113 protein-coding genes (2 of these 113 only partly in view) are annotated in these 113841 nt (G+C 62.0%); 62 read left to right on the top strand and 51 right to left on the bottom strand.

Features of this window, described 5'->3' with window-relative positions:
* Positions 1-190, bottom strand: partial view of a hypothetical protein gene (locus C7T36_RS28700; protein ID WP_033234545.1) — the beginning only. Its footprint begins 329 nt before the window's first position; only the first 190 of its 519 coding nucleotides appear in the window; the start codon lies at positions 188-190; its stop codon lies beyond the left edge, outside the window.
* Between the two features lie 137 nt (positions 191-327).
* Between C7T36_RS28700 and C7T36_RS28705 the strand changes: the two genes are divergently transcribed.
* Positions 328-1734, top strand: a complete 1407-nt coding sequence (locus C7T36_RS28705; protein ID WP_045069334.1) for a cell wall metabolism sensor histidine kinase WalK — start codon at positions 328-330, stop codon at positions 1732-1734.
* A 56-nt stretch (positions 1735-1790) separates the two neighbouring features.
* On the opposite strand, the gene C7T36_RS28710 is transcribed toward C7T36_RS28705, so the two are convergent.
* Entirely contained in the window at positions 1791-2471 is a 681-nt protein-coding gene (locus tag C7T36_RS28710; protein ID WP_045069336.1) for a response regulator transcription factor, read from the bottom strand.
* A gap of 104 nt (positions 2472-2575) precedes the next feature.
* On the opposite strand from C7T36_RS28710, the gene C7T36_RS28715 reads away from it, so the two are divergent.
* Positions 2576-3283, top strand: coding sequence for a metal-dependent transcriptional regulator (locus C7T36_RS28715; protein ID WP_045069338.1), 708 nt, complete (start codon positions 2576-2578; stop codon positions 3281-3283).
* Positions 3284-3335: 52 nt separating this feature from the next.
* Here the strand turns inward: C7T36_RS28715 and C7T36_RS29955 are convergent, their stop codons facing one another.
* Together C7T36_RS29955 and C7T36_RS28720 are read right to left on the bottom strand one after the other, a co-directional pair.
* Positions 3336-3518, bottom strand: coding sequence for a hypothetical protein (locus C7T36_RS29955; protein ID WP_045069339.1), 183 nt, complete (start codon positions 3516-3518; stop codon positions 3336-3338).
* Positions 3519-3824: 306 nt separating this feature from the next.
* Positions 3825-4502, bottom strand: a complete 678-nt coding sequence (locus tag C7T36_RS28720; protein WP_033234542.1) for a Tellurium resistance — start codon at positions 4500-4502, stop codon at positions 3825-3827.
* Positions 4503-4929: 427 nt separating this feature from the next.
* Here C7T36_RS28720 and C7T36_RS28730 point away from each other — a divergent pair, with 427 nt between their 5' ends.
* The 7 genes from C7T36_RS28730 to C7T36_RS28760 all read left to right on the top strand — a co-directional run bounded on the left by C7T36_RS28730 (position 4930) and on the right by C7T36_RS28760 (position 14384).
* Positions 4930-7236 carry a bifunctional diguanylate cyclase/phosphodiesterase gene (locus C7T36_RS28730; RefSeq protein ID WP_239654782.1) on the top strand — a complete coding sequence of 769 codons (2307 nt, stop codon included), beginning with the start codon at positions 4930-4932 and terminating at the stop codon, positions 7234-7236.
* On the top strand, positions 7229-9592 hold the full coding sequence (locus C7T36_RS28735) for a bifunctional diguanylate cyclase/phosphodiesterase (RefSeq protein WP_052683596.1): 2364 nt from the start codon (positions 7229-7231) through the stop codon (positions 9590-9592). Before C7T36_RS28730 ends, C7T36_RS28735 begins: the two co-directional genes overlap by 8 nt.
* Positions 9593-9720: 128 nt before the next feature.
* On the top strand, positions 9721-10512 hold the full coding sequence (locus C7T36_RS28740) for an SDR family NAD(P)-dependent oxidoreductase (protein WP_045069865.1): 792 nt from the start codon (positions 9721-9723) through the stop codon (positions 10510-10512).
* 3 nt (positions 10513-10515) lie between these two features.
* Entirely contained in the window at positions 10516-11421 is a 906-nt protein-coding gene (locus tag C7T36_RS28745; protein ID WP_045069344.1) for a TIGR03619 family F420-dependent LLM class oxidoreductase, read from the top strand.
* A 52-nt stretch (positions 11422-11473) separates the two neighbouring features.
* Positions 11474-12160: a nitroreductase gene (locus tag C7T36_RS28750; RefSeq protein ID WP_045069346.1), complete on the top strand. Its 687-nt coding sequence runs from the start codon at positions 11474-11476 to the stop codon at positions 12158-12160.
* Between the two features lie 57 nt (positions 12161-12217).
* Entirely contained in the window at positions 12218-13351 is a 1134-nt protein-coding gene (locus tag C7T36_RS28755; protein WP_045069348.1) for a class I SAM-dependent methyltransferase, read from the top strand.
* A 175-nt stretch (positions 13352-13526) separates the two neighbouring features.
* A complete protein-coding gene (locus C7T36_RS28760) occupies positions 13527-14384 on the top strand; it encodes a Bax inhibitor-1/YccA family protein (protein WP_172937472.1) in 858 nt (285 codons plus the stop codon).
* A 51-nt stretch (positions 14385-14435) separates the two neighbouring features.
* Here the strand turns inward: C7T36_RS28760 and C7T36_RS30350 are convergent, their stop codons facing one another.
* Positions 14436-14663, bottom strand: coding sequence for a PLD nuclease N-terminal domain-containing protein (locus C7T36_RS30350; RefSeq protein WP_204368998.1), 228 nt, complete (start codon positions 14661-14663; stop codon positions 14436-14438).
* Positions 14664-14778: 115 nt separating this feature from the next.
* Between C7T36_RS30350 and C7T36_RS28770 the strand changes: the two genes are divergently transcribed.
* Positions 14779-15621 (top strand): SDR family oxidoreductase, encoded by an 843-nt coding sequence (locus C7T36_RS28770; RefSeq protein ID WP_033234535.1) that lies wholly within the window; start codon positions 14779-14781, stop codon positions 15619-15621.
* A gap of 89 nt (positions 15622-15710) precedes the next feature.
* Complete coding sequence (locus tag C7T36_RS28775) at positions 15711-16454, top strand: enoyl-CoA hydratase/isomerase family protein (RefSeq protein WP_033234534.1); 744 nt, start codon at positions 15711-15713, stop codon at positions 16452-16454.
* 51 nt (positions 16455-16505) lie between these two features.
* On the opposite strand, the gene C7T36_RS28780 is transcribed toward C7T36_RS28775, so the two are convergent.
* A complete protein-coding gene (locus C7T36_RS28780; protein ID WP_033234533.1) occupies positions 16506-17723 on the bottom strand; it encodes an acetyl-CoA C-acetyltransferase in 1218 nt (405 codons plus the stop codon).
* 123 nt (positions 17724-17846) lie between these two features.
* A complete protein-coding gene (locus C7T36_RS28785) occupies positions 17847-18815 on the bottom strand; it encodes an SGNH/GDSL hydrolase family protein (RefSeq protein WP_045069350.1) in 969 nt (322 codons plus the stop codon).
* Positions 18816-18886: 71 nt separating this feature from the next.
* Here C7T36_RS28785 and C7T36_RS28790 point away from each other — a divergent pair, with 71 nt between their 5' ends.
* From C7T36_RS28790 to C7T36_RS28800, 3 genes are read left to right on the top strand one after another with little or no spacing between them, the layout of a single operon-like run.
* The gene (locus C7T36_RS28790) at positions 18887-20272 is read left to right on the top strand and encodes a cystathionine beta-synthase (RefSeq protein WP_033234532.1); all 1386 of its coding nucleotides are present in this window, start codon (positions 18887-18889) and stop codon (positions 20270-20272) included.
* A 40-nt stretch (positions 20273-20312) separates the two neighbouring features.
* Positions 20313-20867, top strand: coding sequence for a hypothetical protein (locus C7T36_RS28795; protein ID WP_106939834.1), 555 nt, complete (start codon positions 20313-20315; stop codon positions 20865-20867).
* Positions 20868-20911: 44 nt separating this feature from the next.
* The gene (locus tag C7T36_RS28800) at positions 20912-22084 is read left to right on the top strand and encodes a cystathionine gamma-synthase (RefSeq protein WP_045069354.1); all 1173 of its coding nucleotides are present in this window, start codon (positions 20912-20914) and stop codon (positions 22082-22084) included.
* 53 nt (positions 22085-22137) lie between these two features.
* On the opposite strand, the gene C7T36_RS28805 is transcribed toward C7T36_RS28800, so the two are convergent.
* Both C7T36_RS28805 and C7T36_RS28810 read right to left on the bottom strand, forming a co-directional pair.
* Positions 22138-22935, bottom strand: coding sequence for an FAD:protein FMN transferase (locus C7T36_RS28805; RefSeq protein WP_045069355.1), 798 nt, complete (start codon positions 22933-22935; stop codon positions 22138-22140).
* Positions 22932-23231, bottom strand: coding sequence for a hypothetical protein (locus C7T36_RS28810; protein WP_239654783.1), 300 nt, complete (start codon positions 23229-23231; stop codon positions 22932-22934). Before C7T36_RS28810 ends, C7T36_RS28805 begins: the two co-directional genes overlap by 4 nt.
* 144 nt (positions 23232-23375) lie before the next feature.
* Between C7T36_RS28810 and C7T36_RS28815 the strand changes: the two genes are divergently transcribed.
* Positions 23376-24443 (top strand): bifunctional lysozyme/C40 family peptidase, encoded by a 1068-nt coding sequence (locus C7T36_RS28815; RefSeq protein WP_052683597.1) that lies wholly within the window; start codon positions 23376-23378, stop codon positions 24441-24443.
* Between the two features lie 61 nt (positions 24444-24504).
* On the opposite strand, the gene greA is transcribed toward C7T36_RS28815, so the two are convergent.
* On the bottom strand, positions 24505-24999 hold the full coding sequence (gene greA, locus C7T36_RS28820) for a transcription elongation factor GreA (protein WP_033234619.1): 495 nt from the start codon (positions 24997-24999) through the stop codon (positions 24505-24507).
* Between the two features lie 287 nt (positions 25000-25286).
* On the bottom strand, positions 25287-25712 hold the full coding sequence (locus C7T36_RS28825; RefSeq protein WP_033234528.1) for a DUF4307 domain-containing protein: 426 nt from the start codon (positions 25710-25712) through the stop codon (positions 25287-25289).
* Between the two features lie 184 nt (positions 25713-25896).
* On the opposite strand from C7T36_RS28825, the gene mca reads away from it, so the two are divergent.
* Genes mca through C7T36_RS28840 form a run of 3 tightly spaced genes read left to right on the top strand, consistent with a single transcriptional unit; the run spans position 25897 to position 29115 of the window.
* Positions 25897-26769, top strand: a complete 873-nt coding sequence (gene mca, locus C7T36_RS28830; RefSeq protein WP_033234618.1) for a mycothiol conjugate amidase Mca — start codon at positions 25897-25899, stop codon at positions 26767-26769.
* A 2-nt stretch (positions 26770-26771) separates the two neighbouring features.
* Positions 26772-27086 (top strand): hypothetical protein, encoded by a 315-nt coding sequence (locus C7T36_RS28835; RefSeq protein ID WP_033234527.1) that lies wholly within the window; start codon positions 26772-26774, stop codon positions 27084-27086.
* Positions 27087-27105: 19 nt separating this feature from the next.
* Positions 27106-29115: a thioredoxin domain-containing protein gene (locus C7T36_RS28840; protein ID WP_033234526.1), complete on the top strand. Its 2010-nt coding sequence runs from the start codon at positions 27106-27108 to the stop codon at positions 29113-29115.
* A gap of 29 nt (positions 29116-29144) precedes the next feature.
* On the opposite strand, the gene C7T36_RS28845 is transcribed toward C7T36_RS28840, so the two are convergent.
* Positions 29145-30653, bottom strand: a complete 1509-nt coding sequence (locus C7T36_RS28845; RefSeq protein ID WP_033234525.1) for an aldehyde dehydrogenase family protein — start codon at positions 30651-30653, stop codon at positions 29145-29147.
* Positions 30654-30780: 127 nt separating this feature from the next.
* Between C7T36_RS28845 and C7T36_RS28850 the strand changes: the two genes are divergently transcribed.
* The gene (locus tag C7T36_RS28850) at positions 30781-31923 is read left to right on the top strand and encodes an acyl-CoA dehydrogenase family protein (RefSeq protein ID WP_033234524.1); all 1143 of its coding nucleotides are present in this window, start codon (positions 30781-30783) and stop codon (positions 31921-31923) included.
* A 9-nt stretch (positions 31924-31932) separates the two neighbouring features.
* A complete protein-coding gene (locus C7T36_RS28855; protein ID WP_033234523.1) occupies positions 31933-32625 on the top strand; it encodes a GntR family transcriptional regulator in 693 nt (230 codons plus the stop codon).
* Between the two features lie 16 nt (positions 32626-32641).
* On the opposite strand, the gene C7T36_RS28860 is transcribed toward C7T36_RS28855, so the two are convergent.
* On the bottom strand, positions 32642-33262 hold the full coding sequence (locus C7T36_RS28860) for a TetR/AcrR family transcriptional regulator (RefSeq protein ID WP_052683598.1): 621 nt from the start codon (positions 33260-33262) through the stop codon (positions 32642-32644).
* A gap of 147 nt (positions 33263-33409) precedes the next feature.
* Here C7T36_RS28860 and C7T36_RS28865 point away from each other — a divergent pair, with 147 nt between their 5' ends.
* A complete protein-coding gene (locus tag C7T36_RS28865) occupies positions 33410-34192 on the top strand; it encodes an oxygenase MpaB family protein (protein ID WP_045069871.1) in 783 nt (260 codons plus the stop codon).
* A gap of 16 nt (positions 34193-34208) precedes the next feature.
* On the opposite strand, the gene C7T36_RS28870 is transcribed toward C7T36_RS28865, so the two are convergent.
* The 10 genes from C7T36_RS28870 to C7T36_RS28915 are packed head-to-tail and all read right to left on the bottom strand — an operon-like array spanning position 34209 to position 44060.
* A complete protein-coding gene (locus C7T36_RS28870; RefSeq protein WP_045069357.1) occupies positions 34209-35114 on the bottom strand; it encodes an oxygenase MpaB family protein in 906 nt (301 codons plus the stop codon).
* A gap of 8 nt (positions 35115-35122) precedes the next feature.
* Positions 35123-35680, bottom strand: coding sequence for a hypothetical protein (locus C7T36_RS28875; protein WP_045069359.1), 558 nt, complete (start codon positions 35678-35680; stop codon positions 35123-35125).
* A complete protein-coding gene (locus C7T36_RS28880) occupies positions 35667-36887 on the bottom strand; it encodes an MlaD family protein (RefSeq protein ID WP_045069360.1) in 1221 nt (406 codons plus the stop codon). Before C7T36_RS28880 ends, C7T36_RS28875 begins: the two co-directional genes overlap by 14 nt.
* Positions 36884-37951, bottom strand: a complete 1068-nt coding sequence (locus C7T36_RS28885; RefSeq protein ID WP_045069363.1) for an MCE family protein — start codon at positions 37949-37951, stop codon at positions 36884-36886. Before C7T36_RS28885 ends, C7T36_RS28880 begins: the two co-directional genes overlap by 4 nt.
* Positions 37951-39048 carry an MCE family protein gene (locus tag C7T36_RS28890; RefSeq protein WP_045069365.1) on the bottom strand — a complete coding sequence of 366 codons (1098 nt, stop codon included), beginning with the start codon at positions 39046-39048 and terminating at the stop codon, positions 37951-37953. Before C7T36_RS28890 ends, C7T36_RS28885 begins: the two co-directional genes overlap by 1 nt.
* Positions 39045-40100 (bottom strand): MCE family protein, encoded by a 1056-nt coding sequence (locus C7T36_RS28895; protein ID WP_045069874.1) that lies wholly within the window; start codon positions 40098-40100, stop codon positions 39045-39047. The genes C7T36_RS28890 and C7T36_RS28895 overlap by 4 nt, the downstream gene beginning before the upstream one ends.
* A complete protein-coding gene (locus tag C7T36_RS28900) occupies positions 40100-41143 on the bottom strand; it encodes an MCE family protein (RefSeq protein WP_045069367.1) in 1044 nt (347 codons plus the stop codon). Before C7T36_RS28900 ends, C7T36_RS28895 begins: the two co-directional genes overlap by 1 nt.
* Positions 41140-42390, bottom strand: coding sequence for an MCE family protein (locus C7T36_RS28905; RefSeq protein ID WP_045069370.1), 1251 nt, complete (start codon positions 42388-42390; stop codon positions 41140-41142). The genes C7T36_RS28900 and C7T36_RS28905 overlap by 4 nt, the downstream gene beginning before the upstream one ends.
* Before the next feature lie 3 nt (positions 42391-42393).
* On the bottom strand, positions 42394-43251 hold the full coding sequence (locus tag C7T36_RS28910) for an ABC transporter permease (protein ID WP_033234515.1): 858 nt from the start codon (positions 43249-43251) through the stop codon (positions 42394-42396).
* Positions 43251-44060 (bottom strand): ABC transporter permease, encoded by an 810-nt coding sequence (locus C7T36_RS28915; protein ID WP_033234514.1) that lies wholly within the window; start codon positions 44058-44060, stop codon positions 43251-43253. The genes C7T36_RS28910 and C7T36_RS28915 overlap by 1 nt, the downstream gene beginning before the upstream one ends.
* A 292-nt stretch (positions 44061-44352) precedes the next feature.
* On the opposite strand from C7T36_RS28915, the gene C7T36_RS28920 reads away from it, so the two are divergent.
* Positions 44353-45594: a TetR/AcrR family transcriptional regulator gene (locus C7T36_RS28920; protein ID WP_045069372.1), complete on the top strand. Its 1242-nt coding sequence runs from the start codon at positions 44353-44355 to the stop codon at positions 45592-45594.
* Between the two features lie 4 nt (positions 45595-45598).
* On the opposite strand, the gene C7T36_RS28925 is transcribed toward C7T36_RS28920, so the two are convergent.
* Positions 45599-46267 (bottom strand): hemolysin III family protein, encoded by a 669-nt coding sequence (locus C7T36_RS28925; protein ID WP_033234512.1) that lies wholly within the window; start codon positions 46265-46267, stop codon positions 45599-45601.
* Between the two features lie 163 nt (positions 46268-46430).
* On the opposite strand from C7T36_RS28925, the gene C7T36_RS28930 reads away from it, so the two are divergent.
* Positions 46431-47198 carry an isoprenyl transferase gene (locus C7T36_RS28930; protein WP_033234511.1) on the top strand — a complete coding sequence of 256 codons (768 nt, stop codon included), beginning with the start codon at positions 46431-46433 and terminating at the stop codon, positions 47196-47198.
* Between the two features lie 6 nt (positions 47199-47204).
* Here the strand turns inward: C7T36_RS28930 and coaA are convergent, their stop codons facing one another.
* A complete protein-coding gene (gene coaA, locus C7T36_RS28935) occupies positions 47205-48137 on the bottom strand; it encodes a type I pantothenate kinase (protein ID WP_033234510.1) in 933 nt (310 codons plus the stop codon).
* Between the two features lie 172 nt (positions 48138-48309).
* Here coaA and C7T36_RS28940 point away from each other — a divergent pair, with 172 nt between their 5' ends.
* The 4 genes from C7T36_RS28940 to C7T36_RS28955 all read left to right on the top strand — a co-directional run bounded on the left by C7T36_RS28940 (position 48310) and on the right by C7T36_RS28955 (position 53660).
* Entirely contained in the window at positions 48310-49581 is a 1272-nt protein-coding gene (locus C7T36_RS28940; protein WP_045069373.1) for a hypothetical protein, read from the top strand.
* The gene (gene glyA, locus C7T36_RS28945) at positions 49578-50885 is read left to right on the top strand and encodes a serine hydroxymethyltransferase (protein WP_045069374.1); all 1308 of its coding nucleotides are present in this window, start codon (positions 49578-49580) and stop codon (positions 50883-50885) included. Before C7T36_RS28940 ends, glyA begins: the two co-directional genes overlap by 4 nt.
* 75 nt (positions 50886-50960) lie before the next feature.
* Positions 50961-51977: a patatin-like phospholipase family protein gene (locus C7T36_RS28950; RefSeq protein WP_045069377.1), complete on the top strand. Its 1017-nt coding sequence runs from the start codon at positions 50961-50963 to the stop codon at positions 51975-51977.
* 303 nt (positions 51978-52280) lie between these two features.
* The gene (locus C7T36_RS28955) at positions 52281-53660 is read left to right on the top strand and encodes a PhoH family protein (protein ID WP_033234507.1); all 1380 of its coding nucleotides are present in this window, start codon (positions 52281-52283) and stop codon (positions 53658-53660) included.
* Between the two features lie 44 nt (positions 53661-53704).
* On the opposite strand, the gene C7T36_RS28960 is transcribed toward C7T36_RS28955, so the two are convergent.
* The 3 genes from C7T36_RS28960 to C7T36_RS28970 all read right to left on the bottom strand — a co-directional run bounded on the left by C7T36_RS28960 (position 53705) and on the right by C7T36_RS28970 (position 56299).
* Complete coding sequence (locus tag C7T36_RS28960) at positions 53705-54109, bottom strand: carboxymuconolactone decarboxylase family protein (RefSeq protein ID WP_033234506.1); 405 nt, start codon at positions 54107-54109, stop codon at positions 53705-53707.
* A 30-nt stretch (positions 54110-54139) separates the two neighbouring features.
* The gene (locus C7T36_RS28965; protein WP_045069380.1) at positions 54140-54568 is read right to left on the bottom strand and encodes a limonene-1,2-epoxide hydrolase family protein; all 429 of its coding nucleotides are present in this window, start codon (positions 54566-54568) and stop codon (positions 54140-54142) included.
* Positions 54569-54739: 171 nt separating this feature from the next.
* The gene (locus tag C7T36_RS28970) at positions 54740-56299 is read right to left on the bottom strand and encodes a putative Ig domain-containing protein (RefSeq protein ID WP_052683599.1); all 1560 of its coding nucleotides are present in this window, start codon (positions 56297-56299) and stop codon (positions 54740-54742) included.
* A gap of 279 nt (positions 56300-56578) precedes the next feature.
* On the opposite strand from C7T36_RS28970, the gene C7T36_RS28975 reads away from it, so the two are divergent.
* The gene (locus C7T36_RS28975) at positions 56579-57280 is read left to right on the top strand and encodes an NADPH-dependent F420 reductase (RefSeq protein WP_258190641.1); all 702 of its coding nucleotides are present in this window, start codon (positions 56579-56581) and stop codon (positions 57278-57280) included.
* A 59-nt stretch (positions 57281-57339) separates the two neighbouring features.
* Here the strand turns inward: C7T36_RS28975 and C7T36_RS28980 are convergent, their stop codons facing one another.
* Together C7T36_RS28980 and glpX are read right to left on the bottom strand one after the other, a co-directional pair.
* Positions 57340-58743, bottom strand: a complete 1404-nt coding sequence (locus C7T36_RS28980) for a class II fumarate hydratase (RefSeq protein WP_045069389.1) — start codon at positions 58741-58743, stop codon at positions 57340-57342.
* Positions 58744-58824: 81 nt separating this feature from the next.
* A complete protein-coding gene (gene glpX, locus C7T36_RS28985) occupies positions 58825-59859 on the bottom strand; it encodes a class II fructose-bisphosphatase (protein ID WP_033234502.1) in 1035 nt (344 codons plus the stop codon).
* 180 nt (positions 59860-60039) lie between these two features.
* Between glpX and C7T36_RS28990 the strand changes: the two genes are divergently transcribed.
* Positions 60040-60609, top strand: coding sequence for a DUF4245 domain-containing protein (locus C7T36_RS28990; RefSeq protein ID WP_045069392.1), 570 nt, complete (start codon positions 60040-60042; stop codon positions 60607-60609).
* A 58-nt stretch (positions 60610-60667) separates the two neighbouring features.
* Here C7T36_RS28990 and C7T36_RS28995 read toward each other — a convergent pair whose 3' ends face one another.
* The 3 genes from C7T36_RS28995 to C7T36_RS29005 are packed head-to-tail and all read right to left on the bottom strand — an operon-like array spanning position 60668 to position 62738.
* Positions 60668-60898, bottom strand: a complete 231-nt coding sequence (locus C7T36_RS28995) for an exodeoxyribonuclease VII small subunit (protein WP_033234500.1) — start codon at positions 60896-60898, stop codon at positions 60668-60670.
* Positions 60895-62166 (bottom strand): exodeoxyribonuclease VII large subunit, encoded by a 1272-nt coding sequence (xseA, locus tag C7T36_RS29000; protein ID WP_045069395.1) that lies wholly within the window; start codon positions 62164-62166, stop codon positions 60895-60897. The genes C7T36_RS28995 and xseA overlap by 4 nt, the downstream gene beginning before the upstream one ends.
* Positions 62163-62738, bottom strand: a complete 576-nt coding sequence (locus C7T36_RS29005; protein ID WP_033234498.1) for a lipid droplet-associated protein — start codon at positions 62736-62738, stop codon at positions 62163-62165. Before C7T36_RS29005 ends, xseA begins: the two co-directional genes overlap by 4 nt.
* Positions 62739-62847: 109 nt before the next feature.
* On the opposite strand from C7T36_RS29005, the gene C7T36_RS29010 reads away from it, so the two are divergent.
* The gene (locus C7T36_RS29010) at positions 62848-63858 is read left to right on the top strand and encodes a 4-hydroxy-3-methylbut-2-enyl diphosphate reductase (RefSeq protein WP_033234497.1); all 1011 of its coding nucleotides are present in this window, start codon (positions 62848-62850) and stop codon (positions 63856-63858) included.
* A 66-nt stretch (positions 63859-63924) separates the two neighbouring features.
* On the opposite strand, the gene C7T36_RS29015 is transcribed toward C7T36_RS29010, so the two are convergent.
* Positions 63925-64935, bottom strand: coding sequence for a DUF6542 domain-containing protein (locus tag C7T36_RS29015; protein ID WP_045069398.1), 1011 nt, complete (start codon positions 64933-64935; stop codon positions 63925-63927).
* Positions 64936-65029: 94 nt separating this feature from the next.
* Here C7T36_RS29015 and C7T36_RS29020 point away from each other — a divergent pair, with 94 nt between their 5' ends.
* Together C7T36_RS29020 and C7T36_RS29025 are read left to right on the top strand one after the other, a co-directional pair.
* On the top strand, positions 65030-66205 hold the full coding sequence (locus C7T36_RS29020) for an exonuclease SbcCD subunit D (RefSeq protein ID WP_045069401.1): 1176 nt from the start codon (positions 65030-65032) through the stop codon (positions 66203-66205).
* Positions 66202-69180, top strand: a complete 2979-nt coding sequence (locus C7T36_RS29025) for an AAA family ATPase (RefSeq protein ID WP_045069403.1) — start codon at positions 66202-66204, stop codon at positions 69178-69180. The genes C7T36_RS29020 and C7T36_RS29025 overlap by 4 nt, the downstream gene beginning before the upstream one ends.
* Here the strand turns inward: C7T36_RS29025 and C7T36_RS29030 are convergent, their stop codons facing one another.
* Positions 69181-70377 (bottom strand): AI-2E family transporter, encoded by a 1197-nt coding sequence (locus C7T36_RS29030; protein WP_045069406.1) that lies wholly within the window; start codon positions 70375-70377, stop codon positions 69181-69183. It abuts the gene before it with no gap.
* A 156-nt stretch (positions 70378-70533) separates the two neighbouring features.
* Here C7T36_RS29030 and C7T36_RS29035 point away from each other — a divergent pair, with 156 nt between their 5' ends.
* Positions 70534-70938, top strand: coding sequence for a hypothetical protein (locus tag C7T36_RS29035; protein ID WP_045069408.1), 405 nt, complete (start codon positions 70534-70536; stop codon positions 70936-70938).
* Between the two features lie 7 nt (positions 70939-70945).
* Here C7T36_RS29035 and C7T36_RS29040 read toward each other — a convergent pair whose 3' ends face one another.
* The 3 genes from C7T36_RS29040 to C7T36_RS29050 form a co-directional block, all read right to left on the bottom strand.
* Positions 70946-71140: a YbdD/YjiX family protein gene (locus C7T36_RS29040; RefSeq protein ID WP_045069418.1), complete on the bottom strand. Its 195-nt coding sequence runs from the start codon at positions 71138-71140 to the stop codon at positions 70946-70948.
* A 2-nt stretch (positions 71141-71142) separates the two neighbouring features.
* A complete protein-coding gene (locus C7T36_RS29045; RefSeq protein ID WP_033234490.1) occupies positions 71143-73425 on the bottom strand; it encodes a carbon starvation CstA family protein in 2283 nt (760 codons plus the stop codon).
* A gap of 102 nt (positions 73426-73527) precedes the next feature.
* Positions 73528-75105, bottom strand: coding sequence for an FMN-binding glutamate synthase family protein (locus C7T36_RS29050; RefSeq protein WP_045069882.1), 1578 nt, complete (start codon positions 75103-75105; stop codon positions 73528-73530).
* Positions 75106-75197: 92 nt separating this feature from the next.
* Here C7T36_RS29050 and C7T36_RS29055 point away from each other — a divergent pair, with 92 nt between their 5' ends.
* Both C7T36_RS29055 and ychF read left to right on the top strand, forming a co-directional pair.
* The gene (locus tag C7T36_RS29055) at positions 75198-75641 is read left to right on the top strand and encodes a CD225/dispanin family protein (protein WP_033234489.1); all 444 of its coding nucleotides are present in this window, start codon (positions 75198-75200) and stop codon (positions 75639-75641) included.
* Between the two features lie 70 nt (positions 75642-75711).
* Positions 75712-76791, top strand: coding sequence for a redox-regulated ATPase YchF (ychF, locus tag C7T36_RS29060; protein ID WP_033234488.1), 1080 nt, complete (start codon positions 75712-75714; stop codon positions 76789-76791).
* 85 nt (positions 76792-76876) lie between these two features.
* On the opposite strand, the gene C7T36_RS29065 is transcribed toward ychF, so the two are convergent.
* Complete coding sequence (locus tag C7T36_RS29065; RefSeq protein WP_045069423.1) at positions 76877-77848, bottom strand: pseudouridine synthase; 972 nt, start codon at positions 77846-77848, stop codon at positions 76877-76879.
* A 517-nt stretch (positions 77849-78365) separates the two neighbouring features.
* Here C7T36_RS29065 and C7T36_RS29070 point away from each other — a divergent pair.
* On the top strand, positions 78366-79292 hold the full coding sequence (locus tag C7T36_RS29070; protein WP_045069425.1) for a glycoside hydrolase family 43 protein: 927 nt from the start codon (positions 78366-78368) through the stop codon (positions 79290-79292).
* Positions 79293-79318: 26 nt separating this feature from the next.
* Here C7T36_RS29070 and C7T36_RS29075 read toward each other — a convergent pair whose 3' ends face one another.
* Positions 79319-80161, bottom strand: coding sequence for a PE-PPE domain-containing protein (locus C7T36_RS29075; protein ID WP_045069885.1), 843 nt, complete (start codon positions 80159-80161; stop codon positions 79319-79321).
* 109 nt (positions 80162-80270) lie between these two features.
* On the opposite strand from C7T36_RS29075, the gene C7T36_RS29080 reads away from it, so the two are divergent.
* The 7 genes from C7T36_RS29080 to C7T36_RS29110 all read left to right on the top strand — a co-directional run bounded on the left by C7T36_RS29080 (position 80271) and on the right by C7T36_RS29110 (position 84930).
* Complete coding sequence (locus C7T36_RS29080) at positions 80271-81236, top strand: L-lactate dehydrogenase (protein ID WP_045069427.1); 966 nt, start codon at positions 80271-80273, stop codon at positions 81234-81236.
* Between the two features lie 40 nt (positions 81237-81276).
* Positions 81277-81660 (top strand): phage holin family protein, encoded by a 384-nt coding sequence (locus tag C7T36_RS29085; protein ID WP_033234484.1) that lies wholly within the window; start codon positions 81277-81279, stop codon positions 81658-81660.
* A 20-nt stretch (positions 81661-81680) separates the two neighbouring features.
* Positions 81681-82025 (top strand): VOC family protein, encoded by a 345-nt coding sequence (locus C7T36_RS29090; RefSeq protein ID WP_258190642.1) that lies wholly within the window; start codon positions 81681-81683, stop codon positions 82023-82025.
* A 79-nt stretch (positions 82026-82104) separates the two neighbouring features.
* Positions 82105-82581, top strand: coding sequence for an SRPBCC family protein (locus C7T36_RS29095; RefSeq protein WP_045069432.1), 477 nt, complete (start codon positions 82105-82107; stop codon positions 82579-82581).
* A 32-nt stretch (positions 82582-82613) separates the two neighbouring features.
* Positions 82614-83951 carry a WS/DGAT domain-containing protein gene (locus tag C7T36_RS29100; RefSeq protein ID WP_045069887.1) on the top strand — a complete coding sequence of 446 codons (1338 nt, stop codon included), beginning with the start codon at positions 82614-82616 and terminating at the stop codon, positions 83949-83951.
* Positions 83952-83963: 12 nt separating this feature from the next.
* Positions 83964-84527, top strand: a complete 564-nt coding sequence (locus C7T36_RS29105; RefSeq protein WP_033234481.1) for a mismatch-specific DNA-glycosylase — start codon at positions 83964-83966, stop codon at positions 84525-84527.
* Between the two features lie 52 nt (positions 84528-84579).
* Entirely contained in the window at positions 84580-84930 is a 351-nt protein-coding gene (locus C7T36_RS29110) for a hypothetical protein (RefSeq protein ID WP_033234480.1), read from the top strand.
* A gap of 61 nt (positions 84931-84991) precedes the next feature.
* Here the strand turns inward: C7T36_RS29110 and C7T36_RS29115 are convergent, their stop codons facing one another.
* Positions 84992-86689 carry a fumarate hydratase gene (locus C7T36_RS29115; RefSeq protein WP_045069433.1) on the bottom strand — a complete coding sequence of 566 codons (1698 nt, stop codon included), beginning with the start codon at positions 86687-86689 and terminating at the stop codon, positions 84992-84994.
* Between the two features lie 172 nt (positions 86690-86861).
* On the opposite strand from C7T36_RS29115, the gene C7T36_RS29120 reads away from it, so the two are divergent.
* The 6 genes from C7T36_RS29120 (at position 86862) to C7T36_RS29145 (ending at position 92730) form a co-directional block, all read left to right on the top strand.
* Positions 86862-87884, top strand: a complete 1023-nt coding sequence (locus C7T36_RS29120) for an alpha/beta hydrolase family protein (protein ID WP_045069435.1) — start codon at positions 86862-86864, stop codon at positions 87882-87884.
* Positions 87885-87894: 10 nt separating this feature from the next.
* On the top strand, positions 87895-88902 hold the full coding sequence (locus tag C7T36_RS29125; RefSeq protein ID WP_045069438.1) for an alpha/beta hydrolase family protein: 1008 nt from the start codon (positions 87895-87897) through the stop codon (positions 88900-88902).
* 70 nt (positions 88903-88972) lie between these two features.
* The gene (locus C7T36_RS29130) at positions 88973-89446 is read left to right on the top strand and encodes a VOC family protein (protein ID WP_033234476.1); all 474 of its coding nucleotides are present in this window, start codon (positions 88973-88975) and stop codon (positions 89444-89446) included.
* A gap of 106 nt (positions 89447-89552) precedes the next feature.
* A complete protein-coding gene (locus tag C7T36_RS29135; RefSeq protein WP_033234475.1) occupies positions 89553-90317 on the top strand; it encodes a CPBP family intramembrane glutamic endopeptidase in 765 nt (254 codons plus the stop codon).
* A 51-nt stretch (positions 90318-90368) separates the two neighbouring features.
* Complete coding sequence (locus tag C7T36_RS29140) at positions 90369-91769, top strand: amidohydrolase family protein (RefSeq protein ID WP_045069441.1); 1401 nt, start codon at positions 90369-90371, stop codon at positions 91767-91769.
* 1 nt (position 91770) lies between these two features.
* Entirely contained in the window at positions 91771-92730 is a 960-nt protein-coding gene (locus tag C7T36_RS29145; RefSeq protein ID WP_033234473.1) for an antibiotic biosynthesis monooxygenase, read from the top strand.
* Here C7T36_RS29145 and C7T36_RS29150 read toward each other — a convergent pair.
* Positions 92718-92945: a PLDc N-terminal domain-containing protein gene (locus C7T36_RS29150; protein ID WP_033234609.1), complete on the bottom strand. Its 228-nt coding sequence runs from the start codon at positions 92943-92945 to the stop codon at positions 92718-92720. The genes C7T36_RS29145 and C7T36_RS29150 overlap by 13 nt on opposite strands.
* Before the next feature lie 841 nt (positions 92946-93786).
* Here C7T36_RS29150 and C7T36_RS29155 point away from each other — a divergent pair.
* A complete protein-coding gene (locus C7T36_RS29155) occupies positions 93787-94551 on the top strand; it encodes a DUF1906 domain-containing protein (RefSeq protein WP_033234472.1) in 765 nt (254 codons plus the stop codon).
* On the opposite strand, the gene C7T36_RS29160 is transcribed toward C7T36_RS29155, so the two are convergent.
* Both C7T36_RS29160 and C7T36_RS29165 read right to left on the bottom strand, forming a co-directional pair.
* Complete coding sequence (locus C7T36_RS29160) at positions 94538-95038, bottom strand: nuclear transport factor 2 family protein (RefSeq protein ID WP_033234471.1); 501 nt, start codon at positions 95036-95038, stop codon at positions 94538-94540. The two genes, C7T36_RS29155 and C7T36_RS29160, sit on opposite strands and share 14 nt — an antisense overlap.
* Positions 95039-95284: 246 nt before the next feature.
* Positions 95285-96748 (bottom strand): MFS transporter, encoded by a 1464-nt coding sequence (locus C7T36_RS29165; RefSeq protein ID WP_045069443.1) that lies wholly within the window; start codon positions 96746-96748, stop codon positions 95285-95287.
* Positions 96749-96823: 75 nt separating this feature from the next.
* Here C7T36_RS29165 and C7T36_RS29170 point away from each other — a divergent pair, with 75 nt between their 5' ends.
* A complete protein-coding gene (locus C7T36_RS29170; RefSeq protein ID WP_045069445.1) occupies positions 96824-97315 on the top strand; it encodes a MarR family winged helix-turn-helix transcriptional regulator in 492 nt (163 codons plus the stop codon).
* Here the strand turns inward: C7T36_RS29170 and C7T36_RS29175 are convergent.
* The 3 genes from C7T36_RS29175 to C7T36_RS29185 all read right to left on the bottom strand — a co-directional run bounded on the left by C7T36_RS29175 (position 97306) and on the right by C7T36_RS29185 (position 99008).
* Positions 97306-97605: a hypothetical protein gene (locus tag C7T36_RS29175; RefSeq protein WP_045069448.1), complete on the bottom strand. Its 300-nt coding sequence runs from the start codon at positions 97603-97605 to the stop codon at positions 97306-97308. The genes C7T36_RS29170 and C7T36_RS29175 overlap by 10 nt on opposite strands.
* Positions 97606-97684: 79 nt before the next feature.
* Positions 97685-98446 (bottom strand): hypothetical protein, encoded by a 762-nt coding sequence (locus tag C7T36_RS29180; protein ID WP_045069450.1) that lies wholly within the window; start codon positions 98444-98446, stop codon positions 97685-97687.
* A gap of 262 nt (positions 98447-98708) precedes the next feature.
* Positions 98709-99008: a 4a-hydroxytetrahydrobiopterin dehydratase gene (locus C7T36_RS29185; protein ID WP_045069454.1), complete on the bottom strand. Its 300-nt coding sequence runs from the start codon at positions 99006-99008 to the stop codon at positions 98709-98711.
* 16 nt (positions 99009-99024) lie between these two features.
* Here C7T36_RS29185 and C7T36_RS29190 point away from each other — a divergent pair, with 16 nt between their 5' ends.
* On the top strand, positions 99025-99468 hold the full coding sequence (locus C7T36_RS29190) for a (deoxy)nucleoside triphosphate pyrophosphohydrolase (protein ID WP_045069456.1): 444 nt from the start codon (positions 99025-99027) through the stop codon (positions 99466-99468).
* Here the strand turns inward: C7T36_RS29190 and C7T36_RS30355 are convergent.
* A complete protein-coding gene (locus tag C7T36_RS30355) occupies positions 99446-99622 on the bottom strand; it encodes a hypothetical protein (RefSeq protein WP_092807195.1) in 177 nt (58 codons plus the stop codon). The genes C7T36_RS29190 and C7T36_RS30355 overlap by 23 nt on opposite strands.
* 336 nt (positions 99623-99958) lie before the next feature.
* On the opposite strand from C7T36_RS30355, the gene typA reads away from it, so the two are divergent.
* The 5 genes from typA to C7T36_RS29220 all read left to right on the top strand — a co-directional run bounded on the left by typA (position 99959) and on the right by C7T36_RS29220 (position 105968).
* Complete coding sequence (typA, locus tag C7T36_RS29200) at positions 99959-101866, top strand: translational GTPase TypA (RefSeq protein ID WP_045069461.1); 1908 nt, start codon at positions 99959-99961, stop codon at positions 101864-101866.
* Positions 101867-102020: 154 nt separating this feature from the next.
* Positions 102021-103808 carry an ABC transporter family substrate-binding protein gene (locus tag C7T36_RS29205; RefSeq protein WP_033234465.1) on the top strand — a complete coding sequence of 596 codons (1788 nt, stop codon included), beginning with the start codon at positions 102021-102023 and terminating at the stop codon, positions 103806-103808.
* Positions 103805-104686, top strand: a complete 882-nt coding sequence (gene mshB, locus C7T36_RS29210) for an N-acetyl-1-D-myo-inositol-2-amino-2-deoxy-alpha-D-glucopyranoside deacetylase (RefSeq protein ID WP_033234464.1) — start codon at positions 103805-103807, stop codon at positions 104684-104686. The genes C7T36_RS29205 and mshB overlap by 4 nt, the downstream gene beginning before the upstream one ends.
* Complete coding sequence (locus tag C7T36_RS29215) at positions 104683-105108, top strand: hypothetical protein (RefSeq protein ID WP_033234463.1); 426 nt, start codon at positions 104683-104685, stop codon at positions 105106-105108. Before mshB ends, C7T36_RS29215 begins: the two co-directional genes overlap by 4 nt.
* 14 nt (positions 105109-105122) lie before the next feature.
* Positions 105123-105968 carry a uroporphyrinogen-III synthase gene (locus tag C7T36_RS29220; RefSeq protein WP_033234462.1) on the top strand — a complete coding sequence of 282 codons (846 nt, stop codon included), beginning with the start codon at positions 105123-105125 and terminating at the stop codon, positions 105966-105968.
* Here the strand turns inward: C7T36_RS29220 and C7T36_RS29225 are convergent.
* Positions 105928-107475, bottom strand: a complete 1548-nt coding sequence (locus tag C7T36_RS29225) for a PH domain-containing protein (protein ID WP_045069462.1) — start codon at positions 107473-107475, stop codon at positions 105928-105930. The two genes, C7T36_RS29220 and C7T36_RS29225, sit on opposite strands and share 41 nt — an antisense overlap.
* Positions 107472-107975, bottom strand: a complete 504-nt coding sequence (locus C7T36_RS29230) for a PH domain-containing protein (protein ID WP_033234460.1) — start codon at positions 107973-107975, stop codon at positions 107472-107474. Before C7T36_RS29230 ends, C7T36_RS29225 begins: the two co-directional genes overlap by 4 nt.
* Positions 107976-108056: 81 nt before the next feature.
* On the opposite strand from C7T36_RS29230, the gene C7T36_RS29235 reads away from it, so the two are divergent.
* The 5 genes from C7T36_RS29235 to dapC all read left to right on the top strand — a co-directional run bounded on the left by C7T36_RS29235 (position 108057) and on the right by dapC (position 113149).
* Complete coding sequence (locus C7T36_RS29235; RefSeq protein WP_033234459.1) at positions 108057-108245, top strand: hypothetical protein; 189 nt, start codon at positions 108057-108059, stop codon at positions 108243-108245.
* A 95-nt stretch (positions 108246-108340) separates the two neighbouring features.
* On the top strand, positions 108341-110893 hold the full coding sequence (locus C7T36_RS29240; protein ID WP_045069893.1) for a bifunctional FO biosynthesis protein CofGH: 2553 nt from the start codon (positions 108341-108343) through the stop codon (positions 110891-110893).
* Entirely contained in the window at positions 110893-111651 is a 759-nt protein-coding gene (locus tag C7T36_RS29245) for a hypothetical protein (RefSeq protein ID WP_033234457.1), read from the top strand. Before C7T36_RS29240 ends, C7T36_RS29245 begins: the two co-directional genes overlap by 1 nt.
* A 59-nt stretch (positions 111652-111710) precedes the next feature.
* A complete protein-coding gene (gene fdxA / locus C7T36_RS29250; protein ID WP_033234456.1) occupies positions 111711-112034 on the top strand; it encodes a ferredoxin in 324 nt (107 codons plus the stop codon).
* A 5-nt stretch (positions 112035-112039) separates the two neighbouring features.
* Entirely contained in the window at positions 112040-113149 is a 1110-nt protein-coding gene (gene dapC, locus C7T36_RS29255) for a succinyldiaminopimelate transaminase (protein ID WP_045069464.1), read from the top strand.
* Here the strand turns inward: dapC and C7T36_RS29260 are convergent.
* Positions 113146-113841 carry the 3' portion of a thiamine pyrophosphate-binding protein gene (locus tag C7T36_RS29260; protein ID WP_045069467.1) on the bottom strand. Its footprint extends 957 nt past the window's final position, so only the last 696 of its 1653 coding nucleotides appear in the window; the start codon falls outside the window, past its right edge; it ends in the stop codon at positions 113146-113148. The two genes, dapC and C7T36_RS29260, sit on opposite strands and share 4 nt — an antisense overlap.

Consider the following 113841-nt stretch of genomic DNA (forward strand, 5'->3'; position numbering starts at 1 on the left):
TGACGAAAGCCTTGGTGGTGTTGAGGCCGGTGATCGAGGTCGTGATGGTGCCTGCGCCGGCGTTGGCATGCACGGATGCGCCGCCGGTAATCGCTGCGGAGCCGATTGCCGGGTTGACGACGAGGGCGAGTGCCGACAGGCCGGCAATGGTGCCGGCGACGGCCAGGCGGTGCCCGGTACGAGTAGCCATGAATGGTGTCCCTTCGGTTCGTGTGGTGACGACAGCATCTACGGCAAGTCGCACAGAATGCATCCTGGACCAGCAATACTTAGGGGACGCTGAGTTGCGCTACGGATCGAGCGCATGGCGCGTCTACTGTCTTACTCGTGCACTCATCACTCACTGCGTGGACCGGCCGAATTCGTCGGCGGCTCAGGCCTGTGCGTACCCGTCTGACGGTGCTGGCGACGTTGTTGGTAGCTCTCACGTTGACTGTTGCGGCAGGCGCAGTGCTCTACGCCCTGTACCAGTCGTCGCGCCAGTCAGCCGACGTGGCAACGACAGCCCGCGCGAGGCAGATCGCGGCGGTCGTCGAATCGAAGGGGCTTGCCGGCCTCGACGAGTCGTTGCTGACCGATAGTCGGTACGTCGACATCATTCAGGTGGTGGACGACGCGGGGCACGTGGTGTTCAGCGGGGAGCGTTATCCGGCTGGTCCGCTCGGCTCGGGGCTGCGGCCTGGCGAGGAACGACGCGAAAGCGGTTTGCAGACAACCCCGGACGGTCCCGCGTATCGCGGGGCACTTGTCGGTGCACTCGCCCCAGGTGGTGAAGTGGTCACGGTGGAAGTCGGGGCGGCCGAGAGTCGCCTCGACTCGCTTTTTCGCTTTGTTGCTGTGCTGGCCGCTGTAGTGATCCCGATCATCGTGATCGGGACGGCTGTCTTGACCCATTACTTTGTCGCCCGGACCCTGAAACCGGTTGACGACATTCGTAGACAGGTTGACGACATTACCGGTGGAGACCTCGATCAGCGGGTGCCTGTACCGGATACCGGCGACGAGATCGCCACTCTGGCAACCACAATGAATGCAATGCTCGAACGCATCGGCACTGCCCGGGCCGAGCAGATGCGCTTCGTGAACGACGCGTCGCACGAGCTCAACAGTCCGTTGACCACATTGGTGGGTCTGCTTGATCTGTCCCGGACAACGAAGCAGCCCATCGACCCGGAGACCGTGGCGACAGTCATGATGCCTGAGGCACTTCGGCTGCAAGGGATGGTTTCCGACCTGTTGTTCCTCGCACGCGCCGACGAACGCGGTGTGCCGCTGCGGCTGGCCGACGTTGACATCGACGAGGTGGTCAGCGCCGAGGTTGCACGGCTCGAAGCGCTTGGTCGGCATACGATTACCGCGAAGATCAGCGCGGTGCGGGTGCAAGGTGACGGCGAGAAACTGGCTCGTGCCTTGCGTAACATCGCGGACAATGCATCCCATCACACTCATGACCGTCTGGACTTCGCGATAACCGTCGACGCCGATCGGCGTCATGTGAGTGTGACCGTGTCCGACAATGGGCCAGGGATTGCCGATGCCGATAAATCGCGAGTACTGCAACGCTTTGTCCGTCTCGACACTGTTCGCGAACGTAGCAGTGGGGGTTCAGGTCTCGGTTTGGCGATTGTCGACGAAATCGTGCGGGCCCACCACGGAAACGTCACTGTTGCAGATGCTTCCGACGGCGGCGCCACAGTCGGATTCACGCTCCCGGTGCCACCGTGGAGCGAATAGCCTCCACGATCGGTGCCGTGGAGCGAATAGCCTCCACGATCGGTACCGTGGAGCGACTAGCCTCCGCCGTCGGCTGCCAACCGGTAGCCGACTCCACGAATCGTTTCGATCGACTTGCACCCGAACGGGGTGTCGATCCGTCGCCGGAGGTAGCTGACGTACACCTCCACGACGTTCTCGTCGCCTCGGTAGTTGATATCCCACACGGACTGGAGGATTTCGGTTTTGGTCACTACTTCGCCCTTGTGGCGCATCAAGAACTCGAGCATTCCGAATTCCCTTGGTGCCAAGGTCAATTCGGTATCTCCTCGTTTGGCAACGTGAGACGTGGGATCGACGCTCAGCGAACCCGCAGTCAGCACCACCGGCCGCTCCGGTGCGCCGCGGCGCACCAGAGCTCGCAAGCGCGCGATCAACACGACAAACGAGAAAGGCTTTGTCAGATAGTCGTCAGCGCCGAAATCGAAGGCATCGGCCTGGTCGTACTCTCCGTCCTTGGCGGTCAGCATCAATACTGGTGTCCACACACCGTCGCGGCGCAGCTGGCGCACCACCTCGTACCCGTTGAGTGCAGGCATCATGATGTCGAGTATCACGACGTCGAAATGCTCTGTAGTCGCCTTCTCCAGCCCAGCGCGGCCGTCATGTTCCACGTCCACGACCCAGCCTTCGGTCACCAGCATCCGGCGCACAGTTTCCGCGACATTACGGTCGTCGTCCACCACAAGAATTCGCACGGCTCTACTATCCCTGCTCCGGTCCGGCACCACCAAAGTCCGGTATCGGAACCATCACTGTGTTCGAGCAAGCACGACTTCTGTTTGGAAAGGCATCTGGCCGCGTGAAGGAAATCGTCAACACCACTGAGATGTATCTGCGCACCATCTACGACCTCAACGAGGATTGTGTCCCGGTGCGGCAATCTCGCTTGATCGAACGAATGCACCAAGCCGCTGCGACGGTATTTCACACTGTGACACGGATGAAACGAGCCGGTCTGGTCTCGATTGCCGACGATAACCTCATCGAACTTACCGATCCGGGAAGCATCCGTGCGATCGAGGTGACCCGCAAACATCGACTTGCTGAGCGACTGCTCACCGACGTCGTCAACATGCCAACGACACTTGTGCATGGGGAAGCCAGCCGCCTGCAACACGTCATGAGCGAGGAGGCCGAGCGGCGCATTGTCGACCTCCTCGGTGGTCCGACCACTTCGCCGTGGGGAAACCCTATCCCGGGGCTGGAGCACTTCGGAATTACAGTTGAATCAACGGGTGCAGCAACAAAACTGGCCGACATTCCGGAATCGACACTGCCTGTGGCCGGCGTCGTCAGGTCCATTTCCGAACATGCGCAGTCCGATCCCGAACTCATCAGGTTCCTGGTCAACGCCGGCGTCATTCCCGGTGCCCGCGTGACGATCAGGCCGAATGGAAAGTCCTACGCTGTCAGAGGTCTTGATGAGATCGAACTCCCGAAGAAGCTGGCCCACATCATTGATGTCGACTGCACGTCCACTTCTTCGAATATATCGGCATTCAACTGACAGGTCAGAATTATTGCGGTACTTGACTATTCGTTTACGGCAGGGATGAAGGTCATTTCGGGGAATGGAATCCGTGGATGAATCCGCAGGCGATCCAGAAGGTTGCGGCAGCGGCGACGGTGACCCCGATCGACGCGGCGAGGTGAGAACTCGAGATCCACACCATGATCCCGAGGATGACGGCAACGATGACGATCAGCGCTGTGTCGGTTCGCTTCACCCACATTCGGATCACCAGTTCAGTCTTGAGAAGCTAGAGGAGAACTTCCTCTCTGGTACCCATGCCGGTGAGCCGCGAAACCGCGTGTGAAATGGCGAAATTGCGGCGCATTACGTGGCGATGGAGCTAGGTGATGCCCCGATCTCGAGGGAATCGGGGCACCACCGCCGACCAGGCTAAGCACATAGCACGGCCGACCCACTATCGGTGTCGAGTTGACCCCTCATGTCTGACCCCACAGAAATCGAGCCTAGCCAATTCCACAGTCAAATATGGACAAATTGCGCAATAGTGGCAGACCCTGATTGGTCTCGTCGCTGCCTATTTACGGCCCGCAGACCACTGCATGCCCCAACTGTAGGCGCGGTCGAGGTCGGACTGACTGCCGTTGATGTACTGCACTTCCCGGGTAACACTCACGCCTTGTCCAGAACTCTGGATGAAGGCGATTGCGCAGATGCGAGCCTGATTGCTCGCAGAGTCCAGTCGAACTTCCACTTGGGGTCCAGTGGTCGGCTCCAGGGTGACAACGCCGTCGACGGCAGCCCAGTTGGGTGCGCCGTCGTAGATCATCGCGAAGATCAGAATCCGTCGGAAGACGCTCGGGTCGGCGAGATTGACGTGCATGTTCTCGCCGCCGGTGTTCGAACCGCTGCGATCGTCGCCGTCCAACATGATGAACGGCGCGGTATTCAATGCTCCGAAGCTGTTGCCCAGTGCCTGGACAACCCCTTTGGAACCGTCTGCGAGTTCGTAGAGACAGCCGAGGTCGAGATCGACGGCACCAGATCCTGCGCCGGCGAGTTTGGCCAGGAAACCCGTTTTCTTCGGCGCGGCACCTTGTGACCAGTTGAGATTCACACGCATGTTTCCCTGGCGTTCGCCGGCCTTGGCGAGATTGACCGTCGGTGCGGCTTTGGTCAGTGTGATCTTGCTCAGATTGACCGAGCCTGTGGAGGGTGTGGATTCCGAGGGGCGCCGGGTGTAGTCGATTGCCATCGTAGTTGTCCTTCTCTGAACCCGAAGAGTTCGATCGTGGAACCTGGTGCGCGATCAGTTGCGAATTTTGTCCGTTGTGATGGTCGATCAGATCCCATTGTTCCTGATGTCCGATTTTGGTGACGGTGTGGACATCAACCGAGCCTCCTCGACCGGTGCGGAACCTAGCCGGTGTCCGGCCGATGTCACGGCCGGTGTCCGGCCGATGTCACGGTCGGTGTCCGGCCGACGTCACGGTCGATTCACATGATGTTGCCATGACGGCGCTCGTGGTTTGCTGACTTTGGGGCAATCGTGTGGTTTCCTACCGTAGTGCCACTTGGACGTCCGTATCGATGGGTTAATTCTTGTTACGGCATAATTGCCCGATTGGTGCAAGGCTGCATGTAGGTCGGTCCGCACAGAGTCCGACGGGCGAGGGGGCTCGATGGGTTTCGAACCACGTTCGGCACTGCTCGCCGAGCAGCGCGCACTGACAGCGGCGCAGCGGCGTGACCTCAGGAACCGGCAGATCACCGTCAGCTTCACGATGTTGCCCTGGGCAGCAGCGGTACACCTTCTGGTTGTACTCGGATTGTCGATGTACGTCATTCCCGAGGACGGCGGCCTTTTGCTCAGGGCCTGGCCGATTGCTGCAGGAGTAGTCGGCCTTGTCGGCGCGTATGTAGGGGTTGCCGTCAGACGAGGGGCGATCGTGCAGTCCGAGCACCTTGCCTATATTTTCCTGGCATTCGAGTTTGCCGCCGCGGGCGTCCTCTACTCAGCGCTCGCGATTGTGTTGTACCCGATCCTCGACGACGCCGGCGACCTGGTGATGACGGGCACGATGGCGGCGATTATCGGTGCGGGTGCGCTGACTACGGCGGTGCTGCGTTCTCTAGGTGTCATCTGGATTCTGTCGAGTACGGTGATTCTCGGCATCGCGTTCTGGCAGCAGCCAGGCCCGGAGTTCGGACGGCTTCTGATCAGTCTCCTGGTATACGGAACCGCGCTGATCGCCGGCACGATCGTGGTATCGGGGCATATCGAAGGGCGCTACAAAGCGGAACTCAGCGCCGCGGCAGAGCGGACTGTTGCGCAAATGCTGCTCGACGATTTCGAAGGCAATGCCGCGGATTTTGTGTGGGAGACCGATAGCAAAGGTCGGTTCTTGCGGATTCCCAGCAGGCTCGCGTTCGACGCCGGGATCGATCCGGCTGCGGTGCGAGGTGTGTCATGGCAGCAACTCTTTGCCGAGCTGGGGTCATATGAGCTACCTGGTGGACGTGATGCGTTGTTGGAACTGGAGAAGGCTCGCAGCGCAAAGGACGCGTTTGTCGACGTCATGCTTCCGGTGCGGGTACGCGACGCCATACGGTGGTGGAAACTGTCCGGTCGGCCTACCCCCGGACTGGCACCTGACGATTTTGTCTGGCGAGGCGTCGGCTCGGACGTCACCGATGTGAAGATTCAGAGCGACGAAATCGTTCGCATGGGTCTGATCGACGCGCTGACCGGGATGCCCAACCGACACAATTTCTGGTTGGAACTCGAACGCAGCGTGCGTAACTCGGAGCAAGGGAAACCTCGGATCGCGCTTGCGATGCTCGACCTCGACAACTTCAAATCGGTGAACGACACGCTGGGACATTCGATAGGCGACGAAGTGTTGAAAGAGGTGGGAGCACGCCTGGTGGAGGTAGGCGGAGCAGCACACCTGTGTGCGCGTCTCGGCGGTGACGAGTTCGCAATCTTGTTCCGAACGGTTGACGATCACGACAGCGTGCACACGGATCTGCTGAGTTACGTCGATATTCTCCGAGAACCGGTTTTGGTGTCCGGTAACCGGTTGGATATCGGATGCAGCATAGGGTTCCACGTTCCGGCCGATCGGGGACAAACCGCTGATGCGCTACTGGTGGCCGCGGACCTTGCGCTCTACGCAGCCAAAGAATCGGGGCGAGGAACAATCCTCCAGTATCAGCATTCGATGCAACTGACCGCGACCAGACGCGCACATCTGTTGGAAGACATCGGAAATGGCGTATCGCCCGACGATATCGAGCTCCGCTTTCTGCCGCAGCTCGACGTGGCTTCGCGCTCGATAGTCGCGGTCGAGGTCAAAGCGACGTGGAACAACGCGAGGCTGGGAATGGTGCCGGCAACCGAATTCATGGTTGTTGTCGACGACGCCGGACTGTCGTCGACCGTCGGCTCGATGCTGTTCGAGAAGGCATGCAGCGCTGCGTCGAAAATGCCGGGTGATATCCGGTTGGCAATCAGCGTCTCTGGGCGCGAACTCGAATCGGATGGGCTTGTCGACCATGTTGCGGACGCGCTCGACAGATGGGGTGTTCTTGCTCGTCGAATCGAGTTGCAGCTCACCGAATCATCGGCGATCTCGGATCGAGCGAAGGCTGGGATGCGTGGAGTGGCTGGGCTTGGTGTTTCGTTGACCGTCGACGAGTTCGGAACCGGATTCTCTTCCCTTGCATCGCTGTCGGATCTCCCTTTTACTCGAGTCCGCGTCGATCGGTCGTTCTCGGGAACCGTTCCGGGGCAGTGGCCGATTCTTGCCGCCGTTGTGACTTTGGTCGAGTCGTTGGGTTTGGAGGCGGTGATGCTGGGGGTCGACAGCGAGGTGCAACTCGCGGGTGCGGCCGACATGAAAGTGCGGACGGTGCAGGGTCGTGTCGCGGGTGAGGCGATGACGCTCGAGAATCTGATGCGGATCTTGTCGGTGCACCATGAGTGAGAAGCGAGGGTTGAGGCAGCGGGCATTCCACACGGTGTTTCATCTCATCGACCCGTCGTGGACGGGCGACCCCGCGTCGTACTACGAAGATCGAAGACTTCTCATCCGCCGATTGCACTACTCTGCGCGCGTCGCGCCCATGGCATTCCTCGTCGCGGCATTCTCACTGAGCTTGGTCGTCGCTTTTATGCCTGTCGAAACCGGTTGGTTCCGGTGGACTTGGATGGCTTTGGTACTTGGATCCAATATCTCGCTCGCCGTGTTCTGGTTCACGAGACTCAAAAAACGCGAGGCCGAGCGGGAGATCACGGATCTTGTCGTCGTGGCGATTCAGGTAGTCACATGGGCGGCGTTGCTGGCTTGGGCCGCTTTTGTTCTCTTTCCAATTCTCGGAGCGGCCCAAGAGCTGACGCTGACGGCAATTTTGTTGGGAGGCGTGGTAGTTGGGATCATTCCGGTAGTGATGTTCCGGGGTTTGACGACTGTGTGGATCGTGATTGTCGGCGGTGGTCTGGCGTGGGGATTCTGGACTGAACCAGGTTCGGAGCGTTGGGTACTACTAGGATTGCTCGGTCTCTATCTCGTGTCGCTCCAATGCGGAACATTGGTGTTGGCAAACGTTTTCGAGCGTCGCCTCCGCGCAGAACTCAACGCGGAGGATCAGCGCGATCTTGTCGAACTGCTACTCAACGATCTCGAAGACGGTGCGCAGGACTGGCTGTGGGAAACCGACGACAAGGGTATCGCGGTGGCTGTGTCCCATCGTTTTGCGGAGAGTCTGGGATTGCCGGCCGCCGAGATCAGTGGACGGGCTATGAGCGAGATTCTGAAGGGCGTCGGGGCCGACAGAACAGCGACCGGACGCATTGCGCTCGACACACTTGTCGAGCGCCTCGACAACGGTGACGCATTCCGTGACATCGAATTGGACGTGTGGATCGGCGGTCGACCTCGACGGTGGTCGATGTCCGGGCATCGTAGGAGTGACAGCCTTTCCGACGGCGGTTGGCGCGGCGTCGGCTCCGACATCACGCGCGTTCATCAGCAGCGGGAGTACATTCGCGAACTTGCCGAGGTGGATTCGCTCACCGGACTTCAGAATCGGTACACGTTCACGGCGCGGTTGTCGAAGATGATCGCCGACGGAGACGATGTCTGGCTGGCCATGCTCGACCTCGACAATTTCAAGTCGATCAACGACCGCTGGGGGCACCGCGTCGGCGATAACGTGCTGGTCGATGTGGCGGCGCGGCTGAACGCCGTGCTGCGCCTGACGGAAATCTGTGCTCGACTCGGTGGGGACGAATTTGCCGTGGCTTTCAGCGGGATCGACGACGAGCAGGAAGTCAAGGAGCGGTTCCAGTCGATCGTCGATGCGATCGATGTTCCATTCGACCTCGCCGGCAACTCGATTCGGGTTCGGGGAAGTCTTGGATACGGTTCACTTCCGAATGATGCGGCAAACCTCGACGATTTGGTCGTTGTCGCGGACCTCGCGCTTTATCACGCGAAGGTGAGTGGTCGGAATCAGATTCGACGGTTCGACTCGACTCTGCGTGAGCGCGCTACCGGTAGGGCCAGGGCACTCCTGGATCTTCGAATGGCGGTGCAGAACAGCGAGTTCGAACTTGCCTACCAACCGCAGGTGTCGGCAGCTACTGGAGCCGTCGTGGGATTCGAGGCGTTATTGAGGTGGAACCACCCCGTCTCGGGTGTGGTTTCACCGGCTGACTTCATCTCGGTCGCGGAGGAAACAGGGCTTATCGTTCCTATCGGGGCAGAGGTCTTGCGCACCGCATCCGCGCTGGCGACGACGTGGCCCGACCACGTGCGTATTGCAGTGAATGTTTCTCAGGTGCAGTTGCGTTCCGTGGGGTACGTCGAATCCGTTCGCGAAGTTCTTCGCGAAACAGGCTTGGCTGCGGAGCGACTGGAGATCGAGGTGACCGAGTCGCTGGTCATCGACGACTCGGATCGAGAAGTCCTGCTACGGATCGCGGAGTTGGGTGTTGCCATTGCCATGGACGATTTCGGCACCGGGTACTCCTCGGTCGCGAGCCTGTCCTTGCTGCCGGTGGACAGATTGAAGATCGACCGAGCTTTTGTGAGCCAACTGGACGCGGATCCAACGGAGTCGAGAACCGCGGTATTTCGCGCCATTGTCGACATTGCCGAGTCGATGGGCTTGGAAACGGTTGCCGAGGGCGTCGAAACCGATCGTCAGCGAGCCGTGGTGACCGAGTGTGGCTGCCGCGTCGTTCAGGGCTATCTGGAAGGTCGCCCGATGCCGGCGGCAGACGTCGACGCGTTCATCGAGTCTCGCCGGAATTACAGATTGCCTTCTGCCGCTGAGTGAGAACGCGCGCCGCGTTTGGTTTCTCTTTGTGTGATGGTGCATTGCGGAGCGGCCTCATCTCGAGTTGCCGAGCGAGAACAGTGACGGAGTGATGTGTGGTGAGCGATTCGGCGTTTGTCCCGGGGCCGATGTTGGTGGGCAAGAAGGCGGTGGTGACGGGTGGCGCGCACGCCATCGGAGCCGCAATCGCACGGGCCTATGCGAGTCATGGCGCCCAGGTGCTTGTTGTCGACGTCGACACCGAGCCTGTCGCGGACATCGAATTCGATTCCACAGCAGGTGGTTCGGTTGCAAGTTTGTCCTACGACGTCCGCAAGGCCGAAATTCCGCAGGAGCTGATCGACTTCGCACCGGACATTCTGGTGAACAACGTCGGCCACTTTCTGGCACCGCCGCAAACCTTTTCAGCCACGACGCCGGCGTTCTGGTCGGACATGGGCAATATCAACTTCGACCAGGTTCTGCGCCTGACACATGCGCTGCTTCCCGGCATGATCGAACGCGGCGCAGGCGGATCGATCCTGAATCTGACCACGGTGGAAGCGCATCGGGCAATCCCGGGACACACCGTGTACTCGGCGTACAAGGCCGCGCTGACGCAGTTCACCAGAAGCCTCGGCGTCGAGATCGGTAGAACAGGCGTGCGCGTCAACGCAATTGCGCCCGATCTCATCGAGTCCGTGCAGGTGCCGTACCGGTCGATCGTGGCCGCCGACGACTGGGCCAAGTGGCCGCAGTGGGCACCGTTGGGTGGTCCGGGGCAACCAGTGGATATCGCCGGGCCGGCACTGTTTCTTGCATCAGACCTGGCAAGGTACATCACCGGCACCGTCATCCATGTCGACGGTGGCTCCCACGCCGCGGGCGGTTGGTTCCCCACCGAAGAGGGTGGTTGGACCAACCGCCCCCGAAAGGCTTGACCCATGACAACTTTGAGTCTCAACGTTCCGAACTTCGGCACTACGTTGGCAGCGGATTCCTACGGGAAACTGGTTCAGGTCTGTCAAAGCGCGGAGTCAGCCGGGTTCGATCGAGTCCTGGTCACCGATCACGTCGTGATGGGTTCGGACAACTCCGCATACACATGGTCGGCGTTTCCCACCGAGCCGGACGCGAATTGGCTCGAACCCTTGAGCGTGCTGGCTTTTGTTGCCGGACAGACCACAACGATTCGACTGGGCACTGGCATCGTGATCGCGGCGTTGCGCGGGGGAGCCGTGCTGGCCAAGACCGCGGCGACCATCGACCTTCTCTCGCGGGGACGCTTGGATCTCGGAGTCGGAACCGGTTGGCAGGAACGTGAATACGATGCTGCGGGAATCGATTTCGGCAAGCGCGGCCCGCTTCTCGACGACGCATTGGCGATCTGCCGGGCACTGTGGACTTCGGCACCGGCAAGCATCGACACACCCCGCCTGAAGTTCGACGACGTGTACTGCGCGCCTCGGCCGGCCACTGGAATCCCGATCTGGGTGTCCGGTTCGTTGTCGAAGGCCGTCGTGCGACGTGTCGCAACCTGGGGTGACGGGTGGATTCCGATCATGGGCGCAACCAACGACGACCTTCGAGAGGGCGGAGCGCTCATCCGTAAGGCGATGGCTGATCTCGGACGGGATGCGTCGACCCTGGACATTCGTGGACGTTTGACGATTGCCAGGGCGTCGGACGGATCGATCGATCTACGTGCAACGATGCTCGGGGCCGAAGAACTTGTCGACGCCGGCGCGACCGATGTATTGGTGGCTCTCGGAGCTCTCGATCCGAACCCGGACGAGGCAATGGCTGTCTTCGGGGAACTGGCGTCGGCCTTCAAAACCGCAACCGGTTAGGGTCTAACGAACGCTAGAAAGACACGCTGGTCAAGACCGAGGAGACGCATACATGACCGAGAACACCGCCACCCTGTCGAGCCTCGAATCGCTCCTCGACTCCCGAATCAGTTGCCGGGCCTATGAGGATCGTCAGGTTCCTCGTGATGTCATCAACGAGATCCTGCGGCTCGCGCAGAAGACACCGTCGTGGTGCAACACCCAACCGTGGCAGGTGGCAATCACCGAAGGCGAGGGCACCGAAAAGTTTCGGGCCGGTCTAGGCGCTTATGTCATGGCCAATCCGCAGGAATCCGATTTCGAGTTCCCGCGCGAGTATCAAGGTGTCTACAAGTCGCGCCGGTTCGATTGCGCGATGGCACTGTACTCGAGCGTCGGAATCGAACACGGTGACCGCGCCGGGTCCGGAGCTCAGACCATGAAGAACTTCGAGCTCTTCGGCGCTCCGCACGTCGCAATCATCACCACGGACGAGGCTTTGGGGACCTACGGGGCCGTCGACTGTGGGCTTTACGTCAACAGCTTTCTCCTCGCTGCTCAAAGCCTTGGCGTCGCGACGATCCCGCAGGCAGCGCTTGCCGGTTGCTCCAAGTTCATCCACGAGCACTTCGGCATCGACGACACCCGCAAGGTCGTGTGCGCGATCTCCTTCGGATACGCGGACACGGAACACCCCGTGAACGGGTTCCGCACATCCCGCGAGGACGTCGACAACGTCGTGCAGTGGATGTCGAACTGATCACCTGCTCGGAGCGGGATTGAGTGTTGGGCAGGCGGACCTGAGAGACTGGTCCGCATGTCCGACACCCCCGAAATGTTCGATCGACTCCGCCGCTTTCCCGACATCGAGGCACCCAATCTATTTGCTGTCGATGCGGCTGATCGGCTGATCCTCGACGAGGCAGCTGACGCACTTGCGGCGGCGCCGTCGGGATCGGTAGTTGTTGTCGGCGATCACTACGGAGCGTTGACGGCCGGAGCGGTTCTCGAGCACGGCCGGTCCGAGGTGCGTGTCTACCAGGACCCGCTCACCGGCGAACTGGCGTTGGCGAACAATGCCCGCGAACTCGGATTCACCGAGCGCTATACGTCGCACGGACTCTGCGAAGAGTTGCTGCGCGGCGCTCGCGTTGTCCTCATGCAGTTGCCGCGCAGCCTCGCCGAGCTGGGGGAGATCAGCCAGCTGATCGCGCTCCATGCCGATCCGGAGGTACGCGTCTTCGCAGGCGGGCGCGACAAGCACATCACCCCGGCCATGAACAAGGTTCTCGCAGAGTCCTTTTCGGCGGTAAGCGCGTCGCGAGGCCGGCAGAAGTCCCGGGTTCTGCGGGCTGCTGAGCCGAAGGCCGACGTCGCCGTCACGTTCCCGATGACCGAGTGGCTCGACGAATTCGGTCTCGACGTGGTTGCACACGGAGCGGTGTTTGCCGGTGCGAGCCTCGACATCGGAACCCGGTTGTTGCTCGAAAATCTAGGCAAGATCGACATCACGCCCCGCGACGTCGTAGACCTGGGCTGTGGCAGTGGCATTCTGGCGACAGCGATCGCGCTGAAGTTCGCAGACGCGCAGGTCGTTGCCACGGACCAGTCGTCGGCGGCGGTGGCGTCGGCGATCGCCACGGCGTCGGCCAACGGCGTCGGAGATCGAGTTCGCGGCCTGCGGGACGACGCCATGAGCACTCTGCCCGACGCCAGTGTCGACCTGGTCCTCCTGAACCCGCCGTTCCACGTCGGTGCCGCCGTTCATACCGGTGGTGCACTCAAGCTGTTCGAGGCAGCAGGTCGGGTACTGCGTCCGGGCGGGCAGCTATGGACCGTGCACAACGCCCACCTGGGATACCGGGAACCGTTGAAAGCAGCAGTCGGTGAGAGTCAAGCGATGGCGAAGAACGCGAAGTTCATCGTCATGCGATCGATCAAAGCGTCCTAGTATCGGGAACTGTTGACCCACCGGAAACCTGCCGGGAACTACGGCGAACGCTCCGACGTTGTAAATTACGAGTGCTTTACTTTTAGTGAGTACACGGACCGGTCGGAAACTCGGATCCGTTCGGCGAACCCGCGACGCACCCGTCGCAGGTCACCACGATGAAGGGATGATCACGGTGCGCACCACCAGCAACCCGGTGTTCCGCAATCTGCCCAAGCAAGAGGGCAACGGATACGCCTCGTTCGGATCTGCGACGGCGGGCGCCTCGCAGGTCACCCAGCAGTTCGGCCAGCCGCAGTACGCTCCGGCCGAGCCGTACCAGACCGGCCCCACCTCGCGGGCTATGACAATCGACGATGTTGTCACCAAGACGGGCATGACGCTCGGTGTGCTTGCGTTGACCGCGCTGGTCTCGTACTTCCTCGTGAACAACGACCCGAGTCTCGCATCGCCGTTTGTGATCGTCGGCGGTCTGGTCGGACTTGTCCTGGTTCTCGTTGCGACTTTCGGTCGCAAGATGGACAACCCGGCCATCGTGCTGGCTTATGCCGCGTTCGAGGGCCTCTTCCTGGGGGCTCTGTCATTCATGTTCACTGCCCCGATCGAAGCGGCTGGCGGTGTGTCGGCCTCGGTGCTGATCTCACAGGCAGTTCTCGGCACGTTCGGCGTGTTCTTCGGCATGCTTGTGGTCTACAAGACCGGCGCCATTCGTGTGACGCCGCGACTGACCCGCATGATCATCGGTGCCTTGATCGGCGTCGTGGTTCTGGCTCTGGGTAACCTCGTCGCCAGCTTCTTTATCGACGGCGGACTCGGCCTGCGTGACGGTGGACCAATCGCCATTATCTTCAGCCTGGTCTGCATCGGTCTCGCAGCCTTCAGCTTCCTGCTCGACTTCGATGCCGCTGATCAGCTGATCCGCGCTCAGGCTCCGGAGAAGGCAGCGTGGGGCGTCGCCCTCGGCCTCACCGTCACCTTGGTCTGGCTGTACGTCGAGATCCTGCGCCTGCTGAGCTACTTCAGTCGCGACTGACAACTCGCAGTAACAAGAATGGCCTCCGCGATGCGGGGGCCATTTCTTTTGTCATAGTGCGTTCTGTCGACGCCTGCTCGCGAAGAACCACGCCGCAGGCCCGACGATCGGCAGGATGACGGAGAGGGCAGACCATCCGATTTTTGCGACCGGATCGGCATCGGACCTCACGATGGACACCACCGCAGTCACCGTGAGAACGATCCACAACAGCATGAACACAGACCAAGCGATGTCGAAACCGATCGGCACCGTCGGATTGTGAGTCTCTTCATTCACGTCGTGCTCCTCCATTCCCGCTCCCGTCCCCCGTAGACGAGTCCAGGGAGGCACTGGCATTAACCGTATAGACAGGGTCTCCCTCCTTCGGACAAACCGAGTTTGACTGTGTGTCATGTCTGAAAAGAAGGTGTGGTTCATTACCGGCGCTGGTCGAGGAATGGGTGTCGACATCGCCCAAGCCGCGCTCGCCGCCGGACATTCGGTCGTCGCGACGGGACGAAACGCGGACCGGGTCGAGAAGGCTATCGGTGCACATGAGGAGCTACTCGCCGTTGCTCTCGATATCACCTCAACCGAAGCGGCGCAGGCGGCAGCTGCGACTGCAGTCGAACGATTCGGTCGAATCGACGTGTTGGTCAACAACGCCGGAAACTTCTACGCCGGTTACTTCGAGAACATCAGTCCTGAACAGTTCCGGGCGCAGATGGAAACCAATTTTTTCGGCCCGCTCAACGTGACTCGTGCTGTCCTCCCCGTCATGCGGCGCCAGCGCAGAGGTCAGGTCATCACCATCACGTCCACTGCCGGTCTGATCGGTCAGGAGTTCTGTGCCGCCTACGCCGCATCGAAGTTCGCTCTGGAAGGGTGGATGGAGTCTCTGCGCTTCGATCTCGAGCCGTACGGCATCAGCACGATGGCTGTGGAGCCCGGGTTCTTCCGGACGGAACTGTTGGTCGAAGGCTCGTCCACGATCTGGCCGGAGCTCGAGATCGAGGACTACGCGGAACGTACTGCTCAGACGATCGAGGCGTGGAAGATCATGAACGGACAGCAGGGAGGCGACCCCAAGAAGCTCGCCCGAGCTCTCGTTACTCTTTCCGACTCGGAGACATTGCCGCTGCGATTCGTCGCCGGCACTGACGCAATAAGCGGAGTCGAGCAGAATCTCGTCGTCATTTCGGGCCAGATCGATGCGAACCGTGGCCTTTCGGAATCTCTGTCCTACGACTCCTGACAACTTCTTTTGTCGGTGCGACCGGGTTACGGTGCTTGGGATACCTAGCAGTTGCTTGGTTCCTCTACCTGAAGGGCGTGCGTATATCCATGTCGACACCTGTACTCGTCTCGGACAACGGATCTGTACGGACAGTGACGTTCAACAAACCGGAGCGACTCAACGCTTTTGATGCCGCAGGCTTCCGGGCTCTGACCAAAGCGCTCGACGACGCGGCCGCAGATTCAAGAGTCGCGGTGGTGGTGATCGAGGGTGCGGGCAAGGCATTTTCGAGCGGAGTGGACCTGCGCGCGCTCTCCGCACCTGGGGCGGACACCGCTGATTTCGGACACGCATTTGCTCCTTTGATCGTGGCGCTGGTGGAGTTCCCGAAGCCGCTCGTCGCTGCCGTGCACGGCGCCGCTGTCGGCATCGGTCTGACGATGCTGCTCTTCTGCGACGTCGTCTACGTTGCCGACGACGCTCGGTTGCGTGCTCCGTTCACATCACTCGGAACAGTGCCCGAAGCGGCAAGTAGTTGGATGCTGCCCAAGGTGATCGGCGCGCAACGCGCGTCCGAACTTCTGTTGACGGCTAGGTGGCTCAGTGGAGTAGAAGCAGCCGAGATCGGCATTGCGGTCGCGGCAGTTCCGGCTGATCAGCTACATCCCCGAGCGATGGAGGCTGCGTCGCAGATCGCCGGCAATGTCGGGCCCGCAGTCCTGGCCGCGAAAAAGCTACTGCGCCAAGGATGGTCAGAGGAAGCCCGAGCGGCGGTCCAACGCGAAGACGATGCCGCGCGCGAGCTGATCCGCGAGTTGGGAAGTTTTGCTCAGAAATTCACGACTACCTGAAAACGGCCGCCCGGCAGAAGCCGGGCGGCCGTTTTCGACGTGCTCAGTAGATCAGCTGAGGCGCTCGATCACCATTGCCATGCCCTGTCCGCCGCCGACACACATGGTCTCGACGCCGAAGGTCTTGTCCTGCTCGCGCAGGTTGTTGATCAGGGTGTTGGTGATACGTGCACCGGTCATACCGAAGGGGTGGCCGAGTGCGAGTGCACCGCCGGAGATGTTGAGCTTGTCCTCGTCGATGCCGAGCTCACGAGCAGATCCGATGACCTGGACCGCAAATGCCTCGTTGATCTCGAACAGGTCGATGTCGGAAATCGACTTGCCCGCGAACTTCAGAGCGTTCTTGACGGCCTGGATCGGGCCGAGGCCCATGATCTCGGGGGACAGACCCGAGACGCCGGTGGAGACGATGCGGGCGAGGGGCGTCAGGCCCAGCGCCTTGGCCTTGGTGTCGGACATGATCACCAGAGCGGCAGCGCCGTCGTTGAGCGGGCAGGCGTTGCCTGCGGTGACGGTGCCGTCGGGACGGAAGACGGGCTTGAGGCCGCTGATGCCTTCGTAGGTGGTGCCGGCGCGCGGGCCGTCATCCTTGGAGACGACGGTGCCGTCGGCGAGGGTGACCGGGGTGATCTCACGCTCGAAGAAGCCACGGTTGATGGCTTCCTCTGCGCGGTTCTGGCTGCGAACAGCGAAGCGGTCCTGATCTTCGCGGCTGATGCCGGTAGCGGAGGCAACGTTCTCTGCCGTCTGGCCCATGCCCAGGTAGACGTCGGGGAGCAGGCCCTCTTCGCGAGGATCGGTCCAGGCGACTCCACCTTCGGCGAGCTTGGCGCTACGCGCCTGCGCTGCGTCGAAGAGCGGGTTCTTGGTGTTCGGCAGGCCGTCTGCGTTGCCCGTGACAAAGCTGGAGACGGACTCGACGCCGGCGGAGATGAAGACGTCACCCTCGCCTGCGCGGATGGCGTGCAGTGCCATACGGGTGGTCTGCAGCGACGAGGAGCAGTAACGGTTGACCGTCACGCCGGGGAGGAAGTCGTAGCCCAGCTGAACTGCGACGACGCGGGCGATGTTGAAGCCCGACTGTCCGGCAGGCTGACCGCAACCCATGATGAGGTCGTCGATCTCGGTGGGGTCGAGCTCGGGGATCTTCGCCAGCGCGGCTGCAACCATCTGGGTGGCGAGGTCATCGGGGCGGATGTCCTTGAGTGAACCCTTCATTGCGCGGCCGATGGGCGACCGTACTGCTGAGACGATTACTGCCTCGGGCATGAAAACTCCTTTTGTGTACTGCGTGGTCGGCGCAGACGACTGCGCGACGAGCAGGGCAAGATGAATGCAGCTTCGACTGCCAATTTACGTTGCCGACCCGAAAACAGGGGCACGGAGTCTCACTCAGTCGTCGCCAAGCTCCTGTACTGCGGGTTTCGGGTGGCCGATCCACCCAACGCGGTGCAGAGCAGTGGATACGCGGGCAGCCATCGTCTGTGCCTGTGCGGCGTCCGAGATCTGGGGGAGATCGGGGAGTGGTCCGCCAGTCCATTCGCCTAACGCCGCAGCGAGCACCGGCACGATCTGGCGGGCCGCGAGCTCGTAGCCGGCCGCCGACGGGTGGAACCGATCAGCCGAGAACATCGTGTCAGGCGAAGCGAGGAATTCTTTTGCGAGCAGATCGGCCAGCGGAACAGGATGCCCACCCGCAGCTCTTGTCGCCGACGCCTGCGCTGCCGCCAAACGATGTCCCCACTCGCGTACGACGGTTCGCAGCGGTTGTGGGATCGCGGTGACCACCCCCAGATCGGGACACGTGCCGACCACGACGACGGCGCCGCTCTCACGCAAGCGCCGTACTGCGTCACCGAGACGCCTGGCCGATGCTCGAATAGCGTTCTTGGCAGTCACGTCGTTTGCGCCGATCAGGATCACCGCCGCGTCCGGCGCCGCCCCGGCAATGAACATGGCGTCGACCTGGCCACTCAAACCGCGCGACGTGGCGCCGCCGATAGCCTTGGTACTCAGGCGGATTCGCTTCCCGGTCTCCTCCGAGAGGAGTTTTGCGATCCGCACCCCCGGTACCTCGTCCGCCGTCACGGCGCCAACACCAGCGGCTGACGAATCGCCGAAAATCATCAGATGGAGGTCGAACGGAACGCCGCGCCACCACCGCTCCGGTGCGTCGATGCCCGGCGAATACACACCGTCCGCTTCGGGTGGTTTGGAGACATTGCGTCCGATCAAGCCGCGTGCGGCACCGGCCTGCGACATCAGGTACTGGTACGCCAACCACGTCGCCGTGCCGGCGCTCGACCCGGCCACCACTGTGGCCACCGACGCTTTCACTCCGGTCCGACTCACAGTGGTCAATCTAGCCGGATCGCCGCACCTTCGCCCGACGTCTACGCGCAGCGATTCGCCGGATCTGGGAACATGGAGCGATGCGCATCGCGGAACACGTCGTAGACCTCATCGGCAACACCCCACTCGTCAAACTCACGTCCGTCACGGGCGAGAACTACGGCACTGTGGCAGCCAAGGTCGAATACCTCAACCCGGGCGGTAGCTCCAAGGACCGTATCGCCGTCAAGATGATCGACGCGGCGGAGGCCTCCGGAGAATTGAAGCCGGGCGGCACCATCGTCGAACCGACGTCAGGCAACACCGGAATCGGTTTGGCGCTCGTCGCTCAGAAACGCGGATACAAGTGCGTGTTCGTCTGCCCCGACAAGGTCAGCGAAGACAAGCGAAACGTTCTGCGTGCTTACGGAGCCGAGGTAGTCGTCTGCCCCACAGCCGTCGCACCCGAGCACCCCAACAGTTACTACAGCGTCTCCGATCGGCTCACCCGTGAGATCCCGGGTGCCTGGAAGCCCAACCAGTACTCCAACCCGGGCGGACCGGCAAGCCACTACGAGACCACCGGCCCCGAGATCTGGGCAGACACCGACGGCAAGATCACGCACTTCGTCGCCGGCGTCGGCACCGGTGGAACCATCACCGGCACCGGCCGCTACCTCAAGGAGGTGTCGGGCGGCAAGGTCAAGGTTGTCGGCGTCGACCCCGAAGGTTCCGTCTACTCCGGCGGCACGGGTCGTCCGTACCTGGTCGAAGGTGTCGGCGAAGATTTCTGGCCCACGGCTTACGATCCGTCCATTCCGGACGAGATCATCGCCGTGTCGGATGCGGACTCCTTCGAGATGACGCGTCGTCTGGCCCGTGAAGAAGGCCTGCTGGTCGGTGGATCGTGCGGCATGGCTGTCGTCGCGGCACTCGAGGTCGCCAAGCGCGAAGGCCCCGACGCACTTGTTGTCGTACTCCTTCCCGACGGTGGCCGCGGCTACCTGTCCAAGATCTTCAACGATCAGTGGATGGCGTCGTACGGTTTCCTGCGGACTCCGCTCGACGGCAAGGCAAACGTCCCCACCGTGGGCGACGTGCTGCGCGGAAAGTCGGGCGAACTGCCCGATCTCGTGCACACGCACCCGTCGGAAACCTTGCGTGACGCCATCGAGATCCTGCGTGAATACGGTGTGTCACAGATGCCGGTGGTTGGTGCCGAACCGCCCGTCATGGCAGGTGAGGTGGCCGGCAGTGTCACCGAACGTGATCTGCTCAGCGCAGTCTTCGAAGGCCGTGCGCAACTTGCCGATTCGGTCGAAAAGCACATGAGTGCGCCGTTCCCGCTCATCGGATCGGGCGAGCCGGTCTCGGCCGCGACCAAGGCACTCGGCGATACTGACGCCCTCATGGTCGTAGACGACGGTAAGCCCGTCGGTGTCATCACCCGCCACGACCTTTTGGGATTCCTCAGCGCCGGATCCTGAGACATCCGAGTTTGTCCCCCGGAAGGTAGGGTCAGCGCCCATGGGGGACAAACTCGTCGGATATATCGGTGTTCTTGCGGCAGTACTGGTGACAACGGCCTGTAGTTCGACGGTTGCCGGCACTCCGCAAGCAGCATCGGGGGCAAAGGTAGCGGTGTCGACTAGCGCCCCGTCTGGGAAGTCGACTACCGCCGAAACGGCGCCGACGACGGTTAGGCCGACGGCATCGCTCGCTCCGGCCTTCTCAGGCTCGGTGAAATGCTCGACCCTCATGCCGGCAGTCCGTGACATCGTCGAACCGTACGGCGCCCCCAACGACATGCCGAACGGGTGCATCTGGATGGACGGCGGCAGGTCCATCGCCATCACGTCCTTTACGATGACCAACTCGCAGAGTACGCGCGAGACGATGGCAAAAAGTGGATACGACCTGCAGGACCCGCGACTGAGAAGTTTGGGTGCGGTTGCCAAAGGTGGTCTGACGATCACTGTTCTCTCTCCCGAACACATGACCATGGTGATGTACAGCCCCGACCTCGCCGAGACCGCCGCGTTGGATGCGGCAATCAGAGTCGTGGAGTTGGTCGAGAACTGACACAGCCGCCCTGCATCGGCGAGGTGGCTACTAGTCTGGTGGGCATGAGCGAGCAACGCAGCAAGGCCGACAACATCAGCTGGCAGGGTTTCTCCACGAAAGCGGTACACGCGGGCTACGAGCCCGATCCGCTGACCGGTGCCGTCAACGTTCCGATCTACGCGAGTTCCACCTTCGCGCAAGACGGTGTGGGTGGGATGCGCAGTGGATTCGAGTACGCGCGCACGGGCAATCCCACTCGTCGACCGCTCGAAGCGAACCTGGCGGCACTCGAATCAGGTAGCTACGGTCGGGCTTTCAGCTCGGGCATGGCTGCCACTGACTGCCTCCTCCGATCCGTTCTGCGCCCGGGTGACCACCTCGTCATCCCAGACGACGCTTACGGCGGAACCTTCCGACTCATCGACAAGGTCTTCACGCAGTGGGGCATCGAGTACACCCCGGCTCCGGTCTCGGACGTCGACGCGGTACGCGCAGCGATGCGACCCAACACCAAGCTGGTGTGGGTGGAAACACCCACGAACCCACTGCTCAACATCGGTGACATCGAACTCCTGGCCGAGGTTGCGCACGAGGGCAATGCAAAGATCGTGGTGGACAACACCTTTGCCTCGCCCTACTTGCAGCAGCCCCTGCAGTTGGGCGCCGACATCGCTCTGCATTCCACTACCAAGTACATCGGTGGACACTCCGATGTGGTCGGTGGCGCACTGGTCTGCGACGACGAAGAGCTCGACCACGCTTTCGCGTTCCTGCAGAACGGTTCCGGCGGCGTTCCCGGTCCGTTCGACGCCTTCCTCACGCTGCGCGGCATCAAGACATTGGCATTGCGGATGGAGCGTCACAGCGACAACGCCGAAAAGGTTGTCGAACTGCTCGACGGGCACCCCGCCGTCGCGAGCGTCATCTACCCGGGTCTCGCCTCGCATCCGTCGCACAAGGTTGCGGCCAAGCAGATGCGGCGATTCGGCGGCATGATCTCCGTGCGGCTCAAGGGTGGCAAGGCTGCTGCTCTCGACTTGTGCTCACGTACCGAAATCTTCACGCTCGCAGAATCTCTCGGCGGCGTCGAATCGCTCATCGAGTTCCCGGGCGCTATGACCCACGCGTCGACGGCCGGTTCGGCGCTCGAAGTTCCCGACGACCTGGTCCGTCTGTCGGTTGGTATCGAAGATGCCTCCGACCTGGTCGGCGATATCGAGCAGGCGCTGGCGTAACTCTGTGCTGTGCGCCTTTGTCAACCGCGGGCGGTTGACAAAGGCGCACAGTGTCAGTCGTCCGGCCACCCCGCCAGGGTGGTGACCCGGAACTCCTGGTCGACCAGGCGGGCCGGGCGATCCAGCTTGTGCAGCCAATCGATGGCGGAGCCGCTCATTCCTACGGCTACCCGGCTCAGTGCTGCTGCCTCCGCACAGGATTCGGCTATCACCGATACCGTGCGCCACATCGATGTTGCCGTCGATTCCCGGGCAAGCGGCTTGACGGTGCTGGCCGTCGCGATGCCGCACCCCGAAGGAACGGCAACCTGACACGTGGGGTCACCCGGGAGATCTTGAACCTGAATCTGCCAGCCGCCTTCCGGCGACGGTCCGGCCACGGCTATGTCTCCGCCCAAGGCAACGAGAACCCCGCAGCCGAGAAGTTGGGCTGTGGTTGCGGCGCAATGGTCAGCCGAACTGGCGCGCGCAGTGGCGGATAGATCGAGGACAACGTCGGCCGGGCTGAACACCCGGTTGCTCTCGACGCGGATCTTCCACCAGGAGTGTGGATCTCGCGAGCCCCCCGTTGGGGTGAGTTTGCCGTCGGTGAGGCGCGCGATCGCGAGTGCGTCCGTGAGGAAATGCGCAAACATCGGCGTTATGGGGGCGCCGTCGACCTCGAGAGCCGGGCCGGATCCGAATGTGCGGATCTCGGAGTCTGCGCGATCGCGATTGGTGGCCGCGTCGGCAGCGCTCAGATAACCCCGCACGAGACTGGCTGCGGAGGCGAGGGCACCGGGATCGGTGACGACTACGCGTGCCTGGACGCCCCAGGTGAGCCATTCGGTTGCGGCGCGTGGTGCGTTCACGAACCGTTCGAGACGGCGTCCGGAACTCCGAACCCGCTGGCTACGACCAGCCGTGATGCGGCCGCATGCTTCGAGGTGGTGTCGGTGGAGATGGCCGTCGTGGTGGAACTGTCGGTGGGGTTGGAAACGAGGGATAAGCCACCACTTGCGATGGCGCCCGCAACAGCCGTCGCAGCAAGCGCGAGGTGAACGGGTCGGTATGCCGAGGTGCGAGCCCGAGTGGGCCGTGTCCGATCGTCGCTCATGTCCACAGCCTGCCCGCCGAACCTGAGAAAAGCCTTGGGGTATGTGGTCATTTGGGTAACGTCTGACGTGATAAATGAGACATTGGTTACAGGTTGGTGTGCCACCGGAGATATCGAATGCATGTTCGAAACCCTAGGCGGTGCCACCGACAGGTTCGGCCGGCTCGTGGATCGATCAGTTACCGGAGGTTTTTGATGGCAGTGAGTGTCCTGGCGATCACTGTGTCGATCGGTACTGCACTGGGGGTGATAGGAGCAACACTGGGGACGCCCGCAGAGGCGAATGCAGCTCCCGCCGCGGAAATCTCACTCGCGGCCTGGGGCGGGCCGGTGCGAGCACAAGAGAATCCGGAAGGGCTTGTGCCCTCGGTGCCGTCCAATTTCCCCGGTGCTGCTCTGGCACCGGTTGGCGCGGTCGCGGTATTCGCGCCGTGGGTCAAGAAAGCGGGCGCAATCTGCTCGGAGATCACGCCGGCTGTGGTGGCGTCGCTGTATTCGACTCGTAGCGGCTTTCAATACGGCCCCGGCGCAGAAGTGTCGGACGAGGGTGGGCGCGGACCTGGCCGATTCACCACAGCAGCGTGGACGGCGTACGGCAAGGACGGCGACGGCGACGGCAAGATGGACATCTTCGGTGTCGCAGACCCCGTGATGACGTCCGGCTACCGACTGTGTGAACTGGTGAAGCAGGCCCAGTCGTGGCAGCAATCAGGGGAGGTCCAGGGCGATACCGTCGAACTGGCGCTGGCAGCCTACGACGTCGGGCCCGAGGCAGTGCGGGCAGCGCACGGCGTTCCGCAGGATCAGACTGCGGCACCCTTCGTCGCGCAGGTCACGTCCTTGCAGGATTCCTTTGCCCTGATGCTTGCGCCGTTCAATTACAACAATCTTGCGGCCGCGGTAGGCGGTGTAGTCCAAGCCGGACTGAAATTCCTCGGACTGCCGTACGTGTGGGGCGGAGGAAACATCAACGGTCCGTCGATGGGCGGGTTCGACTGCTCGGGACTGACGTCGTACGCCATCCACGCCGCAACCGGGATCACTTTGCCACGCACGTCGGAAACCCAATGGGGTGTTGGCGTCGAGATTCCCCTCGATCAAGCGCAACCAGGTGATCTGCTGTTCGGAAACTGGCAGGCAGGCGGCCCCGGACACGTCGCGATCTACGTCGGAAACGGGCAGATGCTGCACGCGCCGACCTTCGGTGACGTAGTGAAAGTCGGTCCGATCTTCGCCGGTATGAAGGCGCGACGAGTGATCTAGGCAAGAAAAAACGTCGCCCGGACGAGTATGTCCGGGCGACGTTTGTTTCGTGTGTAACCGATCAGCTGTGGTACGGCTCCGCGCTAACGAGGGTGACCTTCATGGTGCCGCCGTTAGGCAGGTTGTACTCGCGAGTCTCGCCTTCCTTGGCCTCGAGAAGTGCGCTACCCAGCGGAGAGTTGGGGGAGTACACCTCGAGCTTGGCGTCACGCGCGCCCTCTTCGCGGGTTGCGATCAGGAAGGTCTCGGTGTCGCTCTCGTCGCCGTCGTAGTACACCTTCACTACCGAACCCGGGAGTGCAACACCGGACTGAGTGGGTGCTTCGCCGACCTTTGCGCTGTTGAGCAGATCCTGAAGCTGGCGGATACGAGCTTCCTGCTGCCCCTGATCTTCGCGTGCAGCGTGGTAGCCGCCGTTCTCCTTCAGATCGCCCTCTTCGCGACGCTCGTTGATCTCGGCGGCGATGATGGGGCGGTACGCGATGAGCTGGTCGAGTTCCTTCTTGAGCCTGTCATGTGATTCCTGCGTAAGCCAGGTCACCTGGGTCTCGGTCATCTCGATCACTCCCTAGTAGTCGGAGCCGGGGGCTCCCTCGACAGATCACTGCGACAGCAATGAACTCACCGCAACAGCACTGAACTCACTGCAACAGCAATAAACAACGGCTCGAACGCGCCTGGGCTAGGCGTGATCTTGCCGTCAGCGCTGCGCTCGACGCCAACCTGGCCGTCAATGCAGCAATACACGGTTCCACCCGGAACCGTGTACCAAGCAATTCTATCACGCAGGACTACCCGCCCTGTCGGAACTCAAACGTCGGGCAGGGCGGGTAGTAGGCGCAGTCAGTTTTTGGTCAGATACTCCGGGACGTCGAGGCTGCATCCGAAGACGTCGGCCATGCCTGGTGGGAGGGACGTTTTGATCTCGGTGTTGAACTCCAAGGTCTGGTACGTCGTAGCCGGAACGTAAACCTCGCGTCGACCGGTTTCGGATCCGCCCTTGGAGCGGGCGCGAACGATGCACACAGCTTCCTGGCTCGGATCGTCACGCGTGACGGTGAACCGGATCTTCATGGTCGAGTCGTCGGCGATGTCGTACGAGATCGTCTCGGTCGTGATCTCTTTCACCGAGAATTTGGTGTATCCGACGTAGGCGATACCGGTGCCCACAACGATGACGAGGGCGGTCAGAGCCCACACGATCCACTTCTTGGAACCGCCCGTGCGAGTCGCGCTCGGGTACCGATCTTGGGGAAGCGTATTACTCATCACTCTGCTCTCGAAGACTCGAGTTCGTGTTCTACGCAACCGCGGACTGGGGTCATGGCTGCATCAGGAACTCTCGGGTGGAACTATAGAGGACGCGCCCACTGGCGCTGCCGGTAGGTTTGACGGCAAGAGTTCGGAGCAGACGCCGGTAACGGCTACAGGTGAAGTTGAGGTGAACGAACACGTGAGCGGATTCCGGCTCATGGCCGTCCATGCCCATCCCGACGACGAGTCGAGCAAGGGTGCGGCCACCACCGCCCGTTATGCAGCCGAAGGCCATGAAGTGATGGTCCTGACGCTCACCGGGGGTGAACGTGGCGACATTCTCAACCCGGCCATGGATGTCCCCGGCGTCCGCGACCGCATCAGCGAGGTGCGCCAGGAAGAAATGGCGGAAGCTGCGCGGATTCTGGGCGTCAAGCACCGCTGGCTGGGCTTCGTCGACTCGGGCCTGCCCGAGGGTGATCCGTTGCCGCCGCTTCCGGAGGGCTGCTTTGCGCTGGTGCCGCTCGAGGAATCGACGCGCGCACTCGTCAAGGTGTTCCGCGAATTCCGTCCGCACGTCATCACGACGTACGACGAGAACGGTGGATACCCGCACCCCGACCACATTCGGTGCCACGAGGTGTCGATGGCTGCGTACGAAGCGGCTGCCGACCCGGAGTATCATCCCGAGGACGGCGAACCGTGGGAGATCAAGAAGGTCTATTACTCGCACGGCTTCATCCGTAAGCGTCTCGAACTCTTCCAGGAGGAGTACGAGCGCCGCGGCGAGCCGTTCCCCATGGCGGATTGGCTCAAGAAGTGGAAGACCGAGCGCGGTGACATGATGGTCCGGGTCACCACCCAGATCGCCTGCGGCGATTACTTCCCCCAGCGCGACGACGCTTTGCGTGCGCATGCGACGCAGATCGACCCCAATGGTTCGTTCTTTGCGGTGCCGCTCGATATTCAGCAGAAGATCTGGCCCACAGAAGAATTCGAACTCGCGAAGACGCGGGTTTCTACGTCCATCCCGGAAACCGACCTGTTCGCAGGTCTTGAAGAGGACGTCTGAAAGTGAATGCACTATCCGCCGAGTTGGTAATCGGCACAACACAATTGCTTGCACAGAGCCCGAGTAACCCCTCGGGCCCTGAGTTCGGCAAGTCGTCGCCGGTCGGACTGGTTGTCGTCTTGGCATTGTTCATCGGTGTGATCCTGTTGGTCGTGTCGATGAACCGTCAGCTCAAGAAGTTGCCGGAAACTTTCGAACCCGAACACCCGGAAGCCGATCAGCAGTTGGATGAAGGAACGGATCGTGGTGCGATCGCCACGCCGGAAACGGATGCCGGCGACGCATCAGCCGAGAAGACTCCCAAGCACGATTCCTGACGCGAGCGAGGTAGGGCACATGGACCCACGGATGAAGAACAATCTGGGTGGGTCCACCAGTCCCTACCTTCGTCAGCACGCCGACAATCCGGTCCACTGGCAGCAGTGGGGGCCGGAGGCCATGGAGTGGGCACACGAACGTAACGTGCCGATTCTGTTGTCGATCGGATACTCGGCGTGCCACTGGTGCCACGTGATGGCCCACGAATCGTTCGAGAACGGCGACATTGCGGCGGTCATGAACGACAACTTCGTCTGTGTGAAGGTGGACCGCGAAGAGCGGCCTGACATCGACGCCGTCTACATGAATGCCACGGTCGCGATGACCGGTCAGGGTGGCTGGCCGATGACGTGTTTCCTGACTCCTGACGGTTCGCCGTTCTACTGCGGCACGTACTACCCGCCGGCGCCGCGTGGTGGAATGCCTTCGTTCATACAGCTTCTCGAAGCGATTGCCGAGACATTTGCCAACCGTCGCGGCGAGGTCGACGATGCTGCGTCGTCGATCGTGACGGAGTTGGCGCGCGCGTCGGGTGGAATCCCGTACAGCGGTGCGCCGATCGATGCCGCGCTCCTCGACGCAGCGGGCCAAGCAGTATTGGCGGATGAGGACCTGCCCCGCGGCGGTTTCGGCGGCGCCCCGAAGTTTCCGCCGTCCGCGTTGCTCGAAGGACTGCTGCGGCAGTTCGAGCGGACCGGTTCGAACAATATTCTCGGTGGACTGCAGCGCACTGGTGAAGCCATGGCGCGCGGTGGCATCTACGACCAGTTGGGCGGCGGTTTCTCCCGTTACTCCGTCGACGCGGAGTGGGTGGTTCCGCATTTCGAGAAGATGCTCTACGACAATGCGTTGCTGCTCCGGTTCTACGCGCACTGGGCACGTCGGACGGGTTCCGAGTTGGCAGCCCGCATCACTGAGGAAACCGCAGGATTTATTCTCGGCGATCTGCGAACCGAAAACGGCTGCTTCGCTTCGGCTCTGGACGCGGACACCAACGGCGTCGAAGGATCGACCTATGTGTGGACGCCCAGCCAGCTGATCGATGCGCTCGGCGAGGACGACGGACGGTGGGCGGCAGAGTTGTTCCGCGTCACCGACGACGGAACCTTCGAAGATGGTGCATCGGTGTTGCAGTTGCTCAGCGATCCCGACGATTGGTCGCGCTGGCAGAAGGTTTCCGACGCACTGCGCGCAGTGCGAAAAGACCGTCCGCAGCCGGGCCGAGACGACAAAGTCGTGACCGCATGGAACGGGCTCAGCATCACCGCCTTGACGGAAGCCGGGCTTGCACTGAATCGACCCGAATGGATTGACGCTGCACGGGTGTGCGCGCACACCCTTCTCGGCCTGCATCTCGTTGACGGCAGATTGCGCCGCGCATCTCTCGGTGGCGTTGTCGGTGAGCCCGCCGGGGTCCTCGAGGACTACGCGGCCCTGGCCACCGGACTCCTCGCGCTGTACCAGGCAACCGGGGAATCGGAGTGGCTCGACACCGCCCGGCAGTTGCTCGACCTCACTCTCGATCATTTTGCCGACCCAGCCGAGCCCGGAAGTTGGTTCGACACAGCAGATTTTGCCGAAAGCTTGGTGACCCGACCCCGCGATCCGATGGACGGCGCAACACCGTCGGGAGCGTCAACTGTCACGGAGGCGCTGTTGACGGCGGCTGCGCTCACCGAACCCGAGCGTGCCTCCCTCTATGCCCAAGCCGTATCCGACTCACTTGCACGCGCAACGTTGCCGCTCGAGCGTGCTCCGCGCTCGGCCGGGCATTGGCTCGCGGTGGCGGAAGCATCGCTGCGCGGGCCGATCCAGGTAGCTGTTGTGGGTGACGGTGATCTGCTGGACGCGGCCCGTCGCCTCGCCCCCGGCGGCGCCGTGATCGTCGCAGGTGAGCCGGATTCCTCACCGCTGCTGGCAGATCGGCCTCTGGTCGACGGCGCTCAAGCGGCCTACGTCTGCCGAGGCTTCGTCTGTGACCGCCCGGTCACAGACGAAGCAGGCTTGGCGCTTGCGCTGGCGCACTGAGCGGGTCGCTCGCTGGCGCAGTAACCTGGTCAGGACTTGGCGTGCCGCTTTGCCAACATCCAGCGCGAGATCTTCATGTCGCGCGCCTTCCGCTCGATGGTCAGTAGATCCAGTGGTGCGCTGAACTTCTGAACTGCCATCGATTTGACGCTGCTGAACTCGCGCAGTCCGTCTGCCCCGTGGATGCGGCCGAATCCGGAATCACCGACACCGCCGAACGGGAGGGCGGCGATTCCGGCAAATCCGAGAACCGAATTGACGGTGACCACACCACATTCGAGTTTCTCGGCAATTGCCCGCCCCTTCGATGTGCTCTTCGTGAACACCGACGCGCCCAATCCGTACTTCGACGCGTTGGCGCGCTCGATGCCTTCGTTCATGTCGGCAACCTTGTTCACCACGACGCTCGGTCCGAACGTTTCCTCGGTGACCGCGGTGGAATCTTCCGGTACGTCGGTCAGGACGATCGGGTCGATGAACGGGCCGCGGAAGGACTCGAGGCCGCCGAGAACAGCTTTGGCTCCTCGGCCGAGCGCGTCTTCGATCTGACCTCGCACGATCGCCGTCTGCTTGCCCAGCGTCATGGGGCCGTAGGTCGAACCGGCGTGGGCATCGCGCAGCGCCGCAGTGAGTTTCGACAGGAAGGCGTCGTAGACCGGGGCGGCGACGTAGATGCGCTCGACACCGGCGCAGGTTTGTCCGGCGTTGCCGACCGCACCGAATGCCGCGAAGGCTACGGCGGCATCAAGGTTGGCGTCGGAATCCACCAGCATGGCGTCCTTGCCGCCGCACTCGGCAACCAGGGGAGTCAGGGTATCGGCGCAGGCAGCCATGACGCGTTTTGCGGTGGCCGTCGAGCCGGTGAACGCAATCTTGTTCACCCCGGACGAACACAGCAGTGCGCCGGTCTTGCCGTCGCCGGTAATCGTTTGGAGGACAGGATGTCCGGGTGCTGCGAGGTTCCACAGGCGGGCCAGTTCGACACCGACGCCTGGTGAGAGTTCGCTTGGCTTGAAGACGACGGCGTTGCCGGCGGCCAGTGCGTACCCGATCGACCCCATCGGTGTGTACAGCGGATAGTTCCACGGACCGATTACACCGACGACGCCCATCGGCCGATAGCCGACGGAGGCAGATTGGTTGGCGCTGATCAAGCCTGCACCGACGCGTCTGCGGCGCAACACCTTCTGTGCGTTGCGGGCGGCCCAGTCGAGATGTTCGACTGCCAACATCACTTCGAGTAGCGCGTCGTCGCTCGGCTTTCCGGTTTCCGTGGAGATGATCGACGCCATCGAATCCGCGTGGGAGGCAATGGCAGCCCGGAAGTCACCTAGGACTTTCTTTCGCCCTGCAAAACCGAGTTGATCCCACCACGCCGCTGCGGTGTGTGCTGCGGCCACGGCCTTGTCGACCGCCTGCTGATCGGCGACGGGGTACTGCGCGATCACGGTGTCATCGCGAGGGTCGAGGCTCGCGAAGGTGGGATCGCCTGACGTCGGATCTGTGGACGTGCTGTGTCGGCCGAGCTGTTCGGTCATATTTCTCAGATCCTCCAGGAGTCGACGCATCACATATATGTGATGTGATTTACTGTGCTGGTAGTCACAGTATGCGTCGGACGGAGCTCCGGCAAGCCTCCAGCCATTTCTCACCCGGGAGTTTTCGATGCACATGGATTTCACGCAGGAGCAGTCTGATTTTGCCAAGTCGGTGGCCGCGTTCTGCAAGAAGGAAAGCGGTACGCGCGAGCAGCGAGACCTGCTGACCGATCACGGAGCGCACAACCACAATCAGGCGTACTACGAGAAAATGGCGGAACTGGGATGGCTTGGACTGACCGTGCCGGAGGAGTACGGCGGATCGGCCGGCAGCACGGTTGACCTGTGCATCTTCCTCGAGGAAGCGGCCAAGGGGATGGCGCCGATCGGCGGACTCGGCCCGACGGTCATCACGGGGGCGGCATACGAGAAGTTCGGCAGTCCGGCGCAGAAGGAAGCGGTACTCGGCGGCATCGTCCGAGGGGCGTCGCAGTCGATCTCGATGTCGGAACCCGAGGCGGGCTCGGACGTCGGTAACTTGAGTTGCCGTGCCGAGAAGGTCGACGGTGGATGGCTGATCAACGGACAGAAGACGTGGTGCTCCAATGCGCACTTCGCCGAGAACATCCTGCTCGTCGCGCGTACGTCGAGAGGTGAGGGCAAGCACGAGGGCCTGACGATGTTCCACGTTCCGGCAGATATTTCCGGCCTGAAGATCAGCGGAATCGACACGATGGGCGGCAAGGAGGTCAACGACCTCTACTTCACCGACGTCCTGCTGCCTGACGACGCTGTGGTCGGCGAGGTCGGCAACGGCTGGCGTCAACTCATGGCGGGGCTCAATATCGAACGGCTCATCCTGGCGGCGATGATGCTCGGAACGGCGCAGCGGGCTTTCGATGACACCCTCGAATTCATCACCACCCGTAAGCAATTCGGGCGTCCTGTCGGTTCGTTCCAGGCGCTTCGGCACCGCGTCGCGGATCTGGCTACGGAGATCGAATGCGGCCGACTGCTGGTCTACAGCGTCGCCAGGATGGTCGACGCCAATCCGACGAAGATGTTCCCGCGCGAGGCGTCGATGGCAAAACTGAAGCTCACCGAAACCGCCAAGAAGGTTGCGCTCGAGGGCATGCAGATGATGGGCGGGTACGGTTACGCCACGGAATTCGACATGGAGCATCATGTGCGAAAGACTCTGGTGTCTTCCATTTATGGTGGTACCAACGAGATTCAGCGAGACATCATCGGCAAAACGTACGGACTGTGAGGATCGGTTGTGGCAACGTCTGCACGCACTCGGAGGGTGACGTCTGAGCTGAGGAGACGGCCACAGCTGTCCGAGGATGTGGCGAACCATGTTCGCAACCTCATCATGTCCGGGGAGGTTCGTCCGGGCGAGTTCGTTCGCCTCGACGAAACCGCAGCCGACCTCGGGGTCAGCGTCACGCCAGTTCGGGAGGCTCTGGTCGCGTTGCGCGGCGAGGGGATGGTCGAGTTGGTTCCCCACCGTGGCTATCTGGTATCGCCGCTCAGTCGCCAGGACATCGAAGACATCTTCTGGTTGCAGGGGCAGATTGCGGTCAAATTGGCGTTGCGGGCCGCTGACAAGATCACCGCTGACCAGCTTGCAGAGTTGGTCGAGCTCAATGCCGATCTACGGGCAGCGGTCGACGCGTCGGATGCGGCTGCGATCGAGCAGTGCGAATTCCAATTTCACCGCCTGATCAATCTTGCTGCGGGCGGGGCAAAATTGGCGTGGTTCCTGTTCGGTGCAATCCGCTACACCCCGGCGCGGCTGTACGCGACCGACGCGGGCTGGGGTGAGCTTGCGGTGTCGAGCCACGACAAGTTGATCGAGGCGTTCGAGAAACGAGACCTCGAGCAAGTGGACGCGCAGATGCGAGTTCAGTTCTCCGACGGTGCCGCTCGTCTGCTCGCCCACCTCGACAACATCGGCCTCTGGGACTGAGCTTCGAGTAGGGCCCTCAGGACGGCGGCATTGCCGGAGCGAGCAGGATCGCCGCACATTCGGCAACCAGTTCGTCTTCCGTGACGTCGATGTATCCGTCGAGCCATGCGCTCAGCGTTTGAGCGAGGCCGCCGACCAGGAAGGTTGCCGTCAGCGTCAGCTGGCCGCTGTCGCCGAGTCGGTAGAAGCTCTTGGCGTTGGCGGCGAGGAGACCGATGAATATCGTGGTCGACGCCCGGCGTTTCTCGACGAGGAGCGGGCTTGTGAGCGCGCTCGAGAAGAGTAGTCGCCCGCGCCTTGGGTCGCGGGCAACGGTGCGGACGATGTTGGCTATGGCCGCCACTGCCTTGTCTCGTTCGGCGTCGGCCGCGTCCACTGCTGCCTGGGTGGAGACGGCGATATCCGTGATGACCGTGTCGTACACCGCGGAGATCAGAGCGTCGCGGTCGGTGAAGCTCTCGTAGAAGTACCGGGCAGCTACACCAGCCTGTTTGCACACCCCACGCACTGTCAGTTCGGGTTCGGCTGATCCCATCAGTTCGAGCCCGGCTTCGATCAGCGTCTCGCGGCGCGCAGCGACGCGGAGGGCGCCGTCGACGCCACCGTACAAACGCGGTTGGTCATTCATGTAGACCATCTTGGCATCTCGAAGCTATTGACATCGTGAGGTTTCAGCGCTTCACTCATCTGAGAACACGCGTTCGCAGATATCCGACTCGAAGGGGTTAATGCCGTGACGGTGAGTAGAGATTCGATCGACATCGATGCTGAGGTCGAGAAGGCGATGTCCGGGTTGGGACTGTTGGCCGCCGGCGCAAACGTAATCATGCAACTTGCGCGCCCCGCGGTGGGTTACGGCGTGTACGAGAGCAAGGTCGAGACCGGCAGGTTGGACCGTCATCCGGTCAAGCGCACTCGCACAACGCTGACCTACCTGGCGGTGGCAAGCCTCGCCACCGAGGACGAGAAGAAGCAGTACCGGCGCGCAGTCAACGGAGCACACAAGTATGTCCGTTCGGACGAGAACAGTGCCGTCGAGTACAACGCGTTCGATCCCGAACTCCAGTTGTGGGTTGCTGCCTGCCTGTACCGCGGCTTCGAGGACGTCTACAAGGCACTGTACGGAGACCTCGACCCCGCAACCCAGGACGCCTTCTATCAGCGTAGTTCAAGTTTCGGCACCACCCTCCAGATGCGCCGCGACATGTGGCCGGTGGATCGAGACGCATTCGAGGTCTACTGGAACGAGAACCTGAACAAGGTCAGCATCGACGACACGATCCGTGAGCACCTGTACGGGATCGCGTCGGCTACTTTCACCCCGAAGTTGTTGCATCCCTTGGTCGGACCGCTCAATCGCTTTCTCGCGACGGGATTCCTGCCGCAATCCTTCCGGGACGAAATGCGCCTCCCGTGGTCCGAACGGAGGCAGCGCGGATTCGACCGATCGATGCGCGTCGCGGCGGCAGTCAATCGAGTTACCCCGAAGGTCATTCGCATGTTCCCGTACAACTTCTACCTGTGGGATGTGCGTCGCCGGATAGCCAAGGGGATTCCGTTGGTCTGACGGGACAGTCCACAGTTCAGACGAGGTTCTTGCTTCGCTTGATCCGGCGACGGAGGTCGCGCATCTGAATGGTGTTGCCTGCCTGCCGGATCGATCGAGGTATGAATCTGTTGACGAAGGACACGAAGATGAAGAGATGTTCGAAGCGTCGACGGTCGTCCTCGGTCCACTCGAGTCCGAGTTGGTCACGGTAGATCGGGGGAAGAAACCCGATTGTCAGAAATCGCAGCAGGTTTCGAAACACCAGGCGCAGTGGCCAGGCAATCATGCGTAAGTCGATCAGATCGTTCAGATACCGGCTGGTGCGTTCGTCGATGATCACACGTTCACAGCCGAGGTTCCAGTACCGTTCGAAATCCGCGCGCGTGGCCGGCCACATCTCTTCGGTAACCTGCAGAGTGGTTCCCAGAGTAGAGGCGGATTGGTAGAACGACTCCGCCTGTTCTTCGGACATCACACCGTGCAGCAACTGGTGACTGTCTTCGAATCCGATGAACAGGCAAGCCGCGACCCATAATTGGAGTTCACGGTTGAAGGCGTTGTACTTGACCGGGCTGTTTGCATCTGACCGTACGTGCCGGTGCACCGAGTTGACTGCTTCGCGGTACGCCAGACGCTCTTCCTCGTTACCCAGAATCGCGACAGTCAGATATTGCGTGGTGGTCCGCGCGCGTTTCCACGGATGTGCCGTCAGAGCACCTGACTCGACCTTGCTTTCCATGACGCCGTACGCCACTTCCGGCCAGCCGAGTTGCAGGACGACGTTGGCGGCGGCGCCGGCAAACGACCAGAAGTCGAGAGCATCGGTGATGTGAGCAGGTTTCCTGGCCCACCGCCGGCGCAGGCCGGTGATGGTGATTCGCGTCTGATCGGTTCGAAGTGACGACTCGGTCTGTTCGGAATCCAGGTAATGAGTGGGCATCGACCCTCCTATTTCGTCTCTACATTGCTGACGAGCCACTGGTCGTTCGATCGGACCATCGAGATGACCATCCGATACTTCTGCGCATTCCCTTGCGGCGCAGCAACATTTTTGGCTTCCTGATCGACGAACACCAGAACTGTTGCCGATGAACTGTCCATGGACTCGATACCTACGTGTGCCGCCGTAGCGGTTGCCTGCCCCTGCCCGCCGGCGACGACATCGCGCAGCGAATCGACCATGGTTCGGTAAGTGCCGGCAAACTCGTCGGTCGACATGGAGGCAATCGAGTCCTTGTTCGCGTCCAGATCCTGGTAATCGAAGGAAGACATGATGACCGAGTATTCGCGGGCAGTGTCGAGAGCTTCCTGGCGCAGAGTGTTGTCCTGGCTTTCCGAATACATCTGAAATCCCCACGCCGCCACTGCTGCGACCAGTGCCAGCGCCAATACGGCAGTCAGGGCGGTGCGCGGCGTCTTCAGGCGTCGCAGCAACGACGGACGGTCCGGCTGGTCACCCGATTCCTGCTCGGTCGTTTCCATCAGTGTGCTTTCAGCGGGTGCCATTTCCCAGTCCTTCCAACATCGATCTCCAATAGTTCAGTGCGTCTACGCCGGTCGGAATGAGAATGGGATCATCGACAACCGGCGGGCCGATCGGCGTGCCGGGGATGGTGGCATTCTGCAACCCGAGATCGTTCGGTCGCGGAGCATTTCGCGCTCCGCGTTGGACCAGATCATCGGCCGGTGGGCAGTACATCGCGAGGTTCGGGCTGGTGGGGGAGAGATCACCGACTTCGCGCCTGGGAGTGTCGTAGTTGCATACCGGTCCTTGTGTGGCGACCAGCGCAAAATCGGCGCGATCACCCTTCACGATCGAAGCCAGATCCGCGAGGCCTCGAGGGATCGTGACCAATCCCGTTTCCAGGGCATCCGTGCGGTCGGAGATGATCGGAGCAACTGTCACGAGATTGGCCAAGACGGCTCCAAAAGTGTTGTGGTACTGGTCGAACAACTGTTGTGCACTGCTCAACGCTGCCGGTGAATGATCGGTGAGGTAGATCAGTACCGGCGCGTTGGAATCGAGTTGCTCGGTGAAGTTCTTGGCAGCCGACATCCCGCGGACAAACGAATCCGATTGTGTTGACATGGAATCAACCAAGGTCGAGGTGCGTGAGAGCAGCGCCGCGAGTTCCGCGGACTGATCGTTCAACTGTGCGGACAGCGTCCCACCGTTCTCGATCATCGTGGACAGACTTGGGCCGAGTCCGTTGAACGAGTTTCCCAATTCGGTTCCGATGTCGCTGATCGCCTGCGGATCGAGACCCTCGAGCACATCCGACGCCTGAAGCATCAACTGGCTCATCTGAACCGGCTGTTGATCCGCCGGCATCGCGATCTCGTCGCCGTCCTGAAGGTAAGGTCCCTGATCGGTGTTGGGATAGATGTCCACGTTCTGAATTCCGGCGGCAGTTCCCATCGTCACTTTGGCAACACTGTCGGCGGGTATCTCGGCGTTTTCGTTGAGCGAGAGCTCTACGCGAGCGGAACGGGTACTCGAGTCGAGAGCAACCTCGCTGACCTTTCCCACCTGCACCCCGCGGTACGTGACCACCGTTCCCGCGGTCAGGCCGAAAGCGTCGGACATGGTGGCGTGAAGCCGGATGTGATCTCCGAAACCTTGTGGACCGACGACGTAGACGATGCCGAACGGAATGACGACGGCAGCGGTGAGCGCAAACAAGACAAGTTGCACGAGCGCAAGACGTTTCATCGTCGGCCTCCCTGCAGAAGATCGGTCAGAGTTCCGGGCGCCGCGATAGCTGCTGCGCCGCCGGCCATCCCACCGGTCCAGAGTTTGTCGATCGTACCGGGAATGTCGAGGGCGCCGTCGAACATCAGGTAGTCGCCGCGCACCGCATAGGTGAAACTTTCGAGCATTCCGTTCATATTTGCCAGTGTCTGGCCCATCTCGGAGTTGAACGAATCGAGAGTCCCGACAACGGTCGACGCATCCTTGAGCATGCTGTCGAACCCGCCCGGAGAGGAGTCGAGAATCGTGTTCGCGTTGACGGCGAGTTGAACCGTCGAGTTCAACAGGCTGGAAATCTGATCCTTCTGACCGACAAGAATCGACACCACCTGAGGGACGGAATCCAAATAGTTGTCGATGATCTCGCGTTGTCCGGCGAGCTGCGAGGAGACCCGAGCGGCGAGATCGACGGCCTCGTTGAACTCGTCCTGATGACTACTGGCTTCCGCCATGAGGGAGGTGAGAGTATCGGTCAGGGAGCGCACCTCACCGGACCGGCCGGAGAACGCAGTGTTGAGTTCTCTCACGACGGTATCGAGTTGGTCGATGCCGCTCCCGGTGAGAACTGTCCCGAGTGTCGCGAGTGCACTTTCCACCTGCGGGCCGATCTCGGTGCGGGACTCCGGAATGGTGTCACCGTCGCTCAACACCGAACTCGAGGGAACTTCCGGCAGAAGTAGTCGAATGAACGGATTACCCAGCGCTGAGGGAAGTTCGACGGATGCTTCGACATTGTCCGGCAACTGAGTCGCAGTGTCCAGACTCAGACTCACCCTGGCTCCGACCACGTCTGCGGACAGTGCGGATACCCGTCCGATCACCTTCTGACCACTGCGGACGTCGGCTCCCAGAACAAGACCGTCAGCGCCCGCCAACTGCACTGCCACGGTGTACGCATCACCGTCTGCCGAGCGGCCCAACGGAAGATCCTGGATTCCGGCGCTGCAACCGCCGAACGCAAAGACCACCGCGCAACCAACACCGACTGCCGCGACTGCGGTGAGTATCCGAACAGACTGCCGCATCAGTTGCCACCTCCCGAGGCCACGCCGCCGGAAACCGCAGACGCGATTCCGAGCGGATCGGACGCACTGAGCGGGAAGGAAATGGGGTTGGTGAAGCCGGCACCGGTGCAGATCGGCAGCTTGTACGTCTCGCACAGCGGTTGCGCCACAGCAAATTGCGTCAGTGCTGTCGAGACATTGAGTCGAATACGTCCACGCTGATCGGGGCCGATGGTGCCGGACAGGTTTGCCATCATCAACGGCACAAGGTCCATGAATTCGGCGAGACCCGGTTGTTTTGCCGCCAGTACGTCGCCGAGGACCGCAACGTTGCCGGCGATGGCACCGACGTCGTCGCCGTGAGTGGTCATGAAGCGCTCCAGCTGATCGAACACTACCTGTAAATCCTGAAGTGGTTGGGAGATGTCCATGTTCTGGCTCGACCACTGATCACCCAATTGGCCCAAGTCGCCGACAAGTTCGTCGAGACTGACCTGCCGGGCGTCGAGAGCGGCCATCAAGGTGCTGAGGTTGTCGACGAGTGCGCCGATGTCTTCGGACCGAGCACCGACTACTCCCGTTGCCGTACTGAGGTTTCGGATTGCCATGTTGAACTGATCGCCCTGGCCCGCCCACCCGGCCGCACCGCGACTGACAAGATCCCCGAGATTGCCGCCGTCGCCGGCAAACGCTTCGGCCAAGGTGCTGACACTTCCCATCAAACCGTCGAAATCGATTGGGGAATGTGCGCGTTCGACGGGAATCTGATCGCCGTCTTCCAAAGTGTCTCCGCCGGTGTACGCCGGTCCGAGTTCGATGTGGCGATCACTGATCACCGAAGGATTGAGAACATACGCCGACGCATCTGCCGGAAGTTCCACGGACGTCGGCATGGACATCGCCACCCGAACCGATGTTCCTCGGGGCTCGACCGACGTGACTGTCCCGACGCCGACACCGAGAACTGTGACCTTGCTTCCCTCGTAGATCCCCCCGACGTAACTGAAATCGGCGTAGACGGTCTTCGACTGATCGGTTCGTCCGAAGATGTACCAGCCTGGCAGCGCGATCGCGAGGGTCACGACGAGCAGGGCAGTGACGGCTTTTCGTGGATTCACTTGCAGCCCTCCATGATGCCGAGCGCGCAGAGCAGATTGTCCGGGATCACGGCTGCCGGTGCGTTGACGTCGGTCCAGTCGCCCGTGCCGGTGGCGTCGGTGACCGAGCGCAACGCAGACGGAAGACGTGTCATCAGCAGGTCGATCTGATCGGCATTGTTCTTTAGCGTTGTGGTGACGGCGACCAGGTTGTCTGTCAGTGCTCCGAATTCGCCCTCGCGTGCGGTGAACGTAGTGGACAGCTTCGAGATGATGATCGTCAGGTTGTCGACGAGTTGAGTGAGGGCGTCCTTGCGCATGGCAAGTGTGCGCACGATGGTCTGAGCGTTTGCGGCCGTGTTCACTATCGAATCAGTCTGCGCCACAGCCATGTCCGACAGCTCTCGCGACATCGTCAGGATTTGGTCGATCTGCTCGCCGTTCTGTGCGAAGGCTGCGGAGGCACCACTGATTCCGGCCAGCGCTCGGCCGACCTGATCGGAGTCGGTCGGAATCACCTGCGAGAGAGTGTCCATCATCGACTCCATCGCTTGCAGATCTACGCCGGTTGCCGCGTGGGTTGCGTCGGCGCTGACGTCGTCGAGGCTGTACGGCACCGTTGTTCGCGAGAGTGGGATGACGCGTCCGTCGTTGTCGTCCACAACACCGGCAGGAACCACTTCGAGGTAGCGCTTACCCAGGACGGTCTTGAGTCGGACGGTGGCGGTGCTCTGGTTGCCCAACGGTTGATCCTTGTCCAGGCGGAAGCTGACGATCACGTGGTCTCCGGCGAGTTCGATGGAATCCACCCGCCCGGCGGGAACTCCGGCTACGTACACCGGGTCGGTGTCGGAAAGTCCACTGGCATTGGCAAATTCAGCTGTGTACGCCGACGTGCGAACGTTGTACCAGAGTTTCGGAATACCCAGCGCGGCAGCCATTCCGACCACCAGAACAAAGATCCCGAGGCTGCCCAACGCCAAAGCCGTTCCGCTGCCGCTCTGGCGACGGTCCCCTTTGAACAGAAAGAGCATGATGCCGACAAAAACGTCGATCAGCTTGACCAGAAACATCATGAGCACACCGGCGAATGTGTTGCGCCGAAGATATTGGCTTCCACGTCCCCTGCCTTCAGCGTGAAATTGCACAGATAAAGATTGATGAAACTTCCGTAGCTGCCGATCCTGTTTGCGGCATCGGCAAACTGGGGGAGGTTCGCGACAAGTCGATTGAATTCGTCGGTGCTCGCAATCCAACCGGCGGTAACATTTTCGAGTTGCGCAACCGTCGTGCCGAAAGATCCGTTCGATCCGGTCATCAGCTGAGCCAACGACGAGACGGTGCGGTTTCCCTGATCCAGAAGTGTGGCAAGTTGGTCGTTCTGTTCGACAACCGAGGTACTGAGACCGTTCAAACCGTCAAGGAGGCTGACCATTTCGGGTTGGCGATCGTCGACGGAGGTGAGGAGTGTGTTCATGTTCGTCAACAGTTGCGCAAAAACATCTTGGCGGTCGGCGAGACCTGATGTCATGACGGCGATCTGGTCGAGAAGCGCGGAGATCGCGCCACCTTGCCCGTTGAACGTTTCGACAAAACTCCGAGTGAGTGTGTTGACCTGCTCGGGTTGTAATGCGGCAAACAGTGGTTTGAAGCCGTTCATCAACGCGGTCAGGTTGATCGGGGGCGTTGTCTGCGTCAGCGGAACAGTCCCACCAGGTTCCAGCGTTCTCGCTGACACCGATGCTGGTCCCGATTGCGCACCTTCATTGTGAGTCAGTGCGAGGTAGCGGGCGCCCAACATGTCGCCGTAGCGGACGGTAGCCCGAACGTCGGACGCGAGAGAATACTGCGATTCGATCTCCACGTCGACGATCGCTTTGGCTGTGCCACCACCGTTGTCGGCAAACGCAACCGAGTCCACCCTGCCGATCCGGACACCCGACATGGTCACCGGATTACCGGGATTCAAGCCCTCCACGTCCGTGAACTCGAACGAATAGGAAGCGGTGTCCCCACGAACCGGTACCGACAACGTGTTTGCCACGAACGACGCGCACGCGAGCCCGGTGATACAGAACAGTGACAAGCGAACTACCTGAGCGGTCCGAATTTTCACGGAATACTCACCTCGTTACCCCGGACCAACGGCCCCAACATGAGAGTTGTTGCGGGGTTGGGAGCGGTGGCATCGCCGGCCGTGTTGTCGAGTGGCGTGTTGTCGAGTGGCGGGTTGCCGAGCAGCTGATCCTCGAGAAAGAGAAGCGCTGAGGCTTCGTCAGCGCCACCGGTAACCGGCACCAGAGTGGTGCCCGAACTCAGATTGGTACCCGAACACTGCGCGCCGCGCTCATCCACGTACTGAGGGCAATCCTCGCCTGTGTACGGAAGCGGATCGGCAAACGTGGGAACTGCTGTGATGTTGAATTTTCCGGTGGAGAATACCCGCGCACCGGCGGCGCCGAAAGCGCCGGCATTGGCCAGAGTGGAGCGTAGGCCTTCGGGGTTGGCTGCTGTTGTTGCGAGTATCTTTCCGGTGGAGTCGATGACGGTGATGATGTTGCCGGTGTTCTCGGCGACAAAGTTGTCGAGCGTCGCGGCGAAGACCGCGGCCGCACTCATCGACCTCTCGAGGTTTTCCTGGTTGGCGACCATGCTGTTGGAGACTGACGTGGCCGCTGCAAGGGTGTCGAGTATGTCGGGAGTTGCGCGGTCCAATGCGTCGACAACCGACGTGAATTCCGGTGTCGAATCGAGGAATTGGTGTGCCGCCGGTGTCAGCACTGCCGAGGCGGCGCTGAGATTGTCGATAGTGGCACCGATTTCGGCGCCGTTCCCGTCCAAGGCCTGACCCAGCGCGGTCAGAGCGGTGTGCATTTTCTCGGGGCGCATCGCGGTGAGTACCGACACCAGTTCGGTGTACACGTCGTAGAGTGCGACGGCTTCGGGACCGGTGTCCATGGGGATGGTGTCGCCCTGCGACAGCGTTGTCTGACTCTGGGCATTCGGATTGTCGACAAGCTGCATGTAGATGTCGCCGAAAAATGTCCGGGGTACTACCCGTGCCACGACGTCTGCCGGGATCTTCGACGCTTCACCGGTATCGATCTGCAGCTGCACCACCGATTCTGTAGTACCCGAATCGATGTCGCCGATGCGGCCGATATTGACCCCGTGGTATCGAACCGGGGCCTCGCCACTGATCAACCCGGCGTCGGCAGGAATCGCGACGTACACATCGGTGCTGCGTTCGAGATTGCCCGAGCCGCGCAACACCATGGCGACTGCGGCGACGACGGCTACCGCTATAGCCACCGCGCCGCGCAGTGCGTAGGCCATCTTGGTGCGCGTAGTAAGTCTGTCCACGGCTCAGACCCCCATTCCGGGGATTTGGGGAACGAGACCCCACAGGCCGAAAGTCATGATGACGTCCAGGATTCCGATCGCCAGGATTGCAGTGCGGAGCGCGCGGCCGGCCGCCTGACCCACACCCGCCGGTCCACCGGAGGCGTAATATCCGTAGGCGCAGTGCACCAGCGCGACAACGGCTGCGAAGACCACGGCTTTGAGACCGGAGTAGAGAAGATCCTGTGGGGAGATCGCGAGGTGGAAGAAGTAGTCGTACGTTCCCGCCGATGCGCCATTGAAGAACACGACGACAAGGCGGGTCGACAGGTAGCTGGCCAGCAGACCGATCATGTAGATCGGAATGACGCAGATCATTGCCGCGATCACCCGAGTGCCGGCGAGGAACGGGATGGATCTGATCGCCATCGAGTCCAAGGCATCGATCTCGTCGGAGATGCGCATGGCGCCGATTTGCGCGGTAAAGCCCGTTCCGACCTTGGCGGCCAACGCAATTGCAACAACAACCGGCGCAAGTTCACGTGTGTTGGCAACGGCCGACAGCATTCCGGACAGTGAGGTCATGCCCACGAGTTCGAGTCCTCGATGCATTTCGACACCCAGCATCATTGCGGCTGCCAGGGACATCGCGAACACGATGCCGATAGTTCCGCCGCCCGACAGCAGCGAGTTCGTGCCGAAGCTGACTTCGCTGATCTGGCCGAGTACATGCTTGCGATACTTGGTGAGGGCAAACGGAATTGACGCGACTGTACGGACGTAGAACGTCACATGCTGACCGAGCGACACCAAACCGTCGGCAGCGGTCCGCAGCGGTCTGCTCGCCTGGTGGGCTCTGATCCGTAGATCGACGAGCGACATCAGAATTCACCGACTGCCGGAACTATCACGGTATACAGCGCGGACAGAACCGTGTTGGCGATGAAGACCAGAGCAAAGGCGATGACCACGGCTTCGTTGACGGCATCGGCGACGCCGCGGGGGCCGCCCTTGGCATGGAGTCCTTTGAAGGTGGCGACCAAAGTCGAAGCGATACCGAAGATCGCGGCCTTGACCAAGGCCATGACAAAGTCGGATGACCGGCCGTACTGGCTGAACGTCGCCATGAATGTTCCGGCAGGCAGATGCTGAACGTAGATGTGGTAGAGGTAGCACGCAATCACTCCGCCGAACGTGACCATGGAACATAGAGCTAGGGAAACAACTACCGCTGCAACCAATCTCGGAGCAACAAGACGCTCGATGACGTCGATACCCATGACTTCCATGGCGTCGATCTCTTCGCGGATCTTCCGTGAGCCCAGATCGGTGCAGATTGCCGATCCGGCAACCCCTGCCATCATCAGCGCGCACACCAGTGCTGCGGCCTGACCCACGATGATGAACGCGACAACTGCACCGGAGTAACCGCCTGCGCCGATTCGCCCCGCGAGCTCACCGACCGATACCGCGATGAAGACCCCGATCGGGATCATGAGCAGCAGGGACGGACCGGTGCTCACCCGGCCGATGAAGAGCGTTTGAGTTATCGTCTCGTGCAACGAGAGCCGCCTGCGGATGATGGCCGTGAACAGGCCGAACAGTGCCTGCACCGAGAATCCGATCAGGTAGCCGCCCTCGAGCGCTACGTCTCGTACCGGGCCTTTCGAGGCTGGCAGTTCGTACGTCACCTGGTTCTATTCCTTTGCAGCTCAAGTTCTTTCATTGAAGATGTCGAGTGTGTTCAGGCGTCGAGACGGGCCGACGTGCAGGGGTGCGATCGTGGCGGATTATGTGTGAATCATTTCACAGCAACTCGCGTGCGGCAATAGTTATGTGAATGGGAATTCTTCTCAGAACTTGTCTGGTTGGCGACGGAAACTTGATATAACTACAGTTGAAAGCTGCATCTTCGAGTGCGTGCACGGTAGGTGCGCGCAAGATGTGTATGACTATTCTCGATACGGAAGCAGGCCGGAGACAGTGACAACAAGAGACCTGAGGGTTGCTCCGGCCGTCGGTCGGAGTCGTGCGGTCGAAGCAAAGAAGAGACCGAAAGACCGCAAGGCACAAATTGCGGCCGCAGCGGCAATCGCCTTCAGTGAGCGCGGCTACCACGGTGTCAGTGTCGAAGACATCGCGTCGTCGGTGGGCATCTCGCCCTCGGCTCTCTACCGCCATTTTCCGAAGAAGTACGCACTGTTTCAGTATTCGGCGCTGTCGTTGATGGAAGCGCTCACCGAGGCTCTCGATGCGGTGGAGAGCAGCGGGCAAGATGCCGATCGGCTTCAGCGCGATCTGCTGGCTGTAATCCGAACCACGATCAGCAATCGCCGGACCGCGGGTATCTACCGTTGGGAGAGTAGGTTTCTCGAACCATCAGACAAAGCGGTGATTCGCGAGCATTCGATTCTGATCAATCGCCGGGTGGGTGCCCATTTGTCACCGTCGGACACTCCGGTCAGTGAGCGCGACGCAAGGCTTGTGGTGGCCGCGATGTTCAGCGCGATCGGAAGCATCACGGCCCACAATCTCGTCTTGCCGCAGAAGACAATTGAACGCATCCTGCTGAGTGCATGTGTGGCGATAGATCAGGCGAGATTTGCGCGAGGTCGCCAGGACAATCCACAAAGCCGCCGCTCGGTGCTTGCGCCGCTGGGGGACAACAAGCGGGAGCGTCTACTGCATGAAGCGGTGCGGCTCTTCGACTCCCATGGCTACCATGACGTCAAGATCGAAGAGATAGCTGCCGCAGCTGGTTTGAACGCGTCCGGCATGTACCGATACTTCCCGAGCAAAGCCGACCTTCTCTCCGCCATCTTCTACCGGGCTGCAGATCGCCTGGACGTCGCTACGGTGTCGGTGCTGGACGCGTCGGATTCGCCGGCCGAGGCACTGGCATCACTGTCGTTGATGTATGTCGACTTGTCTTTTGCGCAACACGAGTTGATGTCCATCTACTTCTCCGAGATGCACAATCTGTTGCCCAGTCATCGAAATGACTTGAAGAGTCGGCAAAAACTCTACGTGGTCGAATGGGCGCGATTGCTCCGTGAGATCCGACCGGAGCTCACGGAGCCCGAGAGCATGTTCGTCGTGCATGCTGCGCTGAACGTGGTTCCCGATGTCGGCCGTCTGCTCGGATTCGATCCTGGGCCGGAGAATGTGTGGAAAGTTCACTGCTTGGTTTCGGCAGTTCTGTTCGGTGGACCAGCGCAGCGGTGATGCGTCAGTTGAAGACGACGAGCCAGACGGCGATGTAGTGGCAGATTGCCGCGACGACCGTTGCGGCGTGGAAGAACTCGTGATGTCCGAACGTCGTGGGCCACGGGTTCGGCCATTTGGTGGCGTAGAGAATTGCTCCGACGCTGTAGAGGATTCCGCCGACCAGTAACAGCACCATCGGCGCGACGCCAACCTGGTGGGTCATCTCACCGGCGACGGGCACGATGGCCCATCCCAGAATCAGGTACAGCGGCACACCCACCCACTTAGGGGCTGTCGGCCACAGCATCTTGAGCGCAACGCCTGCGAGTGCACCAGCCCAGACGACCGCAAGGACGACAGTGCCGGTCTCGCTGGGCAAGCCCAGCATCGCAAACGGTGTGTAGCTGCCCGCGATGAACAGGAAGATCATCGAATGGTCGGCGCGCTTCATCCAGATGCGGGCGTCGACGGTTTTCCAGTGGATGCGGTGATAGGTCGCGCTGATGCCGAAAAGGCCACAGATGGTGATGCTGTAGATCGCCGTGGCCAAGGCCGCCTTGGCTCCGACTTGAGCGCCCGCCACCGCGACGAGAACGATGCCCGCTACGACGGAAACGCAGAGTGCCCACAGATGGATCCATCCGCGCATGCGTGGTTTGACCGGAAGTGCATCCAACCCGAGTGCTGTCATCGTTTAACTCCTTTCGGCAACGCTGCCAGAACCTACGGTACCGTAGGTTACGTGTCAGTAGCATAACCTACCTGCAGCTTTTCGACGCGCCCATAAAGCGTGACGGCGCTCGCAAGTGGGGACAAGGTCCCGGCGTAGTCTTTGTCACCATGGTGATGTCACGGTGAAGGTGCGCGGACTGCTGTACAGCATCTACGAGCGACGGCTCTTGAAGCATTTGGATGGACTCACCCATCCGAGGCACGTCGCGGTGATGTGTGACGGTAACCGACGCTGGGCGCGCGAGAACGGTTTCACGGACGTCAGTCACGGGCACCGGATGGGCGCACTCAAGATCTCCGAACTGCTCGACTGGTGCGATGCCGCCGGAATCGAGATGGCAACGATCTACCTACTCTCCACCGAGAATCTGCGCCGGGACCCCGAAGAGTTGGACACACTCCTCGAAATCATCACCGATGTGGTCGAGGAGATTTCCGGGCCGAGTAAGAACTGGAGCGTGCAGATCGTCGGCGCTCTGGATCTGTTGCCGGCCGAGCAGTCGCGGCGCCTTCGTGATGCCGCGGACGGAACCGAAGGCCGCACCGGAACTCACGTCAACATCGCGATCGGATACGGCGGCCGCCAGGAGATCGCCGACGCCGTTCAGTCGCTGCTGAGTGAGAAGCTCAGCCAAGGACTCAGTGGCGACGAACTGGTCCAGGCGATCACCGTCGACGGTATCGACAGTCACCTCTATACGTCAGGTCAGCCCGATCCCGACCTGGTGATCCGCACGTCGGGGGAGCAGCGGCTTTCGGGATTCCTGTTGTGGCAGAGTGCCTATTCGGAGATTTGGTTCACCGAGGCGTACTGGCCCGAGTTCCGCCGGGTCGACTTCCTCCGGGCCCTTCGTGACTATGCGGCAAGGCACCGCCGGTTCGGCGCCTGAGCAGTATCAGAGCTTGCGCAGGCGCAGCCGGTTGATCGTGTGATCGGAGTCCTTGCGCAACACCAGCGTTGCTCGCGGACGGGTGGGGAGGATGTTCTCCACCAGGTTCGGTTGATTGATCGAGTTCCAGATGTCCTTGGCGGCGCTGGTCGCGTCGCGGTCCGATAGTCCCGAGTAATGGTGGAAGTGCGCGTTCGGGTCGGCAAACGACGTTTTCCGTAGTGCCAGGAACCGTTCGATGTACCAAGCTTCGATGTCCTCGATCCGGGCATCGACGTAGATGGAGAAGTCGAACAGATCCGAGACCATCAGACGCGGACCGGTCTGCAGCACGTTGAGGCCCTCGATGATGAGGATGTCGGGCTGACGGATCAGGTGGAATTGGCCGGGGATGATGTCGTACAGAGTATGCGAATAGACCGGGGCCGCTACCTCTTCGGCGCCCGATTTCACCTCGGTCACGAATCGCAGGAGTTTGCGGCGATCGTAGCTCTCGGGAAAACCCTTGCGGTGCATCATGCCCCGACGGTGCAGTTCTTTGGTGGGGTACAAGAACCCGTCGGTGGTGACAAGATCGACGCGCGGGTGATGGTCCCATCGGGCCAGGAGTGCTTGCAGCACACGGGCCGTCGTGGATTTGCCGACGGCCACCGAACCGGCCACGCCGATGACGAAGGGAACTTGTCGATCGGGATGTTTCTCGCCGAGGAACGTTGCGGTAGCGGCAAACAGTCGCTGCCTTGCGGCAACCTGTAGGTGGATCAGTCGAGCCAGCGGGAGGTACACCTCGGCAACTTCCTCGAGGTCGATCTGCTCACCGAGGCCGCGGAGGCCGTACAGTTCGTCCTCCGTCAGGACGAGCGGAGTCGACTTACGCAGTGTGCGCCACTGCTTACGGTCGAACTCGACATACGGGCTGGATTCGCCGGCGCGTGCCATCAGCGCAGCTCGCCGGTGCCGAGGAACTGTGATGCCGTTGGTACGGGCGAAGCGTGCGAGCAAGCCAGGCGCGAGTGCGCACGATCCAAGTGCATAACCGAATTGTGCTTGGTGCCACGTAAGGAGTTGTCGTCGGGTCGCATTCCGGGCGCGGGCGCTAGGCTTGTGCCTTATGGATCCAGACTCGCTCGTTCGCCGATATCTGCTGCTGGGACTAGGTTTCGATCGACTCGAGGAAGGGTTTGTCGACGCGTTCACCGGCGATCCGGCACTCCGTCAGCAAGTTGAAAATGCAACGAAGCCCGATCCGGGCGTACTCGCCCGCACCGCTCGAGAGCTTCGCGCCGAGTTGCCGGCAAGTGGTCTGAACGCCGACCGGGCTCACTTCATCGACGTTCACCTACGGGCTCTCGAATGCTCCGGCCGCAAGTTCGCGGGCGAGGAGATCGGGTTTGTCGACGAAGTCGAGGCCTACTTCGACGTGCGAATTTCGAAGGGAAACGAAGACGCATACGGCGATGCTCACCGCCTGATGGGTGAGGTGCTACCAGGCCCGGGAACGCTGGTGGAGCGCGTGCAGGCACATCGCAAGGCCGACGAGATTCCGGCTGCGAAACTGGCCGAGTGCGTCGACGCGATGTCCAGTGCCCTGCGTGATCTGGTGCGTGGCACGTTCCCGCTGCCGGCGTCGGAAACCGTCGAATACGAAGTGGTGGGGGACAAGCCGTGGTCCGGGTTCAACTACTACCTCGGTGACTATCGCTCCAAAGTTGCGATCAATTCCGATCTCCCGCAGTTCATGGCGAATCTGCCGAGACTGATTGCCCACGAGTCGTATCCGGGCCATCACACCGAACATTGCCGCAAGGAAGCCGGATTGGTGGGTGCCGGGCAACTCGAGCAGACGCTCTTCCTGGTGAACACGCCGCAGTGCCTCATGGCAGAGGGCCTGGCGGATTTGGCACTCGAAGCGATAGTCGGCCACGACTGGGGACTATGGGCGCAGGAGATCTACGCGGATCTGGGGCTGGCATTCGACGGAGAGAAGGCCCAGCAACTGTCGGCGGCATCGGGCCAGCTGATCAGTGTGCGGCAGGACGCTGCGCTGATGCTGCACGACGAGGGACGCAGCCACGACGACGTTGCCGGATTCCTCGAGCGGTGGTCACTGTCGACGCCGGAGCGGGCACGGCAATCGCTGCGATTCCTGTCCTCCCCGTTGTGGCGGGCGTACACCAGCACGTACGTCGAGGGATACCGGTTGCTCGGTGGGTGGCTCGATCAGGCTGCAACGCCAGCCGACCGCACAGACCGATTCCGGCGTCTGTTGGACGAGCCGCTGGTGCCGAGCTCACTGCGTTCGGCACCGGGTGGAGACACGTCGGGTGACCTTCGTAGACTGGACACATTCGATCCCGCATCCACCTTGGAGATTCCTCGATGACCGCTGTGCCTGGCTCCGACGTCAACTCTGCACCACTCGCCGAACTCGACCCCGAGGTCGCCGAAGCTATGGCGGGTGAATTGGCTCGTCAGCGCGACACTCTCGAGATGATCGCGTCGGAGAACTTCGTCCCCCGCTCGGTTCTGCAGGCTCAGGGCAGCGTCCTGACCAACAAGTACGCCGAAGGCTACCCGGGACGCCGTTACTACGGTGGCTGCGAGAACGTCGACATCATCGAGGACCTCGCCCGTAACCGTGCCAAGGAACTCTTCGGCGCCGAGTTCGCCAACGTGCAGCCGCACTCGGGCGCACAGGCCAACGCTGCCGTTCTGATGGCTCTGATGAACCCGGGTGAGAAGCTGCTCGGCCTCGACCTCGCTCACGGTGGTCACCTCACGCACGGCATGAAGCTCAACTTCTCCGGCAAGTTGTACGACGTCGCGTCCTACGGCGTGAGCAAGGAAGATCACCGCATCGACATGGACGAGGTGCGTTCCATCGCCCTCGCCGAGAAGCCCAAGGTCATCGTCGCCGGTTGGTCCGCGTACCCGCGTCAGCAGGACTTCGCAGCCTTCCGTGCCATCGCCGACGAGGTCGGTGCGTACCTGTGGGTCGACATGGCGCACTTCGCCGGTCTGGTTGCCGCTGGTCTGCACCCGTCGCCCGTCCCGTACGCCGACGTCGTGTCCTCCACCGTCCACAAGACCCTCGGTGGCCCGCGCTCCGGCCTGATCCTGGCGAAGAAGGAATGGGCCAAGAAGCTCAACTCCGCAGTCTTCCCCGGCCAGCAGGGTGGACCGCTCATGCACGCCATCGCAGCCAAGGCCGTCACCTTCAAGATCGCTGCCGGTGAAGAGTTCAAGGACCGTCAGGTGCGTACCCTCTCCGGTGCACGCATCCTCGCCGAGCGTCTCGGCAACAAGGACGTCGCAGATCAGGGCATCAGCGTTCTGACCGGTGGAACCGACGTCCACCTCGTTCTCGTGGACCTGCGCAACTCCAAGCTCGACGGCCAGCAGGGTGAGGATCTTCTGCACGAGGTCGGCATCACCGTCAACCGCAACGCAGTTCCGTTCGATCCCCGCCCGCCGATGACCACGTCAGGTCTGCGTATCGGTACCGCAGCCTTGGCTACTCGCGGATTCGGCGACGCCGAGTTCACCGAGGTCGCCGACATCATCGGCACCGCCCTCGCCGGCGATGCCGATCTGGTTGCCCTGCGCGCCCGCGTTGCCAAGCTCGCTCTCGACGTTCCGTTGTACGACGGACTCGAGGACTGGGGCTTGCTCAGCAAGAACGTCTAAGCAGTAGTTCCCGACAGCCCGGTACCCGTTGTGGTGCCGGGCTGTCGGCGTCCTTACGGCGCCTACGATGGGCCAATGGCTCAGTCTCGGACAGTTGCATTGGCACTCGGTTCCGGTGGCGCGCGAGGCTACGCCCACATCGGTGTCATCCAGGTGCTCGAGGAACGTGGCTACTCGATAGTCGGGGTGGCAGGTTCGTCGATGGGCGCGTTGATCGGCGGCTTGTACGCAGCTGGGAAACTCGATGAATTCACCGAGTGGGCGACGACGCTGAAGGCCCGCGATGTTGTTCGGTTGCTCGACGTATCGATGTCGGCACCCGGGGCGATCCACGCGGAGAAGGTGCTCGGGCGGGTTCGAGAGATCCTGGGCGAAACGTGCATCGAAGACATGCGCATCCCGTTCACCGCCGTGGCCACCGACCTGGCGGCGGGTAGGTCTGTGTGGTTTCAGCACGGGCCGGTCGACGCCGCGATTCGTGCGTCCATCGCTATTCCCGGAGTCATCACTCCCTTGGTTCTCAACGGCCGGGTGCTGGTGGACGGCGGCATCCTCGATCCGCTTCCCGTCGCGCCGACGCTCTCGATTCGTGCAGACCTGACGATCGGTGTCAGCTTGGGCGCGGAGGCCCGTGAGAATCGAACGCCTGCTCGGGTGGGTACGGAGCCACGGCCTGTCGACGAGTGGGTCGGCCGATTCAGGCGGGGCACCGCCCAGTTTCTCGATCGGGAGACAGTGAAGTCTGTGGTGTCTCGATTCGGTGGTCACTCGACGGGCCTGGGTCTTGAAGAGGTGGGCCTGGACGAGGTGAGTGTGGACGAGGTGAGTGTGGACGAGGTGAGCCTGGACGAGGGAGTCGTCGATACGGGTCGTGATATCGCTCCGAAGATCGGGCGTTTGGAGATCATGGGTCGTTCACTCGAGGTCGTGCAGTCCGCGCTGGCCAGGTACCAGCTCGCCGTGTATCCACCGGACATTCTTATCCAGGTACCCCGCAAATCGGCCAGGAGTCTCGACTTTGCGCGGGCTACCGAGATGATCGCGATCGGTCGGGCTTTGACCGAGTCGGCGCTCGATGCCGAGGATTTCTGAGCTCACGCGTCGATAGTGCGGACGGCGTCGACAAGCACCTCTGTGGCGGTAAATGACACGAGTGGCATTTTGTAACCTGGCGTTCACGCATTGTGTGTCGGAATTCGTGGCGGGATGGCCCGAAGCACAGTACCGTCGGCAGTATCGAGTAGCGCAGAAGTTACTTGTGCGGGAGGTTCTGATCGTGACTGAAACATTCAGTGCGAGGGGGCCGGCGCCCGGCCCTCGTGTCACCTGACACAAGAGCCGACCGGTCCAGCGAGAACTAGTTTGTGCGGCGTAGCGCAGACCTAGGAGCCCACCGTGACTGCATCACGCTCCGTTTCTGCCCACTCGGTTCCGGGCAGTATTTCAGCCGGTAATTCAGCCGGGAGTCATTCGGTAGATGCACTTCGCACGTATGTCTTGGATACGTCGGTCTTACTGTCCGATCCGTGGGCCGTCACCAGATTCGCCGAGCACAATGTGGTTCTGCCCCTTGTTGTGGTCAGTGAACTCGAAGGCAAGCGACATCATCACGAACTGGGATGGTTTGCGCGAGAAGCACTCCGCATGCTCGACGACCTCCGGATCGAATACGGCCGGCTCGACCGTCCGGTGCCGATCGGTAGCGAGAACGGTACCTTGCAAGTCGAACTCAATCACACTGATCCCGCAGTACTCCCCGTCGGATTCCGCACGGACAGTAATGATTCGAGGATACTTGCCTGCGCGCTCAATCTTGCGGCCGAAGGCAAAGATGTAGTCCTGGTCAGCAAAGACATTCCGCTCCGAGTCAAAGCGGGCGCCGTGGGGCTTCCCGCCGACGAGTACCACGCGCACGACGTCGTTCCCTCCGGGTGGACCGGTATGACTGAGTGTGATGTCGCGTCGACGGACATCGACGAACTGTTCTCCGAGGGCTTTCTCGATCTCGAGGAGGGGCGAGATCTGCCGTGTCACACCGGGGTTCGGCTGCTCGGCGGTTCGTCCAGTGCGTTGGGGAGGGTGACACCGGACAAACGGATTCAGCTTGTCCGCGGTGAGCGTGAGGCATTCGGTCTGCACGGCCGCAGCGCCGAGCAGCGGATTGCACTGGAATTGCTGATGGACGAAAGCATCGGAATCGTCTCTCTCGGCGGCAAAGCGGGTACCGGAAAGTCGGCGCTGGCCTTGACCGCGGGACTCGAAGCGGTGCTCGAGCGTCGAAGCCAACGCAAGGTGGTGGTCTTCCGGCCACTGTATGCCGTTGGCGGACAGGAACTCGGATATCTCCCGGGCAGCGAGAGTGAGAAGATGGGCCCGTGGGCTCAGGCCGTCTTCGACACACTCGACGGGTTGGCGTCACCCGAAGTTCTCGAAGAGGTCCAAGCTCGGGGGATGTTGGAAGTCTTGCCGCTCACTCACATTCGTGGACGTTCTCTGCACGATTCGTTCGTGATCGTCGACGAGGCGCAGTCCCTCGAACGAAATGTGTTGCTGACGGTGCTTTCTCGACTCGGAACCGGATCGCGAGTGGTGTTGACGCATGACGTCGCGCAGCGTGACAACCTGCGAGTCGGCCGCCACGACGGTGTTGCCGCCGTGATCGAAAAGCTGAAGGGGCATCCACTGTTTGCGCATATCACGCTCACTCGAAGCGAGCGTTCGCCGATCGCCGAGTTGGTTACCGAAATGTTGGAGGAGTTCGGACCGACTCCCTGAGAATAGTTCTCCCCGTGCGGCATTCTTGCCGCACGGGGAGTGGCTCAGTTCTCCAGCGGTCCCAATTCCGCGTTGAGGACTTCCTGGACAACGCGCATAGCAGCGAGTCCGGCCGGGGCGCCGCAGTATGCGCTGGCATGTATCACTGTTTCGACGATCTCGGTGCGCGTCAAGCCATTTCGCAATGCGCCGCGGACGTGGCCTTTCAGTTCGTTCTCCGCCCGCAGGGCGATCAGCATTCCCAGATTGATCAGGCTGCGACTGCGTCGATCGAGGCCGGGACGCGTCCACACAGATCCCCACACATTGGCCGTCACGAAGTTCTGCAATTCTTCGCTGTCGGTTCCGCGGGTGCGCTCGAACGCTGCGTCGACAAAATCGGCACCCATGACTTCTGTGCGCACGGCCAGTCCGGCGTCGAAGGAATCGGATGTGTTGTATTCGGTCATCGGGCGAGTGCTCTCTTCCGGCAGGTGTTGTCAGGCCGGAGCCAGCCTACTGCGAGAGCCGATACCCAACACCGCCTGCCCGATCGCGGTCACCACACCCCACGCAACGTCGCGCAGCGAGAAGTAGTCCCGCCACACGGCGATCTTGCCGTCGCGTAATTCGAAAGTTCCACACACCCAGAACTCGATGCGCAGTGGTCCGACGGTCAGGATGTCGGTGCGTTCGGTGAGGACGGTGAACTCGTTGCCGATGATGTGATGCATGTCGGCCTCGAACTTGAGTGACGGCTTCGTGACCATTCGAAGCGCCCGGACCACGGCATTTCTCCCGCGCAACGTCGGCAGCGAGACGTTCTGCCAGATGATGTCCTCGGTCATCAACTCGGCGGCGCCGTCCACATCGAAATCGGTGAGGGCGCGGAACATCTTTCGAACTGTGGTGACCGAATCAGTGTTCATCGAAACCCCTGTTCATCACGAGCCTGTGTTCATCACGAGCCTGTGTTCATTCGGTGCTCTGACAAATGTGCCCAAACCGTCGCTGTCGAAGTATTCCAAGGTTAGCGAGTTTCCGTCGAATATGGCTCGGGATGGTTCTGTTCGATCGACTATCTGGGAGATCCCGTGAGGTCAGCTACCGAATCCGGTGAACTCGAGTGATCCCAGGGATCCTGTGGTGGGTTGTTCGGGTGTGATCGGGGCCTCGGCGACATTGACGGTAACGACAAGGGTCAGGTCGGGATTGACGCCGTTGGTGGCGTTGAGGGTGAACGTGTAAGAGCCTGTAGCGGCGGGTGTTCCGGACAGTGTTCCGTTAGTGAAAACCATGCCGGTGGGCAGTTTTGCCGGGTCGATCACTGTGATGGTGGGGGCAGGGTTACCGGTGACGGTGAATTCACGGGTAAGTGCTGTTCCGGCAACAGCATCGAGCGTCACGGGTCCGGCATCGGTGAACATCGGGGCGGCGGGTGCTGCTGCGACGATGAGGGTGGCGTTGAGCGTTGCCGGATTTCCGACGCCGTTGGTGGCGCTGACCGTGAAGGGGAACGATCCTTCGGTGGTGGGTGTTCCGGTCAGAGCCCCAGTTTCACTGAGCGTGAGTCCGGCCGGGAGTCCGGTGGCGGTGACAACGGGGGTGGGGTTTCCGGTGGTGGTGAACGCGTGGGAGATTGCTGTTCCGGCAATACCGTTTACGGTGACGGGGCCCGCATCGGTGAACGCAGAAGCGGTTGCAGTTTTCAATGCCAATGAACGGTTGCCGCCGCCGGCGATGGCGGTGTAGCCGGTACCGGTCGGGGCGGGAAGCTGCCCACCACCGCTGCTTCCCCATTCTGCGATGGTGCCGTCGGCAGTCAAAGCCAGTGAATGGAAGTCGCCGCCACCGATGGCGGTGTAGCCGTTGCCCCTTGGGACGGTGCCTAACCCGTTGCCACTTTGTCCCCAGGTTGTGATCGTGCCGTCGGCGGTCAACGCCAACCCATGGAAACCTCCTGAAGCAATAGTGGTGTAGCCGTTACCGGTCGGAGTGTTGGTCTGACCTTCGTAGTTGTATCCCCAGCCGACGATGGCGCCGTCGGCGGTCAACGCCAACGAATGAAGGCTGCCGGCTGCGATGGCTTTATAGCCGTTGCCAGGAAGCGTGTTGGCCTGTTTCCAGTAGTTGTAACCCCAGCCCACGACGGTGCCGTCGGCGGTCAACGCCAACGAATGGTAACCGCCGGCCGCGATGGCTTTGTAGCCGTTACCAACTGGGATGTTAGCGAGTTGCCCGAGGCTGCTGGCTCCCCAAGCCACGATGGTGCCGTCGGCGGTTAACGCCACTGAATGAAAGGCGCCGACGGCGATGGCTTTGTAGCCGCTGCCGGCCGGGATGTTGTCGAGTTGACCGTCATTGTTGTTCCCCCACCCCACGATGGAGCCGTCGGCGGTCAACGCCAACGAATGGGAGTAGCCGGCCGCGATGGCGGTGTAACCGCCTCCCGCCGGGAAGTTGTCGAGCTGCCCGTTGTCGTTGTTTCCCCCTACCCCGTAGCCCCAACCTGTGATTGTGCCGGGATCGGTGACCGGCACACCTTCCGCCGCGGCAGTGGTCGCAGCGGCGAGGGCGAGTGCTCCAGCGGCAATGAGAGCGGTGAGCCCTCGCAGTCGTCTGCCCCGGTGAGGTCTGTGACGGTGATCGAGTGGTGCCATCGTGGTGTGCCTTTCCTGGCGGATTCCGCCGGGAGGGCGGTGCGGCCACGGTTAGTGACCACGCAGTGACGATAGCGGGCGGGGAGGCACAAAACGCCCATTTTTGCTGGCCATTTTAGGCCAGAGGGCATTGATGGCCGAAAATGGCCTTCTTGTGCCGAGCTGTGAACAGCGCGCCACACGCGGCCCAAGGCAAGCATTTGAATCAGTGCGAATTGAATGTGCCGGTGCGGAATTAGCCCGCGGTGATCCGTTGTTGAGGCATGCAGCAGTCGCGGAGTGTCGCGACACTCGACGAAGGAGCACAAGAATATGCGCATCGGAATTATCGGAGCTGGTCAGATCGGTGGAACGCTTACCCGCAGGCTGACCGCGCTTGGTCACGACGTGCGCGTCTCGAACTCTCGGACGCCCGACACTCTGGCAGACCTCGAGGCGGAAACCGGTGCAAAAGCGGTACTGAACACCGAAGCCGCCGAAGGTGCAGACCTGGTGATCGTGAGCATCCCGCAGAAGAACGTCGTGGACCTTCCCGCCGGCATTCTCGCGGGCGCTGCCGACGGCGCTCCGGTGATCGAGACCAACAACTACTACCCGCAGCAGCGAGACGGATTGATCGCCGCAATCGAAGACGGTCAGGCAGAAAGCGATTGGGTGCAAGAGCACCTCGGAGTTCCGGTCTTCAAGGCATTCAACGGAATCTGGTGGAAGCACCTGCTCGAGAAGGGTCTACCGGAAGGGTCGAGCGGCCGCATCGCGCTCCCCATCGCCGGTGACGACGAGCTGAAGAAGCAGGTTGTCTTCGACCTGATCAATCAGCTCGGCTTCGACCCCGTCGACGCGGGCACCATCGAAGACTCCTGGCGCCAGCAGCCGGGAACTCCGGTCTACGGCAAGGATTTTGGTCGCGACGCTACGTTGAAGGCGCTGGCGGAGGCAACTCCCGAGCGCACGGACGAGTGGCGAGCTGTCGCGGAGTGACTGACTGACCTGTGCCTCGCGGCGGTTCCCGAATGCGGAACCGCCGCGGGGCCGGTGGGTTAGTCCTTGACCTTCGCCATCGCGAGCACGTCGAGGCGCTTGTCGAGCTCGGCTTCGCTGAGCTTGTCCGGAACCAGTCCGCGCTCGAGCACAACCTGCCGAATCGTCTTTTTCTCCTTCAATGCTTGCTTGGCAACGGACGCGGCTTCCTCGTATCCGATAGCCGAGTTGAGTGGCGTCACGATGGACGGCGAGGACTCGGCGAGAGTCTTGAGGTGTTCCTCATGCGCAACCAAACCGCTGACGCACTTGTCCGCGAACAACCGAGAAACGTTGGCCAGCAACGTGAATGACTCGAGTAGATTACGTGCCATCATCGGGATGTAGACGTTGAGTTCGAAAGCGCCGGCAGCGCCGCCCCACGCGATGGCCGCGTCGTTTCCGATCACCTGTGCGGCTACCTGCGTAACAGCCTCCGGCAGAACCGGATTGACCTTGCCCGGCATGATCGAGCTACCCGGCTGCAAGTCGGGGAGCGCTATCTCGCCGAGGCCCGTCAACGGTCCCGAACCCATCCAGCGAATATCGTTGGCGATCTTCGTCAGTGAGACCGCGATGGTGCGCAGGGCGCCTGACGCTTCCACCAGTCCGTCACGGGCAGCCTGCGCCTCGAAGCTGTTCTTTGCCGGGGCCAATGCGTCGACGCCTGTCGACTTGACCAGTTCTGCAACAACTTTGGGCCCGAATCCGTCCGGCGCGTTGAGTCCGGTACCTACTGCGGTGCCGCCGATCGGTAGTTCGCCGAGTCGGGGGAGCGTTGCCTTGATTCGTTCGATGCCTGCCTCGATCTGGCGGGCGTAACCGCCGAACTCCTGGCCGAGGGTCACCGGAACTGCGTCCATCAGGTGGGTGCGTCCGGACTTGACGACGGACTTCCACTCCGCGGACTTCGCGGCGAGTGCAGCGTGCAAATGCTCCAGAGCAGGAACAAGATCCGTGACGGCGGCTTCCGTCGCTGCGACGTGCGTGGCCGTCGGGAAGGTGTCGTTGGAGGACTGTGACATGTTGACGTGATCGTTCGGATGCACATCCACGTCGTTGGCCTGTGAGATCGACGCGATGACCTCGTTGGCGTTCATGTTGGAACTGGTGCCGGAACCGGTCTGAAAGACATCGATGGGGAACTGATCGTCGTGCTTGCCGTCGGCGATTTCATTGGCTGCCGAGATGATGGCATCGGCCTTGTCCGCGTCGAGCAGGCCAAGATCTTTGTTGACCTGCGCACACGCGGCTTTGAGAAGGCCCATCGCACGAATCTGGGTGCGCTCGAGAGGTCGGCCGCTGATCGGGAAATTCTCGACTGCGCGTTGGGTTTGCGCTCGCCACAGTGCGTCGATGGGCACCCGAACTTCACCCATGGTGTCGTGTTCGATCCGGAACTGCTGTTCGTTGCTTTCCGTCATGGTTCCAGAGTAGGGGCCTTCGGCCCCTGTGCGCCTTTTTGGTAGCGGTGACTACCAGAAAGGCGCACAGGGCGGAGCCTGTCAGAACGTCGGCGGAACCGCGCCCTCTTCGCCGTCGAAGTCCACCGAGCTGTACTCGCGGAGCTTCTCGAGGCGGTGGTACGCGTCGATCATGCGGACGGTGCCGGACTTGCTGCGCATCACGATGGACTGCGTACTGGCGCCGCCGCCGTAGTAGCGGACACCGCGCAGCAGGTCACCGTCGGTGACACCCGTCGCGCAGAAGAAAACGTTCTCGCCCGAGACCAGATCTTCGGTGGTCAGGATGCGATCGAGATCGTGACCGGCGTCGATGGCCTTCTGACGCTCTTCGTCGTCGGTGGGAGCCAGCTTGCCCTGCAACGATCCGCCCATGCAGCGCATGGCCGCAGCGGCGATGATGCCCTCAGGGGTGCCGCCGATGCCGACGAGCATGTCGGTGCCGGACTCCGGACGCGCTGCGGCGATAGCGCCGGCAACGTCACCGTCGGAGATCAGGCGGATCCGAGCGCCCGTGTCGCGAACGTCCTGGATCAGCTGGTTGTGGCGAGGACGGTCCAGGATGCAGATCGTGATGTCGGAGACCGACGCCTTCTTGACCTTGGCGACGCGCTTGATGTTCTCGGCGATCGGCGCGCTGATGTCGATGACATCTGCAGCGTCCGGTCCGACAGCGATCTTCTCCATGTAGAACACAGCAGACGGATCGAACATCGCGCCGCGCTCGGCAACAGCCAACACCGAGATGGCGTTGGGCATGCCCTTGGACATCAGCGTGGTTCCGTCAACCGGATCGACAGCGAAGTCGCAGTCCGGGCCGTCGCCGTTGCCGACCTCTTCGCCGTTGAACAGCATCGGCGCTTCGTCCTTCTCGCCTTCGCCGATCACAACGATGCCGCGCATGGACACCGAAGAAACGAGCTGACGCATCGCGTCGACGGCAGCTCCGTCGCCGCCTTCCTTGTCGCCGCGTCCTACCCAGCGACCTGCAGCCATCGCGCCGGCTTCGGTGACTCGGACCAATTCGAGAGCAAGGTTACGGTCCGGGGTCTCACGATGAATGCTGCTGGCCGTCATGTGCGGTGCCTCCTGGCGCGGTCGCGGTCGACGGGGTGTGTCGACGCAAGTGGTTTCTACAGGCGTGATTGTCCCAGATGGGAGCCACTGTGTGCGCTGCTGGGTCAGGGGCGTGGTGATTTGTCACGCTTAGGGGTACCGGGAATCGTTACAAGCGGCCGGTACCTGGATACTGGGAGTGTGGCATCGAAGAAACCCCGCATTCTCGAAGACAACAAAGACATGGTCTGGTCTCTCGTACCGCTGGTGCTGTTTTGCATCATCATCGCGGGCATCGCCAGCCAGTGCACGTTCAGCCCCGGAGGCCCCACCCAGGGGCCGATCCCGAGCGTCGACATCGACGCAGCGCTGAACTACGACGCCAAGGAACTGGGTTTCCCGATCCGCAAGCCTGAAGTTCCCGAGGGCTGGACTCCGAACTCGGGCAGTCGGAAAGTGATCACCGGCGACGGCGGCGGCGATTCCAGCACTGTGGGATTCATCACGACCAACGGTAGCTACATTCAGCTGACGCAGAGCAATGCCGAAGAATTCCCCCTGGTGTCCTACGTAGCAGGCGGACAGCGTTTCGCGACGGGTGTCGAGGACATCGACGGCCATACCTGGAACGTCTTCGGCGGCGAGGGCGTCGAATCGATCTGGGTTACCGACGTCGACGGAGTTCGTCTCCTGATCACCGGCGCCGCTCCGGCCGAGGACTTCACGACCTTGGCGCGCAACGCCGGCCAGGCCGAGCCGATCGTTCCCTAGACCAGCCGGTCTACTCGTCCGACGGGGACAGCCTCTACTCGTCCGACGCGGACAGCCTCTACTCGTCCGACCCGGACAGTGCCGTCTCCACACGAGCCCTAGCGCCCGCCAGGTGCTCCTCACAGCGCTTGGCGAGCGCTTCGCCACGCTCCCACAGGGCCAACGAGGCGTCGAGGTCCAGGCCGCCCTGCTCGAGGATCTTCACGACGCCCACCAGTTCGTCGCGGGCAGCTTCGTACCCGAGTTCGCTGATGTCGACGTCTGCGGGGTTGTTCTCGGCGTTGCTCATTTTTCTCTTCCCATTACTGCGGCGCGAACAGCGCCGTCTGCAAGTCGAACTCGTATCTGAGTGCCGGGCGGCGCATCCTCGACCGAGCGCAGCACTTCCGGATCTCCGTCGGCGATGATGCGCTGCACCACGGCATAGCCCCGGGCCAGTGTGGCTGCCGGACCAAGAGTTGTCAGGCGTGCCCGCAAGTGCTCGACGGTTCGTGATTCGGAGTCGATCAGCCTGGTGACATCACGTCGGCCTGCGGCTTGCAGTCGTTCGATTTCCTCGGCCCGACGGTCGATGGCCAGTAGCGGCGACGCCATCACGGGGCGGGTGCGCAGTTGCTCGATGAGGTGCGATTCGCGCTTGACCCAGCTGCGTAGCGCTGCGGCACTGCGATCACGGAGTTCGGAGACCAGCGCTGCTTCCGCAACGGCATCGGGAACTACCCGCTTGGCAGCATCGGTAGGGGTGGCGGCGCGAAGGTCGGCGACGTGGTCGCTCAACGGACTGTCGGGTTCGTGGCCGATTGCGCTGACGACAGGCGTCGTACAGGCGACGATGGCCCGGCACAACGCTTCGTCGGAGAACGGAAGCAGATCTTCGACGCTTCCGCCGCCGCGCGCGAGGATGATGACATCGACTTCGGGGTTCGCGTCGAGATCCTTCAGGGCTTCGATGATCTGAGGCACGGCTGTCGGACCTTGAACTGCGGTGTTGCGCACTGCAATTGCGACAGCGGGCCAGCGACGATGGGCGACGGACACGACGTCCTTCTCGGCAGCACTGGCTCGTCCGGTGATCAGCCCGATTGTCCCGGGCAGGAACGGCAACGGACGCTTGAGCCGGGGATCGAACAGCCCCTCGGCGGCAAGCAGTGCGCGTAGTCGTTCGATGCGCGCGAGCAGTTCACCGATGCCGACGGCCCGGATCTCGGTTACGCGCAGCGAGACGGTGCCGCGTCCGGTGTAGAACGAGAGCTTCCCGAACATCACTACCCGAGAACCTTCCGTCAACGGGACGGGAGAGTTGTGCAGTAGTTGCGGTGAGCACGTCACGGACAACGACATGTCAGCTGACGGATCACGAAGAACCAGAAACGCCGTCCGGGTGCCGGGGCGCGCATTGATCTGGGTGATCTGGCCCTCGACCCAAATGCTGCCGAGACGGTCGATCCATCCTGCGACCTTGGCCGAGACGGTACGAACCGGCCACGGTTGTTCGGGGGAGCTGGCACCCGAACCTGTCGGGCGTTGCTGTGCGGGCGGACGCTGGGCGGAAGTCACTTTGCCTTGGCTGTGGTGATGCGGTTGGTCAACATGGTGACGTACGGCGCGCGCGAACGAGTTGCGTTCTCGTAGTCGAGCAGCGTCGTCAGGTTCTCGACGCTCAACGACTTGATGCGGGCACGCAGCTCCGCGAGCGTGAGGTTGGCGTAGTCCAGTTCGGCAACAATGGGCGGTTCCGACGCCGCAGTGTTATCGGTATCACTGTCGAGATCAGCCTCCGCGTCCGGTTGGGGCGCGGTATCAGCTGTGGGATCGACCGAGTAGAGAGCGAACCGTCCGGCGTTGGTCGGGCTCTCCCGAGTCTTCGGCGACGACGGCTTCACGTCCTCGTCGAAAACGGCCCACTCCGGCTGCTCGTCGTCGCCGGACCAGCTGAGCAGCGCAAACGCCTGATCGCCCTTGATTGCGAGCGACGTGATGGACTGCTGTAGCCGCATGCTCGTCTGGAGCATCTGACTGACGGCGGTCATGGGCAGGGCGACTGCGGTTTCCGGAAGCTTCTTGGCTTCTTCCAACGCGGTGACGGCGAGTCCTGCAGCCACACGTGCCACGAACGGGGGTCGAATCATTCCAACAGCTTGCCGTAAAGCACCGACAATCGGTAGCCGACTCGGCGCTAGCGCGGAGGTAGACCTTCGCCGAAGTGTTGCACAAGGAAGCTGCCAGTAGGCTGGTGCCATGTCTTCGGCTGTTCCTCTCAATCTCGGTATCGCGCACTCCGCGGATTCGGCGTCCATTCGCAAGGGCACAGGCAAGCGGGTACTTCTCGCTGAGCCACGCGGCTACTGCGCCGGCGTCGACCGGGCGGTGGAGACCGTCGAAAAGGCGCTGGAAAAGCATGGCGCGCCCATCTACGTGCGCAAGGAAATTGTTCACAACCGTCACGTCGTCGAGACGTTGGAAGATCAGGGAGTGATCTTCGTCGACGAAACCGACGAGGTTCCCGAGGGTTCCCTTCTGGTCTTCTCCGCGCACGGCGTCTCACCGGCCGTCCACGAATCGGCTGCCGAACGCAATCTGCGCACCATCGACGCGACGTGCCCACTGGTCACCAAGGTGCACCAGGAAGCAAAGCGGTTTGCACGAGACGACTACGACATCCTGCTCATCGGCCACGAAGGCCATGAGGAAGTCGAAGGCACCGCAGGTGAGGCACCCAACCACGTCACGATCGTCGACGGCCCCGACTCTGTGGATGCGGTCACTGTCCGCGACGAGAACAAAGTGATCTGGCTGTCGCAGACCACGTTGAGCGTCGACGAGACGATGCAGACTGTCGCTCGTCTGCGAGATCGCTTCCCGAATCTGCAGGATCCGCCGTCCGACGACATTTGCTACGCGACGCAGAACCGTCAGGTCGCGGTCAAGGCCATGGCGCCCGAATGCGATCTGGTGATCGTGGTCGGCTCGCGCAACTCCTCGAACTCGGTTCGGTTGGTCGAGGTCGCACTCGGTGCGGGCGCCCGGGCTTCGTACCTGGTCGACTATGCCCGTGAAGTTGATCTGAGCTGGCTCGAGGGCGTCGAGACGGTCGGAATCACGTCCGGCGCTTCCGTCCCGGAGGTGCTGGTTCGCGGAGTGATCGACCTGCTGGCAGATCATGGTTTCAAGGATGTGCAGTCGGTGACCACAGCCAACGAGACGCTGGTGTTTGCGCTCCCGCGCGAGCTGCGAGCAGCTCGCACCTAGTATTCGCTACGAAAAACCCCGAACCAGCACACACAGGTTCGGGGTTTTTCGTTTGGTACAAGTGCGTCAGGTCGGCGTTTCGTCGCGGTCGCGGTAACGCACGCGCGGAGCCGGGTAGGCCGGCAGGTCCGCGCCCGCTGGGCGCCGACGCGGGGGGAGCGGCACGTCGTCGGCCCCACCTGAGGCAAAGAACGGTTCCATGCGTTCTTCGGAGGGTCGACCGGCTTCAGTGGTACGACGCTCTCCATACGACGGGTACTCGCGGCGCTCGTACGAAGGGGAGTCGCTCCGCTCGCTGACCGGTTGGTTGCGTCGCGGCGGTTGGTAGCGATCGTGGTCTGGTTGGTAGCGATCGTGGTCGACGGGAGTGGAGCTACGACGCGGTGGTGTGCGATCAGGCGCGGCAGCCGGGCGGTACGACGGCCGCTCGTTGTAGACGGGACGTTCGCTGTACGCCGGGCGCTCGACGTCGCGTCGCCGGGGTTGCGGCGGGATCAGGTCGGTTGCCTCTGCGGCATCCGGTCGGCTCGGCTCCGGCCGACGGCGACGACGTTGCGCAGAATCGTCGCCCGTACTACGTGAGCTCTTGGCCGGCGGCGTGTCGCGCCGGGTTCGGGTGGATCGAACCGGACCCGTCGGACGCTGCTGCAGCAGGAAGTAACGCAGGCAGCCGATAATCAGGACCACGATGCTGGTAGCCAGCATGACGGGGAAGCGGTCTACCAGCGGGTATGCGATGTTGATGGCAATGTCGCGGAGTGAAGTGCTGTTTTCCTTGCCGATCAGGGTCTGAGCAACCGGTACCGCGACCAGAAGCAGGAGCGGGGGCTGCGCCATTGCTGTGAACAGTGACTTGTTTGCGGCGGCAACCACGGCGAACAGGCAACCGAGGAAGTAGAACGTCGAGAAGACGGAGGTCAGCTCGCCGCCACCGCCGGATGCATCGATCAGGACACCGATCGAAGTGACTCCGGCAGCGAGCAGAATGACTCCCCACCAGGGCAGGCCGGGGACTGTGACGACCAGAGATCGTTTGTCCAGCGGTACCCCGGAGCGAGCACGTTGGGTTGCAGACACACATTGACATTAGCCGCTTTCTCGGTGTGAGCAGTGTTTGTGCCGGTCGTGGCTTCGGGTTTATCTGTCGGTGGGGTCCTCTACCGTCACTGGAATGAAGATCCTGCACACGTCCGATTGGCACATAGGTCGCACTTTCCATGGTGTGGACTTGTTGGCCGATCAGGCGAGTGTGTTGAACACCATTGCGGCTCTGGTCCGTGAGCATGGCGTGGACGTCGTGGTTGTTCCGGGGGATATCTACGATCGCTCGATTCCCAGTTCCGACGCGGTCACGGTGTGCAATCGAGGGTTCGAGGCCATACGTGATGCCGGGGCGATCATCGTCGCCACGTCCGGCAATCATGATTCGGCCGTGCGCTTGGGTGCCGGTGCGTCGTTTGCCGCGGCCGGCGGGCTGCATCTGATCACCCGGGTCGGTCAGGTCGATTCACCGGTTGTGGTCGAGGACGAGTTCGGTCCCGTGGTGTTCTACGGAATCCCGTACCTCGAACCGGAGATCACGAGAGTCGAGTTGGATGTTCCTCGTGCGCGTAGCCACTCGGACGTTCTCGGGGCGGCTATGGCCCGGGTGCGGGCAGACCTGACGGGTCGGCAAGAGAGTGACCCGAAAACGCGGTCGGTGCTTTTGGCACATGCCTTTGTAGTCGGCGGCGAGGCGACGGGTGAGGAGCGTTCCATTTCTGTGGGTGGTGTCGAGACGGTGTCGGCAGCGGAGTTCGACGGTGTCGATTACGTCGCGCTGGGGCATCTCCATTCGCCGCAGATGTTGTCGGAGCGGGTCTGGTATTCAGGTTCGCCGTTGCCGTACTCGTTCGGTGAGCGCAGCCATAGGAAAGCGGCGTTGTTGGTTGAACTCGACGGCAGCGGCCTCGTCTCGACGTCGCGTCTCGATCTTCCGATTGTTCGGGGATTGCGACAGTTGACGGGCACCCTCGAGGTGTTGCTGAACTCGTCGGATCACGACGATGCCGAGGATTGTTACGTCTCGGCGCTGCTTACCGATCCGGTTCGCCCGATCGATGCGATGCGCGCGTTGCACACGAGGTTCCCGTTTGCCGTCCATCTCGAATGGCAGCGGCCAGAAGGTAATTCGGAACTCAAATACCGCGACGCAGTGCGTGGTCGAGACGATATCGAAATCGCCCGGGGGTTTGTTTCCGCGGTCCGCAGCGAGCCTACCGAGGGCGAAATCTCTCTGATGGAAGCTGCACTCGGTTCGGCTGATCGAGCCGACGAAGCCACAGCTGAACTGGGCGTGAGCGCGTGAGACTTCATACGCTCGAGGTCAGGGCCTTCGGCCCGTTCGCTGACACCGTCACGGTCGATTTCGACAGGCTGGGGGCCGACGGACTTTTCCTGTTGCACGGTGATACCGGCGCGGGCAAAACCACTGTCCTCGACGCCGTGGCCTTTGCGTTGTACGGCCGCGTGCCCGGTGCTCGAAACGAGGGCAAGCGGTTGCTGTCCGATCATGCTCCGGTCGGGTCCGTACCGCAGGTGACGCTCGAAGCGACCATCAGCGGTCGACGCCTCAAACTTGTTCGTAGTCCCGAGTTTTCGCGTCCGAAAAAACGTGGATCCGGTTCGATCGTCGAGAACGCCAAGGCAACTCTGACGTGGCTCGACGGCCGCGGCGAGAACCTCTCGCGAATTCCGGATATCGGCGACGAGATCAACCGACTGATGGGAATGAGCGCCGATCAGTTCTTCCAGGTTGTTCTGCTCCCACAAGGGGAGTTCGCCAAATTCCTTCGCGCCGAGAACGAGGAGCGCGGCAAGCTGCTCGAGCGACTGTTCGACACCAAGAAATTTGTGTCGGTCGAGGCGTGGTTCGACGAGAAGAAGAAAGCCAGTGCCAGCGCTCTCGCCGACAAAGAGCAGGCCGTGCAGGTCTTACTTGCGCGCGTCGAGACTGCGGCGGGTTTGGAAGTGGGAGCGGAAGCGCATCCGCTCGAATGGTCGCGCAAGTTGCTCGCGGAGGCGCAAGACGGCCGCGATCTGGCAAACGAAGTACTCGAGAAGTCCAAAGCTGCTGCAGCGGAGGCAAACCGAATTCTCGGAGTTGCCGAGCGTACTGCGGATTTGGTGCGTCGTCGAGACCGTGCGCGCGCAGAGATCATTGCACTGGACGAGGGGTCGGCAGACCTGGCGGTCATTGCAGACGAGTTGGCTACAGCCACACGGGCGCAACCGGTTTCGGTAATCTCTCAGGATTCGGATTCGGCGCAGCGGGCAATGGCGTCGGCACTCGCACAGGCTGAGAAGGCGGTGACGCTCTACTCCGAGCACGGCGGTCCCGACATCTTCGGTGGGGGAGGGTGGCCGGCGCGAGACGGTGAACGCGGCGAGGTCTTGGCCCAGGTCCGAGACTGGCGAGACGAGATCGTGCGACTGGATTCGGTGGCCGAGCAGGCGCGGATCGCGGATGCGGCGGAGTCGGAGATCGGCACACTGTCGGCGCGGCACGCCAAGATGATCGCCCGCACCGAGGATATCGCCCGCCAGCGCGCGCAGCTGCCGGAACAATTGAGCTCTGCCGCATCGGAACTCGCCGATGCGCAGCGCTGCGAAGCGACGTTGCCGGGCCTTCGAGCTGCCTATGCAGCGGCGGCAGACAGTGCTTCGGCTGCGCGCGACATCGTTGGTGTGCGGGCAAGGGCCGAGGCAATGCGCGCCACAGTGCTTGATGCGCGGGACGCCCATCAAGCGGCGCGTGGTCGCTGGCTTGATCGCGTGCAAACGCGTATCGAGGGAATGGCGGCGGAACTGGCCGGTTCACTGAAACCGGGTGACGCGTGCCAGGTGTGTGGTTCTCCGGAGCATCCCGCACTTGCGCAGCCCGGAACCGACACCGTGACCGAGGTGGACGTGGAGAAAGCCGCAGTTCTCGAACGCGCCGCAGAAGGTGCTTTGACGGTCGTTCTCGAGCAGGAGAGCGCTCTGGCGTTGGAGATCGAGCGTTTGATCGCCCGCGGCGGCGATGGTGATGTCACGGAACTCGAGGCAGTGCGAGAGCGGGCACAAGCGGCGCTCGAGAGTGCAACATCCATGGCGCGTCGGGCAGCCGATTTGGCTGCAAAGGCAGCGGAACTCAGCGGCCGCGACAACACACTCGAGCAGGAGTCCTCAGCGTTGGCCACGGAAGCGGCCACAGTCATCGAGCGTATCTCGGCTCTGACGCTGCGAGCGCAGGAGATTCGCGCCGCGATTGTCTCTGCAGCGGGCGAGGATTCGAGCATCTCCGCCAGGCGGGCCCGGTTCGAGACCTGGGCAAACGCAGCTGTGACGGCTTCGGAAGCCCGCGACGACGCGGCCAGAGCGCAGGCTCGAGCTGCCGAGTTGTCGGCCAAACTGGTTGATGCAGCACTCTCCGCTGGTTTCGAGTCGGCTCCGGCCGCGCTGGCAGCTGTTCGGACGCCGGCACGCATCGCGGCTCTAGAGGCTGAGGTTGCCCGGGCACGTGATCGCAGAGTAGCCGCGAGGTCAGTTCTCGACGACCCAGATGTTGCTGCAACGGCTGATGTTGCGACTGTGGACGTGGATGGACCAGCACTGGTGTCGCGTGAATGCGCGGCGGCGGTCAACGAGGCTGTGGCAGCGGCGTCCTTGGCCGAGAATCGGGTTTCGGACCTCGAGCGGCTCAACGGCCAACTCGAGAAAGCCTACGAGGCAATCGCGCCGCAGCGTGCGCGCCACGACGAGTTGGCGGCGCTGGCAGACGTGATCGCGGGCAAGGGGCAGAACAACCGCAAGATGTCATTGCGGTCGTATGTGTTGGCGTCGCGACTCGAGGAAGTTGCACTGTCCGCGTCGGTTCGGTTGCGTCGAATGTCCGGTGGACGATACGAATTCGTTCACAGTGACGAAGCCGGATCCCGTGGTCGCCGCGGTGGGCTCGGGCTTGATATCCGTGACGATTTCACGGGCGTCGTGCGGTCGGCAAAAACGCTGTCGGGCGGTGAGTCCTTCTTGGCGTCACTGTCTTTGGCATTGGGGCTTGCCGATGTTGTCGCGGCTGAATCCGGTGGCGTTGTGCTGGACACCATGTTCATCGACGAGGGATTCGGGACGCTCGATGCAGACACACTCGACTCGGTGATGGGTGTGCTGGACGAACTTCGCGACGGTGGACGTGTTGTCGGGATAGTCAGTCACGTCGACGAAATGCGACAGCGAATCCCGAGTCGCCTGCACGTCATTCGGGGACGTGCAGGCTCCTCGGTAGAACTGATTGCCGGCTGATCAGGCCTTCTGGTCTCCGGCGGTGTTTGCACCGTTCTCGGACTGCTCGACCAGGTCGGCCGCGTCGCCCTTCGGCATAGGTTCGTTGTCGGTGGCGCGTTCGTCGATCTGCTCGCCGATGTAGCGGATGACGACGGCGGCGACAGCGGCCACGGGGACTGCGAGGAATGCGCCGATGATGCCGTAGAGGGAGCTACCCGCCGCGACGGCGAGAAGCACGATAACGGCATGGAGCTTCATCGACTTGCTTTGCAGGACAGGCTGAAGGACGTTTCCTTCGATTTGCTGCACCAGCAGGATGATGATCAACACGATGATCGCCGTGGTCAGGCCGTTGGCTACCAACGCAACCAGCACCGCAAGGGCGCCGGCAACAAATGCGCCCACAATCGGAATGAAGCCGCCGATGAAGGTGAGAATCGCGAGCACGGGTGCCAGAGGGACGCCGAGGATCAACAGTCCGGCGCCGATGAACACTGCGTCGATCAGACTCACCAGAGCCTGGGTGCGGATGAACCCACCAAGGGTGTCCCACATGCGCGTCAGAACTTCTTCGAGGTGCCGTCCGGCCTTTCCGCCGCCCACCGCGTGGAGCCACGGGATGAATCGCGGGCCGTCCTTGATGAAGAAGAACGACAGGACCAGAACGAGGCCCAGGGTGACGAGAAGGGAACCAGCGGTACTCACGCCACTGAAAACGCCTGAGGCGATAGCGGTTCCACTTTCCTGGACCTTGGCGACAACTGAATGGATGGCGTTGTCGATCTGATCGTCTTGCAAGTTCAGCGGCGGTCCTTGGAGCCAGTCCTGAACTTGGTTGATGCCCTCGGTTGTCTTGTTCGCGAGTTCAGGGGCCTGCCCGACTACTGACGGGATGATCCCGGCGATCACACCGGCGAGCACTCCGATCGACAGCAGCAGGGTGATGCCGGCAGCGGCTGCCGGCGGTAATCCGCGTTTGACCATTTCGCGAGTTGGCGGCCACATGACAGTCGCAAGGACAATCGCCAGAGCCACGGGCAGCACGATTACCCACAGCTTTTCGACGAGCCAGCCGAAAATCAATGCGCCGATCGAAATGGATGCCAAGACCAATGACCATTTGGCGAGCCACAGGCCGCCCTGTCCGATGATCTCGCCGCGGTCGCGTGTACGCGCGGGAGCCGGCCCAGCTACCTCGTTGCCTTGCTCGCTCACTGATCGTCCTTTCGGTCGGCGTGGGGTTCTCCCCGCCGATGTAATTGACGTGGTTCCGCTTGCCTGATCGTAACGCTGTCCGATTTGGTGCAGTACGCGCGACGCTAACGGTTGATCGGTATCTGGCGGCGACGGTGCGCGGCTACCATTTCCGTTATGAGAATTGCAGCAGCAGTTGTGGCAGCAACAATCGTCGTTCTGGGTCTCACCGCGTGCAGTGAGGAACAGACGAACGATGCACAGGACAAGGTCAACAGCGCGATCACCAGTGGGCAGCAGGCTTTCGAGACTGCAAAAGAGTCAGCGGGCAATGCCATCGATCAGGGAAAATCTGCCCTGTTCGTGGCAACGTTCCGCGGTGCGTACGCGCCGTTGGCGGCTGATCGTGATGACGCGGACATCGAGAAGATCCTGACGACAACGTGTGACGAAGTCGCCAAGGGCACCGACGAGGCAGAAGTGAAGGCAGAGATCATCACTCTGGCGGAAAACAACGGAACTGTTCCGACTCAGGAGCAGGCCGACCACATTTTCTCTCTGGCCAAGGCAGCCTGCCCCTGATCGTCAGTCAGCAGCAGCGGGCACCAGGATTGCTGTCCGCTGCTGCGTGACGTCGACGCCAGAACTCGCGCTCGCTCAGAAGCGGCGCATCGGCGTGGTTCCGCCGTGTGTGTTCGACGTACCGGGCGTAGTCCAGATCGCCCATCACCGAACGGATCCACCACAGGATGCCGCGCAGGGTTGTTGCGACGTGTGCAGTCATGATCAGTGCCCACCCGCATGTGCGGCGCCGGGTGCGCGAACTTTACCGGCCTTGATGAGCTCGTCCCATTCCTTCTGAACTTCCTTTTCTGCCGGTGTCGGGATGAAGCTCGCGGGGCCGAAGATCTTCGACGGCTCCTCGGGGGATTCGGTAGTGGGTAGGCCGCCGGCCCTGATTGCCTTGATGCACACGATGATTCCGGCAATAACCACGACGATGACGAGTGACGCGAAGATGATCGACAACGTGCCCTGAATGAACGTGTTGCGAATGACGGCGTCGATTGCTTCGGGAGTCTTCGCGGAGCCGTGCGACGTCTCGCCGGCGGCTTTTGCGTCCTTGAACACGTTGTGCTGAGCCCAGTATCCGATTGCCGGATTGTCGGAGAAGATCTTCTGCCACGACGCCGTCATGGTGACGATCAAGTCCCATACCAACGGAACTCCGGGGATCCAGGCCCACTTGAACAGTCCCTTTTTCATCACGATCGTCATGACCACTGTCAGTGCGATGGCTGCGAGTAGCTGATTGGCGATTCCGAACAGGGGGAAGAGCGTGTTGATGCCGCCGAGTGGATCGGTGACGCCCATCAGCAGGATTGCGCCCCAGGCCGCAACAACGATCAGGGAGCAGAGCCACGCACCGATGCGCCACGACGGATCCTTGAACTTCTTTGCGGGACCGCCGAAGTTACCCAGTGAGTCCGAGAGCATGAACCGCGCAACTCGGGTGCCGGCGTCGATGGTCGTGAGAATGAAGAGCGCCTCGAACATGATCGCGAAGTGATACCAGAACGATTTCAGTGAGTCACCACCGAACACGTCGCTGAGGACTTCGGACATGCCGAACGCCAGCGTCGGAGCGCCGCCCGTTCTCGAGATGATCGATTCCTCTCCGACGGCCTCAGCTGCCTGAGACAGGACGTCGGGGGAGATGGGAGCGATTCCGAGGGGCAGGTTGTTGACGTATTCTGCTGCGGTTTCCGGTGTTCCGCCGGTCAGTGCGGCGGGAGCGTTGAGCGCGAAGTACAGGTGCTGATCGAGGATGCAGGCGGTAACCAGGGCCATGATGGCGACAAACGATTCGGTCAGCATGCCGCCGTAGCCGATCATCCTGGTCTGGCTTTCCTTCTCCAGCAGCTTCGGTGTGGTTCCCGACGCGATCAGTGCGTGGAACCCCGAGAGTGCGCCGCAGGCGATGGTGATGAACAGGAACGGGAACAGCGCGCCGGCAAAGGCAGGGCCCTCTCCGTTGGAAGCGAACGGCGTAACGGCAGGCATGTTCAGTGCTGGTCGCGCAACCAGAATTCCGATGGCCAGCAGGGCAATTGTGCCGACCTTCATGAACGTCGACAGGTAGTCGCGGGGTGCGAGGAGAAGCCACACGGGCAGGACGGAGGCGGCAAATCCGTACGCGATCATCAGCCACGCGATGGTGACCTTGGACAGCGTGAACCAGTCTGCGCCCCAACCGGTATCGGCGACCCAGCCGCCGGAGACGATGGCCAGCAGCAGCAGGACCACGCCGATCAGCGACACCTCGGAGACCTTGCCGGGGCGAAGGTAACGCAGGTAGACGCCCATGAACAGTGCGATGGGGATGGTCATCGCGATAGAGAAGACGCCCCAGGGACTTTCGGCGAGCGCGTTGACAACCACAAGTCCGAGAACGGCGATGAGGATGATCATGATGACAAAAACGCCGATCAGTGCCGCGACGCCGCCGACGAGGCCGAGTTCTTCACGAGCCATCTGACCGAGGCTGCGGCCGCGTCGTTTGGACGAGATCCACAGAACCAGGAAATCCTGTACGGCACCGGCAAAGACGACTCCGATGATGATCCACAGAGTGCCTGGCAGATAACCCATTTGCGCGGCCAGGACCGGACCGACCAGTGGGCCGGCGCCCGCGATGGCTGCGAAGTGGTGACCAAAGAGAACCCGTCGATCCGTCGGCATGTAGTCCGCGCCGTTTTCCATGATTTCGGCAGGGGTGGCGACGTCGTCGCGTGGTTTGACGATTTTGCGTTCGATCAACCGCGCGTAGAACCGATAGGCGATCAGGTAGGTGCAGATTGCGGCCAACACGAACCAGACGGCGCTGATGTGTTCGTTTCGCACTATCGCGATCATGTACCAGGCGAGGCCGCCTACCAGTCCGATGACCAGGAACACGAAGCGCGCAGTCGGTGAGATGGGGGTGCGGTCCACCACGCCGACGGGTGGCAGGTCAGGGTCTGTTTTCAGGTACTCGACATTCGGTTCCGGCGCCGTCGTCAGGCTCATCGTCGAACTCCGTCCACTAGTTCAGATGTGGCCGCCGTCACAGCGGGCCATCTGTCACTGTAGGGCTAGAAGAGTGAATCCGCGCGGCACCTGGCCGGTATTTCAGAATCGATGGGCGTCGGCGTCGATCCAGTCGGTGAGCCAGCTTTGTGGCGGGGAGTCGAGGAGTTCGCCAGGCATGAGCCAGTCGAAGAGATCGGCATACGTCCGGGTTGTGAGGCCGTCGATCCGGCGGTTGAGCATCGCCGGTTCCAGCTGATCGAAGGAGTCGATACCCATCGACGCGATCATCTGTTGCGCGCTTGCGACGGTTGCCTTCTGGAATCGATACACGCGTTCGCTCTTGTCGGGGATGTCGAGGGCGCGGGTGCGGGCCGGGTCTTGAGTCGCAACGCCGACGGGACAGCGGTTGGTGTGGCACATCTGGGCCTGAATACAGCCAACGGCAAACATCATGGCGCGGGCGGCCATCGTGAAATCGGCTCCCTGAATGATGCGTTTGACGATGTCGGAGCCGCTGGCAACCTTGCCGGACGCGCCGACCTTCACGAGACCCCGTAATCCCGTCCCCACCAACGCATTGTGGACCAACATCAATCCCTCGGTCAGCGGCATACCCATGTGGTCCTCGAACTCGACCGGACCTGCTCCGGTTCCGCCCTCGGAACCGTCGACGATGATGAAGTCGGGCGTGACGCCGCGCTCGATCATCGCCTTGCAGATGCCGAGGAACTCACGACGCGAGCCCACACAGAGTTTCAGTCCGACCGGCTTGCCGCCGGACAATGTCCGCAGAGTGTGAACGAAGTCGACCAGTTCGACAGGGGTACTGAATGTGGTGTGCGCAGGCGGCGATATGACGGTCCGGCCGACGGGAACGCCTCGGGTGTCGGCGATTTCGGGGGTGACCTTGACTCCGGGAAGTACCCCACCCAATCCGGGCTTGGCGCCCTGCGAGAGCTTGATCGAGATGGCCTTCACCTGGTCGAGAGCCGCACGCTCGGCAAAGCGGTCCGGATCAAATTGCCCGTCAGCGGTTCGGCATCCGAAGTATCCCGACGCGATTTCCCAGATCAGATCGCCGCCGTGTTTGCGGTGATACGGACTGATGGCTCCTTCGCCGGTGTCGTGGGCAAATCCGCCCTTCGCGGCGCCGGCGTTGAGTGCCTCGATTGCGTTGGCGGACAACGACCCGAAGCTCATCGCGGAGACGTTCAGAAGAGCGATGTCGTACGGTTTGGTGCAATCGCGTCCGCCGAGACGCACTCGCGGAATAGTGTCGGGGGCCTTGCGGGCCCGGATCGAATGTGTCATGAACTCGTAGCCGATTGCATTGACGTCGCGCTCGGTCCCGAACGGTTCCTCGGCCAGAGTGCCTTTGGCGCGTTCGTAGACCAGATCGCGTGTCTCGCGATCGAATGGCGTTCCATCGGTGGATGATTCGACGAAGTACTGCTGAATCTCCGGTCGAATCTTTTCGAGCAGAAAGCGGGCGTGTCCGATGACGGGATAGTTGCGCAGAATGCTGTGCCGCCGTTGACTCAGGTCGTACGTGCCCACCACTGCCAGAGCGAGCGCGACGACAGCGATCACCCACCACCCCGGGACGACGACGCTCGCAAGCGTCGCGGCTCCGAGGCCAACTATCCATATGGCGAGCACGATCAGCATCCGGGTCACACCGCGAGCGTAGGCGCTCACTACGACACGGCAACGCCTGCTTCCGTTAGGTTCTGCAGTAGAGGAACTTAAACCGAATTTTTGGGGGAACGATGACCGAACCGCAGGAACCTAAACCGACTTACGGCGAGACACCGAGTTACGACCAATCGGGCAACGCCGGCCAGCAGTATCAGCAGTACCCGACCGAGCAGTATCCGTCAGGTCAGCAGTACGGCACGCCGCAGCAGTACGCCGCCCCGCAGTCCTACGCGCAGCCTCAATACGGTCCGCCGAAATCGAATGCAGGTTGGGCCGTCGCCGCGATCATCTTCTTCTGGCCCGTCGCGTTTGCCGCGTTCAATCATCTGCACGATATCTACCCGAAGTGGGCGATGGGCGATCACCAGGGCGCGCAGTACGCGTCAGAGCGGGTGAAGAAGCTCGGCCAGATCGCGCTCTTGATTGCCGTCATCGGATGGATTCTGCTGATCGCGTTCTACGTCATCTTCCTGGTCGCGGTCGTGGCGTCCGTCGACAACTACAACTACAACTGATCACCTGCGGCGACGTGACGGTGGGGCGAGTACCCGTCGCGTCGCCGCGAGGCCGTAGAATCCACAGACCGTGAGCCTTACCCTCGGAATCGTCGGACTGCCCAACGTCGGCAAGTCCACCCTTTTCAATGCACTGACCAACAACGACGTGTTGGCTGCGAACTACCCGTTCGCGACCATCGAACCCAACGTCGGCCTGGTCGAGCTGCCCGATCCGCGGCTGCAGAAGCTCGCCGAGATCTTCGGCTCCGAGCGCATCCTTCCCGCGACCGTGTCGTTCGTCGACATCGCCGGAATCGTGAAGGGCGCCTCCGAGGGCGCAGGCCTTGGAAACAAGTTCCTCGCCAACATTCGTGAAGCTGACGCAATCTGCCAGGTAGTGCGCGTTTTCGCCGACGACGACGTCATTCACGTCGACGGCAAGGTCGACCCCGCCTCCGATATCGAGGTCATCGAGACCGAGCTCGTGATCGCAGACATGCAGACACTCGAGAAGGCTCTCCCGCGTCTTGACAAGGAAGCTCGCAAGAACAAAGAGCTCAAGCCGGCCCACGACGAGGCACTCAAGGCTCAGGCCTTCCTCAACGAGGGCACGACGCTCTTCAGCGTCAAGGACAAGCTCGACTTCTCGCTGCTGCGTGAACTGAGCCTGCTCACCACCAAGCCCTTCCTGTACGTCTTCAACGCCGACGAGTCTGTGCTCACTGACGCAGCGAAGGTCGAAGAACTGCGCGCATCCGTCGCTCCGGCCGACGCCGTGTTCCTCGACGCGAAGGTCGAGCAGGAACTCCTCGAGCTGGACGAGGAAGACCGCCAGGAAATGCTCGACTCGATCGGTCAGACCGAGCCCGGCCTGCACGCTCTCGCACGCACCGGCTTCCACACCCTCGGGCTGCAGACCTACCTGACGGCCGGTCCGAAGGAAGCGCGCGCCTGGACCATCCACAAGGGCGATACCGCGCCCCAGGCTGCCGGCGTCATTCACACCGACTTCGAGCGAGGCTTCATCAAGGCTGAAATCGTGTCATTCGACGACCTCGTCGAGGCGGGTTCCATGGCCGCGGCCAAGGCTGCCGGCAAGGTCCGCATGGAGGGTAAGGACTACATCATGGCCGACGGCGATGTGGTGGAGTTCCGCTTCAACGTCTAAATCCTCTGTACTGTCGCAGGGCGATTATGCGCTCGCGTGGGTTATCAGCCGCGCGTATGCATAATCGCCCTGCGGCGTCTGGTCCTCACCCTGCTGGCATCTCGCTGAGCGTCCGACGTGTGACAAACCGCCGCGCTTTCCCCGACAACGGATCGTTGAATTCGAGTTCCCGCGCGAGCAATTGGAGTGGGAGGGAATGATCGTCCGGGGCGTCGGGCAACAGGTCGGGGTATCGCCGGTCGCCCAGGATCCCGGCGCCGAGAGCCGCCAAATGCACCCGCAACTGATGCATCCGTCCGGATTGCGGACGTAGAACCGTGTGCAGCACAGTACGTCCGGAGGCGCTCACGCCCGTCCCTCGCGCCTCGATCATGGTCTCGGAGTTAGGTTCACGGCTGTCGTCGACGAGGACCCGCAACTCGCCGCGCCGAGCTTCGATGTGGTTGCGGTAGACGAGGGGACCGTTGGATTCGCTGAGCCCCGGTGCGCCCTGGACCCACCGGGGCGGTCGCGCCGACACCGCCTCGTAGACCTTCGTGACCTGCCGCTTCTCGAACAGTGACTGGTACGCGCCGCGCGTCGCGGGGCGGGCCGAGAACATCACCACGCCTGCGGTGCCGCGGTCGAGTCGATGGATCGGGGTCAGATCTGGGTTGTCGAGGCGGACCCGCAGTCGGACAAGCGCAGACTCGCGCAGGTAGCGCCCACTGGGGGTGGTCGGGAGAAAATGTGGCTTGTCGATCACGACGAGGTCGTCGTCGACGTGCAGGATCTCCTCGTGGAACGGCACCGGGTCCTCCGCCGGTAACTCGCGGTAGTACCAGACGAACCGGTGCGCGCTGAGCTCGGTGCTCCGGCAGATCGGGTGGCCGTCGATACCCACGAACTCGCCGTCGTCGAACCGCCGATATAAGTTTTCGGCGTCCAGATGGTCGAACTTCGCCACGACGTACTCGGCGATCGTCGCCCACGGCCCGGACGGTGGGATGCGTAGGCGCGTCGGGCCAACTCCGTTCTTGACGGGCAGCGGTGGGGACATGGACACGCAGGTCATCATCCCATCGACTGCTGATCAGCGGTGATTCGGTGTGGGCCTTGACGGAGACGTCCCCGCGGGGACGCCGGGACCAACTCGGAGCGGTGGCCACCCAGAGATTCTCGGTTCAGGAAAATCCGAAGTGCGCGTCTGATTCCTACACGTGACGACCCGAGGCCCTCAGCCGGGACAGCTGTTCGACCAACCTGAGGCGATGTTCTCTGAACCTCCGGACTGCATCACCGTTGCCGGTGAGTTCCGCGTCAGCCAGTAGGTATTCACAGTTGTCCAGCTGATCCGCCAAGGTCATCACCTGAAGTCACCTTTCATCGCCTGAATAAGTACCGATTCAGAATGCGGGCGGGGGACGGCTGGAGACATCCGCTGAACTACCTATCCAGGTACCTATAACGGCGTCCTCGCCATCGTCGGTAACGATCCAGCGACACCTGCGGTCAAAGTTGCGCATGGTTCGCCTGTTGTCGTAGATACTTCACCGGTGAATCCGACAAAACGGACCGTCCTTTCTGCTGTATCGATGGTGATGCTTGTTGTCGCGGGATTGCTGGTCGCGGCCCCGGCCAGCGGCGCTGAGCCGTCGGCCTGGCGGTACACGATGGTGGCGTTCAGCAATGCCAGCGATCGCGACATGGATGTATTCGAGTCCGCGGACGGCACTGGATTCCAACTCGTCAAACCGTCGGCGTATCGGCCCCCGTCCGGGCTGGTACGTGATCCGAGCATCTTCCGGAATACAGACGGAATGTATTACCTCACCTACACAACGGGCGGAACGAGTATCGGCTTCGCACGCAGTAGCGACCGCATCACCTGGACACCTCTGGCGAACTATTCACTCCCGTTCTGCTGTGCCTTCATGCCAGGCACCGGGGACGGCACGGGTTCAGCGAGCCCGCCGGGTTTCTCGGGGTCGGCCGGCTTCAGCGACGGCCCGTCGTTGTCACCGTTCGTCACCAAAGCCTGGGCGCCCGAGTGGTTCGTCGACGGCGGCCGCGTCAACGTCATCGTGTCTATGTCGACCGGTGGAGGATTTGTGCCGTATCTGATGACGGCACTGGAACCGTCGCTGCGGTTGTGGAGCCTGCCTGTTCCGCTCGCCGGGATCGGTGCGGACCACATCGACACCACCGTGGTCAAGGTGGGATCGACCTATCATGCGTTCACCAAGAACGAGACGAAGAAGGTCATCGAGCATGCGGTCGCGCCGTCGGCGACGGGACCCTATTCCTTTGTCCCGCCGGGAGATTGGGGCACCTTGGTGGAGGGCCCAGCCTTGGCTCAGTTGCCGGACGGCACCTGGCGGCTCTATCTCGACGCCTATACCGAGGGGAAGTATCTCTATTCCGACAGCACGGATGGGTTGAGCACGTGGTCTGACGCGCAAGAGCTTCCGGGTCTGTCCGGGACGGTGCGCCATATCGGAGTGATGAGAGAGCCGGCGTAGCGGCGCCTACCCGCAGGGCTGCAGATTCAGGCTGCGGGGACGTGCTCCCTGACGTCCTGAGCCTGTGCCGTCATCCAATCAGCCAGCACTTGGCAGCCCGTGCGTCCGCTGGCGTCGAAGGCCTCGCTCGCATAGCTGACATGCCGGCCGCCACGGGGGTTCCGGATCTGAAAGCGTCGCCAGCTCACAAGGCTCGGTAGGTATCCGAGGACTTCGAGGAAGGCGGTGCGGAGGCGTCGTAGATCTTTGCGCCATTGGCTCGGGCTGAAGCGAGTCTTCTGCGCGTTCTGAAATGTGTTGCTGCGGAGTAGTTCCCACACTTTGTTTGCCCACACTCGCGCTTGGGTGAAGGACATCCAGCCAGTGAGGTCGGCGATATCACGAATGTAGCTGTCGTCGCTGGCATTGCAGATCAAGTCCTGCGGATGCCCGATCCACTTGGCCGGAATCCACGACGGGATTTCCGGGCCGTCGCCGGCAACGCCGTACCCGTCGCAATCTGGGAGAACCCCGACAGGTTGCTGCGGGTCGGAGATCAGCCCGATCCCGATGATGTTGCTGCCGTGCGCTTCTGGTAGGGCGGCGCGAATCACCGAGCATCCCTGGGAGTATCCGATGAGCATGACGGGTCCGCGGACCTCGGCGAGAGCTGCCAAGAGTGCCCGGGCACCCATTTCGGTGCTCCGGCGAAAACTGGAGCCGCCGTCGGCAACAGGTCCGTACGATGCGGGGTAACTCACCCACTTCGCGTCGAACCTATCGTCGAGTTCACGCGTGACCGCGCTCAGTAGTCCGACAACGCGGGTGCGGGTGTCACCGTCGTACGACTCGCCGGTGCCGCCGACTGCAAAAACCGTTACCTCTGTCATGTTCACCATGGTCTACGGCAATTCTGAGAGGTCTGCGATCAAAGCCTGAGAGAACGCTGGCAATCCCGATATCCTGCAGAATCGTTATAAAGGGCGCACCATCAAAGCTATGACGACGGCATATCGCTCTCGGAAGAAGAAGGTTTCCATCGTCGGCGCCGGCAGTGTCGGCACGGCTATCGCCTATGCGTGCCTCATTCGCGGATCAGCGGACATACTGGCCCTCTACGACACAAACGCCGCGAAGGTGCGAGCGGAAGTGCTCGATCTCAACCACGGCACTCAGTTCACCCCACCGTGTTCGGTGGACGGTGGTGACGACATCGCGGTCACCGCAGGGTCCGATCTGGTTGTAGTGACAGCCGGAGCCAAACAGAAACCCGGCCAGTCCCGTCTCGAGTTGGCGGCGGTCAACGTCAAGATCGTGCAGACCTTGACGGAGCAACTTCTCTCGCAGTCGCCCGAAGCAATCATTCTTTTTGTCAGCAATCCCGTCGACATCGCGACGTACGCAGCGGTTCAGGCCGCGGGTCGGCCATACCGGCATCGGATCTTCGGATCCGGGACGGTGCTGGACACGGCACGCCTGCGCTTTCTCATGGCGTCGAAGTTGGGCGTGGCGGTCGAGAATGTGCACGCGTTCATCGTCGGTGAGCACGGGGACTCCGAAATTCCGTTGTGGTCCAGTGCCACCATCGGTGGTGTTCCGGCGACGGCATTTGTGGGGCCTTCGGGGAACGCACTCGACAGTGTGATCCGCGACGAGGTCGCGACCGAGGTGGTGCAGAGCGCGTACAAAATCATCGAGGGCAAGGGCGCGACCAATCTGGCCATCGGATTGTCGAGCGCCTTCATGGTGGAGGTGGTGTTGCGCGACGAGCAGCGGGTGCTGCCGATTTCGACTCTGCAGAACGGGGTGCACGACCTCGAAGGGGTGTGCCTGTCGTTGCCGACGCTGGTTGGTGGTGCGGGAGCCGGCCGAGTCCTGGAAGTACCGTTGTCGGACGGTGAACGCGAGGGTCTCCATGCGTCGGCGCGAGCATTGCGAGACGTTCAACATTCTCTCGGATTGTGAAGTGCTGCCGTGACGTATATCGGGCATATAGGATCGGTTAATGATTAGTTTTCTGATTCGCGCCGCGATATTCCTCGGGTCTGCCGCGGTCGGACTTCTTGTTGCGACGTGGTTGCTTTCGGGGTTTTCGGTGAGCGCGTCGGGTTTCATCACGGCGGTTGTCATCTTTGCGATCGCGCAGTCGGTCCTGTCGCCGTTCATCGCCAAAATGGCTAAGCGCCACGCGCCGGCATTCCTCGGCGGAATCGGGTTGGTCTCGACTTTCGTCGCTCTGCTGATCGCATCGATTTTCGGCGGGCTGACAATCACCGGTGTGTCGACGTGGATTATGAGCACGGTCCTCGTGTGGCTTGTCACGGCCCTCGCGACTCTGCTGCTGCCACTCATCTTCGTGCGTAAGAAAGTTGCGGAGAAGAAGGCTTAGCGATGCACCCGGATATCGGAATGGACTACACAGTCCTGGACTGTCCGGATCCGGCTGCGCTGGCACGCTTCTACGAACAGGTTCTCGGATGGAGAATTGTTCGCGCGGAGGATGATTGGCACGTCATCGAAGGCCTGCCAGGTCAACGACTCGCGTTTCAACTTGCCCCGGGTTTTGTTCCGGTGGACTGGCCGAAGGTGGGTGTGGGAATCCACCTCGATCTCCTGGTAGAGGCTTTCGACCCGGCCGAGGAGTGGGTACTGAGCCTCGGAGCGCAACGCGTCGACGGGATTGCTGAGCATCCGACTTTCCGGGTCTACCGCGACCCGGTCGGCCATCACTTCTGCCTGTGCCTGCGCGATTGAGTTCTGTCTCGACGGCGGCAGCGTCACGGTGGATAATTCCGTCAGACTGATCGCCCCGAGAACTTCTGGAGAGACGACTATGGCTTCACCGAATTCCGACGAGTTTCTTGTCGAACGCTCCGCTGTGATCAATGCGGAGGCTGCCACAGTCTTCGATCTGATCAACGACTTCCACCGCTGGACCACCTGGTCCCCGTGGGAAGGACTGGACCCGGCGATGCAGCGGACATACTCGGGACCGGATTCCGGTGTTGGTGCGTCGTACGCCTGGTCTGGCAACAAGAAGGCCGGTTCAGGCTCGATGAAGATCACCGAAACGGTGCCGGGTAGCCGTGTTGTCTTGGATCTTTCCTTCCTCAAACCGTTCAAAGCGCAGAACGTCACGACGTTTCTTCTCGAACCGCAGGACAGTTCGACTCGGGTGACATGGCAAATGACAGGGAAGAAGAACTTCTTCTTCAAGATTTTCGGATTCATTTTCAGCATGGACAAGATGGTGGGCAAGGACTTCGAGAAGGGCCTTGCACAGTTGAAAGCCGAAGCCGAAAAGGGCTGATGCCGCGGTGGTACCGTCACCCGGTGTTACGGATGACGCCCACCGACGCCCAAACTTTCTGGATTTCGGAAAAGATCCCCAACGATCAACTCCTGCTGTACTGCTTCGAGGGGCAATCGGAATCGCTCGAGGATGTACGACGCGCGGTCCTCGATCGCGCGTCGTCGATTCCGGATCTGTGCGTGCGGATTCGTGAAGTGCCGTGGCATCTGGATTATCCGCTGTGGGAACCGATGCCGGTCGACCAGTCGTTGGTCGTGACGCATCGACTTCCCGACTCTTCGTGGGAGCAGTGCATCAACGCGATCGAGGTGTTGCTCGAGAACCACGTCAATCCGCGCGCGACACCCTGGCTGCTGCATCTTTTCGAAGGCGTGCACGGCGCACCGCGCTGCGACGGCCCTGCGTTGATTGCCGTTCTGCAAGTGGCTCATTCGCTGGCGGACGGCAAGCGGGCGAGTGCTGTTGCCCGCACGCTGTTCTCGGCAGACGAGCCGAAAAGCACAGAGATCGACAGACGCTCGATCAGTTCGGTAGAAATACTCGCCCGGGCGGCACTGCGCCTGCCCGGCCAGATCTACCGACTGTTTCGCGACGGCCGCGCGGGTCATCAGGCTCAGCTACAACTCCAGGCCGATACCGAGTCGGGAGTTGTTGCGCCGCAGGCCCCGAACCGTCCGAAGGTTACCTCGAACATCGCCCCGGATGCGCACAGGCTTGTTAGGATGGTTGTGCGCGACGCGGCAGATCTCCGAGCCGACGGGGTCTCCGTGACAGTGGGGGCGATGACGGCTATCTCGGTGGCCATGACCAAGTACCTGCTGGCCGCCGATGGCGTCGTTCCTCCTGAGCTGGGTGCAGAAGTCACCATCGCGAAGGACGGAAAACCGAAATCGCGCAACCACTTCCGCAACGCAGGTGTCGGTTTGTTTCCGGAGGTGACCGATCTTCGAGAGCGCGCCGACCGCATCACCGAATCCCTGGCCGAGCGCCGGGTGCGAGCAGCACACCCGTCCAGCGCGGCGTCGGACCGGGCACTCGAGGCTGTGCCGGGGCCGCTGATTCGTTGGGGCGTGCAGCAATACGACTTCACGGCGATTCCCGAGACGGTGACGGGTAATGCGGTGGTGTCGAGCGTTGCTCGCGGAGCCGCGGACTTGGTGTTCGGCGGCGGAACCGTGCGATTCACGGCAGGGTTTCCGAGCCTGTCGCCGGTCATGTCACTCACACACGGTGTCCACGGAATCGGTGACACCGTGACCATCAGCATCACAACCAGTCCGTCGGCGATTGCGGATATCGATCACTACGAACAGTTGATGCACGACGCGATCGACGAGGTGCGCGATACCTTTGCGCGGCGGGTCTGATGTACTGGCACTATGGGATTCACGCGCGCGGAGTTGGAGTCGTATCGCGACGCCGAGATCGACGATCTGATCGGACCGGGTTGCCGATTGCTGTTCGTGGGTATCAACCCGGGATTGTGGACGGCGGCAACTGGTGCGCATTTTGCGAGGCCGGGTAACCGTTTCTATCCGGCGTTGTTGCGGGCAGGCATCATCGAACGCCCGATAGATCCGTCAGACGGTATGTCGGCAGCAGACACACAACACCTGATCGATCGGGGAGTGGGCATAACGAATCTCGCTGTGCGGGCAACGGCGCGGGCCGATGAATTGACGCCGGAGGAGCTGGCGGCGGGTGGAGTTCGGGTGCGAAACATCGTGCAGGACACCAAGCCTGTTGTTGTTGCCTTCGCCGGGATCACCGCCTATCGAACAGCTTTCGGCAACAAGAAAGCCAAGGCCGGCCATCAGGACCATGATTTCGAGGGGGCGAAACTCTGGATCGTGCCCAATCCGAGTGGGCTCAATGCGCACGAAACGGTGGATACGCTCGCCGCTAAATACCGCGATGCGGCCCGGGACGCCGGAATCCTGTAACTGATAGCGGAGTTCGGTAAAAGCGGCGTGAACTAGGCGCTACAGTGCAGATATGTCATTTCTTTACAATATCTTTGTAGTTATTCACCTGCTCGGTATGGCGGCCCTTGTCGGTAGCTATTTCACAGTCCTGAAGGCTCCGAAGATCACCGAGGTCATGGTCTGGGGTGCACGCCTCCAGTTCCTGTCCGGTCTCATCATCGTCGGACTCGGCGAAGGTGCCCTGGACAAGAACTACATTCACGCGAAGATCGCTGTGAAGCTTGTACTTTCACTGGCCATCGTCGCGTTGGCGGAGATCACGCGGGCCAGGCAGAAGAAGGGGCAGCCAAACCCCAACCTGGTACACGTGGTCGGTGGACTGTCCGTCGTGACTGTTTTTGTGGCTGCTCTCTGGACCTGACAAACCCACAAACAAGCCCCGGCGAATCGGAATTCGCCGGGGCTCTTTGCTATTGAACTGTCTACAGACCCGGACGCTTGCCGATCGTCAGGGTTACTTCACCGGTATGGGCAAAGAAGTCGTTGCCCTTGTCGTCTACGACGATGAACGCGGGGAAGTCCTCGACGTCGATCTTCCAGACGGCTTCCATACCCAGTTCGGCGTACTCGAGGATGTCGACCTTCTTGATGCAGTCGAGTGCCAGACGAGCCGCCGGTCCACCGATCGATCCGAGGTAGAAACCGCCGTGGGTGTTGCACGCGTCGGTGACCTGCTTGGAACGGTTTCCCTTGGCCAGCATGATCATCGAGCCACCGGCGGCCTGGAACTGCTCGACGTACGAGTCCATACGGCCGGCCGTGGTCGGGCCGAACGAACCGGAGGCCATTCCATCCGGAGTCTTGGCAGGTCCGGCGTAGTACACCGGGTGATCCTTGAGGTACTGCGGCATTTCCTCGCCGGCGTCGAGGCGCTCTTTGATCTTGGCGTGCGCGATGTCGCGGGCCACGACCAACGGACCGGTGAGCGACAGACGCGTCTTCACCGGGTGCTTGGACAGCTCGGCGAGGATCTCGGCCATGGGCTTGGTGAGGTCGATCTTGACCGCTGCGCCCTTGCCGGTTCCGGAGATTCCGTCGGTTTCGGAGTCGAGCTGCGCGTCGGTGACCTCGGGCAGGAAACGGCCCGGGTTGAATTCGAGCTGTTCGAGGAAGACACCCTCGGGCGTGATCTTCGCCTTGGCCTGGCGGTCTGCGGAGCACGACACGGCAATGGCAACGGGCAGCGAAGCGCCGTGGCGGGGGAGACGGACGACGCGGACGTCGTGGCAGAAGTACTTACCGCCGAACTGTGCGCCGATGCCGATCTTCTGCGTGAGCTCGAAGACCTTCTTCTCGAGTTCGTGATCGCGGAAGCCGCGGCCCGTGATGGCGCCTTCGGTGGGGAGCTCGTCGAGGTAGTGCGCGGACGCGTACTTGGCCGTCTTCATCGCGAACTCGGCAGACGTGCCACCGACGACGATCGCGAGGTGGTACGGCGGGCACGCTGCGGTACCGAGCGAGCGGATCTTTGCCTCGAGGAACTGCATCATCGAGTCGGGGTTCAGGATCGCTTTGGTTTCCTGGTACAGGTAGGACTTGTTTGCGCTGCCGCCGCCCTTGGCCATGAACAGGAATTTGTACGAGTTCTCGTGTCCGGCAGCAGTATCGGCGTACAGCTCGATCTGCGCGGGGAGGTTGTTTCCGGTGTTCTTCTCGTCCCACATCGTGATGGGGGCGTTCTGCGAGTAACGCAGGTTGAGGCGTGTGTAGGCGTCGTACACACCGCGGGCGATGGCCTGCTCGTCGTCACCGGGGGTCAATACGTGCTGTCCGCGCTTGCCCATGACGATGGCGGTACCGGTGTCCTGGCACATCGGGAGAACACCAGCGGCTGCGATGTTTGCGTTCTTCAGGAGATCGAGAGCAACGAACTTGTCGTTGTTGGACGCTTCGGGATCGTCGAGGATGCTCGCCAGCTGCGTCAGGTGGTCGGTGCGCAAGTAGTGGGAGATGTCGTGCAGAGCCGTTTCGGTCAGCAGACGCATCGCTTCGGGCTCGACCTTCAGGAAGGTCCGACCGTCCGGGCCTTCGACTGTCGACACCCCTTCAGTGGTGAGCAGTCGGTACTCGGTGGTGTCCTCACCGATCGGCAACAGGTCCTCATAGAGGAAGTCGGCCATCTTTTCTCCTGAACAAGGGTGCGTGCGAAGGTCTCGTTCAGGTTATCGTTGGGGGTTTTCCTCGATTACGCCGGGCGGTCGGACGGTAGTCGTGACTGGGTCGTTTGCCCTCGAAACGGAACATTTCGGGCAATAATGTCCATCTGTGCTCGGCAACTCGAGGGACGTTTTCATGAGAGGTATCCGCATAGCGCGTGCATTGATCGGTGCTGCGACGGCCGCAACCGTTCTCTTTGTCGTGTCGTCGCCGGCAGTGGCCGAGACGGGCGGTCCACGCGTGATCAGCGCCGTACCCGCGGAAGGCCGTCTCGTCGACGTCGTCGTGTATTCACCGTCGATGGATCGCGGAATTCCGGTCCAGGTGCTTCGCCCGGCCGACACGTCGACGCCCGCGCCGACGCTGTACTTGCTCAACGGAGTGGATGGTGGGAAGAACGACGCGACATGGTCGGTACGTACCGACGTGCCGGAGTTCTTCGCCGACAAGCACGTCAACGTGGTCACTCCGTTGGACGGGGCGTTCAGCTATTACACCGATTGGTTGCGGCCGGATCCGGGGCTCGCACAGATCAACGACAACAACGGCGTGAACAGGTGGACCACGTTTCTCACGTCGGAACTGCCGCACGTGATCGACGAGTATTTCGATACGACGGGCGAGAACGCACTCGGGGGGATCTCGATGGCGGGTACATCTGTGTTGAATCTGGCGATGAGTGCGCCGACGGTCTACAACAGCGTCGCTTCGTTCAGTGGCTGCGCGATGACCAGTCCCGGTCCGGGACAGGATTTCGTCAAAGTGGTCGTCGGGATCGGTGGGGGTAACCCCGAGAACATGTGGGGGCCGTACAACGACCCCGCGTGGGTTGCACACGATCCGGTGGTGAATGCGGAGAAGCTACCGCGAATTCCGATGTACATCACGACCGCAACGGGCATCCCCGGCCCGTACGACACGTTGGCAGATCCGCGAATCGACAACGACGTCGCGGTGCTGGCAGCGACGCTGGCTCTGGGTGGGGGCATCGAGGCTGCGACACATTTCTGCACAATGCAGTTGGCGGATCGCACCACCGCACTGGGCATGGATAACATCCGATACAACATCAAACCGGCCGGTACCCACTCGTGGGGCTACTGGCAGGACGACCTGCACGATTCGTGGCCGATGTTTGCCGCGTCCCTCGGCTTGTAAGGACTTTTGCATGCGTATGTCTCAGATCGCACTGGCGTGCGCCGTGTCGCTGGCGTCGGTCGTTGCTCTCCCGATCGTTGCGAGCGCGGACGAAGCAGCGCCGCCGGCACAAACCGTGTCCGCCGATGCGTCGCCGCGAATCGCCGCGACCACTTCGGTGTCGGAGCGGGAAGTGCTGCTCGACGTCGACAGTCCGGCGATGGGCCGCACGATGGCCGTGCGGGTGTTTCTCCCGGCCGATAGTTCGGAGCCTCGGCCCGTTCTGTACCTGCTCGACGGAAACTCGGGCCAGATCGAGGACAACAACTGGTTCGAACCGACGAAGGGCAATGCTCGGGAGTTCTTCGCGGACAAGAACGTTTTTGTGGTTGCGCCGATCGGCGGAACCGGAACCATGTACACCGATTGGCAGGAAGACCACCCGAAATTCGGCAAGCTCAAGTGGGAGACTTTCCTGACCAAGGAATTGCCGCCATTGATCGACGGGGCCTTCGACACCAGTGGGCGCAACGCGATCGGTGGCATCTCGATGGGGGCCGAGGCCGCGCTCATGCTTGCCCAGCGGGCACCGGATCTGTACGACGGGGTAGCTGCCTACAGTGGGTGCTACACGACGGTGGGTGGATTCGGTAAGGCTCTGACGGATCTTGTTGTCATCAACGGAATGGCCACATCGGAGCAGATGTGGGGTCCGGTGGACAGCCCCGCGTGGCGCGAGCACGACATCTTTGCCAACGCGGACAAGCTTCGCGGCACAAAGGTGTACCTGTCATCGGGCACAGGATTGCCGGGCCCCCACGAAACACTCGAGACGCCCGACCTTGCTCGGGTCGTTGTCGTCGGTGGTGTCATGGAACTCGGTGCCAATCTGTGTACCGATCAGATTTCCGGTGTTCTCCGCAGTCACGGCGTCGATGTCACGCGCAGCGCGCAACCGGTGGGCACACACGGTTGGCCGTATTGGTCCGACGAACTGGCGCGTTCCTGGCCGGTGATCGAGTCGGCTCTGTTCGACTGAACTACCCGATGATTTCCGGCGGCCGCGACGGTCTATCCCTGTGAAGACCGTCCCGACCTAAGGAGTAGTCATGCCCTCGATCACCCCGTGCCTGTGGTTCGACACGCAAGCGGAGGAAGCAGCACAGTTCTACATCTCGGTTTTCGGCAAAGGGAAAATCATCGGAATCGAGCGATACGGCGAGGGATCGCCGTCCGGTCAACCGGCAGGGTCGGTCATGACGGTGGTGTTCGAACTCGACGGACAGCGATTCACCGGGTTGAACGGCGGACCGATGTTCACGTTCTCGGAGGCGGTGTCGTTCGAGATTCCGTGCGCCGACCAGGCTGAAGTCGACCACTACTGGTCGGCTCTGACCGAGGGCGGTGAGGAAAGCCAGTGCGGTTGGCTCAAGGACAAGTTCGGTCTGTCGTGGCAGGTGGTGCCGAACCGATTGATCGAATTGATGCAGGATCCCGATCGCGCAAAAGCCCAGCGTGTGATGGACGCGATGATGCAGATGAAGAAGATCGACGTGGCAGAACTCGAACGTGCCGCACTCTGAGAGTCGACTGTGAGTGTCGACGCAAACCTGGCGGGCACGTCAGCAGCGTCGGTACACTTGAATGAGTGAATTTTCAGCTAACTGCGGCGATGGGTGACGGCCTTATATGAGTTTTTCAACCGTGTCCGATGCTGCTGTCCTGAACACGGCCCCGTCTACCTCGCGTCCTCGCGTTCACGCGTACATCGACATCGCGGTGGTCATCGCGGTTCTGGTGGGAACCAATCTGATTGCGCACTTCACCACGGTGTGGGCGAGCATCGCGACGGTTCCGATCTCGGCGCTTGTGCTCCTCGCGATGAGCAAGCGCAGAGGGCTGGGTTGGGCGGAGTTGGGTCTGTCCCCGAAGCATCTCAAAAGCGGTTCGAAGTACGCACTCATCGCGGTCGGACTGGTTCTGACCGTCGTGGCGGTCGGCGCGTTGCTGCCGCTGACCAGGCCGTTCTTCATGGCTGATCGTTACGCGACCATCTCGGGCGCCATCATCGCGTCGATGATCATCATTCCCCTGCAGACCGTCATTCCGGAGGAATTGGCATTCCGCGGTGTCCTGCACGGGACGCTTAACCGGGTCAGTGGCTTCCGGGGCGTCGCTGCAGCGGGTTCGTTGACGTTCGGGCTGTGGCACATCGCGTCGTCGATGGGTCTGACCAGTGGAAACGCGGGGCTGTCCGGCTTCCTCGGTAATGGGGTCGTCGGCCAGATCGCCGGTATTCTCGGCGCGGTTCTGGCCACCGCAGCGGCCGGTCTCGTCTTCACGTGGCTTCGCCATCGAAGTGGCAGTCTTCTTGCGCCCATCGCATTGCACTGGTCCCTGAACGGCGCGGGCGCTTTGGCCGCAGCGTTCGTGTGGCACGCCACCATGAACTGATCCGGACAATTCGAACGCGCGGTATCGCCGCGACTGTGATTTGCTCAATGAGTGATACAGCTGCATCGGGGCCATATCTTCCACATTTCCGGTAGCCCGACGGTCGAGGGCGCGGCCGACGCGCTCGTCTCCCTCCCCGACGGTGTGCTCGCGATCGACGACGCCGGTGTTGTGGCTTTCTGCGGTGAATTCGACGCGTTGCCGCAGCATCTGCACGGCGGCGACGTCCACGATCATCGCCCAGGGTTTCTGCTCCCCGGATTCATCGACACTCACGTTCACTTTCCGCAGATCTACGCCGGTGATGCCTACGGCGGTGGACAACTGCTCGAGTGGCTCGATCTCTGCGTGTTCCCCTCGGAATCACGATTGGCCGATCCGGAATTTGCCGCGCACGCCGCTGCCGCGTTCTGCGCTCGCCGGATAGCCACCGGAACTACCGCGGCAATGGTCTTCGGTTCCGCTTTTCCGCACGCGCAGGACGCGTTGTTCGCGGAAACTCAGCGAACCGGGCTTCGCCTCGTCAGCGGCCGTGGCATCCAAACCACGGGGCCCGAATCTGCAGCCGCGCTCATCACGTCCGAGGACGACGCGATCACGCTGACCCGCGACGAGATCGATCGGTGGCACGGTGCGGACACCGGTGACGTTGACACTGCTCTCCTGCACGTTGCCGTCGTACCGCGGTTTTCTCTGGCCGTGACGGCGGAGACCTTGAAGAATCTGGGGGAGTTGTACGACTCGGTGCGAGGCCGTGGCGTGTACTTCCACAGTCACCTCAACGAGAACAACAGGCCGGGCACCGGCGAAGTGGCGACGACGCTCGAGCGTTACCAGGTTCAGTCGTACCTCGATACGTACGACGGCAAGTTCCTGCCAGGCTCCGAAGTCGGTGGCAAGTCTTTCCTCGGACCCCGCGCAATTCTTGCGCACTCCGTCCACTGCCAGGATTCCGAATTGGCTCGGATGGCGGAGACCGGGACGTCGATTGCTCATTGCCCGACGTCGCAGCAGTTCCTCGGTTCCGGCACGATGCCGTGGAAGCGAACGGTGGCGGCGGGAGTCAACATCGCGATCGGTTCGGACTTCGGCGGCGGCGACGAATTCCTCCTGTCGCGGGTTCTGGGCGACGCTTTCAAAGTGCACATCTCGGAGGAGGGCGACAGCGCGCTTTCGCTCCACCCGGCCGAATTGCTGTTCACGGGAACACTGGCCGGAGCGCGTGCGCTGGACATGGAGAACCGCATCGGAAACCTCGACGCCGGTAAAGAGGCAGATTTCCTCGTCGTTGATCCGGCCGGGTGGCCGGCGCTGGGCAGTCTGATCAACTTCGGCACGCGGTCGCCGGATCCGATTCTCGCGCGTGATCAAACTTTGTTCGGTTTGTTGATGGCGATGCGTGAGCCGGCGATCTCGCACGTGTACGTCCAGGGTCGCAGGGTGTCGACCTGACGTGTCCGGTTCGGCGACGGTTGTCACGGCCTATCACCGCCCCGAGAACGGTGGCGACGAGCTGTTCGCTGAGTGGGCCGCTCAGGCCGTCGTAACGGCAAAATCGGCTCGGGGTTATCTCGGCAGCGCAGTCAGTGACGGTTCAGAGCTTTCCGATTACGGTGTGTCCCATACCTTTTCCGGCGTCGACGAGCTGCATGGCTGGCTCGACTCTCCTGAGCATGCACGCGTCGTGGAGGACGGTGTGGCGCGCGGGGTCCGGGCCAAGAGTTCGGACCTTGTCCTGGTGGACGATGCCGTGCCGCCGCCCGGCATCGGCGTGTACGACCACACGGTTGTCGCCGGACGGCAAGACGAATTTCTGCGGACCCAGCATCGCCTGATCGCGGAAAGTTCGCGTTTCTCGGGGTACGAGAGTGCATTGCTGCTGTGCTCGACTGCCGATGCGACGCGGTGGCAATCGGTTCTGCGCTTCCGGACGGAACCGCAACTGTCCGCGTGGATGCGATCGGAGCAGCGGGCGGCGGTGTTGCCTGCGCTTCGCGAGGAGTTGGCGGAAGACTTCACCGAATCCGTGCGCTCCACCCCTTTCGGCACGATCTTGCGCACCGAGAACGGGCAGACGCGGGCGACTCCGAACTGGAAGACCGCGATGATCATTCTTCTGGTCCTCTACCCGACAGTGATGACGTTGTCGCGATTTCTCGGTCCGGTGCTCGACGGGATCGGCGCACCGCCCTGGCTGTCGATGTGGCTGAGCCAGATCGTCAGCGTTGGGGCGATGACGTGGTTCCTGATGCCGGCGGCGACGCGTCGGTTCGGTCGATGGCTCGACCCGTTCGACGGAGCGAAACTACGCACGAACGTCCTCGGCACCGCCGCTGTCCTGGCGATATATGCCGGGACGCTCGGGCTGTTCGCTTCCGTGAAGTGGTTGCAGTTCTGGGACTACTTCGACTGAATCCTGCCGCGCCGGAAGTACGTGATCGGTCCGAAAAAGTTGATCGCGATGATCGCAGCCCACTTGGCCTTACTGCCGTTGACCGCCGCACGATCGCGCTTCGCGAGATCGGCCCAGGCGGCGATTGCCAGAATCGACTGGATCGACCCCATCACGATCACAATGCGTCGTTGGCGCGGTGAGAGTTCACTCCATGACTTCTTGTTGCGGCTCATGACATCAACTGTGCCCGATGCGTCTGCAACGGCCCGGACATTTGGTGTGAATAGCATCACGTTCTGGGAGGTCGGGTTTGTTTCGGGCTTCGTTTCGATCGGACTCCCCAGGCATCAATGTTCTGTTAATCGCAGCCGTGGCTGAAGAGTTGCGCGGCATGGCGTCCGTGCGCCGATCGGCCTCGCGGGGAATCGTCCCATTCCTGGTCAGGGCGGCGCTAGTGCTGAAACAGGAACAATTAAGTTAGGCTTACCAACATCATTTGGCCGAATTGAGAGATTGCGAAGTAATAACCACTAATGGAAACCGTGTTCGGATATCGTTAAAAATAGGGCGAATTATCTCGATCGGATCACGCCTCCTGGGCGTTACCTGTGAATATGCGTTTGCCGCCTAGGTCCGAAGATGTAACGTCCCGGACACATTTGGTGTCGCGGAAGTAACGGAAGACCTCTAGTCTTAGCCCAGCAGGTCAGCAAGAGGGCCTGTTAGACCACTGATGTTTCATCTTCGACAGGAGTTAACACATGACCAGCGCTGAACTCTCGGGCCAGTTCTCTTTCATCACCGACTTCCTCAGCAACGCATCTGACCTGTTCAGTGCTCTGACGTTCTTCACGTCGCTCAGCTGATAACTTCCGGCCGCTACGGCCGATGACGATGGCCCTCGAAACGAAAGTTTCGGGGGCCATCGTTTTTGTTGTCGCTGGTCACGGCGGTGGTGTGGCTGGTGTTGGTCAAGTGCAAGGCGGTGGCCTTGTGACTGTGGTGCAATCGAGTGAATAAAGAAACTCGACTTTCCGCCTAGATCGGGCGGGATACGCCGATGATCGGAGCAGTGTGCACGTCTCACGAAGAAGTTTGTTCAAGTACGCGGCCGCAGGTTCTGCCGCCGCTGGACTGGCCGCGCTCAGTGGCACGGCGACGGTGGCCAATGCCGGCTCGCTCGGAACTCTGCTCGACTACTCCGCCGGGGTCCCGTCGGCGCAGTCGATTCGGGCGGGCGGCTACGCGGGCGCGATCCGCTACGTATCCGACCGCCGCCCTGACGCAAACTGGATGGTGGGGAAGCCAGTCAAAGCGGGTGAAGTGAACGCTCTGACAGCAGCGGGACTGCAGGTCGTGTCCTGCTATCAGTTCGGAAAAAGTGCGACGGCCGATTGGCGTGAAGGCCGCGAAGGCGGCAAGAGGCATGCAACACGGGGCCTCGAATTGCACCGTCAAGCGGGTGGACCCGAGGGGCGTCCGATCTACGCGTCCATTGACGACAACCCGTCGCCGGCCGAGATCAACAACCTCATCAGGCCCTATCTCGAGGGATGGGCGTCGGTAGTCGGCAATCAGAATCTTGGTATCTACGGAAACACCGGCGTGCTCGACGCGATGATCGGCGTGGGGGTCGGAACCTGGTACTGGCAACATAATTGGGGCTCGCCGAAGGGCTACGTCCATCCTCGGGCGCACCTGCATCAGTTCGAGATCGACAAGCGTACGGTCGACGGTATCGGCGTCGACCTGAATTCGATCCTTGCCCTCGACTACGGGCAGTGGTCATTGGCCGGTTCGATCGTGCCCAACATTCCGATCGGCTCTATCGCACCATAGCGCCGAATTTTGCCAACCAGGCGCGGGCATCCTCGGGAAGGTTGCCCGCGGCTTCGGCGGCCAAGCACCAGGCTTTGGTCATCGCCAGGAAATTCATCGGGTTGTATGCGTCTTCCTCGCGGGAGAACAATCCGTCTCCGGCATAGTGCAGGATCGTGATGTTCGCGGCGCCGTGAGTGGATCCGTCGCCCGGGTCTTCCATAGGATTGTCGATTTCGCAGATGATCCACCCGCGCTCCTCGTCGATCACGTACCAGTTTGCGGGGAACTCCGTCATGCGTTTTCCCGGGAACTCGGTCATCGTGCGGGTGACCCACTTGCGCACGGCCTCACGGCCGTTGAGGGTCCCGAAGGCATGCTCGACGTAGACGACGTCCTCGGTGAACATGTCGGCAAACGCATTCCAATCGCCGCTGCGCGTGCATTCGACGACGGTGTTCTGGAAACCCGTAAAGGCCTGATCGAGTTCAGCGCGTGTCCATGCCATGTGTGACTCCTCGGGTAGACGACCGAGTCAAATTAGAACATGTTCTCGTGTCCGAGAGGTGCGGATTCGGCCGATCTTGTGTTGCGGTACCGTCGTTGACGGGTCGGGACCCGTATTTGCGAGAGGAAATATTTTCATGGAGTTTCTCATCGACTTCATCTACACCCTGCTGTCGAAGCTGCAGATTGCCGGCAGCATCGAAGGCGCTTCGGAGAAGTAGCACCTCCCGCAGTTCTTACGGCCGTGTCATTCTTGCGGCCGCGACGTGGTTGATTCCCTGTGCGGCGCTTTCCGTTTGGGAATCAACCACGCGAAGATCATCGCTACGGCCGCCGCGACAATCGAAATCACGAACGTGGCTTTGAACATATCGAGCGTGGGGTAGACGCGGTCGTGGACCATGATGGTGGCACCGGCAAGCACAACGCTCACCACGGCGGCGGAACTCGAGGTTCCGATCGACCGCATCAGTGAGTTCAAACCATTCGCGGCAGCCGATTCCGTGATCGGAACCGAGCTCATGATGAGGGCCGGCATCGCCGAGAATGTCAGTCCCACACCAGCTCCGATCACCATTCCGGCCAGCGCGACTTGCCACACCGCGGACGTCGCGAAGAGGGCGGCGACGTAACCGAGTCCGATGACCAGCGATCCGGTCAGCAAGGTGATGCGCGGACCCTTCCAATCCGAGATGCGGGCGGAAACGGGGGAGAGTGCCATCATCACCAGTCCGGCGGGTGCGAGTACCAGGCCGGTGGTCACCATCGACAATCCGAATCCGTAGCCGGTGTCCTTCGGAGCCATGAGAAGTTGTGGCAACGACAGCGAATTCCCGTACATCGAAAAGCCGATGGCAATGGATGCGAGGTTGGTGAACAATACTTGTTTACGTGCCGCGATTCGCAGATTCACCAGCGGCGCACTGCGTCTGAGCTCCCAGAAGCCCCACACCACGAAGATGACGACCGACGACGCCAGTAGCCCCAGGGTCTTGGGATCGGTCCATCCCCACGTGCCGCCCTTGGTGATCGGCAGGAGCAGGGCGATCAGGGCAGCGGCCAGGCCGAGGGCGCCGACGAAGTCGAAACGTCCCGGCTTGCGGACGGATGACTCGGGAATGACGAAGAACACCAACAACATACAGAGGCAACCCAGAGCCGCGGACACGACAAACAGAAAGTGCCAATCGGCGCTCTGAGCGATGAGCGCGGCGATGGGCAGGCCGACAGCGCCGCCGACGCCCAGGGTGGCGCTCATGACGGCCATCGCGCCGCCCACCTTCTTCGGTGGCAGAACGTCACGCAGGATGGCAATGCCCAGCGGGATGGCACCAACGGAGGCGCCTTGGAGCGCGCGCCCGATCACCAGCACGATGAGCGACGACGACAGCGCGCAGATGACGGAACCGAGAACCACCAGGCCGAGACTGACCAGGATCATGCGTTTCTTGCCGAACATGTCGCCGAGGCGGCCGCTGATCGGGGTGATGACAGCAGCGGCGAGAAGCGTGGCGGTGATGGCCCACGACGTGTCGGCCGGCGACGCGTTCAGCAGGCTCGGTAGCTGAGGGATGATCGGGACGACCAGCGTCTGCATCAGGGCGACGACGATCCCGCACAGGCCGAGGACAGTGAGGATCAATCGTGGGCGCGGGGACACTGTCGCGTCGACGGCTGTATCCGTGTTCGACGGATGGGCGTGAACGGACATTCGGCTCCCGAAGTATGTGGGTAGCGCTTGCCACCTATTCTGTGCACGCTACACATTCTGTGTATCCTGCACAACGTGACGAATGCGCACGGACAAAAGCCGGACCCAGACCGCGACCTTGTCGACATCGAATACGAGTTGACGCTGTTGTCGCGGTATCACGCCCTGGCACAGCGCGCCGAACTTCATCTGGACCGCTCGGCATACCTGCTACTCGGGCGCCTGGAACTACAACAACCGATGAGCTTGAAAGAGCTGTCCTGCGCCTTCGGATTGGACATCTCGACCATCAATCGGCAGATCGGCGCTCTCCGTCGCCAAGGCTTGGTCGAACGCGTCGAAGACCCGGACGGCGGACTCGCGAGAAAGGTCCGCCCCACCGAGTCCGGTCTGGCACAACTGCGCGCAGACCGTGAACATTCGACTGCCGGTGTGGCAAAGGTGGTGCGAAACTGGACGCCGGAGTCGCGTCGGGCGTTGGGTGACCTACTGCGGCACTTGAACCAATCGGTGGAAGAACTCGAAGGTCGGACCTGGCCGCGGCCGGCACCCGACGATCACGTCTGAGTGTGAGCTAGCGTCGAATCCGGTTCGGGCGCAATCACAACCAGTTTCGGCCGGTCGTCCGGCGACGAGTGATTTCCGCGCCACGACATCAGTGACCACCGAGACAACGCGGAAAACGCCGATCCGAGACTGGCAAAGGAACCAGAGCTCAGGATCGACCCGGCCGAACCGATGCTGCCGATCGACAGTATCGAGAAGGCACTGCCGATCGACAAGATCGAGTGAGTGCTACCGATCGAAAGAATCGATCCTTCGGAGCGGATCGACAGAATTGATCTGGAATGTCCCATTCCTTGGTCTATCACGAGCACTGCACACACAAAAGAGGCCCGCCGAAAATTCGGCGAGCCTCTTTGCGTCGTTTGTGGATCAAGCCACTGCGAACATACCCACGGTCGGCAGGAAGCTGCAGGTGATGCGATCTGCGCCTTCGGGCTGGGTGGTCAGCGAACCGCTGATCACGGACAGCACGCGTCCCGGGCCGGTGTCGGCGATAGCCGACAGGGTGGCGGGGCCGTCCGGGTTGATGCGAGCGGCCGTGGTGAGATTCTGCGTAGCGCTGCGACCGTTGTCGATGTTGATCCAGGTGACCGTCAGCGGGACGGGCTGGTCATCGGTGGCCGGAGCAGTGCCAAGCGCGGTGAAGACAAACCCGGCCTGACCTGCGGCAGGTCCCGGAGGCGGCAGGTGTGCCGGGCCGGGAACGGCAAGTGCGGTGCCGACGGAATCAGCCGTCGCGGAGATGCAGCCCTTGCCCAGAGTCGGGTACAGGAACTGTGCGATGACGGGTGCGTTCTCGTCCGGAATCGCCGGTCCGCCGCCGCCGCTGCCGTCGAGGAAGGTGATGACCTTCTCGAGCGTCGCCTTGATCTCGGGCGGGAGTCCGGCGGAATTGAGAATCGCGCGAGCCTGTGCAAGCAGATCGGCCTGCGGATTGCCGGCGACCTGGGTGACGCCCTGGGCGTCGACGGGTCCTGCGGCTGCGCCGATGATGGCGGGAGCAAACGATGCCAGGAACTCGATCGGCACACTGTCCGGTGTCGGCGCGGGAGCCGGATCGGCCATTGCCTGTCCCGGCAATGCAAGTCCTGCTGCTGCGGCAATTGCGACGGCGGTGAACGCCTTACGCATACCTCGGGTTCGAAGCACTGTTTCCCCATCCTTAGTCAGACCGCGCAGGCGCCGTAGCGCCTGCGTTGACGGCTCGAGGGGTCACTCTATGTAAGTGAGCCCCGGGTTGTACAGCCGTTCAGTTTCTGAGCAGCTACGGATCCCGGTGGAGTCTATTACATGACTGGCCTCGAAATGATTGCTTGCAGACCATACCCTGTGACAGAAGTGATCAATGTGAATATTGATGCAACTGTTATGTCGGTTCAGGCGGTTTCAGACGTCAGCTTTTTGCCGAATCTGCGACAAGCTCATCGATCTTCCGAGCAAACTTCACGTCGAGCTCGGTAATGCCGCCCGCCGAATGTGTCGACAGTGTGTAGGTGACTTTCCGCCACCGGACGTCCATGTCGGGATGATGATCGGCGGCTTCGGCAGCTGCGGCGACGTCCTGAAGCAGCGCGACGGCTTCGGGAAATGTCGCGGATTCGACGACCCGCGTAATTGCATTATCGGATCTGTGCCAGTCGGGCAGTTCCGCGAGAGCAGCGTCGATCGCGGAATCGGACATCACGGAAGCCATACTCCATCATGGTGTCATGAGCGACGAGGCTGCAAGGGCTGGCGGGGCTGCCGACGAGTACGAGATAGTGGCCGGTGCAATCTTCCGTGATGGCCGGTTGTTGCTGGCGCAGCGCATCCGCCCGCCGGAGTTGGCGGGGATGTGGGAGCTTCCGGGTGGCAAAGTCGAGGCGTTCGAGACGCCGCAACACGCTCTCGAGAGGGAACTGGCAGAAGAATTAGGTGTTGTTGTCCGCTGCGGGCGTCGAATCGGCGTCGACGTTGCACTGGGTCGCGGACGAGTTCTGCGAGCGTATCGAGTGGACATCCTGGCCGGGGAGCCCGCGGCACTGGATCATGCGCAGCTTGCGTGGGTGGACGCCGACGATCTGGAAAAGTTCGACATGGTGGTGAACGATCAGGCGTGGATACCGGATCTGCTCACCGAATTGCGCAGGCTCAGGCTGCCCGAGCCATCTTGAGGCCGACCTTGAGTTCCTTCTTGGAGGCGCCGTTGTTCTCGAGCTTCCGCATCCGCATGATCACGACCGGACACTTCACGCAGCGAGTCTTCTTGCGGCAGCACTTCTTCTTGGGCTTGAGCTGCGAAACTTTGCTTGGCTTAACTTTTCCCATGTGGCACTGCGTCTTTCCTTCAACGGCGATGGCGGAGAACCGCACTGCAGACAAGGTTAGCGTAACCTTAAAAGCGCTGAATTGCCAGCAAAAGATTTACCTGCTGCAGTAGTGGCGAAAATCACTATCTGCAGGTCGTGGCCGTGATAGAGGACGCACTTTGCGCGAGCAGGTCTTCGGAGCGAGTAGTATTTACTAGGCCGCGGTGCCTTCTCGAGGCGATTCGTGCACGTACTCGGATCACACATTCGTGCAGCGGCCACCAGAAGAGCCGTGCGATGCGAGTTTCGCGTGGCCGATTACTTAGCCGAATTACTCAGCCAGGAGAGCCATCGCGTGACCACCACCAGCTTCCGTAACGTTGCCATCGTCGCACACGTCGACCACGGCAAGACCACCCTCGTTGACGCCATGCTTCGTCAGTCCGGCGCCTTCGAGGAGCGCGCCGAGCTGGTCGATCGCGTCATGGACTCAGGAGACCTCGAGCGCGAGAAGGGAATCACGATTCTCGCGAAGAACACCTCCGTACACAAGCGCAACGACGACGGCTCGATCACCGTCATCAACGTCATCGACACCCCCGGCCACGCCGACTTCGGTGGAGAGGTCGAGCGCGGCCTGTCCATGGTCGACGGTGTCGTTCTGCTCGTCGACGCTTCCGAGGGCCCGCTTCCTCAGACGCGCTTCGTGCTGCGCAAGGCGCTTGCTGCGTCGCTGCCCGTCATCCTGGTCGTCAACAAGACCGACCGCCCTGACGCCCGCATCGAAGAGGTTGTCTCCGAGGCACAGGATCTGCTCCTCGACCTCGCATCGGACCTGTCCGACGAAGCCGCCGAAGCCGCTGAGCTCGCGCTCGGTCTCCCCGTCCTCTACGCCTCCGGCCGTGAGGGCAAGGCCTCGACCGTGCAGCCCGAAAACGGCCAGGCACCCGACGCTGAAGACCTCACCGCACTTTTCCAGGTCTTGATGGAGTACGTCCCGGCCCCCAAGGGCACGTCCGACGCACCCCTGCAGGCTCACGTCACCAACCTCGACGCGTCCGCATTCCTCGGCCGCCTCGCGCTGGTTCGTATCCACAACGGTGAGCTGCGCAAGGGCCAGACAGTGTCCTGGTGCCGCGAGGTCGACGGCGAGCCCGTCATCACCAAGACCAAGATCACCGAACTGCTCACCACCATCGGTGTCGAGCGCGTTCCGGCAGAGGTTGCCTACGCAGGCGACATCTGCGCAGTGGCAGGCTTCCCGGACATCATGATCGGCGACACCCTCGCTGATCTCGAGAACCCGGTGCCGCTGCCCCGCATCACCGTCGATCAGCCGGCCATCTCGGTCACGATCGGCACCAACACGTCGCCGCTCGTCGGCCGCGTCAAGGGTCACAAGCTGACCTCGCGCATGGTCAAGGCTCGCCTCGACCAGGAGCTCGTCGGTAACGTCTCGCTCAAGGTCCTCGACATCGGTCGCCCCGATGCGTGGGAGGTCCAGGGTCGTGGAGAGCTCGCTCTCGCCATCCTCGTCGAGCAGATGCGTCGCGAGGGCTTCGAGCTCACCGTCGGTAAGCCGCAGGTTGTCACCCAGGTCGTCGACGGCAAGGTTCACGAGCCGTTCGAAGAGCTGACCATCGACAGCCCGGAGGAATACCTCGGCGCCATCACGCAGCTCCTCGCAAACCGCAAGGGCAAGATGGTCCAGATGTCGAACCACGGCCAGGGCTGGGTTCGCATGGAGTTCATCGTTCCTTCGCGTGGACTCATCGGTTTCCGTACGGAATTCCTCACGGATACCCGCGGAACCGGTATCGCCAACGCCGTGTTCGACGGTTACGGCCCGTGGGCCGGCGAGATCCGTGCGCGCCACACCGGTTCGCTCGTTTCGGACCGCTCCGGCACCGTCACCCCGTTCGCCATGATCCAGTTGGCTGACCGTGGAACGTTCTTCGTCGAGCCCGGCGCAGACACCTACGAGGGCATGGTCGTGGGCATCAACCCGCGTCAGGAAGACCTCGACATCAACGTCACCCGCGAGAAGAAGCTGACCAATATGCGTCAGTCTTCCGCAGACGTGATGGAGACCCTCGCAAAGCCGATCAAGCTCGAACTCGAAGCAGCCATGGAATTCTGCTCCGGCGACGAGTGCGTCGAGGTCACCCCGGAGGACGTCCGCGTCCGCAAGGTGCACCTCAACGCAACCGAGCGCGCTCGTGAGCGTTCACGCAGCAAGTCCCGCGACAAGGCTTCTCTGTAGTCTTTCGCAGTAACAATCATGACAAGGCGAATGTGCCTTTTGCTCGGTGTTCTTCCGGCAAAAGGTACATTCGCCTTCATGGTTTCCAGGCATCGTGTTGGTTGGGAAACCGTGGACTCAGGCTGCGCGTGCCTGAAAACGGAAGGATATCTCTGTGGTTGCTGGACGTCGGTACCTGGCGTTGGCCGTGGCGGTGACAGCGTTGTCTCTGACGGCGTGCACTGCTGATCCACCGCCGCCTGTCGAGAGCACCGAGACGGTCAAGCCGACTACGACGCCCGTCACGCCGGCAATGCGGGTGGTGTCGGTGGCTATCGACCAAGTGGGTGACGGATTCAATCCCCACCTCCTCGCCGATTTGTCCCCGGTGAACTCTGCCGTCGGTAACTTGGTGTTGCCCAGCGTATTTCGTCCGATCAGCTCGCCCGTGCAGCCCGGCCAGGCCGAGTGGGTCCTCGACGACTCGTTGGCTGTTTCCGCGGAAGTTGTCTCGGAGGCGCCGTTCACGATTCGCTATCAGCTCCGCAACGAAGCGCAGTGGTCCGACGGCGCACCGATCGCCGCCGAGGATTTCCGCTACCTGTGGCAGCAGATGATTTCGGTTCCCGGTGTTGTGAACCCGGCCGGGTACCAGTTGATTTCGGACGTAACCTCGTCCGGTGGAGGCAAGACCGTGAACGTAGTGATGCGCGCGGCGTATCCGGCGTGGCGTGAACTCTTCACGGATCTTCTTCCGTCCCACCTTGTGAAGGACACCCCCGGCGGTTTCAGTACCGGTTTGAGTGAGGGAATTCCGGTGTCGGGGGCGCACTTCCACGTGCGCTCCGTCGACCGTGGCCGAGACGAGATCATCCTCGAACGCAACGACAGGTTCTGGGGAGAGCCGTCGGACCCGGATCAGATCGTGATGCGTCGGGCCGGGTCGGCTGCGCAGTTGGCCGAAGCGATGCGCACCGACGATTCGCAGATCGCGCAGATTCATGCGGGTAGTGCTACCGACATTCAGCTGTCGGCGGTTCCGGGAGTGAGCACGGCCTTTACGTTTGTGCCGCGCACCCTCGACATGACGGTCAACGGACGCAGTGCCATGTTTGCCGACGTCCGGGTCCGCAAAGCTGTTCTGGGACTTCTGGATTCCGATCTTCTGGCAGTAGTGGCCGCGGGCAGTGAATCTGCTGCGGTTCCGGCAAAAGCGCAGATCCTCTCGCCGTCCGATCCCGGCTACGTACCGACGGCGCCGCCCAAGCAGAGTCGTGAGCGTTCGATGGAGCAATTGGTGGAATCCGGCTACGTCGTCGTGCCGCCGGCGGGACCGGTCGTGGTCGGGGGAACAAACGGAAGCGTCGTCCGTGACGGCAAGCCGCTCGAACTGACGCTCGGGGCGCCGGAGAACGACGACATCGCGATCGCGGTGGCCAACACCGCTGCCGATGAACTGCGGGACGCAGGAATTGCGGCCACTGTGAAATCTCTTCCGGCAGAAGAGCTGTACGGTAAGGAGCTCACGACGGGGAGCGTAGACATGGTGGTCGGCTGGATCCGCGCCGGCGTCGATCCCGCAACATCGTTGGCGTCTCGGTTCAGTTGCCCCTTGACGCCCACCGTGCCGGTAACCACTACCGAGACTCCGGAGTCGACGTCTACCGCGCCGACGCCGACTACGGCTCGCGAGTCCGATTCGGAAGCGCCGAGCAATATTTCAGGACTGTGCGACCCTTCGCTGCAGCCGCGGATCGACGAAGCTCTCAGCGGGATCGGTGATTTCGGAGCGCTGATCGCCGACGCCGAGCCCAAGTTGTGGGATCTCGCGGCGGTTCTGCCCATCGTGCAAGACCGCACGTTGGCCGCACTCGGAACCGGCGTCGAAGGTGTCACCCTGACCAGTCCGGTTCAGGTTGGAATATTCGGTGACGCAACCAACTGGGTGAGGGTGAAGGAATGACCGTCGTAAAGAAGAGACTGCTGCTGGTTCACGCGCATCCCGACGACGAAACGATCACCACCGGCGGCACCATCGCCAGGTACGTCGACGAAGGTGCCGAGGTGACCGTCCTGACCTGCACGTTGGGTGAGGAAGGGGAGGTAATCGGTGATCGGTGGGCCGGACTGGTTGCCGACGCCGCTGATCAACTCGGCGGCTACCGGATTGCGGAGCTGACCACGGCGTTGTCCCGTCTCGGTGTGAGTGAACCCCGATTCCTGCTGGGAGCCGGTCACTTTCGTGATTCCGGAATGGCCGGGACGCCGTCAGCTGCCAATCCGCGGGCATTCGTCAACGCCGATCTCGACGTTGCGGTTCGCGCCGTGGTCGAGGTGATCCGGGAACTGCGCCCGCATGTGGTGATCACGTACGACACCAACGGCGGGTACGGCCATCCCGATCACATTCAAGCCAATGCCATCACAACCGCTGCCGTTGCCGCGGCCGGAACATCGGTCTATCCCGAGGCCGGCGAGCCGTGGAGCCCTCAGAAGTTCTACTGGACCGTGACCGAACGTAGCTCTCTGGAGCGGGCAATCGCGTCGATCGCTCAGGTGCCGGCGCAGTGGCGGCTACCTGAGCCCGGTGAGCTTCCCTGTGTGGTCGACGCGGACGTCACGACGGCGATCGATGTGAGCGCCGTTCTCGAGTCCAAGGCCGGCGCGCTGTCCGCGCACGCCACGCAGGTGACTGTCGCGCCGAGCCGCACCGAGTTCGCGTTGTCCAACAACGTCGTACAGCCCATCGTGCCGGTCGAGCATTTTGTGCTTGTCCGCGGCGAGTTGGGTCCGGTGGACGCAGACGGCCGTGAGGGCGACCTCTTCGGTGGGATCTCATGACCAGTGCTTCACCGGACGCAGTCGAAACACCCGACGGTAGATTTGCGTTTCTCGACCCGGTCATCCTCGGCGTCTTGATCTTCGACGGATTTCTGTGCGCCGTACTGTCGGTGATTTTTCTCCCGAGCTACCTCGGCACCACACCGTTTCCGGTCAGCATCCTGGTGGCAGCCGTGTTCAACCTCGGGTTGGTCATCGCGGCGCGGACAGTGACGACAACCGGTAAGGCAGCGCTTCCGCTGGCCGGTTGGATCGCCGGATTCCTTTTCTGCATGGTTGGCGGGCCAGGCGGCGACGTTCTGGTGTTGTCGTCGCCGCTCACTTTCCTGCTGCTTGTCGGCGCGCTGGCACCGGCGATCGTCTTTTTGTTTCGAGTGGCAAGCAAGGCTCTCGCGTCTATCGATACTTCGAAGCGTTCATAAGGGACACTTGCAGTGTGGCTGAACTAGATCTTGCGGGCGTCACGATCGCCCTGACCGCGGAGCGTCGTTCGGAAGAATTTGCGACGCTCCTCGAACGGCGAGGTGCGGAGACGGTCCGGACCCCGGTGATTCATGTGCTTCCTCTGGTCGACGACGCTGATCTGCGAGTTCAGACCGAGGCATTGATTGCGGATCCGCCGGAACTCGTGGTGATCAGCACGGGAATCGGGTTCCGCGGTTGGCTGGAGGCGGTGGAGTCGTGGGATCTGACGGAGCAGTTTCTCGGCGCACTGAACCGGACTCGCATCGTGGCTCGCGGTCCGAAGGCGATGGGGGCGATCCGCGGCGCGGGATTGCGTGAGGAATGGTCGCCGTCGGGGGAGTCGTCCGAGGAAGTGCTGACGCACTTGGCCGGCGAGGGCGTCGACGGCGTTCGCGTGGCCGTTCAACTGCACGGGATCATCACCGAATGGGAACCGCTGACCGATCTGAGTGCGTCGTTGACCGACATCGGCGCGGTGGTCACGGCAGTCTCGGTCTACCGGTGGATTCGGCCGCCGGATCAGTCGCAGGTGCGGGCACTGGTCTCCGCTGTGCGTTCGGGCAGTATCGACGCACTCACTTTCACCAGTGCCCCGGCAGTGTCGTCCATGCTCAGCACGGCCAAGGAGATGGGGGAGTTGGAACGTTTCGTCGCGGCGATGCGAGACAACGTGCCCACCTATTGCGTCGGCCCGGTGACGGCCGCGCCGTTGGAACTTCTCGGAGTCCCCACCATCCAACCGGAACGCTCGCGCCTCGGTGCGTTGGCGCGGTTGATCATCGAGGATTTGCCCAGACGTCGCGCGCTCCGGGCGTGACGGCTTCGATCAGACCCCACGCATTCTCGGCGGGCAGGTCGATTACGTCGTAGCCGCCGGTGCCTGCCGGGGTTGCGGCGATGACGGTGGCAACTCCGGCGCGTCGCTGGAAGAACGTTTCACGAACCGTCCAGCCGATCACGCCGTCGGCTTCCAGGCTGTGCCGTTTGCGGTCGAGGGAGCCGCTGCGGGTGATGAGCCAGCCGGGTAGTACTGCGTGGCCCAGTCCGTTGTACCGGTCGAAGGCAAGCCCCGCTCCGCCCACAGCGAGCACGACGACGGCGACCCAGACATAGGTGGGGACGTGAACTCCGAAGATCAGGCAGACGACTGCCGCGACCGCAACGGCCACAGCAGGGAACAAGGCTCGAGTGTATCGGCGGCGGCGGGCCGCCCCGCCGTGGGGAATGAGCGGAACGGACGCCTGCCGGCTGTCGCCGATGACCGTTGCCATGACGCGTTCCGCTTCGGCCCGTGGGCCTTGCGGCAGCAGGAGCGAGGATTCTTTTTTCTCCGCACTCACTCCCGTCATGATCGCGTCCAGGCGCGCACCGCCCGCAAGTCGAAGCAGGAGAGGTTCTTTGAGCGTCGTACCGCGCAGCCGGGCCCGGTCCAACGTTGTCGCCCTGGTCTTGAGCAGCCCGTGGCTGACGTGCAGGATGCGACCGTTGTCGGTGAGCGTCATGTCGCCGAACGCGATCAGATACTGAATGCACGCAAAGGCGCTGGAGAGGATGAGCAGTGCCACCAGTAGAACAATGACCAGCACGGTGATGCCGAGGCCTTCGAGCGATTCGACGCCTCCGGTGACCGCGGACGACTTCGCGATCGCAGAGCCGATTCCGTATTGGAACGCGATGCCGACGATTGCCGCGATGATCGCGATGCCGGTGAACGAGAAGGGCGCAAACCGAACCCAGCTCACGTGCCAGTGCCCGATTTCGACGTCCGCAGACACCGGCGCGGTCGGTGTATCGGGTGTGGGCGTGCCCCGAGACTCGCTCAGCAAGGCTGCGCGTAGATCCGGAACCAGTGCACTCGAGAGTGCGTTGAGCTCGAATTTGTTGGAATCGAGGCCGTTTCCGGCACGCTGCCCCGTGCCGATTCGCACGATCGACAGCCCCAGCACGCGGTGCAGGACTCCGGCTTCGACGTCGACTGACCGGATGCGACTGCGCGGCACCGAGAGCAGCTTCTTCTGGAAGACGCCGGTGCGCAGCTGAACGTGGACGGGGCCGATGCGATAGGTGGTGGTGAAATACCGCAGGAGGCCGTAGATCACGAGCAGCGTGACAACACCGAATCCCCAGTAGTGGTTGCCGCTCTGGCTGCCGAGAACAAAGGAAATCAGCAGGACCGGAAGCAGTTTGACCACTTCGTTGATCGGGTGGACCAGCAGCATCCGTCGGTCGAGGCGAAGCCACGGCTGTTCCTGCTCCGCGGCCTCGGCGGCTGCGGATTCTGCTTCGTCGGGAATGTCGATCATGAGTTTGTCGATTTCGTTCATGTCGCGTCGCTCGAATTGGTCCCGGCGATTGCAGTCAGTTGTGCAACTGTACGGTCGGCCACGTCCTGATCGAGGGCGGAGATCTTCACGGCACCTGCCGACGACGCCGTAGTCACGGTGACGGTAGCGAGCCCCAGCATCCGGTCGATGGGGCCACGTTCGGTGTCGACGGTCTGGACCCGCGAGATCGGGGCGATGCGTCGTTCCTGCGTGAACCAGCCGGTGCGGGTGTACACGGCGGTGTCGCTGATTTCCCAGCGATGCACCCGGTAACGCCACATCGGCACCATCAGAATGTGTACCGCTGCGCAGAACACGGTGACCGCACCTACTGCCCCCACCACCCAGGTCGGCAGGCCGGAGATCAGGATCGCGCAGACAATTTCGGCGACGATGACCGGCGCCCAGAAAAGCGCTGCGGTGATTGCCCACAATCTGGGTGCTTTGGTGCTCGGACGCCACAGCGGATCGGCCATGGTGATGGTGTTAGACGCGGTCATGGTGCTTACTTTGGTCGAGTTGAGGCGTTCTGTCGACAACCACCCTATGGTGGAGTGTGGCGACCATGAAGGGAGCACGTGATGACTGAACAGGATTCGGCATTCAGCTCGGAGGCACCGGAGTCCGATGCTCTGGAACAGGCAACACCGGTAGATCCGAATACTCCCGACGAACCTGACCTGACCGATATTCCGCTCGACGCGCCCGCGGCCGATGTTGTCGATCAGCGGCGTGAAGTTGCGATCGACGAGGAGTATCCACCTAGCTGAGTTCTGGTACTTCCGGCACCGAGTGGCAGTAGTCGTCGGGTATGGCGCATGATCGCTAGGTGAACCGAACTGGTGATGACTCCGTCAAACCCACGATGCTTCCGATGCCTGGACTGTCCGCGTCGGCAACTGGGACCGCGTCGCCGAGCCCATCAGCGATGCGACGCGTGCTGCGCCGCGCTCGCGACGGCGCGACGCTGAACGTGGACGAGGCAACGACGCTGCTGCAGGCCCGGGGAACCGACCTCGCGGACCTGTGCGCGTCGGCGGCCAAGGTTCGGGACGCGGGTTTGTTAGCCGCCGGCCGCCCGAATACGGTGACGTACTCGCGCAAGGTGTTCATTCCGCTGACCCACCTGTGCCAGGACAAGTGCCACTACTGCACGTTTGTCAAGGTCCCTGGCAAGTTGCGGGCCGAGGGACGCGGCATGTACCTCGAACCGGATGAGATCCTCGAGATTGCTCGTCAGGGCGCTGAATTAGGTTGCAAGGAAGCGCTGTTCACCTTGGGGGATCGTCCGGAAGCGCGCTGGCCGGAAGCAAAGCAGTGGCTCGACGAGCGTGGATACGACTCGACTCTGGACTACCTGCGGGCGATGTCGATTCGGGTGCTCGAGGAAACCGGTCTTCTTCCGCACCTCAACCCCGGTGTGATGAGCTGGCAGGAACTTTCGCGCCTCAAGCCGGTGGCGCCGTCGATGGGCATGATGCTCGAGACCACCGCTACCAGGCTGTTCACGGACAAGGGTGAATGCCACTACGGCAGCCCGGACAAGGACCCGGCCGTGCGGTTGCGGACCCTGACCGATGCGGGTCGCCTCAACGTGCCGTTCACCACCGGCATTCTGGTCGGCATCGGCGAGAACTTTGCCGAGCGGGCCGAGTCGATCATGGCGATCCGTAAGTCGCAGAAGGCTTTCGGCCATATTCAGGAAGTCATCATCCAGAACTTCCTGGCCAAGCCCGACACTGCGATGCGAGACTCCCCGGACGCCTCGCTTGACGAGTTCCTCGCGGCGATCGCCGTTGCTCGTCTGCTGCTCGGTCCGTCGATGCGGATTCAGAGCCCGCCGAATCTGGTCTCGAACAGCGAGTGCCTGGCACTTCTCGGCGCGGGCGTCGACGACTGGGGCGGGGTATCGCCCCTGACTCCCGATCACGTCAACCCCGAGCGTCCGTGGCCCAACCTCGAGACTCTGGCAGCGATCAGTGCGGAAGGCGGCTTCACGCTCACCGAACGCACCGCCGCTCAGCCCGCCTACGTCCTGGCCGGTGCTCCCTGGATCGACCCGCGGATCGCCGGTCACGTTCAGGCACTTGCCGATCCGAAGACCGGACTGGCCAAACTCGACACCAAGCCGGTGGGCCGGCCGTGGCAGGAACCGGACGAATCCTGGGAGTCGAGCGGACGCGTCGACCTCAATACCGAGATCGACACCGACGGCCGCAACACCGAGACTCGCAGCGACCTGGGCAGTGCCTTCGGTGACTGGGAAACCGTGCGTGAGCAGGTTCTGGAATTGAGTGCTCCGGTTCGCGTCGACACGGATCTTCTTGCGGCACTGCGCAGTGCCGAGCGTGATCCCGCCGGGTGCTCGGACGACGAATACCTGGCGCTGGCCACCGCGGAGGGCCCAGGCCTTGAAGCCGTTGTGGCACTGGCAGATGCGCTCCGCAAGGATGCCATCGGCGAAGACGTCACCTACGTCGTGAACCGGAACATCAACTTCACCAACATCTGCTACACCGGCTGCCGATTCTGCGCATTTGCGCAGCGCAAGGGCGACGCCGACGCTTTCACGCTCTCGGCCGAGGAAGTAGCGGACCGGGCGTGGGAGGCGCACGTCGCCGGCGCCACCGAAGTCTGCATGCAGGGCGGAATTGACCCGGAACTACCGGTCACCGGTTACGCGGATCTGGTGCGTGCGGTCAAGAAGCGCGTACCGTCGATGCACGTCCACGCGTTCTCGCCGATGGAAATCGTCAACGGTGCTTCACGTAGTGGTGAGAGCATCCGCGACTGGCTCACTGCGCTGCGCGAAGCCGGTCTCGACACGATCCCCGGTACGGCAGCGGAGATCCTCGACGACGAGGTGCGCTGGATTCTGACCAAGGGCAAATTGCCGACGGCGGAGTGGATCGAAGTGGTCACCACGGCGCACGAAGTGGGCCTGCGATCGAGTTCGACCATGATGTACGGGCACGTCGATCAGCCGCACCACTGGGTCGGCCATCTCAACGTGCTACGTGGAATCCAAGACCGTACAGGCGGATTCACGGAGTTCGTGTTGCTGCCTTTCGTGCATCAGAGCGCCCCGCTGTATCTGGCGGGGGCGTCCCGTCCCGGCCCGACCATTCGCGACAACCGCGCGGCGCACGCGCTTGCCCGCATCATGCTGCACGGGCGGATCTCCAACATCCAGACCAGCTGGGTCAAACTGGGTATCACCGGAACGCAGATGATGCTCAACGGCGGCGCCAACGACCTCGGCGGAACCCTGATGGAAGAGACCATCTCCCGGATGGCCGGGTCCGAGCACGGCAGCGAGAAGACCGTCGCAGAACTGCGGGCGATCGCCGAAGGCATCGGTCGACCGGCTCGTGAGCGCACCACCACGCACGCGCGTCGTGACGGGGTGGCCGTCTGATGGCAGACATCCTGGGTGATCGCCGAGTAGTCGAGGTGCTCGATCGAGCGGTCTGGGGCATCAACCCGGTCCTCGACCTCGCGTACAGCGATCCGTTCGGCATCAAGCGTCGTAGTTTCGAGCCCACGGACCCCGAGCGCAGCGCGGCAGAGACAGTTCTCGACGCCGTTGCCTGGGTTCTGGACGTGATCAAGTTCCCCGGTACCGCGGCGTGGTCCGTCATGACGGATGAGCAGCGATCGAAATGGTGGACCACCCGACTGGGCGCCCTCAACACGGTCGCTGTGGCATTTCCCGGAATTTTCGGGGTTTTGCTCAACCGGTTTCCGATCCAGGACTTGCTGGCCTTTGCCAACCAGGCTGTCGTCCTGGTGGCCGTCGCCCGCGAGCACGGCGTGACGGAACGTGATCAGCAGGTTGATCTCCTGGCGTCCGTTCTGTGTCGCCGAGAAGTCAGCACTCGCGATCTGCTGGACGATGAGGACTTCACCGAAAAGGCTGTCACCAGTACGGATGGGACATGGCGACCATTCGCTCTGATCGGAACGCTGTGGCAAACCGCACAAACTTTTCGAGCAATCGGCGACGAACTGCATAAGCGTCCGCTGCGCACCAAGCCGTACGAGATCGTCGGAAAGATTCCGGTGATCGGCGTGGTCGCGGACTATTTCGGCGAGCGCGGCGCGCTTGTGCGGGCAGCGTCCGCGGGCGAGAAGTGGATCGCGATTCGGTCGCGGAACGCCACCACAGTAGGCTGAAATGTGTTAAGTCGCTTGCGCGCAGCAGGTGCACCTCTGGAAGGCAGGGAGAGAAGGCAGTGACCTACACGATTGCTGAACCGTGTGTAGATGTGATGGACAAGGCATGTATCGAAGAATGCCCCGTCGACTGCATCTACGAGGGTGGACGCATGCTCTACATCCACCCCGACGAATGTGTCGACTGCGGCGCGTGTGAACCTGTCTGCCCTGTCGAAGCGATCTTCTACGAAGACGACGTTCCGGAGCAGTGGAGCCCCTACATCAGCGCAAACGTCGATTTCTTCGACAACCTCGGCTCGCCGGGTGGAGCCGCCAAGCTCGGCAAGGTCGACTACGACACGCCGTTCATCAAGGCGCTGCCTCCCATGGGTGAGGAATAGAGATCTTGTCTCGTACTCCGGTGGCCGCCGGGCTTCCCGATTTTCCCTGGGACTCCCTGGCGGATGTCACAGCCACGGCACACGCACATCCCGACGGCATCGTGAATCTGTCGGTGGGCACCCCGGTGGATCCGGTGGACCCGCTCATTCAGGAAGCTCTTGCATCCGTTGCGGAGATTCCGGGCTACCCGACCACCCACGGCACCCTCTCCCTGCGTGAGGCGATCGCCGAGTCACTCGATCGGCGATACAACATCCCCGATATCGACCCGGCGGCAGTGCTGCCCGCGATCGGTACCAAGGAAATGATCGCGTGGCTGCCGACCCTTCTGGGCCTGGGCGGCGAGGATCTTGTGGTCATTCCGGAGTTGGCATACCCAACCTACGAGGTTGCCGCGAAGCTCGCAGGCGCTCGGATCTTGCGGGCCGACGGCTTGAACAAGCTCGGTCCCGAATCGGCGTCGCTGATCTTCGTGAACTCACCGTCCAACCCCACCGGCAAGGTTCTCGGTCTCGAGCACTTGCAGAAGGTGGTGGCGTGGGCACGTGAGCGCGGAGCCATCGTCGTATCCGACGAGTGCTACCTCGGTCTGACGTGGGAATCGGACGCACTGTCCATCCTCGATCCCCGCGTCAACGACGGTGACCTGACCGGTCTGCTGGCCGTGCACTCACTGTCGAAGACATCGAACCTCGCGAGCTACCGCGCCGGTTTTGTCACCGGAGATCCGGCATTGGTCGCGGAACTTCTCGAAGTCCGCAAGCACGCTGGAATGATTCTGCCGCTGCCCATCCAGGCCGCGATGGAAGCCGCGCTCGGCGACGATCTGCACGAGAATGTGCAGCGTGAGCGTTACCGTGAGCGTCGGACCATCCTGCTCGACGCGGTGCGCAGTGCAGGATTCACCGTCGACAATTCCGAAGCCGGCCTGTACCTGTGGGCTACGCGGGGCGAGGCCTGCCGGGACACTGTTGCCTGGTTCGCGGAGCGAGGCATCCTGGTTGCGCCGGGCGAGTTCTACGGCCCGACCGGCGGTCAGCACGTGCGGATCGCACTGACCGCCACGGACGAGCGGATTGCCGCTGCCGCAAAGCGGCTGACGACAAGCCTTTAGTGGCCCTTAAAGGCTTCGGCTAACCACCAGGATCCGCCGTCGCTGCTGATCTTGGCGTCGATGACAAGCGGGCCACTACGTGGCCCGCTTACCCATGTACGCACGGCGTCCAGGTCTCGGGCCGTGCGTACCGTGAGGCCGTCGGCGCCGTAACCGCGGGCAATGGCCGCGAGATCGGTGTCCGGGAAGGTCACGGTAGTGCGGTCAGTGTCTGGGTCGGTGAAATGATGGACTTCGGCCCCGTACGCGCTGTCGTTGTAGACCACGATCAGCAGGGGAAGTTTCAGCCGCGCAACGGTTTCCAGCTCCGAAATGCCCATCAGGAAGCCGCCGTCGCCGAGGGCCGCGACGGGCAGACGATCCGGCTGCGCCAACGCGGTGCCGATAGCGGTGGCCAATCCCAATCCGATGGACTGGAAAGCCTGCGTGAAACAGAACCCGAAGTGATCCGGCACCGACAGGTAGGCGCTGGGGTATCCCATGAAGTTCCCCGAATCCACGGACACCGTGCGCTCCGTGGGGAGGATGGTGTCGAGTTCGAGTGAGAGCAACCGGGGATCTATCGAGTGCTCGGTGCTGAGATCCTCGAACGGAACCTGACTCCACTTCGATTCGGTCGCAATTGAATCCCGAACTGCATCGGTGCGGTAGCCGACCCGGACGGGTGCCTTGTCGAGTGCGTCCAAGGCGTC

It is taken from the genome of Rhodococcus sp. AD45-ID (genome assembly GCF_003023755.1).
Lineage (GTDB): Bacteria > Actinomycetota > Actinomycetes > Mycobacteriales > Mycobacteriaceae > Rhodococcus_F > Rhodococcus_F globerula.

Excerpts from the sequence above, each read along its gene's own strand:
- C7T36_RS28720 (WP_033234542.1), bottom strand. The coding sequence starts at position 4,502 with ATGGCAATCGACTACACCCGGCGCCCCTCGGAATCCACACCCTCCACA.
- C7T36_RS28730 (WP_239654782.1), top strand. The coding sequence starts at position 4,930 with ATGGGTTTCGAACCACGTTCGGCACTGCTCGCCGAGCAGCGCGCACTG.
- C7T36_RS28735 (WP_052683596.1), top strand. The coding sequence starts at position 7,229 with ATGAGTGAGAAGCGAGGGTTGAGGCAGCGGGCATTCCACACGGTGTTT.
- C7T36_RS28740 (WP_045069865.1), top strand. The coding sequence starts at position 9,721 with ATGTTGGTGGGCAAGAAGGCGGTGGTGACGGGTGGCGCGCACGCCATC.
- C7T36_RS28745 (WP_045069344.1), top strand. The coding sequence starts at position 10,516 with ATGACAACTTTGAGTCTCAACGTTCCGAACTTCGGCACTACGTTGGCA.
- C7T36_RS28750 (WP_045069346.1), top strand. The coding sequence starts at position 11,474 with ATGACCGAGAACACCGCCACCCTGTCGAGCCTCGAATCGCTCCTCGAC.
- C7T36_RS28755 (WP_045069348.1), top strand. The coding sequence starts at position 12,218 with ATGTCCGACACCCCCGAAATGTTCGATCGACTCCGCCGCTTTCCCGAC.
- C7T36_RS28770 (WP_033234535.1), top strand. The coding sequence starts at position 14,779 with ATGTCTGAAAAGAAGGTGTGGTTCATTACCGGCGCTGGTCGAGGAATG.
- C7T36_RS28775 (WP_033234534.1), top strand. The coding sequence starts at position 15,711 with ATGTCGACACCTGTACTCGTCTCGGACAACGGATCTGTACGGACAGTG.
- C7T36_RS28780 (WP_033234533.1), bottom strand. The coding sequence starts at position 17,723 with ATGCCCGAGGCAGTAATCGTCTCAGCAGTACGGTCGCCCATCGGCCGC.
- C7T36_RS28790 (WP_033234532.1), top strand. The coding sequence starts at position 18,887 with ATGCGCATCGCGGAACACGTCGTAGACCTCATCGGCAACACCCCACTC.
- C7T36_RS28795 (WP_106939834.1), top strand. The coding sequence starts at position 20,313 with ATGGGGGACAAACTCGTCGGATATATCGGTGTTCTTGCGGCAGTACTG.
- C7T36_RS28800 (WP_045069354.1), top strand. The coding sequence starts at position 20,912 with ATGAGCGAGCAACGCAGCAAGGCCGACAACATCAGCTGGCAGGGTTTC.
- C7T36_RS28810 (WP_239654783.1), bottom strand. The coding sequence starts at position 23,231 with ATGACCACATACCCCAAGGCTTTTCTCAGGTTCGGCGGGCAGGCTGTG.
- C7T36_RS28815 (WP_052683597.1), top strand. The coding sequence starts at position 23,376 with ATGGCAGTGAGTGTCCTGGCGATCACTGTGTCGATCGGTACTGCACTG.
- greA (WP_033234619.1), bottom strand. The coding sequence starts at position 24,999 with ATGACCGAGACCCAGGTGACCTGGCTTACGCAGGAATCACATGACAGG.
- C7T36_RS28825 (WP_033234528.1), bottom strand. The coding sequence starts at position 25,712 with ATGAGTAATACGCTTCCCCAAGATCGGTACCCGAGCGCGACTCGCACG.
- C7T36_RS28840 (WP_033234526.1), top strand. The coding sequence starts at position 27,106 with ATGGACCCACGGATGAAGAACAATCTGGGTGGGTCCACCAGTCCCTAC.
- C7T36_RS28845 (WP_033234525.1), bottom strand. The coding sequence starts at position 30,653 with ATGACCGAACAGCTCGGCCGACACAGCACGTCCACAGATCCGACGTCA.
- C7T36_RS28850 (WP_033234524.1), top strand. The coding sequence starts at position 30,781 with ATGCACATGGATTTCACGCAGGAGCAGTCTGATTTTGCCAAGTCGGTG.
- C7T36_RS28860 (WP_052683598.1), bottom strand. The coding sequence starts at position 33,262 with ATGGTCTACATGAATGACCAACCGCGTTTGTACGGTGGCGTCGACGGC.
- C7T36_RS28865 (WP_045069871.1), top strand. The coding sequence starts at position 33,410 with ATGTCCGGGTTGGGACTGTTGGCCGCCGGCGCAAACGTAATCATGCAA.
- C7T36_RS28870 (WP_045069357.1), bottom strand. The coding sequence starts at position 35,114 with ATGCCCACTCATTACCTGGATTCCGAACAGACCGAGTCGTCACTTCGA.
- C7T36_RS28875 (WP_045069359.1), bottom strand. The coding sequence starts at position 35,680 with ATGGCACCCGCTGAAAGCACACTGATGGAAACGACCGAGCAGGAATCG.
- C7T36_RS28880 (WP_045069360.1), bottom strand. The coding sequence starts at position 36,887 with ATGAAACGTCTTGCGCTCGTGCAACTTGTCTTGTTTGCGCTCACCGCT.
- C7T36_RS28885 (WP_045069363.1), bottom strand. The coding sequence starts at position 37,951 with ATGCGGCAGTCTGTTCGGATACTCACCGCAGTCGCGGCAGTCGGTGTT.
- C7T36_RS28895 (WP_045069874.1), bottom strand. The coding sequence starts at position 40,100 with ATGTTTCTGGTCAAGCTGATCGACGTTTTTGTCGGCATCATGCTCTTT.
- C7T36_RS28910 (WP_033234515.1), bottom strand. The coding sequence starts at position 43,251 with ATGTCGCTCGTCGATCTACGGATCAGAGCCCACCAGGCGAGCAGACCG.
- C7T36_RS28925 (WP_033234512.1), bottom strand. The coding sequence starts at position 46,267 with ATGACAGCACTCGGGTTGGATGCACTTCCGGTCAAACCACGCATGCGC.
- coaA (WP_033234510.1), bottom strand. The coding sequence starts at position 48,137 with ATGGCACGCGCCGGCGAATCCAGCCCGTATGTCGAGTTCGACCGTAAG.
- C7T36_RS28940 (WP_045069373.1), top strand. The coding sequence starts at position 48,310 with ATGGATCCAGACTCGCTCGTTCGCCGATATCTGCTGCTGGGACTAGGT.
- glyA (WP_045069374.1), top strand. The coding sequence starts at position 49,578 with ATGACCGCTGTGCCTGGCTCCGACGTCAACTCTGCACCACTCGCCGAA.
- C7T36_RS28950 (WP_045069377.1), top strand. The coding sequence starts at position 50,961 with ATGGCTCAGTCTCGGACAGTTGCATTGGCACTCGGTTCCGGTGGCGCG.
- C7T36_RS28960 (WP_033234506.1), bottom strand. The coding sequence starts at position 54,109 with ATGACCGAATACAACACATCCGATTCCTTCGACGCCGGACTGGCCGTG.
- C7T36_RS28965 (WP_045069380.1), bottom strand. The coding sequence starts at position 54,568 with ATGAACACTGATTCGGTCACCACAGTTCGAAAGATGTTCCGCGCCCTC.
- C7T36_RS28970 (WP_052683599.1), bottom strand. The coding sequence starts at position 56,299 with ATGGCACCACTCGATCACCGTCACAGACCTCACCGGGGCAGACGACTG.
- C7T36_RS28980 (WP_045069389.1), bottom strand. The coding sequence starts at position 58,743 with ATGACGGAAAGCAACGAACAGCAGTTCCGGATCGAACACGACACCATG.
- glpX (WP_033234502.1), bottom strand. The coding sequence starts at position 59,859 with ATGACGGCCAGCAGCATTCATCGTGAGACCCCGGACCGTAACCTTGCT.
- C7T36_RS28995 (WP_033234500.1), bottom strand. The coding sequence starts at position 60,898 with ATGAGCAACGCCGAGAACAACCCCGCAGACGTCGACATCAGCGAACTC.
- C7T36_RS29005 (WP_033234498.1), bottom strand. The coding sequence starts at position 62,738 with ATGATTCGACCCCCGTTCGTGGCACGTGTGGCTGCAGGACTCGCCGTC.
- C7T36_RS29010 (WP_033234497.1), top strand. The coding sequence starts at position 62,848 with ATGTCTTCGGCTGTTCCTCTCAATCTCGGTATCGCGCACTCCGCGGAT.
- C7T36_RS29020 (WP_045069401.1), top strand. The coding sequence starts at position 65,030 with ATGAAGATCCTGCACACGTCCGATTGGCACATAGGTCGCACTTTCCAT.
- C7T36_RS29035 (WP_045069408.1), top strand. The coding sequence starts at position 70,534 with ATGAGAATTGCAGCAGCAGTTGTGGCAGCAACAATCGTCGTTCTGGGT.
- C7T36_RS29040 (WP_045069418.1), bottom strand. The coding sequence starts at position 71,140 with ATGACTGCACACGTCGCAACAACCCTGCGCGGCATCCTGTGGTGGATC.
- C7T36_RS29045 (WP_033234490.1), bottom strand. The coding sequence starts at position 73,425 with ATGAGCCTGACGACGGCGCCGGAACCGAATGTCGAGTACCTGAAAACA.
- C7T36_RS29055 (WP_033234489.1), top strand. The coding sequence starts at position 75,198 with ATGACCGAACCGCAGGAACCTAAACCGACTTACGGCGAGACACCGAGT.
- C7T36_RS29065 (WP_045069423.1), bottom strand. The coding sequence starts at position 77,848 with ATGATGACCTGCGTGTCCATGTCCCCACCGCTGCCCGTCAAGAACGGA.
- C7T36_RS29070 (WP_045069425.1), top strand. The coding sequence starts at position 78,366 with ATGGTGATGCTTGTTGTCGCGGGATTGCTGGTCGCGGCCCCGGCCAGC.
- C7T36_RS29075 (WP_045069885.1), bottom strand. The coding sequence starts at position 80,161 with ATGACAGAGGTAACGGTTTTTGCAGTCGGCGGCACCGGCGAGTCGTAC.
- C7T36_RS29080 (WP_045069427.1), top strand. The coding sequence starts at position 80,271 with ATGACGACGGCATATCGCTCTCGGAAGAAGAAGGTTTCCATCGTCGGC.
- C7T36_RS29085 (WP_033234484.1), top strand. The coding sequence starts at position 81,277 with ATGATTAGTTTTCTGATTCGCGCCGCGATATTCCTCGGGTCTGCCGCG.
- C7T36_RS29090 (WP_258190642.1), top strand. The coding sequence starts at position 81,681 with ATGGACTACACAGTCCTGGACTGTCCGGATCCGGCTGCGCTGGCACGC.
- C7T36_RS29095 (WP_045069432.1), top strand. The coding sequence starts at position 82,105 with ATGGCTTCACCGAATTCCGACGAGTTTCTTGTCGAACGCTCCGCTGTG.
- C7T36_RS29100 (WP_045069887.1), top strand. The coding sequence starts at position 82,614 with ATGACGCCCACCGACGCCCAAACTTTCTGGATTTCGGAAAAGATCCCC.
- C7T36_RS29105 (WP_033234481.1), top strand. The coding sequence starts at position 83,964 with ATGGGATTCACGCGCGCGGAGTTGGAGTCGTATCGCGACGCCGAGATC.
- C7T36_RS29110 (WP_033234480.1), top strand. The coding sequence starts at position 84,580 with ATGTCATTTCTTTACAATATCTTTGTAGTTATTCACCTGCTCGGTATG.
- C7T36_RS29115 (WP_045069433.1), bottom strand. The coding sequence starts at position 86,689 with ATGGCCGACTTCCTCTATGAGGACCTGTTGCCGATCGGTGAGGACACC.
- C7T36_RS29120 (WP_045069435.1), top strand. The coding sequence starts at position 86,862 with ATGAGAGGTATCCGCATAGCGCGTGCATTGATCGGTGCTGCGACGGCC.
- C7T36_RS29125 (WP_045069438.1), top strand. The coding sequence starts at position 87,895 with ATGCGTATGTCTCAGATCGCACTGGCGTGCGCCGTGTCGCTGGCGTCG.
- C7T36_RS29130 (WP_033234476.1), top strand. The coding sequence starts at position 88,973 with ATGCCCTCGATCACCCCGTGCCTGTGGTTCGACACGCAAGCGGAGGAA.
- C7T36_RS29135 (WP_033234475.1), top strand. The coding sequence starts at position 89,553 with ATGAGTTTTTCAACCGTGTCCGATGCTGCTGTCCTGAACACGGCCCCG.
- C7T36_RS29150 (WP_033234609.1), bottom strand. The coding sequence starts at position 92,945 with ATGAGCCGCAACAAGAAGTCATGGAGTGAACTCTCACCGCGCCAACGA.
- C7T36_RS29160 (WP_033234471.1), bottom strand. The coding sequence starts at position 95,038 with ATGGCATGGACACGCGCTGAACTCGATCAGGCCTTTACGGGTTTCCAG.
- C7T36_RS29165 (WP_045069443.1), bottom strand. The coding sequence starts at position 96,748 with ATGTCCGTTCACGCCCATCCGTCGAACACGGATACAGCCGTCGACGCG.
- C7T36_RS29175 (WP_045069448.1), bottom strand. The coding sequence starts at position 97,605 with ATGGGACATTCCAGATCAATTCTGTCGATCCGCTCCGAAGGATCGATT.
- C7T36_RS29180 (WP_045069450.1), bottom strand. The coding sequence starts at position 98,446 with ATGCGTAAGGCGTTCACCGCCGTCGCAATTGCCGCAGCAGCAGGACTT.
- C7T36_RS29185 (WP_045069454.1), bottom strand. The coding sequence starts at position 99,008 with ATGGCTTCCGTGATGTCCGATTCCGCGATCGACGCTGCTCTCGCGGAA.
- C7T36_RS29190 (WP_045069456.1), top strand. The coding sequence starts at position 99,025 with ATGAGCGACGAGGCTGCAAGGGCTGGCGGGGCTGCCGACGAGTACGAG.
- C7T36_RS30355 (WP_092807195.1), bottom strand. The coding sequence starts at position 99,622 with ATGGGAAAAGTTAAGCCAAGCAAAGTTTCGCAGCTCAAGCCCAAGAAG.
- mshB (WP_033234464.1), top strand. The coding sequence starts at position 103,805 with ATGACCGTCGTAAAGAAGAGACTGCTGCTGGTTCACGCGCATCCCGAC.
- C7T36_RS29215 (WP_033234463.1), top strand. The coding sequence starts at position 104,683 with ATGACCAGTGCTTCACCGGACGCAGTCGAAACACCCGACGGTAGATTT.
- C7T36_RS29225 (WP_045069462.1), bottom strand. The coding sequence starts at position 107,475 with ATGAACGAAATCGACAAACTCATGATCGACATTCCCGACGAAGCAGAA.
- C7T36_RS29230 (WP_033234460.1), bottom strand. The coding sequence starts at position 107,975 with ATGACCGCGTCTAACACCATCACCATGGCCGATCCGCTGTGGCGTCCG.
- C7T36_RS29235 (WP_033234459.1), top strand. The coding sequence starts at position 108,057 with ATGACTGAACAGGATTCGGCATTCAGCTCGGAGGCACCGGAGTCCGAT.
- C7T36_RS29240 (WP_045069893.1), top strand. The coding sequence starts at position 108,341 with ATGCTTCCGATGCCTGGACTGTCCGCGTCGGCAACTGGGACCGCGTCG.
- C7T36_RS29245 (WP_033234457.1), top strand. The coding sequence starts at position 110,893 with ATGGCAGACATCCTGGGTGATCGCCGAGTAGTCGAGGTGCTCGATCGA.